General features: G+C 47.4%; 93 protein-coding genes, 1 tRNA gene, 3 pseudogenes and 1 other annotated feature (2 of these 98 cut by a window edge). Of the genes and pseudogenes, 68 read left to right on the top strand and 29 right to left on the bottom strand.

The window, feature by feature from the left end; translation table 11 throughout:
• From petA to R2083_RS12905, 6 genes are all read left to right on the top strand, one after another.
• Nucleotides 1-400, top strand: partial view of a ubiquinol-cytochrome c reductase iron-sulfur subunit gene (petA, locus tag R2083_RS12930; protein WP_132429185.1) — the 3' portion only. It extends 209 nt beyond the left edge of the window; only the last 400 of its 609 coding nucleotides appear in the window; its start codon lies beyond the left edge, outside the window; the stop codon is at nt 398-400.
• Nucleotides 401-1648 carry a cytochrome bc complex cytochrome b subunit gene (locus tag R2083_RS12925; RefSeq protein ID WP_317531650.1) on the top strand — a complete coding sequence of 416 codons (1248 nt, stop codon included), beginning with the start codon at nt 401-403 and terminating at the stop codon, nt 1646-1648.
• Nucleotides 1649-1652: 4 nt separating this feature from the next.
• Nucleotides 1653-2375, top strand: a complete 723-nt coding sequence (locus R2083_RS12920) for a cytochrome c1 (protein WP_132429189.1) — start codon at nt 1653-1655, stop codon at nt 2373-2375.
• Between the two features lie 48 nt (nt 2376-2423).
• Nucleotides 2424-3023: a glutathione S-transferase N-terminal domain-containing protein gene (locus tag R2083_RS12915; protein WP_317531648.1), complete on the top strand. Its 600-nt coding sequence runs from the start codon at nt 2424-2426 to the stop codon at nt 3021-3023.
• On the top strand, nt 3020-3442 hold the full coding sequence (locus R2083_RS12910; protein ID WP_317538667.1) for a ClpXP protease specificity-enhancing factor: 423 nt from the start codon (nt 3020-3022) through the stop codon (nt 3440-3442). Before R2083_RS12915 ends, R2083_RS12910 begins: the two co-directional genes overlap by 4 nt.
• 33 nt (nt 3443-3475) lie before the next feature.
• Nucleotides 3476-3551 (top strand) — tRNA-Thr (locus R2083_RS12905).
• Between the two features lie 34 nt (nt 3552-3585).
• Here the strand turns inward: R2083_RS12905 and R2083_RS12900 are convergent.
• Genes R2083_RS12900 through R2083_RS12880 form a run of 5 tightly spaced genes read right to left on the bottom strand, consistent with a single transcriptional unit; the run spans nt 3586 to nt 6321 of the window.
• Nucleotides 3586-4569: a site-specific integrase gene (locus R2083_RS12900; protein ID WP_317532093.1), complete on the bottom strand. Its 984-nt coding sequence runs from the start codon at nt 4567-4569 to the stop codon at nt 3586-3588.
• Complete coding sequence (locus tag R2083_RS12895; protein ID WP_317531646.1) at nt 4479-4808, bottom strand: helix-turn-helix domain-containing protein; 330 nt, start codon at nt 4806-4808, stop codon at nt 4479-4481. The genes R2083_RS12900 and R2083_RS12895 overlap by 91 nt, the downstream gene beginning before the upstream one ends.
• A gap of 33 nt (nt 4809-4841) precedes the next feature.
• On the bottom strand, nt 4842-5270 hold the full coding sequence (locus tag R2083_RS12890; protein ID WP_317531645.1) for a conjugal transfer protein TraM: 429 nt from the start codon (nt 5268-5270) through the stop codon (nt 4842-4844).
• A complete protein-coding gene (locus tag R2083_RS12885) occupies nt 5267-5998 on the bottom strand; it encodes a conjugal transfer protein TraL (RefSeq protein WP_317531644.1) in 732 nt (243 codons plus the stop codon). The genes R2083_RS12890 and R2083_RS12885 overlap by 4 nt, the downstream gene beginning before the upstream one ends.
• Entirely contained in the window at nt 5998-6321 is a 324-nt protein-coding gene (locus tag R2083_RS12880) for a TraK family protein (protein ID WP_317531643.1), read from the bottom strand. The genes R2083_RS12885 and R2083_RS12880 overlap by 1 nt, the downstream gene beginning before the upstream one ends.
• Nucleotides 6322-6665: 344 nt before the next feature.
• Between R2083_RS12880 and traJ the strand changes: the two genes are divergently transcribed.
• Genes traJ through R2083_RS12845 form a run of 7 tightly spaced genes read left to right on the top strand, consistent with a single transcriptional unit; the run spans nt 6666 to nt 15321 of the window.
• A complete protein-coding gene (traJ, locus tag R2083_RS12875) occupies nt 6666-7034 on the top strand; it encodes a conjugal transfer transcriptional regulator TraJ (RefSeq protein ID WP_317531642.1) in 369 nt (122 codons plus the stop codon).
• A 41-nt stretch (nt 7035-7075) separates the two neighbouring features.
• Nucleotides 7076-8713 (top strand): TraI/MobA(P) family conjugative relaxase, encoded by a 1638-nt coding sequence (gene traI, locus R2083_RS12870; protein WP_317531641.1) that lies wholly within the window; start codon nt 7076-7078, stop codon nt 8711-8713.
• Complete coding sequence (locus R2083_RS12865) at nt 8713-10548, top strand: type IV secretory system conjugative DNA transfer family protein (protein ID WP_317531640.1); 1836 nt, start codon at nt 8713-8715, stop codon at nt 10546-10548. Before traI ends, R2083_RS12865 begins: the two co-directional genes overlap by 1 nt.
• A 29-nt stretch (nt 10549-10577) precedes the next feature.
• Nucleotides 10578-11117, top strand: coding sequence for a conjugative transfer signal peptidase TraF (gene traF / locus R2083_RS12860; RefSeq protein WP_317531639.1), 540 nt, complete (start codon nt 10578-10580; stop codon nt 11115-11117).
• 25 nt (nt 11118-11142) lie between these two features.
• Nucleotides 11143-11361: a conjugal transfer protein TraD gene (locus tag R2083_RS12855; protein WP_317531638.1), complete on the top strand. Its 219-nt coding sequence runs from the start codon at nt 11143-11145 to the stop codon at nt 11359-11361.
• Nucleotides 11348-14185: a zincin-like metallopeptidase domain-containing protein gene (locus R2083_RS12850; RefSeq protein ID WP_317531637.1), complete on the top strand. Its 2838-nt coding sequence runs from the start codon at nt 11348-11350 to the stop codon at nt 14183-14185. Before R2083_RS12855 ends, R2083_RS12850 begins: the two co-directional genes overlap by 14 nt.
• A 20-nt stretch (nt 14186-14205) precedes the next feature.
• Nucleotides 14206-15321 carry a JAB domain-containing protein gene (locus R2083_RS12845; RefSeq protein WP_317531636.1) on the top strand — a complete coding sequence of 372 codons (1116 nt, stop codon included), beginning with the start codon at nt 14206-14208 and terminating at the stop codon, nt 15319-15321.
• Nucleotides 15322-15802: 481 nt separating this feature from the next.
• Here R2083_RS12845 and R2083_RS12840 read toward each other — a convergent pair whose 3' ends face one another.
• On the bottom strand, nt 15803-16174 hold the full coding sequence (locus R2083_RS12840; RefSeq protein ID WP_317531635.1) for a hypothetical protein: 372 nt from the start codon (nt 16172-16174) through the stop codon (nt 15803-15805).
• A 154-nt stretch (nt 16175-16328) separates the two neighbouring features.
• Between R2083_RS12840 and R2083_RS12835 the strand changes: the two genes are divergently transcribed.
• Nucleotides 16329-17557, top strand: a protein-coding gene (locus R2083_RS12835) for an IS3 family transposase (RefSeq protein WP_411172513.1) whose coding sequence is annotated in 2 segments (ribosomal slippage) — nt 16329-16620 and nt 16620-17557 — 1230 coding nt in all. Because the reading frame shifts where the segments join, the coding sequence is not laid out codon by codon here.
• Nucleotides 16607-16723, top strand: a sequence feature (AL1L pseudoknot). It overlaps the preceding gene by 117 nt.
• 257 nt (nt 17558-17814) lie before the next feature.
• On the opposite strand, the gene R2083_RS12830 is transcribed toward R2083_RS12835, so the two are convergent.
• Together R2083_RS12830 and R2083_RS12825 are read right to left on the bottom strand one after the other, a co-directional pair.
• On the bottom strand, nt 17815-18270 hold the full coding sequence (locus tag R2083_RS12830; RefSeq protein ID WP_317531633.1) for a PAS domain-containing protein: 456 nt from the start codon (nt 18268-18270) through the stop codon (nt 17815-17817).
• A gap of 52 nt (nt 18271-18322) precedes the next feature.
• Nucleotides 18323-18802, bottom strand: coding sequence for an SRPBCC family protein (locus tag R2083_RS12825; protein ID WP_317531632.1), 480 nt, complete (start codon nt 18800-18802; stop codon nt 18323-18325).
• Nucleotides 18803-19784: 982 nt separating this feature from the next.
• Between R2083_RS12825 and R2083_RS12820 the strand changes: the two genes are divergently transcribed.
• The 3 genes from R2083_RS12820 to R2083_RS12810 all read left to right on the top strand — a co-directional run bounded on the left by R2083_RS12820 (nt 19785) and on the right by R2083_RS12810 (nt 21661).
• Nucleotides 19785-20222, top strand: coding sequence for a type II toxin-antitoxin system RatA family toxin (locus R2083_RS12820; RefSeq protein ID WP_317531631.1), 438 nt, complete (start codon nt 19785-19787; stop codon nt 20220-20222).
• Between the two features lie 67 nt (nt 20223-20289).
• Nucleotides 20290-20508: a SemiSWEET family transporter gene (locus R2083_RS12815; RefSeq protein ID WP_317531630.1), complete on the top strand. Its 219-nt coding sequence runs from the start codon at nt 20290-20292 to the stop codon at nt 20506-20508.
• Between the two features lie 610 nt (nt 20509-21118).
• On the top strand, nt 21119-21661 hold the full coding sequence (locus R2083_RS12810) for an HD domain-containing protein (protein WP_317531629.1): 543 nt from the start codon (nt 21119-21121) through the stop codon (nt 21659-21661).
• Nucleotides 21662-22564: 903 nt separating this feature from the next.
• On the opposite strand, the gene R2083_RS12805 is transcribed toward R2083_RS12810, so the two are convergent.
• On the bottom strand, nt 22565-23218 hold the full coding sequence (locus R2083_RS12805; protein ID WP_317537191.1) for an IS1595 family transposase: 654 nt from the start codon (nt 23216-23218) through the stop codon (nt 22565-22567).
• A gap of 70 nt (nt 23219-23288) precedes the next feature.
• Here R2083_RS12805 and R2083_RS12800 point away from each other — a divergent pair, with 70 nt between their 5' ends.
• On the top strand, nt 23289-23486 hold the full coding sequence (locus R2083_RS12800; RefSeq protein ID WP_317531628.1) for a hypothetical protein: 198 nt from the start codon (nt 23289-23291) through the stop codon (nt 23484-23486).
• Between the two features lie 202 nt (nt 23487-23688).
• Here the strand turns inward: R2083_RS12800 and R2083_RS12795 are convergent, their stop codons facing one another.
• Nucleotides 23689-24021 carry a hypothetical protein gene (locus R2083_RS12795; protein ID WP_317531627.1) on the bottom strand — a complete coding sequence of 111 codons (333 nt, stop codon included), beginning with the start codon at nt 24019-24021 and terminating at the stop codon, nt 23689-23691.
• A gap of 395 nt (nt 24022-24416) precedes the next feature.
• Here R2083_RS12795 and R2083_RS12790 point away from each other — a divergent pair.
• Nucleotides 24417-25374, top strand: a pseudogene (locus R2083_RS12790) (IS5 family transposase).
• A gap of 457 nt (nt 25375-25831) precedes the next feature.
• Here R2083_RS12790 and R2083_RS12785 read toward each other — a convergent pair.
• From R2083_RS12785 to R2083_RS15430, 7 genes are all read right to left on the bottom strand, one after another.
• The gene (locus R2083_RS12785) at nt 25832-26041 is read right to left on the bottom strand and encodes an SDR family oxidoreductase (protein WP_317531626.1); all 210 of its coding nucleotides are present in this window, start codon (nt 26039-26041) and stop codon (nt 25832-25834) included.
• Entirely contained in the window at nt 26038-26556 is a 519-nt protein-coding gene (locus R2083_RS12780; RefSeq protein ID WP_317532092.1) for an SDR family oxidoreductase, read from the bottom strand. The genes R2083_RS12785 and R2083_RS12780 overlap by 4 nt, the downstream gene beginning before the upstream one ends.
• Before the next feature lie 542 nt (nt 26557-27098).
• Nucleotides 27099-27743: a type I-F CRISPR-associated endoribonuclease Cas6/Csy4 gene (gene cas6f, locus R2083_RS12775; protein ID WP_317531625.1), complete on the bottom strand. Its 645-nt coding sequence runs from the start codon at nt 27741-27743 to the stop codon at nt 27099-27101.
• Nucleotides 27744-27755: 12 nt separating this feature from the next.
• Nucleotides 27756-28523: a type I-Fv CRISPR-associated protein Cas5fv gene (cas5fv, locus tag R2083_RS12770; RefSeq protein ID WP_317531624.1), complete on the bottom strand. Its 768-nt coding sequence runs from the start codon at nt 28521-28523 to the stop codon at nt 27756-27758.
• A 33-nt stretch (nt 28524-28556) separates the two neighbouring features.
• Complete coding sequence (locus R2083_RS12765) at nt 28557-28784, bottom strand: hypothetical protein (RefSeq protein WP_317531623.1); 228 nt, start codon at nt 28782-28784, stop codon at nt 28557-28559.
• 9 nt (nt 28785-28793) lie between these two features.
• The gene (gene cas7fv / locus R2083_RS12760; protein ID WP_317531622.1) at nt 28794-29783 is read right to left on the bottom strand and encodes a type I-Fv CRISPR-associated protein Cas7fv; all 990 of its coding nucleotides are present in this window, start codon (nt 29781-29783) and stop codon (nt 28794-28796) included.
• A gap of 266 nt (nt 29784-30049) precedes the next feature.
• Nucleotides 30050-30163 (bottom strand): hypothetical protein, encoded by a 114-nt coding sequence (locus R2083_RS15430; protein ID WP_411172545.1) that lies wholly within the window; start codon nt 30161-30163, stop codon nt 30050-30052.
• Between the two features lie 290 nt (nt 30164-30453).
• Here R2083_RS15430 and R2083_RS12755 point away from each other — a divergent pair.
• Nucleotides 30454-30628 (top strand): annotated as a pseudogene (locus R2083_RS12755) (IS3 family transposase); the annotation flags it as partial.
• A 129-nt stretch (nt 30629-30757) separates the two neighbouring features.
• On the opposite strand, the gene R2083_RS12750 reads toward R2083_RS12755, so the two are convergent.
• The gene (locus tag R2083_RS12750; protein ID WP_317531621.1) at nt 30758-31129 is read right to left on the bottom strand and encodes a KfrB domain-containing protein; all 372 of its coding nucleotides are present in this window, start codon (nt 31127-31129) and stop codon (nt 30758-30760) included.
• A gap of 39 nt (nt 31130-31168) precedes the next feature.
• On the bottom strand, nt 31169-32224 hold the full coding sequence (locus R2083_RS12745) for a ParB/RepB/Spo0J family partition protein (RefSeq protein WP_317531620.1): 1056 nt from the start codon (nt 32222-32224) through the stop codon (nt 31169-31171).
• Between the two features lie 524 nt (nt 32225-32748).
• Between R2083_RS12745 and R2083_RS12740 the strand changes: the two genes are divergently transcribed.
• The 14 genes and pseudogenes from R2083_RS12740 (at nt 32749) to R2083_RS12675 (ending at nt 44389) form a co-directional block, all read left to right on the top strand.
• Complete coding sequence (locus R2083_RS12740) at nt 32749-33114, top strand: helix-turn-helix domain-containing protein (RefSeq protein WP_317531619.1); 366 nt, start codon at nt 32749-32751, stop codon at nt 33112-33114.
• A gap of 96 nt (nt 33115-33210) precedes the next feature.
• The gene (gene trbB, locus R2083_RS12735; RefSeq protein ID WP_317531618.1) at nt 33211-34176 is read left to right on the top strand and encodes a P-type conjugative transfer ATPase TrbB; all 966 of its coding nucleotides are present in this window, start codon (nt 33211-33213) and stop codon (nt 34174-34176) included.
• Nucleotides 34177-34197: 21 nt separating this feature from the next.
• On the top strand, nt 34198-34578 hold the full coding sequence (locus tag R2083_RS12730) for a TrbC/VirB2 family protein (protein WP_317531617.1): 381 nt from the start codon (nt 34198-34200) through the stop codon (nt 34576-34578).
• An 11-nt stretch (nt 34579-34589) separates the two neighbouring features.
• Complete coding sequence (locus R2083_RS12725) at nt 34590-34901, top strand: conjugal transfer protein TrbD (protein ID WP_317531616.1); 312 nt, start codon at nt 34590-34592, stop codon at nt 34899-34901.
• Nucleotides 34898-37435 (top strand): VirB4 family type IV secretion/conjugal transfer ATPase, encoded by a 2538-nt coding sequence (locus R2083_RS12720; RefSeq protein WP_317531615.1) that lies wholly within the window; start codon nt 34898-34900, stop codon nt 37433-37435. Before R2083_RS12725 ends, R2083_RS12720 begins: the two co-directional genes overlap by 4 nt.
• Nucleotides 37432-38196, top strand: coding sequence for a VirB8/TrbF family protein (locus tag R2083_RS12715; protein ID WP_317531614.1), 765 nt, complete (start codon nt 37432-37434; stop codon nt 38194-38196). The genes R2083_RS12720 and R2083_RS12715 overlap by 4 nt, the downstream gene beginning before the upstream one ends.
• Before the next feature lie 14 nt (nt 38197-38210).
• Nucleotides 38211-39137 (top strand): P-type conjugative transfer protein TrbG, encoded by a 927-nt coding sequence (gene trbG / locus R2083_RS12710; protein WP_317531613.1) that lies wholly within the window; start codon nt 38211-38213, stop codon nt 39135-39137.
• Nucleotides 39138-39139: 2 nt separating this feature from the next.
• Nucleotides 39140-39610, top strand: coding sequence for a conjugal transfer protein TrbH (locus R2083_RS12705; protein WP_317531612.1), 471 nt, complete (start codon nt 39140-39142; stop codon nt 39608-39610).
• Between the two features lie 15 nt (nt 39611-39625).
• The gene (locus R2083_RS12700; RefSeq protein ID WP_317531611.1) at nt 39626-41023 is read left to right on the top strand and encodes a TrbI/VirB10 family protein; all 1398 of its coding nucleotides are present in this window, start codon (nt 39626-39628) and stop codon (nt 41021-41023) included.
• 18 nt (nt 41024-41041) lie between these two features.
• Nucleotides 41042-41842 carry a P-type conjugative transfer protein TrbJ gene (gene trbJ / locus R2083_RS12695; RefSeq protein WP_317531610.1) on the top strand — a complete coding sequence of 267 codons (801 nt, stop codon included), beginning with the start codon at nt 41042-41044 and terminating at the stop codon, nt 41840-41842.
• 23 nt (nt 41843-41865) lie between these two features.
• Nucleotides 41866-42069, top strand: coding sequence for a hypothetical protein (locus tag R2083_RS12690; RefSeq protein WP_317531609.1), 204 nt, complete (start codon nt 41866-41868; stop codon nt 42067-42069).
• A 50-nt stretch (nt 42070-42119) separates the two neighbouring features.
• Nucleotides 42120-42784, top strand: a pseudogene (locus tag R2083_RS12685) (IS1595 family transposase).
• A 42-nt stretch (nt 42785-42826) separates the two neighbouring features.
• Nucleotides 42827-43918, top strand: coding sequence for a P-type conjugative transfer protein TrbL (gene trbL / locus R2083_RS12680; RefSeq protein ID WP_317531608.1), 1092 nt, complete (start codon nt 42827-42829; stop codon nt 43916-43918).
• Between the two features lie 30 nt (nt 43919-43948).
• Entirely contained in the window at nt 43949-44389 is a 441-nt protein-coding gene (locus R2083_RS12675; RefSeq protein WP_317531607.1) for a transglycosylase SLT domain-containing protein, read from the top strand.
• Nucleotides 44390-44519: 130 nt separating this feature from the next.
• Here the strand turns inward: R2083_RS12675 and R2083_RS12670 are convergent, their stop codons facing one another.
• The 4 genes from R2083_RS12670 to R2083_RS12655 form a co-directional block, all read right to left on the bottom strand.
• Entirely contained in the window at nt 44520-45587 is a 1068-nt protein-coding gene (locus R2083_RS12670) for an IS5 family transposase (protein WP_317531606.1), read from the bottom strand.
• Between the two features lie 331 nt (nt 45588-45918).
• Nucleotides 45919-46953, bottom strand: coding sequence for a VanZ family protein (locus R2083_RS12665; RefSeq protein ID WP_317531605.1), 1035 nt, complete (start codon nt 46951-46953; stop codon nt 45919-45921).
• A 256-nt stretch (nt 46954-47209) separates the two neighbouring features.
• Nucleotides 47210-47683 carry a hypothetical protein gene (locus tag R2083_RS12660; protein WP_317531604.1) on the bottom strand — a complete coding sequence of 158 codons (474 nt, stop codon included), beginning with the start codon at nt 47681-47683 and terminating at the stop codon, nt 47210-47212.
• 130 nt (nt 47684-47813) lie between these two features.
• Nucleotides 47814-49682: a bifunctional diguanylate cyclase/phosphodiesterase gene (locus tag R2083_RS12655; RefSeq protein ID WP_317531603.1), complete on the bottom strand. Its 1869-nt coding sequence runs from the start codon at nt 49680-49682 to the stop codon at nt 47814-47816.
• 581 nt (nt 49683-50263) lie between these two features.
• Between R2083_RS12655 and R2083_RS12650 the strand changes: the two genes are divergently transcribed.
• From R2083_RS12650 to R2083_RS12575, 16 genes are all read left to right on the top strand, one after another.
• A complete protein-coding gene (locus tag R2083_RS12650; protein WP_317531602.1) occupies nt 50264-51331 on the top strand; it encodes a hypothetical protein in 1068 nt (355 codons plus the stop codon).
• 59 nt (nt 51332-51390) lie between these two features.
• On the top strand, nt 51391-51942 hold the full coding sequence (locus tag R2083_RS12645) for a hypothetical protein (RefSeq protein WP_317538666.1): 552 nt from the start codon (nt 51391-51393) through the stop codon (nt 51940-51942).
• Between the two features lie 175 nt (nt 51943-52117).
• Nucleotides 52118-53638 carry a sensor histidine kinase gene (locus tag R2083_RS12640; protein ID WP_317531600.1) on the top strand — a complete coding sequence of 507 codons (1521 nt, stop codon included), beginning with the start codon at nt 52118-52120 and terminating at the stop codon, nt 53636-53638.
• A 138-nt stretch (nt 53639-53776) separates the two neighbouring features.
• Nucleotides 53777-54457 (top strand): response regulator transcription factor, encoded by a 681-nt coding sequence (locus R2083_RS12635; RefSeq protein ID WP_317531599.1) that lies wholly within the window; start codon nt 53777-53779, stop codon nt 54455-54457.
• Between the two features lie 530 nt (nt 54458-54987).
• Nucleotides 54988-55557 (top strand): DUF4347 domain-containing protein, encoded by a 570-nt coding sequence (locus tag R2083_RS12630; protein ID WP_317531598.1) that lies wholly within the window; start codon nt 54988-54990, stop codon nt 55555-55557.
• Between the two features lie 128 nt (nt 55558-55685).
• Nucleotides 55686-72422 carry a beta strand repeat-containing protein gene (locus tag R2083_RS12625; RefSeq protein ID WP_317538665.1) on the top strand — a complete coding sequence of 5579 codons (16737 nt, stop codon included), beginning with the start codon at nt 55686-55688 and terminating at the stop codon, nt 72420-72422.
• A gap of 243 nt (nt 72423-72665) precedes the next feature.
• A complete protein-coding gene (locus tag R2083_RS12620) occupies nt 72666-78839 on the top strand; it encodes an Ig-like domain-containing protein (protein ID WP_317538664.1) in 6174 nt (2057 codons plus the stop codon).
• Between the two features lie 153 nt (nt 78840-78992).
• Entirely contained in the window at nt 78993-80780 is a 1788-nt protein-coding gene (locus R2083_RS12615; RefSeq protein WP_317538663.1) for a type I secretion system permease/ATPase, read from the top strand.
• A gap of 60 nt (nt 80781-80840) precedes the next feature.
• Complete coding sequence (locus tag R2083_RS12610; RefSeq protein ID WP_317538662.1) at nt 80841-82193, top strand: HlyD family type I secretion periplasmic adaptor subunit; 1353 nt, start codon at nt 80841-80843, stop codon at nt 82191-82193.
• Entirely contained in the window at nt 82190-83542 is a 1353-nt protein-coding gene (locus R2083_RS12605) for a TolC family outer membrane protein (protein WP_317538661.1), read from the top strand. Before R2083_RS12610 ends, R2083_RS12605 begins: the two co-directional genes overlap by 4 nt.
• Nucleotides 83543-84062: 520 nt before the next feature.
• Complete coding sequence (locus R2083_RS12600; protein ID WP_317538660.1) at nt 84063-85106, top strand: multicopper oxidase domain-containing protein; 1044 nt, start codon at nt 84063-84065, stop codon at nt 85104-85106.
• Nucleotides 85107-85138: 32 nt separating this feature from the next.
• The gene (locus R2083_RS12595) at nt 85139-87889 is read left to right on the top strand and encodes a multicopper oxidase domain-containing protein (RefSeq protein WP_317531592.1); all 2751 of its coding nucleotides are present in this window, start codon (nt 85139-85141) and stop codon (nt 87887-87889) included.
• Between the two features lie 634 nt (nt 87890-88523).
• Nucleotides 88524-89732: a diguanylate phosphodiesterase gene (locus tag R2083_RS12590; protein ID WP_317531591.1), complete on the top strand. Its 1209-nt coding sequence runs from the start codon at nt 88524-88526 to the stop codon at nt 89730-89732.
• A gap of 15 nt (nt 89733-89747) precedes the next feature.
• Nucleotides 89748-90464 (top strand): EAL domain-containing protein, encoded by a 717-nt coding sequence (locus R2083_RS12585; protein WP_317531590.1) that lies wholly within the window; start codon nt 89748-89750, stop codon nt 90462-90464.
• A 601-nt stretch (nt 90465-91065) separates the two neighbouring features.
• Nucleotides 91066-91305 (top strand): FitA-like ribbon-helix-helix domain-containing protein, encoded by a 240-nt coding sequence (locus tag R2083_RS12580; RefSeq protein WP_317531589.1) that lies wholly within the window; start codon nt 91066-91068, stop codon nt 91303-91305.
• Entirely contained in the window at nt 91302-91721 is a 420-nt protein-coding gene (locus R2083_RS12575) for a type II toxin-antitoxin system VapC family toxin (protein ID WP_317531588.1), read from the top strand. The genes R2083_RS12580 and R2083_RS12575 overlap by 4 nt, the downstream gene beginning before the upstream one ends.
• Before the next feature lie 264 nt (nt 91722-91985).
• On the opposite strand, the gene R2083_RS12570 is transcribed toward R2083_RS12575, so the two are convergent.
• From R2083_RS12570 to R2083_RS12555, 4 genes are all read right to left on the bottom strand, one after another.
• Nucleotides 91986-92834: an HDOD domain-containing protein gene (locus R2083_RS12570; protein ID WP_317538659.1), complete on the bottom strand. Its 849-nt coding sequence runs from the start codon at nt 92832-92834 to the stop codon at nt 91986-91988.
• Between the two features lie 144 nt (nt 92835-92978).
• Nucleotides 92979-93839, bottom strand: coding sequence for an indole-3-glycerol phosphate synthase TrpC (trpC, locus tag R2083_RS12565; RefSeq protein ID WP_317538658.1), 861 nt, complete (start codon nt 93837-93839; stop codon nt 92979-92981).
• Between the two features lie 7 nt (nt 93840-93846).
• Nucleotides 93847-94872 carry an anthranilate phosphoribosyltransferase gene (trpD, locus tag R2083_RS12560; RefSeq protein ID WP_317538657.1) on the bottom strand — a complete coding sequence of 342 codons (1026 nt, stop codon included), beginning with the start codon at nt 94870-94872 and terminating at the stop codon, nt 93847-93849.
• Nucleotides 94873-94896: 24 nt separating this feature from the next.
• Entirely contained in the window at nt 94897-95463 is a 567-nt protein-coding gene (locus R2083_RS12555) for an anthranilate synthase component II (RefSeq protein WP_121167200.1), read from the bottom strand.
• A gap of 238 nt (nt 95464-95701) precedes the next feature.
• Between R2083_RS12555 and rpsF the strand changes: the two genes are divergently transcribed.
• From rpsF to R2083_RS12485, 14 genes are all read left to right on the top strand, one after another.
• The gene (gene rpsF, locus R2083_RS12550) at nt 95702-96115 is read left to right on the top strand and encodes a 30S ribosomal protein S6 (protein WP_292984761.1); all 414 of its coding nucleotides are present in this window, start codon (nt 95702-95704) and stop codon (nt 96113-96115) included.
• 11 nt (nt 96116-96126) lie between these two features.
• Entirely contained in the window at nt 96127-96423 is a 297-nt protein-coding gene (gene priB / locus R2083_RS12545) for a primosomal replication protein N (protein ID WP_317538656.1), read from the top strand.
• Nucleotides 96424-96442: 19 nt separating this feature from the next.
• Nucleotides 96443-96727, top strand: a complete 285-nt coding sequence (gene rpsR, locus R2083_RS12540) for a 30S ribosomal protein S18 (protein WP_090318030.1) — start codon at nt 96443-96445, stop codon at nt 96725-96727.
• A 12-nt stretch (nt 96728-96739) separates the two neighbouring features.
• Entirely contained in the window at nt 96740-97195 is a 456-nt protein-coding gene (gene rplI / locus R2083_RS12535; protein WP_317531583.1) for a 50S ribosomal protein L9, read from the top strand.
• A gap of 113 nt (nt 97196-97308) precedes the next feature.
• Nucleotides 97309-98697, top strand: coding sequence for a replicative DNA helicase (dnaB, locus tag R2083_RS12530; protein WP_317531582.1), 1389 nt, complete (start codon nt 97309-97311; stop codon nt 98695-98697).
• A 210-nt stretch (nt 98698-98907) separates the two neighbouring features.
• A complete protein-coding gene (locus tag R2083_RS12525; RefSeq protein ID WP_317531581.1) occupies nt 98908-99717 on the top strand; it encodes a CPBP family intramembrane glutamic endopeptidase in 810 nt (269 codons plus the stop codon).
• A 15-nt stretch (nt 99718-99732) separates the two neighbouring features.
• Nucleotides 99733-100956 carry a hypothetical protein gene (locus R2083_RS12520; RefSeq protein ID WP_317531580.1) on the top strand — a complete coding sequence of 408 codons (1224 nt, stop codon included), beginning with the start codon at nt 99733-99735 and terminating at the stop codon, nt 100954-100956.
• 276 nt (nt 100957-101232) lie between these two features.
• A complete protein-coding gene (gene smbP, locus R2083_RS12515; RefSeq protein WP_317531579.1) occupies nt 101233-101607 on the top strand; it encodes a small metal-binding protein SmbP in 375 nt (124 codons plus the stop codon).
• A gap of 583 nt (nt 101608-102190) precedes the next feature.
• Complete coding sequence (locus R2083_RS12510; RefSeq protein ID WP_317531578.1) at nt 102191-103066, top strand: hypothetical protein; 876 nt, start codon at nt 102191-102193, stop codon at nt 103064-103066.
• Between the two features lie 59 nt (nt 103067-103125).
• On the top strand, nt 103126-105282 hold the full coding sequence (locus R2083_RS12505; protein WP_317538655.1) for a TonB-dependent receptor: 2157 nt from the start codon (nt 103126-103128) through the stop codon (nt 105280-105282).
• 53 nt (nt 105283-105335) lie between these two features.
• Nucleotides 105336-106376 carry a hypothetical protein gene (locus R2083_RS12500; protein WP_317531576.1) on the top strand — a complete coding sequence of 347 codons (1041 nt, stop codon included), beginning with the start codon at nt 105336-105338 and terminating at the stop codon, nt 106374-106376.
• 23 nt (nt 106377-106399) lie between these two features.
• Complete coding sequence (locus tag R2083_RS12495) at nt 106400-107092, top strand: energy transducer TonB (RefSeq protein ID WP_317531575.1); 693 nt, start codon at nt 106400-106402, stop codon at nt 107090-107092.
• The gene (locus R2083_RS12490) at nt 107093-107866 is read left to right on the top strand and encodes a MotA/TolQ/ExbB proton channel family protein (RefSeq protein WP_317531574.1); all 774 of its coding nucleotides are present in this window, start codon (nt 107093-107095) and stop codon (nt 107864-107866) included.
• A complete protein-coding gene (locus tag R2083_RS12485) occupies nt 107866-108285 on the top strand; it encodes a biopolymer transporter ExbD (RefSeq protein ID WP_317531573.1) in 420 nt (139 codons plus the stop codon). The genes R2083_RS12490 and R2083_RS12485 overlap by 1 nt, the downstream gene beginning before the upstream one ends.
• 176 nt (nt 108286-108461) lie before the next feature.
• Here the strand turns inward: R2083_RS12485 and R2083_RS12480 are convergent, their stop codons facing one another.
• On the bottom strand, nt 108462-111251 hold the full coding sequence (locus R2083_RS12480) for a DNA methyltransferase (protein WP_317531572.1): 2790 nt from the start codon (nt 111249-111251) through the stop codon (nt 108462-108464).
• A gap of 161 nt (nt 111252-111412) precedes the next feature.
• Here R2083_RS12480 and R2083_RS12475 point away from each other — a divergent pair, with 161 nt between their 5' ends.
• From R2083_RS12475 to R2083_RS12465, 3 genes are all read left to right on the top strand, one after another.
• The gene (locus R2083_RS12475; protein WP_317531571.1) at nt 111413-112390 is read left to right on the top strand and encodes a 2-hydroxyacid dehydrogenase; all 978 of its coding nucleotides are present in this window, start codon (nt 111413-111415) and stop codon (nt 112388-112390) included.
• Nucleotides 112391-112593: 203 nt separating this feature from the next.
• Nucleotides 112594-113232 (top strand): PEP-CTERM sorting domain-containing protein, encoded by a 639-nt coding sequence (locus R2083_RS12470; RefSeq protein ID WP_317538654.1) that lies wholly within the window; start codon nt 112594-112596, stop codon nt 113230-113232.
• Between the two features lie 237 nt (nt 113233-113469).
• On the top strand, nt 113470-113802 hold the full coding sequence (locus tag R2083_RS12465; protein WP_317532091.1) for an SMR family transporter: 333 nt from the start codon (nt 113470-113472) through the stop codon (nt 113800-113802).
• A gap of 8 nt (nt 113803-113810) precedes the next feature.
• On the opposite strand, the gene R2083_RS12460 is transcribed toward R2083_RS12465, so the two are convergent.
• The gene (locus tag R2083_RS12460) at nt 113811-115127 is read right to left on the bottom strand and encodes a pyridoxal-dependent decarboxylase (RefSeq protein WP_317538653.1); all 1317 of its coding nucleotides are present in this window, start codon (nt 115125-115127) and stop codon (nt 113811-113813) included.
• Between the two features lie 158 nt (nt 115128-115285).
• On the opposite strand from R2083_RS12460, the gene greB reads away from it, so the two are divergent.
• On the top strand, nt 115286-115343 hold the beginning of the coding sequence (gene greB, locus R2083_RS12455; RefSeq protein ID WP_317531568.1) for a transcription elongation factor GreB. Its footprint extends 491 nt past the window's final position; the window shows 58 of its 549 coding nt (coding positions 1-58); it begins with the start codon at nt 115286-115288; its stop codon lies beyond the right edge, outside the window.

The raw sequence follows: 115343 nt of genomic DNA, 5'->3' as shown, positions 1-115343 counted from the left end.
ATGGCGCGGAAAAGTCGTTTGGATTTTAAATCGTACGCCAGATATGTTGGAAAGTCTGGTTAAAGTTGAAGGTCAGCTTGCTGACCCGAATTCGGATAAGAAACAGCAACCGGATTATGCAAAAAATCGTACACGTTCAATAAAACCTGAGATCTTGGTTGCTGAGGGTGTTTGTACGCACTTAGGTTGCTCGCCTGTATTCAGGAAGGATGTGGCGCCTGCAGATCTGGGTCCCGATTGGTTGGGTGGTTTTTTCTGTCCATGTCACGGTTCAAAATTTGATTTGGCAGGGCGCGTGTATAAAAGTGTGCCGGCTCCAACTAATATGGTTGTTCCTCCTCATGTATATTTGAGCGATAGTCGGCTTTTGATTGGATCTGAAAGCGAGGGATCTGCGTAAATGAGTAATATATTTAATTCAATGCTTGCCTGGGTCGATAAACGTTTTCCGTTGTCGTCAAACTGGAAAGCACACTTGTCCGAATATTATGCACCGAAGAATTTTAATTTCTGGTACTTCTTTGGTTCATTAGCTTTATTGGTTCTTGTCAATCAGTTGCTGACGGGAATTTTTCTTACCATGAATTACAAACCGGATGCCAGTCAAGCTTTTGCATCGGTTGAATATATCATGCGTGATGTGGATTATGGCTGGTTAATCCGTTACATGCATTCGACGGGCGCATCGATGTTTTTCGTCGTGGTCTACCTTCATATGTTTCGTGGAATGATGTATGGATCATACCGTAAGCCGAGAGAGCTGCTCTGGTTGATCGGGATGGTTATATTTTTTGTGCTGATGAGCTTGGCCTTCACCGGATATATTCTTCCATGGGGGCAAATGTCTTATTGGGGAGCGCAAGTAATTGTTAGTATGTTTGGAGCAATTCCGAGTATCGGGGAAACATTGCAACAATGGCTGTTGGGAGATTTTACACTCTCCGATGCTGCCCTGAACCGCTTCTTTGCCTATCATGTTGTGACATTACCCTTAGTATTGCTGGTTTTGGTTTTTGTGCATATTTTAGCGTTACATGAGACGGGATCTAATAATCCTGATGGCATAGAGATTAAAGAGAACAAAAATCCTGAAACGGGTATTCCCGTGGATGGTATTCCATTCCATCCTTATTATTCTGTCAAGGATATCGTTGGTGTCGTAGTATTTCTGATTGTATTTTGCGGGATTATCTTCTTTGCTCCGGAAATGGGCGGGTACTTCCTGGAATATAACAATTTTATCCCAGCAAATACTTTGCAAACACCGGATCATATTGCACCGGTCTGGTACTTCACTCCTTACTACTCGATGTTACGGGCTGTAACAGTCAACTTTCTGGGTATTGATGCTAAGCTTTGGGGTGTTATTTTGATGGCAGGCTCTGTAGTGGTTTTCTGTTTCTTGCCATGGCTGGATAGAAGTCCGGTCAAATCGATACGTTATAAAGGCCCTTATTTCAAAATAGCATTGACACTTTTTGTGATTAGCTTTTTTGTACTGGGCTGGCTGGGAACAAAATCTCCAACACCTTTATACACGTTGCTGGCACAAATCTTTACAGTCATTTATTTTGCATTCTTTGTTTTGATGCCATGGTATAGCAAGATAGATAAAACAAAGCCTGAACCAAAAAGACTAAAAGAGTAGAAAAATGAAGAAAATAACGATTGCTTTATTAATCTTATGCATGGCTCCGTTTGGCGTTCTTGCTGGTGAATCCGGTATGCCATTGGATAGAGCTCCGATTGATACAACTGACAATGCTTCCTTGCAACGTGGAGCGGAAAGCTTTGTGAACTACTGTTTGACCTGTCATGGCGCGAGTTATATGCGTTATAACCGGCATCGGGATATTGGTTATACAAACGAAGAAATTCTTAGTAAGCTGGTTTTCACAGGTCAGAAAGTTGGCGATCTGATGCAATCAGCTATGCGGAAAAAAGAAGGTGAAGAGTGGTTTGGTGTAGTACCGCCAGATTTGTCGGTCATAGCTCGTGCACGCGGTGCCGATTGGTTGTACACGTACCTGCGTGCATTCTATCGTGATGATGCGACTCATACAGGCTGGAACAATCTGGTTTTTGATCGTGTTGCGATGCCACACGTTTTGTATCAGCTGCAAGGTGAGCAAAGACTGGTGGTTAAAACGTCAGATAAAGGCGAGCAAAAAAGCCTGACACTCGAAAAAGCGGGACAATTGAGTGCAACCGAATATGATAAATTCGTTGGTGATTTAGTTAATTATTTGGTTTATCTGGGCGAACCGCATGCTAATGCGAGAAAACAATTAGGGATTGAAGTGATGATCTTTTTGTTAGGCATGCTAGTTTTATCGTATGCGCTCAAAAAAGAATATTGGAAAGATATTCATTAATATCAAATTTGCTGGATATACAGGTAACTTAGTCAAAGATTAGAAGTTATGATGACGCTATATTCAACAATTACTTGTCCATACAGTCATCGCTGCAGAATTGTGTTGCACGAGAAAGATATGGATTTTCAAGTAATAGATGTTGATCCAAATAATAAATCAGAAGATATAGCGGTGATGAGTCCCTATGGCAAAGCTCCGGTACTTGTGGAACGCGATCTAGTGTTGTATGAGTCAAATATCATTAATGAATATATTGACGATCGCTTTCCACATCCGCAGCTAATGCCTGCAGATCCAGTAATGCGTGCACGAGCACGGTTGTTGCTGTTTCGTTTTGAGCAGGAATTATTTTGTCATATCGATGCATTTGATGGCACAGATCAGAAGGTCATTGACAAAGCTCGGACAGTTATTGCTGATAATCTTGCGATGATATCGCCAATTTTTGATAAGCAAAAATTCATGCTAGGGGATGAATTTTCAATGCTTGATGTCGCCATTGCACCATTGCTTTGGCGTCTGGAGCATTATGGAATTCGTCTTCCTAAGCAAGCAGCACCATTATTGAAATATTCAGAAAGATTGTTCAGTCGTCCATTATTCATAGATGCATTATCGGCATCAGAGAAAGTAATGCGGAAATGAGTGATAATTCAACGAAACCATATTTGATTCGTTCCATATATGAATGGTGCAATGATAGTGGCTTTACCCCTTTTGTATCGGTAAAAGCTTATCCAGAGCTGGATGTTCCTATGCAATACATAAAAAATGGCGAAATAGTTTTTAATATTAGTGCAAATGCAGTTCATGCACTGATCATAAATAATGAATCAATTAGTTTTGATGCTCGGTTTAATGGGATAGCAAGAAAGCTTAATATTCCAATCGATGCAGTTAAAGGAATTTTTGCAAAGGAAGTCAATCAAGGCATAGCATTCCCATCGGAAGACGAAGAGATTAAAAATGAAATTGCCATTGAAAAATCAAGTGATTCAGTTCAAGATTCACTGGTTGCGCAACCCAAAACTTCTGGTAAACCAAAACTTCGCATCATCAAGTAAGTTTCTTTAAATTTAATTTGTACTTGTCAATTTGCCGGCATAGCTCAGATGGTAGAGCAGCTGATTTGTAATCAGAAGGTCCCGAGTTCGATTCTTGGTGTCGGCACCATAAAATCAATGAGTTAGATTGATTTTGTGATCTTCTAATTTTTCACTTGTGTCAAAATTGTGTCATTCAGAATTTCATCTACAACCATTGCATGTTTTCTGAATTGTTCGGGCGCCAAATGAGCATAACGTTTCACCATCTCAGTTGACTCCCAAGCTCCCATTTCTTGAATTACATTTAACGGTACACCTTTTTGAGTTAACCAGCTGGCCCAAGTATGGCGCAAATCATGCCAACGAAAGTCTTCTATGCCTGCTCTTCTTAATGCCTTTCGCCATGCCCTGGTATTGACCTGAATAATTGGTTTTCCTTGGTAAGTAAACACTCTTAACGAATGTTTGCCAACCTGCTTTCTCAGAACTCCCATAGCCGTTGCATTCAGTGAAATATGAATGCTTTTTCGTGCTTTGGCTTGATCTGCATGAATCCATGCAACATTTCTCTGCAAATCAACCTGCGACCATTCCAAATCAGTAACATTGCGTTTGCGCAATCCTGTTGAAAGTGAAAACTTTACCAAATCAACCAAATGCTCAGGTAATTCATTTAGTAATATTTGTACTTGCTCAGGAGCTATCCAACGAATCCGCCGTTTGGGTTCCTTATATAGCCGGATAAAGGGTGCTTTCTCAATCCATTCCCAATCTAAAGCGGCTCTTCGTAGAATGGCTCGAATTGTAGCCAAATAACGATTAGCTGTTGAAGGTGAAGTTTCTTTGCATTTTATCTCGCCCACTTCAGCAATTACTTCCCGAGTTAATTCAGAAAGTAATTGGCCCCTAAAAAACTGTTGAAACCATGCAACCTGCTTCATGTCCTGCTTATGTGAAGCCTTATGTTGCGTCTCCATCAGCCATTTATAAGCCGCTTCATCCCAAGTGCGCTTTGGCTTATCCCCCAGTCTTGCAACCCGCCAGGATTCCGCTTTCAGCTTATCGTGGAATTCTTGCGCCTGGGTTTTATCTTCAGTTGCAGCAGAGCATCTAACTCGCTCGCCGCTTGGTGTGGTGAAACTAATCCACCACGTCTTACCACGTTTACAGAGTGACATAATTGTTTCTCCTCATGTCCCACTTGCAACGCTTGCCGAGTGCAAGCATATAACGAGCGAATGTGATCAGCAAGATCATCTTCAATAAATGCCCACCGTTTCCCTAATTTTGCCCCCGGAATAATTCCTGCTTTAGCGCGACGGCGCACTTCTTCAGGGTGCAACTTCAAGAATTGGGCAGCTTCATTTAAATTTAATGTTCTCATGCGCCATCTCATTGCATTGTTAAAAAAGATTGGCTATAGCAAAATCAAAAATATGATTAAAACCGAAATTAAGAGTAAGGTTGATGCCAGTAAATTAATAATGGCCGCCTGCCTGGAAATTCTGGTCAGCTCATAAATCTCCTGACCCTCTCTACTTTTTATTTTTTCATTAATCAGCTGAATACAGCTTTCCAGAAATTGGTCTCGTGTTAATCGTGCATTACCCATGGATGCACTGATAATGGCATTGGATTTTTTGGTAGAATACTCACACCATCGATTAAAGTTTTCTTCTAATATCGCCTGGTAATTGCTTAGCAGTTCAGCATGAGCTTTTTCATTTTGTTCCAGCAATACTTCATTCAAGGTGTGCATCATCAACACCGGATCATCCTGTGACAGAACAATGCCGTGTTCTGACGCTATTCTTTCAATGATCGCATCTAATTTGTCGGCATTCATGTTAAAACCGCAGCCACATTTTCAATGTTGGTGAAGAGCTGCCTGCGGATAATCGTTAATCGTTGACGTACCATCATCGGCAAAGCACTATTCTTCAGCGCTTCATCGAAGGTAAATTTTGATTGCAGGATTTCGCTCAAATCTTTGCCGAAAGTCTCAGGCTTGTAATGTGGAATTCGGATGATGGCGGATACTCGCCCTTTGTTATCCATATACGCTTTCATTTCCTCAAACTGCTTGCCATTCATGGTGATTTCTCCCCAGTAAGGATTTAACCAGACAACAAACAGTGCTTCTTTCGGAAACTGTTTAATCAGATGTACAAAACCATTCAATGTATCCAATAGAGCCTGGCTGCCGGTGATGACGGTATGCACAACCAACTCATGCCCCATATCTAAAAGCAAGGCGGGTATCTGATTGCTGATGAGATAATGCGACATCGGCACAAAGGTGCTGGCACCATTGTCAATAATGACGTCATTTTCAGCATTGGCGATAAGTTCAATTAAATCATCAAACTTTCTCGGATCAATCTCATCATTGTTCATCACATTAATCTGCTTAACATTGAGTTTTTTAAATCCATAAAAAGTGGCATTAACCGGATCTGTATCAATGCATATTGGATTGCCGCCTTTAGCAAACTTATGTTGTGCTAGCGTGGATGATATGAACGACTTGCCTACTCCGCCCTTCCCTTGCAGAATCATATGTATTTTAGCCATCAGATCAACTCCTCTTTTTCAGTTGCAGAATTAAAACGAAATCCTTCATGACCATTCCCGGCTGAATTTCCTTGATCAATGCGTAGATGTTGCTTTCTGTCCTCACCAATATGTCGATTGACCAAAGTCCTGAACCATTGATAAGAACATTTGATTTTTTCTTCCTGGTGCAAAATGTTCCAGATCTGTCGAATCGTCCAGCCATCCTTGAGTGCTTGCTCAATATCAGGTTTCAATGCGATGAACGCTGGTAAAAATTGCTTACCGGTACTTTTGTTTTTATCCGCATAAAGTGCGATTCGATCTGATAAGGATTTATTCATCACACAATTTCCAAAAAAATAGTTATCTTGGCGTCCAAACAGCTTTTTGTTTTTTTGCTTTCCTTTCTGTTTATTTTTGTTGCTTTCAGTATCAATTAATTGCTTATCCTTTTTTTTGCTTCCAAGTGACTGTTATTTAGTTGAATAAAGCTTTTTTCAAGTATTTTAATACTGTTTGTAATTATGATATAACGAAAATAAACTATTTGCAAACATCGATTATAGTGTTAGTATATTTCTTGAATCTCACACAGCCGGGCAAGATATGTGGAGATGGCCATCTCCACCCCAACTTATTCGCACTCTGTGCTCAACGTTGATCTTGCTCTTCGAGGAAAACTGAAATGATTGACAAAAAGAACCTCAAGACAATTAAAAAAGAGAGAAGAGACAAAAAGCTCAGGGTTCCTGTTTTGCCAATCGAAGACGCTGAAATAAAGAGCAAAGCTACGGATGCCGGATTAACCGTTGCCGAGTACCTGCGCAATCTGGGCCTAGGTTATCAAGTGCCCAGTGTTATAGATAACCGGAAAGTGGATGCTTTGTTAAGAATCAATGCGGATCTTGGCAGGCTGGGTGGATTAATCAAGTTTTGGCTCACCAACGACAGGCGCACAAAATTAATTGGCAAGTCGCAGTTGCACTTAACCTTGGACAGTATCCGGAATACGCAAAGCGCGATGCTGGATGTCATTATGAAGCTTAAAAAATAACTTTCGGAATAGTCCTTTTTGACTTAAGCAGCTTAAATACGATGATCGCTAAAATCATACCCATCAAATCAGTGCGCAAAAGCAACTACTCTGCACTGATACAGTATCTGACCGATCCTCAGGACAAGAGTGAACGTGTCAGCCAGATCAAGGTATCAAACTGTTATTCAGATGATCAGATAGCTGCATTGATAGAGATACAAAACACACAGGAAATGAATAAGCGCGCCAAATCAGACAAAACCTGCCATTTGGTGTTGAGCTTCCCGGAAGGAGAGCGTTTATCCCTTGAGAGTCTTAATGCCATTGAAGAACAATTTTGTGATGTCTTGGGTTTTACAGATCATCAACGGATCAGTGTCGTGCATGATGATACCAATAGCCTTCACATGCATATCGCAATCAATAAGATACATTCTAGAAACTTAACAATCCACAATCTTTATTATGATTACAAGAAAGTAGCGAAGCTTTGTGAACAAATCGAACAGGAATATGGTTTAACAATAGTTAATCATGAAACCGTGAATGATAAAGCCTCCAGAGTAGCGCAAGAAATCGAAACCAGAACAGGTGTAGAGAGCTTGCTGGGTTGGATCAAGCGTGAGGCACTTACTGAAATCAAAGGCGCGGACAACTGGCATGACTTGCATCAGGTTCTAGTTAGGCATGGCCTTGAAATCAAGGAGCGTGGCAACGGGTTTGTGTTGGTTGCCAATAATGGCGTGGCTGTTAAGGCCAGTTCAGTTGATCGCTCTTTATCCAAAGGGAATTTAACTCAAAGACTGGGTGCATTTGTACCTAGTGATAATTTTGGACAATCGTCACAACAAAACGCCAAACAATACCAGCCAAAACCACTGCAGAATCGAATCGATACTTCAAAGCTTTATGCGCGATACCAGCAAGAGCAAGCAAATAGCGCCAGACAGAATTCAAGCCAGTGGGTTATGTTGCGCCAAAGCAGAGATCAACTCATTGACCGCGCCAAACGGGAAGCCAAACTCAAGCGAAACATCATTAAAAGCATCAAAGCTGGGAGATTGGCCAAAAAAGCGCTGTATGCAACCGCACATCAGCAATTCAAAACGACTATCGAAGTCATTAAAAGTGATTATCAAAAATCCTATCAGCACTCTAAGGCCCATCATTCCAGAATGGGGTGGCTGGATTGGCTCACATTTGAGGCCAGAAATGGCAATGCTGAAGCATTGGCCGTGTTGCGATCCAGAAGATCCGGTCAATTTAAGGGCAATCAGGTATCGGCCAAGCAAAGCCATGATAAACCTAATGGCTACTTCAAAGATGGCTTTATTAAAGACAGCTCTGTTGAATCGATCACCAAGATCGGCACAGTCACTTATAAAGCAGGATCAACCACCATCCGTGATGACGGCAAGCGATTAGTCGTGCTGCCGGATACAACACAAGATGCATTAGTGGATATTTTACAAGTGGCCATGAAGAAGTACGGCAGCCACCTGGCGATCAATGGAACTGAATCGTTTCGTCTTGAGATCGCTGAAGTGACCGCACAAAATCAAATGCGCATCACTTTTGACGATAAGCCGCTTGAACAATACCGTCAGCAGTTAATGAAACAGCACAGGGTCAATAAAGTGCAATCGGCAGGTCAAAAACGACCCACCACCTCCATCACCACCCGAAGGAGCTTCTGATGAATAACATCAATCTGAGTTCTAAAGACAGCAGAAATATCAAAAAAGACAAGATTATCGTCCGCTCATTATCCATTGTCTGCCTTGTTGGCGGATTCCAAGTCGCCACTCAGTATTTTGCGCAACAATTCAATTATCAACCGCAATTAGGTACACACCTTTTTCATATTTATGAACCCTGGGCAATTCTGGTGTGGGCGAATAAATGGTATGGCGAGTATTCGGGCATCTTCGATCTGGCGGCAGGTTTTGGTATTTTATTTTCCAGCATCGGTTTGATTCTGGTGCTGGTCATTAAAATGGTATTGGCCAATTCATCCCGGACCAATCAGGGATTGCATGGCTCAGCCAGATGGGCGGATAAGCAGGACATTGTAGCCGCAGGACTACTGGCAACAGGCAAGAATCACAAAAGCGATGCGGTTTATGTCGGCGGCTGGCGGGATAATTCCGGCAAAACCCACTATCTGAAACACCGCGGCCCGGAACATGTATTGTGCTATGCCCCAACCCGCTCAGGCAAAGGTGTGAGTCTGGTCATACCCACTTTGCTTTCCTGGACTCAGAGCGCGGTCATTACTGATCTTAAAGGTGAGTTATGGGCATTGACCGCCGGTTGGAGAAAGCTTCACGCCGAAAACAAGGTGCTGCGCTTTGACCCGGCATCAACCAGCAGCGCGCACTGGAATCCGCTGGATGAAATCCAAATTGGCAGCGGCACCGAAGTCGCCGATGTTCAAAACCTGACTACCTTAATTGTTGATCCGGATGGCAAGGGATTACAAACCCACTGGCAGAAAACCAGCCAGGCATTGCTGGTAGGTGTCATTTTGCATGTTTTGTACAAATCGCAGCGAGAAGGAACCCCTGCCACATTATCGACTGTCGATGCAATGCTATCCGATCCTGATCGCGACATCAGGGAATTGTGGATGGAAATGGCCATGCAAGATTATCTGGATGGCAAGAGTCATCCAGTGATTGCAGCCAGTGCGCGCGATATGCTGGATCGCCCTGAAGAAGAAGCCGGCTCCGTGTTGTCGACAGCCAAATCGTATTTGTCCCTGTATCGAGATCCGATCGTGGCCAACAATATCAGCACATCGGATTTTACAATCCGTGACCTCATGCACCATGAGCATCCCGTCAGCTTATACATTGTGTCACACCCCAATGATAAATCGCGGTTGCGCCCTTTAATCCGCATTCTGATCAATATGATCATCAGAAAGTTAGCCGATAGAATCACGTTCAAAGACGGTCAACCCAGCGCGCATTACAAACACAAACTGCTATTAATGCTGGATGAATTCCCAAGCTTAGGAAAACTTGAGATCTTTCAGGAATCTCTCGCGTTTATCGCAGGCTATGGCATGAAAGCCTATCTGATTTGCCAAGACTTAAATCAACTCAAAAGTCGCGAGACCGGCTACGGGCATGATGAAGCGATTACTTCCAACTGTCACATCCAGACCGCATTTGCACCCAACCGGATTGAAACAGCGGAGCATTTATCCAAACTGACCGGGCAAACCACGGTCATCAAAGAACAGATTACCACCAGCGGCCGCCGCTCATCAATGATGCATGGACATGTCACCCGTACCCTACAGGAGACGCAGCGCGCGTTATTAACGCCGGATGAGTGTATGCGACTGCCAGGCCCGATGAAAGATGCTGAAGGCAAGATCACAAAGCCTGGCGACATGATTATTTATGTGGCTGGTTTCCCTGCCATCTATGGCACGCAGCCATTGTATTTCCAGGATGAAACCTTTACGGCACGGGCACAAGTGAATCCCCCGAGCTTCAGCGACAAATTAACCGGACTTTGAGATACCTCGAACTCTACTGAGTCAATTTCATGAAAAAACCCATCAAAATCCTGGGTGTTTTGATTCTGACCCTAAGCGTTAGCGTATTTGTACTAAGTATTGGTGCACGAATCAGCGGGATTTATATCAATACCACACCCAGTTTGCCAGTAGGTTTTTACAAAATGGTTGATGAACCGATTGTCAGCGGCGCTTATGTCGCTTTTTGCCCACCACAGGATGTGGTTTTTGATATGGCTATGGATCGATCCTACATCAACCGAGGGGATTGCCCTGGTGGCTATGGTTTGTTGCTCAAACGTGTGTTTGCACAATCCGGAGATACGGTTTCCATCGATCAGGCTGGCATCTTTGTGAATGGCAAACACTTACCCAACAGCACTCAACTAATAGCAGATGCTGAGGGTCAACCATTGCCGCAATACAGGCTTAAAGCTGTGCTCAATGATTCTGAGTACCTGCTGCTATCCGATTTGAACCCGCAATCCTTTGACGCGCGCTATTTCGGACTGATTACGCGTGATCAGATTAAGCAAGTTTTTCGTCCGATTTTTACCTGGAGTCATTAATCAAAAATTAATAGGAGTCAAAGCCATGCATAGACCACTGATTGATGCTGAAACAAACAATCCTGACATACAAGAAGTCATAACGGACAAGCTACTCGATGCAGAAATACCGGGCTTTCAGGCTGAATTTGATCCTTTAGAGGCTGAAAGGCTGGGCGCATTCACGGAAGATGCCTTGAGTGAACAGGATGCGCTGGATAGCACAATTGATCATGTAGCGGAGGTTAACGATGAAAGAGGCTAAAAAGGCTTTTCATGAACAAGTCGCCGAGAATTTGATTGAGCAACTCAAAAAAGGCGCTGCACCCTGGCAAAAACCGTGGAAACCAGGTGATCTGCTAGCCGCATTACCTATCAACCCAACTACGGGTAAGCGCTACCGGGGCATCAATAGCCTAAACCTGATGAGTCGTGCATATACGGATCCGCGTTGGCTAACCTACAAGCAAGCGATAAGCCTGGGTGCGCAGGTGCGTAAAGGTGAAAAAAGCACGCTCGTGCAATACTGGAAATTTACTGAGGAGCACATCAAAAAAGATGATAACGGAAATCCTGTTTTAAATAGTGAAGGCAATCTAATTAAAGAACAAGTCAGACTAGAGCGCCCCCGAGTGTTTTATGCCTCCGTATTTAATGCGGAACAAATGGATAATCTGCCAGAACTTGACATTAAAGCCCCCGACTGGGATCCACTGGAGCGGGCTGAACACATATTACAGGCATCCAATGCCGTGATTCGTCATGGTGAGGCAGACCGCGCATTTTACCGACCATCCACAGACAGTATCCACTTACCCCATAAGCACCAGTTTCCGACCCCCGATCGCTACTACGCAACTGCATTGCATGAGCTGGGGCACTGGACAGGCCATGAATTGCGCTTAAATCGTGATCTATCGCATCCATTTGGAAGCGAAGGTTACGGCCGCGAAGAATTACGCGCTGAGATAGCCAGCATGCTGCTCAGTGGTGAGCTGGGGATTGGTCATGATCCAGGGCAGCATGTGGCTTATGTGAGTTCATGGATCAAAGCGCTGCAGGAGGATCCGACAGAGATATTCCGTGCCGCCGCTGATGCAGAAAAAATCCAGGATTTTGTACTGGCATTGTCACAACAACATGAAATTGCACAGAAAGTTTATGCACAGGAGGCAATCAAGATGGATCAAATCAAGCAAAACACCGCAGCTTATTTACTGAATCTCTCACATGATCTGGCCACCATCTCATCCCACAATATCAAACGATTTAATGATCTGACACAGGATATGTCAAAAAAGGATCAGGATGCCATCATTCTGGTTGCTGATGCACTCAAATTTACGAGGGGCGGCGGTATTGATAACTTGGAGTTTGAAGAAGTTGCGGAAGACAAATTGGGTTTTAGAATTCCGGCTGACTGGAATGGACAGTTACAGATTCAGGGTAATACGATTCAAACCAATGAAAATGGTATTGAGTCTATAGTATCCGCTGATTTAATAAACATGGAGCCACAATTTTGGGGTGTGACTATGCAGCGTGATGATCAGACTTTCCAATGGGTGAAAGACTGTGAATCCAAACAAGAAGCGCAGGATTTGACTGATCTGCTTGCACTCATCGACGCCGCCGCAGAACAAAATGAACATGAAAAGGCCGTTAAGCTTGCTAACATCCATGAAAACCGCATCCGAAATGATCCAATTAGCACTGAAGTATCGATATTAGGAACCAAGGCCGAGCAAAACGATGACAATGCTCGTCAATATTTGATCGTTCCTTATCGTGATAAGGACTTAGCAAAGGCTGCTGGCGCTCGTTGGGACAAAAAGGCCCGTTCCTGGTATGTAGGGCCAGAAGCAGATATTCAAACATTACAACGTTGGTTACCGGAGAATGTTTCCAGCCAACAGGAACTAGCTACTGATCCTCACGTGGAATTTGCTGACTTGCTGCGCGCTCAAGGTTGTTTGGTTGATGGCAATCATCCAGTGATGGATGGCAGTAAACACAGAATTAAAGTCGAAGGCGACAAGTCGGTCGAGAAATCAGGGTTTTATGTGGCGCATCTGGATGGTCATCCTGCCGGATATTTCAAGAATAATCGAACCGGTATTGAAATTCGCTGGAAGGCCAGGGGGTACTCTCTTACGGATGAGCAAAAAGCCGAGCTATTCGCCCAAGCTGCTATCAAGCAGCAGAACAGAAAAGCCGAACAACATGCGCAGCAAATTAAAGTTGCTGATGCAATTCAACAATTGCTGACTATCGCACCTGCTGCCGATTCCGAACATCCTTATCTGAAAGACAAGCACGCCCGGCCAGGCGATCTGAGAATTGTGCCGCAGAATGCTGATGATTTACCCAATGACTCAATCATCAAAATTGGTCAGAACTGGCAGGAAGTCAAAGTATTGCGAGAAGAAAATCCAAATAGCATTGTACTGAGTGCCGGTGATTTGTTGCTGGCCGCACAAGATGTTCATGGACAAATCTGGGGTGTACAAACGATACAACCCAGTGGTGCAAAGCTTTTTGCAGCGGGTAGCAGAAAGGAGAATAACTTTCATGTCGTTGGTGGCGAGAGTCAGGGACTTACAGCACTGGATGCTGCACCTGCCATTGTTATTGCTGAAGGCTATGCCACCGCAGACACGCTATCCCAGGCGCTGGATTATCCTGTCATCGCCGCATTTGATTCAGGTAACCTACCCAAAGTATCTAAGGATTTGCATGAAAAGTATCCACATAAGCCAATCATTATCGCAGGCGACGATGATCATCATCTGGAATCGACCCTTAGCAAAAACCCCGGCAAGGAAAAAGCGCTTGAAGCAGCGGTATTGGTCAATGGGGCTGCGGTATTTCCGGTTTTTGCACCGGGTGAGCAGGACTCAAAGAAATTAAATGATTTTAATGATCTGGCCAATAAAAGCGCGCTGGGTATTGAGGCGGTAAAACGTCAGGTCGGATCGGTTTTTGAGAAAGTTTCTCAGCAGGCTAAACAGGACAGCTTATTGAAGTTACAAGTCCCTATTGAACCTAAGCAGCAGGAAATCAAGCAAAAACGGGCATTGGCCAGGTAATCTTTTAAGGAGACTACAAGATGCGCGATAATAGGTTAAAGACTCCAGGAAATTCATTCCATTCTGATGAAGGTGATCTTTATGAAAACATTGAGACTCGTCCCGGTACTACCGAAAAACAAAGGGAAGCAGGGCGAGGTGCCTATACAGAATTGCTCGAAGCTCATGCTCGATGGGCAGGTGGCACCTTACTGGGTTGCGATTTCCCAAAAGACTTCCGAGAAAAAGGAGAAACCACTTTCCTAAATCAGCCTATTAAGTCAGGCCATGATCTGGCAATAATGGCGCAAATACTGCGTGATCCGCGTTATGAAACGCTGCGAATCTTCTATACCCGTATGAATCGCATCGTTCATCATACGGCTGTGAGTTCCAGATTACCGGGCGCAGTCTATCTGGAAAAAATTGGGCATGACAAACATGATCTGGGTGTTTTGGTAGAAAAGACTAGACGACATGTTAAAGCAGATGGGTACTGGTTATTGCATAACCATCCATCGGGTAATGCTACGCCATCGAATCAGGATATCAGGCTTACAGAAATAATTGCATCAACTGTTCCGGGTTTCAAAGGCCATGTCATTATCAATACCAGTCAATACAGTGTCATTGATAAAGATGGTCATGTCGATTTTATGAATTGGATGCGGGACTTGGCGGGTGGTTATCAGAATAACCACTATAAAAGTCATGAGCTGCTCTTGGAGAAAATAACTTCACCGGAGGATCTTGCAAAGATAGGCCATACTTTAAAGAGACGGGATCAGTTTTTTAACTTGATAGGCATCAGTGCAACAGGATATGTATTATCGTTAAGTGAGTTACCCTTATCGGTACTGGATCGCTCTCAAAATTTGCTGCTGGCGCGACTGCAAAATTTTGCCCGCAATTCAGGTGTCAATACGGTATTTGCTATCACGAATGCCAATGATTACAGGCACCCGGTATTATCCAAAGCTTGTGAAGTTGGCATACTAAAAGATGTGTTAACTGTAGAGGGGGCTGATTATCGGTCATTGCGAGAAGAAGGAGTGTTTGCGTCAATGCCCGGTGAAATAAGTGCCATTTTTAGGAAGCCTAGAACATTTGTGAAGGAAGAGGACGGATCGGGCAAATGCAAAAGTCATAAACGCTGACAGTTTTCAATTTGGTATTTATTATGTCTGTAAGATCATTTCTTGTTGAACAAGTCCTGAAGAAACTCAGCAGTGATATTCTTGATGCAAGAAAGCGCCGAGGAATTACTAGATGGCTCCAAGGTTTTTTCTTGCAAATACTGACAAGGCGCAACCGTAGCACATAAAAATGATTGGAAAAATTGCTTTGCAAAGCTAGAGCATGGGTTTTCGTAGAGCTTAATTATTTTTGGATATCTCTACCCTTCTGAAAATGAGAATGAGAGAAGAAGGCAAAAAATATCTCACTATTTCAGGGCCATCTTACAAAGATGGCCCTAGATTAACAGATCATGTCCGCTAGTCTAGAGCCTAAAAAAATGAAAAAAAAGCTTAACTTTGCTATCTACCAAAAACATCATGCAACGATACACTTAATGCTGCATTTTTCTCACTAACTACATTGTTACTGCGTAAACTAAAAAGGGTTGTTTAGTAACAGCTATTGACAGTAAATCGCTATAAAATTGTGATCATAGAAATATATCCATGCTAATCGTGCATCTTGATCACTGGGTGAAGCTGAGTTCGGTGTTGAGAAAGCATAAAGATCATTCACACCTTTGACAAACCAATCGCTCCAGCCTGAAGACCATTTAATTTTGTAAGCAACGATGTCTACACCATAGATTTGTCTATCGTGAGAACGGTTTAATCCACCGTTTGCCCAAGTGCTGTCTTGATTGGGAGGTAGCGGTGCGGACTCGGTACCGATCGAAGTACAATGCTGCTGGGTTGTTGTATTACCAATATTTGCGTGAGCAAACATCGCAGTAGTCATTAAGAAAAACAACACAAATATTTTAGTTTTCACAAAACTCTCCTTATGCTTATTCTGATTCAAAATGCTAATTGATTCTGAGTGTAAGAGAAATAAGCATCGATACTCATTTTTAAGGCATCGATATTGTGCCTTCCTGAATCGCCCCGGGTTTTGAGGAGGCTCCAAATCTTGAGAGAATGGAGTCATGAACAAATCAAATAAATTTTCCCCCGAAGTCAAAGAACGAGCAGTTCGTCTGGTGCAAGAGCATCGCAGTGAGTATTCTTCGCTGTGGGCAACGATAGAATCGATAGCGCCGAAGATTGGCTGCACATCGCCGACATTGCATGATTGGGTAAAGAAGCACGAGATCGACACAGGCCTGCGAGATGGCGTCACCAGTGTAGAGCGTCAGCATATCAAAGCACTGGAACGTGAGGTCAAGGAATTACGTCGCGCCAATGAAATTCTGAAACTGGCCAGTGCTTTTTTCGCCCAGGCGGAGCTCGACCGCAAACTCAAATCCTGAGGTCATTCATCGATCGGCATCGCGACACCCACGGGGTCGAGCCGATCTGCAAGGTATTGCAGGTTGCCCCGTCAGGATATCGACGTCACGCTGTCGAGCTGCGTAATCCGGCATTGCGCTGTGCCCGAACTATTCGCGATGATGAGCTGATGCCGCAGATACAACGAGTCTGGCAGGTCAACCTGCAGGTTTATGGTGCCGACAAGGTATGGCGGCAACTCAAGCGCGAAGGGATGCTGGTAGCTCGCTGCACAGTAGAACGGCTGATGAAACGGTTGGGGCTGGAAGGTGTGCGGCGCGGCAAGATTGTCCGCACGACGGTTCCTGACAAGAGGCTGCCATGCCCACTGGATCGCGTGAACCGGCAATTCAAGGCGGATCGCCCAAACCAGTTGTGGGTGTCGGATTTTACTTATGTTTCCACCTGGCAAGGTTGGCTATATGTCGCGTTCGTCATCGACGTGTTTGCCCGGTACATCGTGGGTTGGCGCGTCAGTTCCAGCATGCACACGGACTTCGTACTGGATGCACTGGAGCAGGCTTTATACGCTCGGCAACCGGAGCTAGGTGCCTTGACTCATCACAGCGACAGGGGTTCCCAGTATGTTTCTATCCGTTATACGGAGCGGCTTGCCGAGGCTGGAATAGAACCGTCAGTAGGAAGCCGTGGCGATAGTTACGACAACGCACTGGCCGAAACGATTAATGGGCTGTACAAGGCTGAATTGATTCACAAACGAGGGCCTTGGAAAAACAGGGAATCTGTTGAATTGGCGACGTTAAACTGGGTATTCTGGTTCAATCACCAGCGCTTGCTGGGATCTATCGGCTATATACCGCCGGAAGAAGCTGAGGCACAATACTACCGGCAGTTAGACAACTCGGATTCTGCCAGTGTTACTTAAACCAAACAGCCTCCACAGAACCCGGGGCGATTCATCCCAAAGAAACCGGGGTTGGTTGAGCAAACGCTACGCAACTGGGTGAAGATGGCGGAGGCAGGCAAACTTAACAGTGCGATACCAAGGTAGTCTCACCGGAACAAAAGATCTATACGAGTATGTGAGCTTCTAAAAAAGCAACTGTAGATTCAACTGTAGTGTAGCAAGATACCTGAGTTACTTGTTTAATTTCTGATCGGAGTCAACAGGATTGAATGAAATCAAGGTTTTCTCAGTGCAGCTATCTGTTCTTTTAAAGATTTAATTTCTTCCTCGGCACGGATTTGAGGTGTGATATCGAACTGAACTCCGAGGAAATAAAGTAAGTTGCCGTGTGAGTCAAATAAAGGCGATACCAATAAATGATTATAGAACAGCTCACCATTCTTACGATAATTCCGCAGTACGACTTCGACAGGCTGTTTATTTTTTATCGCTTCGCGCAATTGCTTAACACCTGCTTGATCATGTTCATTTCCTTGTAGAAAACGGCAATTCTTACCTACTGTCTCCGCTAACGTGTAACCAGTTATTGATTCAAACGCTTTGTTAACATATACCAAGGGTAAGTCTTCTTGATCAGGATCAGCCAATGTTACGCCATTGACGCATGAGTCAAGGATTTTAGACAATACTTGTGGAATTAATCCAGGGTCTTTTTCAACGATAAAATCCATATTTTCTCTCCAGGTTAACTTACTATTCGCTTAAAAACTTTTTTACAACATATTATTGTGAGCTTGCTTGATCTTCTTCTATGATTTTCTTAATATTTCTTACTGTTCGTTCAGAGCCATCCTGCACTGCTATGCGGACCAGTTTCTCAAAAGGCCTGACATGTAAATCTAAGCTCAACAATTCGAAAGTGAAAGTAATGCGGCTATCCGTTGAACCAACTGGCTCGATCAAATAATCGCAACGATAGGGATTAGAAACTCCCTCAAAACAGATACGTGAACCTTCATTGAATATTTTAACTTTGAATGTCGACTCGGAACGATTACCTTGATCAATACGTACTTGACGGCAAGTAGTACCCAATTTGATGGGACCATCGGTAAGTTTTTCTAACTCCTTGACTTCCGGTGACCATCGGGGATAATTTTTAAGTAAATCATTCCCAATAAAGTTGAAAACCTTATCGGTGGTACTTTTTATAATTGTACTGCCCTTACCAATGACAGGACTATCTTTAAACAACCCAAGCATTACTGTATCTCCTGCGTAGTTTTTGCTAAACCAAGAAGTTTCGATTCCTTACATATTTATTGTGTTCTTACCAGCCCTTTAGCCGTTAACGCGGAGCATCTTATATTACTTTCTGATAGTAACCAACCCACTTCATCCGATTGCTCAAGCACACTAGATAACCCAGTTCACGGTGAAGACAATGCTCCTGTGGCTCCGGTAAACCCAAGTTCCTCAAAATATCTTATGCTATTAATTCACCTTTATGGACTGCAAATTAGGCGATGAGTGCATTCAATTCTTACGATTAATAATGCGAAAAATCGCCAGTAATATATTTTCTCTACGAAAGCACTGAGAAACTGCTGTACACGGCAATACTGCATTGAATCAAGCTATAACATTTATTTATCATTTGTAAATTACGATTTCCCGATTCATTTCTACTTACCTGGTGTCGCTCACTACCTTTTTTAGAGCTTCTTGAGGATTACTCATCGGCCACTGCCAACCTACAGTATTTGCTGGAAAGCATACTGCCGTTTTCTGGCCAAAAATAAGGGTCTGATTGTTTTGTCGCATCATTTACGGATTTTAATAGAGCATACAGCGCCATCAGCTGTGCCATACTTTCTTTTTGGTTAGGCCGTGAAAGTACGCCTTGATATAATGACCAACTTGATCACTTATAAATAATGAGGTTGAAGCATTTTTAGGCGCACTGATATGAAATCTGATCAGATAAAATTCGCTGTTTGTATGGATAAAGAGATAAGCTTCTTTAACTGTATACGGTCATCGCGAATTGCTTTGAGTTTCTCTCTCTCGAATATGATCCATCAGTAAAATCTGGTCTACCAATTTTCACTCATATAATAATCCTGAAAAGTTTTATTATTTTTTCACTATATTCAAACAGCAATATGAGTGGTGGGAAACAGTAATTTTTAATGTGTTTTAATTGTTTCAGTATCATTCCATTAATACGGAGTAATTTACTTTTATGGCAGAAATAGAAAGATCGGCTTTGGTTGAATACTCAGCAAATCAAATGTTCGAATTAGTCGATAATGTTGAGGAATACCCAAAATTTCTTCCATGGTGTGGAGGAGCCTCATCCGAACCGCAAGACGAGGTTACAACGCATGCGACCGTCAAGATTAATTATCATCATATCAAACACAGCTTTACTACTAAAAACAAACGTTTTCCGCCTGAATTGATCGAGATGAGCCTGTTGGATGGTCCGTTTAAGCATTTGGATGGACATTGGCAGTTTATTCCGATATCGGAAAACACTTGCCTGATTAAATTCCGATTGAATTTTACTTTTTCCCACAAAATTCTTGAGAAGCTAGTCGGGCCAGTATTTCATAAAATCGCCAATAGCTCTGTAGAATCTTTTATTGAACGAGCTAAAGTGATTTATGAAAAACGCTGAATTTTAAAAGACTCATCAAACATGTTTGAAGGGATGTCGACCCATTATTGGTTAAATTGCTGCTTTTGTGCCAAAGGCTTATCATTCTTGGAAAACGCGCAATCTATCGGGTGTATCGCTGCCGATGTACGCCATGTTCACTATCGGCGTCGGGTTTTGGCTTTTTTATGGTTATCTGATCGGTAGTGTGCCCGTTATATTGGCTAATCTGATAACGCTTTTATTGTCCAGCATGGTGCTTGGTTTAAAAATTCAGAAAATTATAGTATTCCGCAACAATCGCTGACTTTGCATGATTACCTTCCCTGAGCAGATCGTACCGCTTCCGATTTGTATTCCAATATGCACGATATTTCCTCCTTTCCTTTTTCTACTCTCATTTCTTCATCTCCCTAACGTATAGCGTGATCTCGGCTAAGTAATGCGATTTTGCAGAGCAAGATCACATTATGATCATGTCCTAGTCGATTATTGAAAATTGAGTATTGGCACTCATTTTAATAAAAGTAAAAGCAACTATCATATTTAAAAAATCGATTAATTACTTGCGCGTGCGATTTGCTGCGTTTATCAGTACTCGTAAGATTAATTATACGATCAATAAATTGCGGAATTTTTAATAAGAGAAGATAAAAAATCGCAGGAGTTTTTCCTCAAGCCACTATGATTTCTTTTGGATCAAAAGGTGGTCATACGGCATCGCAGCCATGACGCACTATCGAAGAAGTCGAGTTCGCCACGCTTGAATGGGTGGATTGGTTCAACAATCGCAAGTTACTAGAACCGATATGGAAATATTCCATCAATTAAAGGGGAAAACCGATGCAGCCGGACTCTGACTTATCAGTCTCCGCAAAACTTGGGTGATTCATAGACGATTGATGAAAGGTGGACTCATGAGTGCAGCACGAATTTTGAAAGCAGCTCAGTTTGCAGCAGAAAAACATAAAAACCAGCGCCGTAAAGACGCGGAGGCATCGCCGTATATCAATCACCCTTTGGCGTTGGCTACTGTTCTAGCAGCCGAAGGTGGAATCCACGATCGGGATGTAATCTGCGCTGCGCTCCTTCATGACACCATCGAGGATACCGATACCACGGCTGATGAGCTCCGGGCTGCATTTGGCGATAAAGTTACGAATATCGTTTTGGAATTAACAGACGACAAGAATCTGGAAAAATCGATTCGCAAAGAAGAGCAAGTTCGGCACGCCCCTTACATTTCGGCTGAAGCCAAGCTTGTAAAACTGGCCGACAAGATCTGCAATCTGCGCGATATTCTTGCATCTCCCGCCGCCGATTGGTCTGCAGAACGCAAACGCGCTTACTTTGAATGGGCGGCGCGAGTGGTCGCGGGCCTCAGAGGGACACATTCCGGTCTTGAAGCAGTCTTTGACTGCCTTTTTTTCAAGGGACTCGAGGAGTGGGCGCAACAATGATGGGAGGGGCAACTACTATTTGGATGGCTGCCGCGAGTACTTGCTTGATGCTGTCGCAACCGGATGACCGCGCATATTGCCTCGCCAAGGAAAACCAGCGTTCCACGGACTGTGCATCCATTGTCAATGCAGATTTAAGGATACGATGCCGCGTGGAGTTAGGACAGGATAGATCACAATGTGTGTCGATTACAGATCGAACCGAGCGAGCCATGTGCCAAGCAGGCGCTGCAAGAAAAGGGAAGTAATAATGGAAGACAGCGCTAGCAAAGCGTATTGTGCTGCGCGCGCCGATCTGACGCGTGCTTATGTTGATCCACTTTATTTCGGTGATCCACCGGAGATTTGTGATCATTGCCAAAATCCGCTTGAAGGTGATTCTTATTTCGGGGATTGCATGATGCCCGGGCAAGATTTTTGGGTCTACCTCTGTCCGCTTTGCATCAACAATAATCGATTGGAGTTTGGGTGGGGCAGGGGGCGGTTGTATAAACGGGTTAATCATTCTGACGGGGATTGGCTGTTGGTTGCCGGATTTTCCCGGAAGATCACAGATCACAATCACTCGTAAATCATCTAAGCGGTTATTTTTTCCATTCCTTTGTGGCGGATCTTGCGATGCTTGAGCAGATTCTTTACGACATGAAAGAGATGTGTGGCCTTGGTGCTCATGATGTGCTCGCCAAAAAATTTCTTTCAGACATTCGGTGAGTTGGAGGAACAGAACACACGTAGAGAATCTGTGTCGCGGCAGCGCTACTCGTTACACCAATAACCTCTTTTCCTTGTTTGCCCGCTGCCTCGCATTCTTACTCAAGATCTTGTGACGACCCTATCTAGGGCACAGCATAAGAATTTAGCATTTGATTACCTATTAACATTTTGGGGCTGTAGTAGATCAGGTTAAATATGAGTCCAAGATTTCAAAATTTTTAACTGTTGTTTAGGAGTTCCATAATTGAATCTGAATTCACATTCCTTGAGAAACAATGGAAATGATCCTTTAGGAATACCATTGTATTTTCTTAAGACGCGTTTGGCCTGATTCCAAAAGTTTTCAATGCCGTTGATGTGATTCTTACCTTGTGCAAATAGTGTGGAATGGTTGATACGCTTATGGTAAAAATGATTCACGTCGAGCGCATTATAACTACGATAGCAGTCTGTATAAACTATGCTGTCAGGCGCTATCTTTCTAGTAATTAGCGGCATCAACGTTTCTGTCTTAGTATCTCCAACAACCCTCGTATAAACCTTGCCACCGCGCTTCAATATGCCAAAAACAGCAACCTTACCCGCAGCGCCGCGACCACGCTTGCCCTTACGAATACCACCAAAGTAGCTTTCATCTAATTCCACTACACCATGAAAAATTTCGTGAGATTCTTGCTCTAGATGATAAACAATCACTTCCCGTATTTTGCGATAAAACAGTGCTGCACTATTAGGTTGAATTCCCAATATATCGGCTGCTGATCGCGCTGTAACTTCCAACACAAAATATTCCAACAACCTTGATTGCGTTTTCTTTAATAATCTACAATGACTTATCTTCATTAAATTAGCTTATCAGTTAAGCTAATCTACTACAGCCCCAACATTTTAATAGTTCGGAAATGAGTGCCCTATGGAAACAGAATTGAAATCTTTAGAAGACAAAGTTTCTCAACTTTTACGTTTGCATCGGGATGCAACCAATGAAATCATAAAGCTGCGTAAAGAACTTGAAGACACGCATGCTCATTGTGAGAAATTAAATGAGAAAATACATGTCGCAACGGATCGGCTTGAAGCTCTCTTGTTAACCATGCCCACTAATGAATAATCAGCTGAATCGTGCCGGATTTTTCGGGGATAAAATGATTTTAATTAATAACAGGTAACCCCTCGGCAAAGCTGGAGGGTTACCTGTTATTAATTAGGCCGGTCGGCAGGGGAGGGGGGGGGGTGGTCATTTTTACTCCAAAAATATATAAGCAGTTTCCTGCCAACTAATCTCATTCTCGGCGCAAGAGGCAGTTGTAGGGCTATTCAGGAAAAAATCCAGATTTTTTCGATTTCTTCATAAACGATCGTAACAAGTCATCTACCTGATTAGTTTCATCACTATTGACTTGCAATGTGTTACAAACATCAATCATCTGTTCGATTTTCTTAGCCAAATGAACAATGGTTAAATTAGCGACCCCGCTTTGATCGCCGCTTATTGCCATCTCCGAAAGAGCTTCAATACAATGTGCCAATTCTTTAATAGCCAGAAGTTCTTCCTTAAGTTGTTCTTCTGCGCTAACAGCACATTTTTGACTATGGCGAGCATATTCCCATGACACTGAAGTGGTGTTATAATATTTTCGTTCCATGTGACATTTATCCCTTAAGAAGTATGATTCGTTATGTGGTTAACATTCAGCTGCGAATACACCTGGATGCCTACTCATATGCTTAAATTACTTTGATTTCTGCCGCACTGCTATGATTGATCATACATTTACTATTATTATCACACTAACATCATTATCATTAATTTTCACACATTAGCAATGATTGAATCACCATAATTGGAAATAAAAGCCCTCATATGTGATAAATGTCACATATGTTGTGACTTAGAGTGTGTTTCTCGCACTTCGCAAGTGCTCTTCATGAATCTGCGGGGCTATTCTAGTTGGCATTTCTAATTGGTCACTTAGGGAAGCGCTGAACAAATCCCGAGGTCTGGGATAATAGTTTTTCCTTATAATTTTTCAAAAATGCAATGCCACGCCAAACGAGCTTTGCCGATCTGGACAACAATCACAAGAAGCGCCGGACGCGCCGGGAGGTTTTCTTAAGCGAAATGGAAGGGGTAATACCCTGGCAAGAATTGCTGTCGCATATTGAACCCCATTACCCCAAGAATGGACAACGGGGCCGCCAGCCGATGGTGCTGAGTAACATGTTTCGCATCTACTGTCTGCAGAATTGGTTCAACCTATCCGATCGGCAAATGGAAGATGCTCTATACGAGATTAAGAGCATGCGCTGTTTTGCGGGATTCAGCGGAGTTACCGGATACCCTGCCGGACGAGACCACGATACTGAATTTCCGGCATCTTTTAGAGAAGCACGAATTGACGGTGGTATTCCTTGAGGCGATCAATGCTCACCTCAAGGCTCGGGGGTTGCTGGTTTCCAAAGGCACGATGGTGGACGCCACACTCATTCACGCCCCAAGTTCGACCAAGAATGGGGAACGGGCGCGAGATCCCGAGATGCACCAAGCGAAGAAGGGGATGCAATGGTACTTTGGCATGAAAGTGCATGTAGGGGCAGACGTAGATTCAGGCGCGATGCACACGGTTGAAGTTACCGCTGCCAATGAAGCCGACATCAACATCCTGCCCAAGCTACTGCGGGCAGAAGACGAGGTTATTTTTGGCGATGCGGGCTACACCAGCGATGAGTACAAGCGCGGGTCACGGCAGTTGGGAATACGCTGGTGTGTGCAAGACAAACGCAAGCCCGGACAGAATCTTTCAGTGAGTCAGAAGAAGCGTAACCGGAAGTATTCTTCAATCCGGGCACGGGTGGAACATGTGTTCCGGGTGATCAAACGGCAGTTTGGATTTACCCGAACCCGCTACCGCGGGCTGATGAAGAATGCTGCTCAGGTGAACATGTTGATGGGCTTGGCCAAACTGTACCTGCTGCGAAGGCGATTGTTGACTACTTGAGGGAGGAGTCCGCTCAAAATACACCTGATGGCGGACGATGAAGCACAAACAGGGGAAATTCGGCAGCAAAATACTGCAAAAAAATGAATTGCTGGGTGTTCGTGTTTAAAAAACCGCCAGCAGTACCGAAAAATCTGATGATGGTTAATTAATCAGCGCTTCCTTAGGGAAGCAAATGACTTCGCAAGTCATTTAGCGACATAATATCCACACCGCAGGCTCAAAACTCGAGCCTATTCTAGCAGGCGCTCATGTTTCCCCGCATTCACGCCGATCGATATCGACGGAGAGAGGGTGATCGGCTACGGCATGGTCTGTGCGTGGATGACGGAAGCGAAGTGGGCGCAGAGTACTAAACATGGCGTGGTACTGCACTGGGAGGTAGTCATGCATCCATGACCACTCCAATCATTCCGAAGCTTGTACAAACTGCATGATGTCCGCTTAATCCTGGCGATCACCTCACTAAAGGCCGCACAGATGTAAAACCGCCATCGACAGCCAAGATCTGTCCAGTGAGCCTCGCAGCATCCGGAGACAGCAGCCAATCCATTACGGCAGCCACCTCGTCAGCAGTTTGTAAGCCGCCAAGTGGATATTGCTTGGCGGCTCCATCGCGCATCGCAGGCTGTTTCAGCATGCCCATCGTCATTGGCGTTTCTGTCATGCCAGGTGCAACCGCGTTGATGCGCAGACCCTGTGTGACGCATAGGTGGCGGCAGCACCGCGCACTAATGCCTCTACGCCGCCTTTGGCGGCGGCAATGCTCTCGTGGTTGGCGACCCCAATGCGCGCAACAACCGAGCTTGTAAACACTGCTGCGCCTGGAGCACCATTCAGCGATGCAATCCAGGCCTGTAATGTCCAAAGACTGCTTTCAAGATTGATGCGCAGCACTTCTCTTACCTGCTCTACCGGACTACGATGCAGCGGTGCAATCAAGGTGCTACCTACGGCATGAGCCAACCACGATGGAGCAGCACCTAGCTGTTCACGGCAAGCTTTGAATGCTGCAGCTGCGCCCTCTGGAGTGGTCGTGTCAGCGGCAATGAGAGCTTCGGCAGGAACGTTAATCAGCGCGGCCATATCACGGCCAACCGCAGCAACGCGCAGCCCTCGTGAGCGTAGCCGAGCCGCTAGTGCGCGCCCAATGCCGCCACGTGCACCGGTAACGAGTGCAATATCGTTTAAATTTATAAGTAATCCTGCTAGTCGTGAAAGAAAAGATTTAGTCTGGGAAAAGGCAAACTATACGGAATCCGAATCCATTGTATCGTATGCTTGCATCGAACTTACCACGAACCGATGAGTGGTCATGCTCGGAATCATAAGTCCAGGAACATTCGAACATCGCTCGTTAGACAGATTTCTTACAATTTCAAAAAAAGTTAAATCACCTCCTGCAGCAAACATCGATTCAGTGTAACTTCCTCGCTCAATCTTTTTCTAAGCTGCCTTCTCGGCAGAAAACTAAAAAACAGCCTGGTAAGCATTAATGAAATAATTTCTAAGCTGCCTGTGCGGCAGCGAACATCGAAGCCATAATAACGCAAGCCAAAATAAATTTCTAAGCTGCCTGCGCGGCAGCGAACAGACGATAAAAAAACTCAAAGCCAGTTGTGGTGCAGTGTGCAGGATATTTAGGAATGGATAACCATCCTGTAAATACCTGCATCGCAATTAGCCTATTTGTTTGGATTGTTAAAGATCGTCCAAAAAATAAGTCAAAATTCGGGTACGGAAGCAGTAGAACTTAAACCATAGGTGGTAAAAATTCCTTTAACACTGTTTTCTATTTCTCTTTTTTTGATCCACAGGCAGAACGTATTGCCGCTACTTAGACTTTTCAGCCGGATAAACGGGGTGGTGATGGTTTTGTGCGGCATTTCGCTGTAACTCATCAACACTTTTTTATATTCGGTTGCATTATCGTGCTTTGCGCACAACTCAACCTTGCCATTGAATGCAGTTTGGTAATCCAGGTTGTGCCGCTTCGCATAGCGCCGGGCTAGGCGTTCCCGGCCAGTTTTGGGTTGCTCGCGCTGATAAACGGCATAACCTTCGACGATACTTGGCACCAGGAGGATACCGGTGCAATTCACGTGATCGCTCAGATGGCTTAATCGTTTTTTCGCGTCGAACCGGATCAGGGAGGTTTCGTCCGGAGCAAACAAACGAAGCCTGTTGCCCAGCATGCCGAATCTCTCACCCATCTTGTATTCGGGGAACGATAGGCCGATCGGTGCCCGTTTTTCCGTATCCTGTGTTTCGACTAATCCCAAGTGGATTTGCTGGAAGGCTTGGGACCAGAGGCTGAAAAGATTGATTTCATAATTCGATAATAAGGTGATTTCAAGATAATAGTTCATGGCATCTTCCAATTAGCGAATTACGTCAACGTAAGCCAAGCCTTTTTTACCCAGGTAAAAACTGGAAACGCCAGCGTCATCGATCATTCTTTTTAGTTGTTCAGCTTTGTCGCCGGGAATGTTGAGAAGAATATCAAGCGTACCGTTGGCTTTAGTTAATAAAGAGACAACCTCACCTTCGCCTTTGCGTTTTTCCTTCAGTTGGTACGGATTTCCCCATATTGGTTTTTTACTGCCCGTGGTGTATCGATCCATAAAATCTTTTGGTGTATAACCACGTTTTGAAATACCGGCTAGACCACCATTCTTTGTAAGTGCTAGAGATACGTCATATTCGTGACTTAAACGGCTAATCTGCAAATACAACGCTGAACAGTACAATTCAATTGGCTTTATTTTGCTGTCGACGGCTTTATAAGCAGCGTCGGAAAAATGTTTCTGTAATGCATCCAAAGCATTTTTCACTGTTTCAATATCAATAGCCTTTAATTTATTTAATTCATGCAGTTTTTGTAAAACATCCAAAGGATCAAACTGCTTGGAAGAACTCACTTGAAAGCTTTCATCGACAATGAAGCGGCAAAGATTTTCGATATCAAGCGTCAAGACTCCCCAAAAAATGTTTGAATAATCGGATGTAAAAACCGGATCATTTGCTTTAATCATTCCAGTGAATGAATTTTGATCGGTATTTCCTTCCATATTCCGGATATAAACCGTTTCAGTATTGATAGACGCACTTGAATCCTGCTGGTCGTTAAAAGATATGCGTTCTTCCAAACCTGAAAAGAAGTATTTAGGGCAATTTCTGGATTAATAGAGCTTTCTTTGATCGCCGATAAGCCGATTCAAAACACCCATCACGGTGTCATGAGTAATCTCACGTTTAATAAAATTCGGATATTTGCCTTGACTATCCCGTTTTCCCAAAGTCGTCATAGAGCCAACAAATACCCGGCCACCTTTTGGTAAGGGGTCGTTATTGGAGCCATCCAAGAACGAATTTCGCCAGGAAGCTTCATAGTTAATAGTAATCCGCATGATTCTCCCTTATTTAGCATAAAAATAAATGGCATAAGGGGATTGGGGTTCTTGGTTTATTTCGGCTGAGTTGCGCTTTATGCGCATCATTTTGATGCTGTCGTTGTAATCGACGAGTAAGTGATCGACACACATATAGCCTTTGGCTTGACGGATACTGAGTTCTTCAATCATTTGTAACGTTTTTTTGACGAGAACATCCGTCGCTTCGTTATCCAATAAAATGCCGACCTCGCCCTCCTCAAATATCGTACCGGCACGCACGTAGTTGGGGTGAAACACTGCTTTGGGATTACGGCTAGGATCGATGGATTTAATGAAATATTGAACAGTCTGAGCAATTTTTTCGCCTTCACCGTCCTTGATAACCATGGAAGCCCGGTCAAATTTTTTATCCAGCGAAATAAATTGCAATTGTTCAATACTGATTGAGCCGTAAGCTAAATACTCAGTTTCCCCGAATGTAGTCTTCGAAAAAATCGAATTTTTTCCTTTCTTATAATCTGTTGTACCATTCGCATTAATTATTTCTTCAGTCGAACTTGAAGATGAGAGTTGTTCAAAATTTCCATTACCAAGCTGATCAACAAAATCTTCAAGCAATAATGGGCTTGTTCGTTTACATTGACTAGCTGGAACAACGTACCCGCGAATCAGACCTGTAATTGACGTTAAAACCGACAACAAGTTTTTATCTTTTGCATAATGCAAATCAAAAGCCTGATCTCTAAATAAATGGTGTCTGATACAGTTTTGACTTATGTACATAGGAGTTTCTTTAAAATCTATATCAGATGCATGTTTTTTATATTTGAACCCCGTTTCTTCTTTTACTATCCCATTTAAGTTGCTGTAACCACGTAGTTTTGGCAACGCATGATTGCCTTGATTTATTCCATCAGTACCAACCAATGTAGTCGGGCCATTCCAGTTAACTACGCCATAGCCATTAGCAACTATTTTAAAATCCACGCTTTTAATGCCGGAAATATTTGGCATGCTTAATCCTCGTTAGTTGTTAATTGCTTAATTGAAATTGCACCAATGAGTTGTTTGTCGCATATGGCATAGAAAACAGAGTAACTATGACGAGAACTTTCCCCGCCAACCCGATCCACCCCTTCCGGGGTGTAGCTTAGATAAATGGGAAATTCCGGATCTCTTGCTTCATTGAGCAAAATAAAATCTTTAAAAGCCTTACTGCCGCCGATAATGTCGTGGTGCTTGCTTTGGTATATCCAGTATGAGTTTCTTTGTAGTGGAATTTACTGGGCTGGCACAATGCCTTGCGTATCGAATTGATCTCCATTCCCTACAATCCAAACCAATTCGCTTCGACTTCGCGATCTGAACCAATGGCAGGATATGGTGTGATTAATCCTTTTCTGTTGTTATTAGATACTGCACATCCAGCGCAAGCAGTGCAATAACTGCACTCATCAATGGGCTGGTTTTAACCAGCTTTTTCCCTTAGGAGCGGGGGATTGAGCTTGTTGAGATTAAAACAAATAATCAGTCTTGATCCAATAAGCATCAATACTCAAAATAGAAAGGTTGGAGGCCTACAGTAAATCCGCCGTATCTTTGGATACATAACCATGGTAATAGCTTCTTAAACTTGTGATTCCCCGTGGTCTTGCCACGGGGATCTGCAGCTGTTGGGATCGTGTTGAAAGCAGGCAGATTGTATGGAATGAGGTTTGAAATACGCCGTCAGGCAATGGATGGAGTCATTGATTGGTTAACTACTACAGCCGCAGAGACTGCATTCGACACTGGGATTCATCAGTCCAATGAAGTTCGAGCAAAACTGGCTTGTGGCACAGTTACAAAAGATCACATAATAAGCCCGTTAAGATGTGCGGATTACCAGAGCAAGGTCACTCCAAAATTTTGCTGACCCTTACGCGTGCTTAAAAAACATAATGCTGCTAACCGACAAATCTTCAATGCTGTCAGGCAGAATTTACCCATTAAATTTTTAATATTCTTTTATTCTTAGGTGAATTTACCAGAGTTAACGTAGCTTTCTCCCCATCATAAGTAATAGCCACATCTTTCCCCGCAACAGGTTTACCATCAACATCATTTAATTGATGCACAATAAAATCCTTCTTGACCTGCTGATAAAAAACAGCATTCTCTTTATCAACATGAATGATTTGTCCCTCATACTGATTTTTATCAACGGGTGCTGTAGCTAGATAAATATTGTAGACACCTGGCTTGATGCCTTCATCAACCTTCTTGATAGTGCCGATCGTTTCCCATTCATTATTATTTTGAGTTTGTAGAATCTTTTGGCCATTCATTACAATCATTCGTAGCTTTGCGGGTGTCGTCATTTCAAATTAGTTGTAAGTAGGATTACTGGCAAGATTAAATTATCCTGCTTCCTGTTGTCCGGCAATTTCTTCCAGTATTTTCATGAGATCAAAAGACTCTGATCTTTCCATACCATGCAAAAAGGCGATCAACTGCAGTGCGCCGCTCCCCTTGGCTGAGAAGCTACCATCTTGAAGCGCTTTGATGGTGAACTGAACGACATTTGGGCAATTTCTGCCTTGCTCAAAATAATCGCCAATCTTGGTTTTTAGTAACTCTTTATTATCGTTAGACAGATCACGCATTAAATCCTGTGGCTTGCATTTGTCTTTTTTTATCAGATTGTAAACAGAATCCAGCAATGAATTCGGCGTGGTTTGTGTTTGATCGTTGTTATGAGTTGAAGGGGTATTCGATTTGCCTTCAGCGCTGGATACTTGATCATCCGCAGAATTAGATGGGGGCGTTTTTTTCAGCTTTAAGAATTGACTGAATTGATAGACATCCAATCGTGATATTTCTTCTTGTGTACTGAGTGCCAGCCAGGTGATTACTTCCTCTTTATTGGCTTTATAGAGTCTGGTTAAATCATAGAGTGCTGTGACATCGGTGCAACGACCTGACCGGTATAATTCTCCGAGTGGATCGGGTAGATCGAGTAATGCAGCGTGCATGGTGATATAAGGATTGGTTTTGCCAATGAGTCTGGCAATTTCAGACTTGGTTTTACCACCTGCCAGTTGCCGCCCAATAAAGTCAGCAATCTCTCTGGAGGTTAAATCATCTCTTTGCAGATTTTCGATTACCTGATCCGCTTCGCTGTAATCGGTATCAATGAATGCAGGAATCTTGGTTAACCTGGCATTAATGCTGGCGCGATAGCGTCTCGCCCCATGATTGATGATATAAGTTCCCGGTTTATCCGGATTGGGGCGAACCGATATCGGTGATTTGACTCCGCGTAATTTAATCGTCTCCGTTAATTCTCGTAACGTTTCCTGATTAAACTCTTTCCTGGGTTGATGGATATCTTCGCTGATCAGCGTAATATCAATTTCTGTTGCGCCGATAGGCGCAACAAGCCCTTTTATATTTTCCTTTTTTCTCTCTGCCATTTTTATCTTGGACCTAACTTGTGCTCGTTATGCTGGGCAGAAATATTTATTTGGATTAAATGATTCTGCCAATTTATGATTAGAAAGATAGAAACGATGGATGCAGTCATCAACAAATATAAAAGCGCAAAAGTTGTTTTTGCGCTTTTATATTTTTATTCTTCTTGTTCAGTTTATTGAATGCCTAACCTCTCGTATCAGAAAACGGGTTACGTTTTTAGACTCGCCAGGTTTTCCATCAGCTACTCATCTATCCTCTATTCATCGCATTCTAAGGTAACTATTAATATTAATTATGTTGATATAAATCAATAACATGATAAATTTATAGTTTAAATTTCTATTTTAAATCTACTATTAATAATTATCCATAAGATATGTATATAACGAAACTATTATTCGGCCCTCCATTGAATTAATAAATTTGTGTTTTTATTTTGGATTAAAATAGCAGCAATACTACTGCAAAACAATGGTGCTGTTTAGTTAAGCTGCTTAAACCCTAAAAATGGCAGGGCTATTATATGTACAATTTAATCTTAATCACAAATATTTTGCGTATCCTTGATGAGAAGGATATGACCAAGTCCGAATTGGCAGAGAAGGCGGGGGTCTCTATATCTTTTTTTACCGATCTGACCAATGATAAAGCCAATCCATCACTCAGGATTATAGAAGCCGTCGCAGAAGCGCTCGAGACCCCACTACCGATGCTATTGGATAGCACGGATATGAGCACGGCTGATCTTGAAGCATTAACCAATCGAAAACTAAAGCATTTGCCTAAAGGCTTTGTCTGGAAAGGTGGCGTGCTAAGTGAATATGAGGCTTATCAAGTCGAGCAATGGGATAAAAAGAACAGAGCGTTCTTATTAAAAAATAAAAATTAAGCAAAAGAGAAAAATGTTAAAAGCAGTAAAAAAGTATTGCGCAAAATATAATTACGTTATATTGTAATGTCATGTGTAAGCTTCTGGAGTATTCGCATGACATCGCAAGATCAATTACCTTACATCGCATCCGTTAAAGACCGGGCAAAGAGCAAGCTGGAGCGCGATGCAAGGGAAATACTGTCTGCATTGCAAGATCCTGAAACGGTTGAAATCATGGTCAACGCCGATGGCCGTATCTGGCAAGAGAAACTAGGTCAAAAGATACAACATATCGGAAATATCCAAGCTGCCCAGGTTGAAGCGGTCATCAAAACGGTTGCAGGTTTCCACGGCAAAGAAATCAATCGATTCAACCCGATGATCGAAGGTGAATTTCCACTCGATAATTCACGCTTCGCCGGTCAACTGCCACCCATTGTTTCATCCCCCACATTTGCCATTCGTAAAAAAGCCATCAAGATTTTTACACTCGAGCAGTATGTGGAAACCGGTGTGTTGTCGCCCAGACACTGTGATGTCATTAAAGAGGCCGTGCGCAAGCACCGCAATATTTTGGTTATTGGTGGCACCGGGTCAGGTAAAACAACGCTGATCAACGCCATCATCAATGAAATGGTTGTCAATGACCCGGATGAGCGCATCTTTATCCTGGAGGATACCGGCGAGATTCAATGCACTGCCCGGAATTTTGTGCAGTATCACACCACGATCGATGTCGATATGACGCAATTGCTCAAAACAACCTTGCGTATGCGCCCGGATCGCATCCTGGTCGGTGAAGTGAGAGGCCCTGAAGCACTGGATTTGCTTGATGCCTGGAACACAGGGCATGAAGGAGGGGCTGCCACACTGCACGCCAATGATGCGCTATCAGGACTGACTCGTCTGGAATCCCTGATTTCACGCAATCCTTCAGCACCTAAAGAGATCATGCCATTGATCGCGGAGGCGGTTGATATGGTCGTACATATCACGCGCACACCCCACGGCAGGAAAATCCAGCAGATTATCGAAGTACAAGGTTTTAAAAGAGGAAGTTACCAAATCAAGAAGCTGTAAATAAATAACAGGAGTTAGTTAATGAAAATATTGCCTTCAATTTCACTCTTCTTCATTGTTTCTTTATGCAGTTTTCTTTTGTTTTTCTTGTTGATTGATAACGCACAAGCCGCTGTTGGCGCAGGCGGTGCGCTTCCCTATGAAACCTGGCTGGTGAATCTCAGAAACTCTGTTACCGGTCCCGTTGCTTTTACCCTATCCATTGTCGGCATTGTCGTTGCAGGCGGCATTCTGATCTTTGGTGGCGAACTCAACGCTTTTTTTCGCACACTGATTTTTATCGTGCTGGTTATGGCATTACTCGTCGGTGCCAACAACATCATGACCAATTTATTCCAGGGTGCGGTCATTCCGGGTGAAATGCCCCAAGATCAGGAATTAGTCGTAAATCCACAAGAATAGGAAGCAAACTAATGGCGCTTCGAACCATACCTATCCGTCAATCGGGAAACCGTCCCAACTTGTTTATGGGTGGCGACCGGGAACTGGTTATGTTTTCTATCCTGATTGCGGCTACTTCAATCTTTGTGGCTATGGAAATAAAGGCCACGCTTTTCGGCATAGCCCTATGGATCTTTGCACTGTTTGCACTGCGACTGATGGCAAAAAATGATCCGCAATTGCGTCATGTTTACCTGCGCCAGATGCAATACAAAAAATACTATCCGGCGCGCAGCACTCCTTTTCATGACAATACCCGCCAGCAGGAGAAACAGCATCTATGATTGCCGCTATTTCTATCTTTATCGCAATATGCGGTGCTGTGCTGCTCTTGATACTATTTATCCATATCCGTGATGCTGGCAAAGAATTAAAACTGGATCAACATCGATCCAAAAAAATGGGTTTTGCCGATCTGCTGGTGTATGCAGCCGTGGTGGAAGACGGCGTGATTGTCGGCAAGAACGGTTCATTAATGGCCGCCTGGATATTTCGTGGTGACGATACGGCCAGCAGCACCGAGATTGAGCGCGAGCGGGTGTCATTCCGCATTAACCAGGCTTTATCCCGTTTGGGCAATGGCTGGATGATTCATGTCGATGCCATCCGCAAACCCGCGCAAGGTTATTCAGACAAAGCGCTTTCCAATTACCCTGATCCCGTTACCGCTGCCATTGACGAGGAGCGGCGCAATCTGTTCGAGCGTATCGGCACCCTATACGAGAGTTGCTTTATCGTATCACTGACGTACTTGCCGCCGATGCTGGCGCAACGCAAGTTTGTTGAACTGATGTTTGACGATGAAGCCGAGGCACCCGACCAAAAAGCTCGCACGCAAGGATTGCTGGAATATTTCCAGCGCGAATGTGCCAACTTTGAATCCCGATTATCCAGCGTATTTCATCTGTCGCGTTTAAAAAGCCGCAAGCTGGTGAATGAAGACGGTACAACCATCATCCATGATGATTTCTTACAGTGGTTGCAATTATGCGTAACCGGCCTGGATCATCCGATGGTATTACCTACGAATCCGATGTATCTGGATACCTTGCTCGGTGGTCAGGAAATGTGGGGCGGGGTTGTGCCTAAAATTGGCCGCAATTTCGTTCAAGTGGTATCGATTGAGGGTTTCCCGCTGGAATCTTCTCCCGGCATGTTAAATCTGCTCTCTGAATTGCCGGGTGTGTATCGCTGGTCATCGCGATTTATCTTTATGGATGCGCATGAAGCGGTCAATCATCTGGAAAAATTCCGCAGACGCTGGAAACAAAAAATCCGTGGATTCTTTGACCAGGTGTTTAACCTGCAAAGCAGCAACATCGATGAAGACGCGCTCAATATGACTGAAGATGCGCAGTCTGCCATTGCGGAAACCAATAGCGGCATGGTCGGCCAAGGGTGCTATACCAGCGTGGTGGTGCTGATGATGGAAGATCGGGCAGCATTGGAAGAAGCCGGGCGTAAGGTAGAGAAAGCAATCAATCATCTGGGCTTTGCCGCGCGGGTTGAGACGATCAACACCATGGATGCGTATCTGGGCAGCTTGCCCGGTCACGGTGTTGAGAATGTGCGCAGACCTCTCATCAATACCATGAATCTGGCCGATTTGTTGCCGGTCAATACCATTTGGACAGGCAAACCCATAGCACCCTGTCCGATGTATCCGCCCAATTCACCCCCGCTGATGCATTGTGTCACACAAGGTGCTACGCCTTTCCGGCTGAATTTGCATGTGCGCGATTTAGGTCACACTTTCATGTTCGGCCCAACCGGAGCGGGTAAATCCACGCATTTGGCGCTGATTGCCGCGCAATTGCGGCGTTATCAGGGCATGTCGATTTATTGCTTCGATAAGGGGATGTCAATGTATCCACTCACAAAAGCAATAGGTGGCCATCATTTTACAGTAGCAGGGGATGATGAGTCGCTGTCTTTTTGTCCACTGCAATTCTTGCAGACTAAGGGAGATCGTGCCTGGGCGCTGGAATGGATTTGCATGGTGATAGAACTCAATGGCATTACCGTTACACCTTTGCAGCGTAATGAAATCAGTCAAGCCATTGCCAATATGCATCAAAGCGGCTCAAAAACCTTATCGGATTTGTCAGTGACAATCCAGGATGAATCGATACGCGAGTGTCTTCGGCAATATACCATCGACGGCATGATGGGGCACTTACTCGATGCTGAAGCCGATGGGTTGAATCTGTCTACCTTCACCACGTTCGAGATCGAAGAGTTGATGAATCTCGGTGATAAATACGCACTGCCGACGCTGTTGTATCTATTCCGGCGCATCGAGCGCAGCCTGCATGGTCAACCATCCGCGATTATCCTCGATGAAGCCTGGCTGATGCTGGGTCATCCGGTGTTTCGCGCCAAGATCCGCGAATGGCTCAAGGTCATGCGTAAAAACAATTGCCTAGTATTGATGGCAACGCAAAGCCTGTCGGATGCGGCCAACAGCGGAATTCTCGATGTCATTGTCGAATCCACCGCCACCAAGATATTTCTGCCCAACGTATTTGCGCGCGATGAAGAGGCTTCGGCACTCTACCGGCGCATGGGATTGAATACGCGCCAGATTGAGATCCTGGCTTCTGCCATTCCCAAACAGCAATATTACACCGTATCCGAGAACGGCAGGCGGCTCTATGACCTGGCACTCGGGCCATTAGCGCTGGCTTTTGTGGGATCTACGGATAAGGAATCAATCGCCACGATTAAAAACCTGTGCGACAAGTATGGCGACCTATGGGTTCACGAATGGCTGGCGATAAAAGGGTTGACGTTATCAGATTATGGAGTTGCTGCATGAATATGATCAACGAGCTATTCAAGTTAAAGCCGGTTGTGGATGAGACTATGCGTGCCAATGACGACAGGATGGAAGGTGGTCACCGCTGCGGTGAAAATGAAAACCCCTATCTGTCAGCACGGCGCACCTGGAATGACCATATGCGCGGGATTCAGGCTTCGCGCAATATGTGGCAAATGCTGGCGCTACTATGTTTGCTGATTGCGCTGGCTGGGGTGGGAGGAGTCATTGTCATCGGCAGCCAATCCAAATTCATCCCTTACGTGGTACAGGTTAATAAACTGGGAGAAGCCATCGCGGTTTCTCGTGCGGATATTGCTGCGGTGGCCGATCAGCGCGTAGTGCATGCGTCGGTTGCAGCGTTTATTAATGATTTGCGGATGGTGACACCGGATATCGCCTTGCAGCGACGTGCCATCTTTCGTGCGTATGCCATGCTATCCAATAACGACCCCGCCACGGCAAAAGCTAATGAATGGTTCAATAGTACTGAGGCCAGTAGTCCTTTCAAACGAGCTGAAACACAAACCGTTAATGTTGAAATCATATCGGTCATACCCCAATCACCGGAGACCTGGCAGGTCGATTGGCTGGAGAAAATCTATGACCGGCAGGGACACTTAACCGAGCCACCCTTCAAGATGCGTGCTCTGCTTAGGATTTATAACAAGCCGACCACGCAAAGCACGACGGAAGAACAGATCCGCAATAACCCGCTGGGTATTTATATCCAGGATTTCTCCTGGTCGAAACAGACATAAAGGGGCCGCTCATCATGAAACCGTTACTCTCATTAAGTACGCGCAGTACCATAGGCATGCTGAGCATGTTGACTTTATCCGTTGGACTGGTTACTCCAGGCTATTCTAATGGTTTGTCGGATGCGTATTTCTCCGATAAGAACCCTCAACTGACACCACAGGAACGCGCGGCCATCGATCTGGCCAAGAAATGGCAAGCAGTCAATCCTAACGGTACAAAGCCGGTTGCAGGGCCGGATGGATCCATTCGTTTTCTGTTTGGCTCGCAACAACCCAGCATCGTCTGTGCAGTATTGCAGGTATGCGATATCGAATTGCAGCCGGGTGAGCAGGTTAATTCCATCCACCTGGGTGACCAGGCACGCTGGTTGATTGAACCAGCAGTGACCGGCCAAGGTTCTGCTGAGGTGCAACATCTGATTGTAAAACCATTGGATGTGGGGCTTGAAACATCCTTGGTAGTGACGACCAACCGGCGCACGTATCACATGCGTCTTCGGTCTCACCGTCGTGATTTCATGCCGAGAGTCAGTTTTACTTATCCGGAAGATGCGCTGATTAAATGGGATGCGATTAGAGATAAAGAAAGCCATGTTATGGGAATCAGGAAATCGCGCACCCTTCCTGAAACCGGAGAATATCTGGGCAATCTGGATTTTGCGTATGCAGTGTCTGGCGATGCTACCTGGAAGCCGCTGCGTGTCTATAACGACGGTCAAAAAACCATCATACAAATGCCTGCCATCATGGCACAGACTGAAGCACCGACTTTGCTACTACTGAACAAAGAAGGCGGTATTTTTAGTGAAGATGAAACCGTTATGGTGAATTACCGCTTGCAGGGTGATCGCTATATTGTGGATACCGTGTTTGATCGTGCGATTCTGATTGCCGGTGTAGGCGGCAATCAAAGCCGGGTGACGATTACGCGGGGGAATTGATGATGAATAAAATGATCACCGCATCCAACGCTGTTTTTATCCTCATGCTGGTTTTATTGCTATTGAATGGTTGTGCTACGCACCCCTATGGCAATTTTATTCAGAATCCTTCAATCGAAACCAGCAAAGTCATGGCCGATGATGTGGCGGCCCAAATAGTGCGGCTGTACCCGGCGGCCAATACGCAGTTCAATCTGCGCCATGTGATTAATGATCCGTTTGGTCATGCCTTGATCGAGAACCTGAGACTGGCAGGGTTTGCAGTTCAGGAAGTCATTCAGCAACCAATCTTTGCTGCGCCGAATCAACCTGATACTGAGTCGCAAAAAGGCCTGGCCTTGAGTTACATCATTGACCAATCGGGGGATTTGTATCATGTCAAACTCATGATTGACGATATGCGCTTATCGCGCGCATTCAGTGTGCAAGGCGATAGTACCCATCCTGCCGGTCTTTGGGTCAGAAAAGAATAAGGGGGTGAGGGTGATATGTCAACCAATTCTAAACTCCTGTCACCGGATTCATCTCCAGATGTAGTTGCCAAAAACGTTGGGGTGCGGCGCGTCAATAATCTTCCGATCGTCATTTTCGGTGCGATTATGCTGATATTCATGTTGCTCATGATGATCGTCGCCATGAATCGGGCAGCTGAACGCGGTCAATACGATTTTGATGGTAATCATGATACTCAGTCGAGCAATTCTTTTGCCTCACTGATTGCCAAAGACTATATCGGAGGCATTATCGAACCCAAAACTCAGACTAAAACTTCTGATTTAACCGAAAAAGCACCCCTACATGGAATCATCATTGAGCGGCCATCAGATCTGGATCGGCCGCCTCTGCCGCCCTCTATGGATACTGTCGATCCATCGCTTCACGCTGATATTGCCCATATTCGGATGCTGAAACGCCAGCAACTGGAAGAGGCGATCAAGGCTAAAACCAATGTGAATGTCATTGCGCCCAGAAGTACGGGATCATCACCGGATTTAGCCAATGCCGGTGCACCTAAAACACGTGATGAAATGCTGGCAAAATTGGCATCGGTGCGTCAACAGATTGATTCAAACCTGCGTGAAGATCCAACGGCTGCGTATCATGCGCGCCTGGCGCAGTTGCGGCAGGATGGAGCCGGAGGAACGGGAGCGGGTAGAAGTGATGAATCCATGGACGATGGCGCCCCTCGATTGCTGGATGACGAGTCCGGTACACGGGATAGGGATTATTCGCGCTTTGATTCAGCAGAAGGAGAAGCACGCTGGAAATTGAATAGCGAAGTGCAAAAGCCCGCATCGCCTTATGTCCTGCAAACAGGGTTTGTCATACCGGCAACTCTGATATCCGGTATCAATTCGAGTCTGCCGGGGCAGATCATGGCACAGGTCAGCCAACATATTTATGATTCCCCCATTGGTAAATGGCGTTTGATTCCACAAGGATCAAGATTAGTGGGTACGTATTCCAGTGAAGTGGAATTCGGTCAGGCACGAGTGCTGGTTGCCTGGCAACGCATCATTTTTCCAGATGGTAAAACTATGGATATTGGTGCCATGCCGGGCGCTGACGGGGTGGGTTACGCAGGTTTTAAGGATCTGGTCAATAACCATTATCTACGCATCTTTGGTTCAGCCCTGATCATGTCGGCTATTGTGGCCGGTGCCACGTACAGTCAACGTGATGCAGGTGGTGCGTTCGGGCGGCAAAATGCGGGCAGCATCATGAGTCAATCGCTCGGTCAGCAATTGGGGTTGGTAACCGCCAATCTCATTCGTAAAAACCTGAATATATCCCCAACGCTTGAAATCAGGCCTGGGTATCGCTTCAACATCATTGTGACCAAAGACATGAGGTTTTCCAAACCGTATCAATCATTTGATTATTAATAACAGGAGTGATCAAACATGATAAATAGCAAAAATCTAGCTGCTCAGTTGATCGTAATTCTGCTCGCACTGGGTAATGCCGGTTATTCATCGGTTATCAAAGCAGGCGGCCTTGCCGTCATTGATATAGCGAACATAAAACAAACCACAACGACCGCTATTGAGAATGTAGCGCAGACACTGAAGCAGATCGAGCAGTATCAGACACAATTGCAGCAATATGAAAACATGATCCGCAACACGCTGGCGCCACCAGCTTATGTTTGGGCGCAAGCGCAATATACGATGAACCGGTTGCTCTATCTGACCAATACCATACGCTATTATGAACAACAGTATGGAGGGCTGGATGGTTATATGCAGCGGTTTCGCAATGTTGAATATTATCGCAGTTCCCCGTGCTTTAGTTTGCAGGAAAAATGCAATGAAGGCGCCTGGAAACTCCTGAAGGATGGACAAAATACCAGCACCGATGCGCAGAAAAACGCCAATGATTCGCTCTTGCGGGGTTTAAGCGAACATCAGAATCAGATCCCGCTCGATGCAGCGCACCTGCAAGTCTTACAACAAAGAACCGAATCTGCCCAGGGACAAATGGAAGCTCTGCAATATGCCAACCAGCTGGCCGCGTACCAGGCAAACCAGTTACTGCAGATGCGCCAGATGCTGATTGCCCAGCATAATGCTGCCAATACGCAGAGTCAGGCCGAGGTGGATCAAAAGGCCATGCAGCAGGCTACGCGTGAGGCAGCAACCAAGCGATTGAGTCCTGAAATACTGCCAGTTGGTAGAAACTGGTCTGTGAAAGATGCCTTTTGAAACACCAACTCAAGGAGATACCGATGAAAAAAGGCTATTTGATTATTGCAGTGATCTACTCATTGTCTTTGTTGCTGCTGTCAGGGTGTTATAAGGATGGCGATGGCAAGCTTGAACTGAAGGAGCCTAAAAAGGAATTAAGTGAAATGCCGGAAAGAAAGAACTGGCTTGAAATGGATATTTCTGATCCTGATAAATTTAAGAAACAAATGGATGGTTCTGAGTAGCTAATTACATAGGCTCTAGACTAGCAGAAACAATCTGTTAGTCTAGAAAGATGTTAAGAAATAGCAAATTAAGTGATTATTCTGTTAAAAAAATAATTCAATGCTTATGCATTGATATACCAGCCAGCAAAACAGCGCTGCTATTAGGTAAAAATCGTAACACGATTAATATGATGGCATATACAGGCAAGTAATTTACCGCCATCAGACTGCCCTTAAAGACAAGTTGTTAGGCAGAGTGGAAGTTGATGAAAGCTATTTTGGTGCGAAACGGCATCGTGGTTATCACGGCAAACTCAAACGCGGTCGCGGTACATTAAAACAACCTGTATTCGGAGTGTTTGAGCGAGATGGCAGGGTATACACCGAAATAGTACCGGACTGTAAACGCTTGACCTTACAAGCGGTAATACTGGGTAAAGTGTCGATTGAAAGTGTCATTTATAGTGATGGCTGGCGTGGCTATAATGGTTTGGTAGATGTGGGATACTCCAAGCATTTTCGAGTATCGCACGGTGACAATGAATTTGCCCGTGATGGGCATTGCCACATTAACGGTATTGAATCGTTTTGGAGTTTTACCAAGCGACGATTGGCAAAGTTTAACGGCGTATCAGTTAACTTTGAGCTGCATTTGAAAGAATCTGAATGGCGCTGGAAAAAACAACCTGATGAACTTGCTACTGAACTATGGCAGCTCGTTAGATATTATTAACCTCTGATAGTCTAGAGCCTTACATATTATGGGAATAGCAAGATGCTTAAGAATCCAGGCGTAATTTTCCTTGTTTTTATTGTATCGTCAAGTTTCTCATCTGTTGTGTTTGCAGAGCTTGCTTACATTGATCCTGCTACGAATCAAAGTGTATTAGATCAGGTAATTCAGAAGTTTTTAGGAAAAGCCAAATCTTGGCAAGCGGTCATTCAAGGTGCTGCTGAGCGCTTGTTCTGGACGTTGGTGCTGATTTCCATGGTGTGGACATTTGGAGTGATGCTGTTGCGCAAAGCCGATATCGCGGATTTCTTTGCTGAGTTTACCCGTTTTATTATCTTCACCGGGTTTTACTTCTGGCTGCTGACTAATGCAGTGTCTGGACACAATATTGCGGGTACTATTATTGCCTCGATGCAGCAGTTAGGCGGTACTGCTGCTGGCCTACCTAGTGGTGCCAGTCATTCCAGTATTATGGATATAGGTGTTTTAATCTGGAATCAAGCAACGAGTAATCTTACAATACTGCAACCGGTCGATAGTCTGATTGCTGTCATCATATCGTTGATAGTTCTTATTGTTTTAGCGGTAATTGCAGTGAATATGCTGCTTTTGTTAATCTCATCCTGGGTGCTAATGTATGCGGGTATCTTCTTTTTGGGTTTTGGCGGCGCACGTTGGACATCCGACATCGCCATAAACTACTTTAAAACAGTTCTGGGTGTTGGTATTCAGCTATTTGTTATGCTCCTGATCGTTGGTATTGGTAGTGATCTGTTATCCAGTTTTTACGCCAAAATGGGTAAAAACGTTCTGAATTATGAAGAACTGGCGGTCATGCTGATTTTTACGATTGCATTTTTTGTGTTGATTTCCAGATTACCATCGTTACTTGCTGGCATTATAACGGGAAGCAGCATAGGCTCGAGCGCTGGAATTGGCAGTTATAGTGCAGGTAGTTTTATGGCAGCGGCCGGTACGGCAGCAGCCGTTGCGTCTTATGGCGGCACACTGGCAGCCGGTCGGCTGACAACAGCAAGAAGTGCGGGAATGGATGCTTTGCGGAGTGCAATTGAAAAAGGTCAGGCCCAGGAATCATCAGGTATGAACAATATTTCGCGAGGAGGGAGTAAATAATATAGGTAAGGCATTCAAGCGATTCGCTCCATGATGGATTTACCGCCGGATATGCAGGAAAGGATAGTGTGTTCAATCACTGCTGCCATCAAGTATGAAATACCAGCCAATATCATGCTGGCGATAGCCGAGAAAGAGAGTGGTAAACCGGGCCAATGGGTGCGTAACAGTAACGGTACTCACGATATTGGCTCGATGCAGTTTAATACTTTATTTCTTCAAGATTTATCGAAATATGGCATTACACCTGATCATGTGGAAAATCCGGGGTGTTATGCTTATGATCTGGCCGCATGGCGAGTGCGTTTACATATCAAAAATGATAAAGGCGACATCTGGACAAAAGCAGCCAATTATCATTCACGTACGCCAAAATATAATGCAAAGTATCGGGCTGATTTGATTACTAAGTCCGTCAAATGGGCAAACTGGCTAGAAGCTCGATTCCCTTCTTCAAATATCCCTAATTAGAGACCTTTGCAAAACTATCCACTTCTGCTGCAAATTCTTAAAAACCCAATTCAATGTTGAAATTCTGGGGAATTTTAGTGAATTTTTTGCAAAAACCAAGAGATAAAGACATTATTACGCCATTTCTTTGTTAGAAGACGCAACTAGCTTGTGGTTGTCGTGGTAGAAGCCTCTCAACATACAATCTTGGCAACCTTTTCAGGTTATAGGCCATAGCCTGCAGGATATGCCAGGCATGTGCTTTGGCTCGACCGTAGTAACGGAGGATCTTGCTACCAAACCAGCGTGTTTGACTGCCAAAGGTACGTTCCACGACATACCGGGCTTGTGTAATTAAACGATTGCGCTGTATTTGCCGCGCAGTCAACGGTTTGTTCTTCAAGGCTTTATCCTGAATGCCATTTTTGATGCCGCGCGATTTAAAGGCTTCACGATGTTTCTGACTACAGTAAGCTTTATCAGCATGAACCCGGGTACCTAGTACGATCCCGGCTTTATCGAGCAGTGTTAGCAGCAGCTTGCTGTCATGGCAATTAGCGGCCGTTGTTTCAACAGCCATCACCAAACCATTGTGATCAACCAGCGTGTGCTGTTTATAACCAAAAACCGATTGGCCGCCTTTTTTAACCCAACGCGCCTCAATATCGACACCAGGTTGAGTGACCGCGATGACCCGCATGGATGTTTGTGCGTCTGTTTCGTCATCACGCTCTTCGCGATCACTAACTACTTCATAGGCGGGCCGGGTCTTTGGCTTACGTGGACTAGGCGTGATGCTGGCGTCAACGTGACATCCAGTGGCTACAGTAACATTGAGCAGCTGAATTTGGTGATTGATTTGCCCCAATAAACCATCCCACGCTGCGGCTATCGTCAAACGGGTTCTGAAACGCGACAGCACAGAATGATCCGGTACTTCATCTTCAAGTGACAATCCCAGAAATCGCATCACGTGCAAATTAGAATTAGCCATTTCTTCAACCGCTTCATCACTTAAACCACCATTCCAGATTCCCACTAACAGCATTTTGAAAAGCAGCAACCCAGGATAGGCAGGACGTCCTGTTATGTCCGATAGTGGTGCATAATGAACTGAGATCGCCTTCTCTATCGAGTCCCAGTCTATCAATTCATCGATTTGCTTCAAGAAATTCCCTTTGCGGGTTCGGCGGGTTACATCATATTCAGAAAAACTCATTGGATTAGTCCAACACCATGATTCAAAAATAAATTATATCATCTCGCGCAGCTAAATCTGCTCTTGACCGTGCAAAGGTCTCAATTAGTAAGAATTCTTTTCCAAAATAGACCTGACTCAGAGGTACTGAGACCATTGCAGAATGCCGTAAAATTATAATTCCGGTGTGATTCCGGATTAATTTGTCAGAGACCAATTATTTTTTAACGGTTTCTCCGCAAATGAATGAGGAATATTTACACACAACCGGCCGTATCTAAGGGGGAGCAATATTCCTAGGTTTGTATGATCATTCGACGGTCGACAAAAAGTCTGGGTAACCATAAAATTATTATTGGACGGTTTTTTTTCCTAAACGCATGCTTTTCAGCTTTGAAATAAAGAATCCGGTCAAAATCACTCCAAAAACTCCTCCCGCCACATCAATAAAAAAGTCGCCCAGCAACGCTGTCCGTCCTTTGATATACAGTTGTGCGAATTCAGTACCTGCGGCCAGCATAAGAATAATCGTTACTGTCTGAAGGATTGATTCCTTTCTCATCGTTATGCAGAGAATTGCACCAAATAAGAAAAAAAAGCACAGATGCCAGACCTTGGATAAATTCCACGGGATAGCGGATTTGAATGATCCGCTATCCAGCAGGATTTTGACTTCGGTCAATACTTGATTTTTCATATCGCCCGGTATGGCAGTGCCCGCAATGATAAAGATGAAAATGGAAATTAATAGTAAGCGGCTGAAGAGATTCATTTCGCTAACAAAAAGAAATGAACCGGCAAACAGCAGGAAATAAGCGCTCCATGCGATCAGAATGAAGCTTTTCGCCCATCGATAAGCTTCATTTTCATGTACCGGGTAAACATGAATATTCTGAAATTGCAACGACCCGCTGGATTGACTGAGTTGCGCAAGCAGCCAGATTTTTTCAGTATCCGGTGCAATGGTGAAAGTTTTGCGGTAATTTTTCCAGTCATGACTTCCAGTCAGGTCCACTGCAGAGTGCGGCAGATCCCAGCGGTTTTTTTTTCCATCATTTTGCGCCAATAGCAATCTTCCCGCGTTCCAGGATTGCTTGCCCGTTTTCACGCTATCGCATTTCACATCGGCGGAAACCAATAAAACAGTGCCGGGATTTACCATCCGGAGATCCAGGTGCGCGCTGGCGCCAATTCTTGCATCGCTGGAAAAAAGGGTTAAGCCCTTTTCTGTATAATCAACCCGGCTGTTTTCCGTTGACCGGAATTTCCAGTTTCCGGTCAAAAGATCAGGACCGATTTGCAGATACTGGTCAAACTGGTGATAGCACACCAATGTGGCAATGGCAAGCAGGATGAAAAGAAAACAGTGTGTTTTAAATAAAGGCATACAGTGAACCGCTGCGCATGACAGGCTGGAAAAAATTACGCAGCTATTGAATTCAGGAAAATTGATCGAACACATTTTTCCTCGCATCGGATGGCTCAAGGAAACTTTGAAAGACTACTTCACTTGGCCATTCTGCGTTGAAATCAGGTTCAAGATGTTTATTTACCACTTGTAAAGTAAGCTTTTTAACTTTATTTGCCTTGCCTGACTATCGCTAGCTAGCTTTTTCAGGGCATCCTTAGATGGAGATAATTTTCTACTTGGACCAGGGAAATTTGAATCCACTATGAGAAGGTTTGGCGGGGTCTTGATCTAGCCGTTCGCCAACTTCGACAGATGATCCCAGTTCTTTTTCTGGAACTGGGGCAGTTTGTTCAACTATGGGTTCTCCAGATTTGATTACTTGTTGAGGTTCCAAGATGTTATTTAATTGCTTGATTAATTGGCTGACAGCATCAAAATTTAATGCAACACGGCATGTCATTTTTGCATCAATGATATTTGGAATATTTTCTCCTGAAGCGAGCATTCGATTCAAAGATGCAATCAGTTGAATATCGAGATATCCAAAATCAAGCATTACGATTTCTTTACTTCCTAAAGCTGAGGTAACATTCGAATAGATCGGTTGGATTGAGTTATCCATTTGTTTTATCCGTATGTTAATTTTTTTCAGTTGTTGGTTTGATACATCATTGTTTTTATCTTTTAATGTATTATTGTCAGGCATTTTTATCTCTTACTTTGATTAGAAACCTCAGTTCAAGAAATAATTCAACATATTTTTAAGCGGGAATGCCGTTATTTTTTATTTCAATAACTTGGGTGTAATAAAAATCGATCATTAAGATTCACATTAATCAAGTGGCAAATTTAAATTCTTTTGTTTTAAGAATTTCTACAAACTGATTTTTCGGTAATGGCTTACTATATAAATAGCCTTGCATCCAATAGCAACCATGCTTTCTCAAGTAATTCGATTGATAAAATGTTTCCACACCCTCTGCTATCAGATTAAGCTTAAGTTCATGCGCGATTGAAATAATAGCCGACAAAATCGGCAAACTGATATTGTCCTCTTTAATTTCCCGGACAAACGATTGATCGAGCTTAATGGTATCAATTGGGAAATGCTTAAGATAATTTAAAGAAGAATAACCTGTTCCAAAATCATCAATAGCAATTTTGACACCCAGTTTTCTCAGTTGCCACAACTGATCAATTATGTGCTTAGAATTAAAAATATTGAAATTTTCCAGAATCTCGATCTCTATCTGTTCGGGACGAACGCTATAATGCTTCATAGCTGCTGTTAATTGAGCAACAAAATCCAGGCGTTCCAGATAAGTGGGGGATATGTTGATAGAAATCTGGTCTATGTAGTAATTCATCGAATTCCAGTCGTGCAACGTCTGCATTACGTCATTAATTACCCATTCGGTAATTGGTATGATAAATCCGCTATCTTCAATATAATCAATGAACGCTCCTGCAGTTAACAAGCCTCTCTCGGGATGATTCCAGCGAATTAAAGCTTCCGCGCCAACCACCTGACAACTAACGGCATTGACTTGCGGTTGGTAGTACATTTCAAATTCGTTTTTATCCAGTGCAGCACTGAGATCTTGATTGACGATCATTTTTACATTCGAGTGATTTAACATTGAATTGTTGAAGAAACGATAGCCGTTTTTGCCTTTGGCTTTTAAATCTTGCATAGCCAAGTCCGCTTTTGTTAACAACTCATCAACTGTTTCACCATCTTGGGGATAACAAGCAACACCGATACTGGCAGATATCTTTATTTTTTTATTGCCTAGATGAAACGGTTCTCTAAAGCTTATAAGTAGACTCTCAGTGAAGCATGCGGTATCTTGTTGATTATTAATTCCTTCTAATAAAAGAACAAATTCATCCCCCCCCATCCTCATTAACGTATCGGTTTGTTTAATGTAACGTTGAATTCGATTGGCTACCTGCCGCAAAAGCTCATCGCCCTTTTCTAGACCATATGAATCATTGATTAATTTAAATTGATCCAAGTCAATTATCATCAACACCAAGCTTGTTTCATTTTGAATAGCTTGTAATTTAGCGAAGTCAAATTCTTTAAGAAAAGAGTATTTGTTTGGTAAGCCCGTTAGGATATCGCAATTCTCATGGTAATGATTCGTGCCATTTGTTCCTTTCATATCTACAATTTTATTAATAATTCCAAAGGAGCCTAAGTATTTATTTTCTTCGATTTTTTCATACTCTGAATAAATGCCAATCGAGCTGCAAGAAACACATAAGCTTGTTTTGATAGTTGTTGTGCTTTCATATTGATCGGGAAGCTTTCGTTTGAGACGGAATTCAACATTGTAGGAAGCGCGCTCACTAATTCTTCGCTCTAAAAAAACATGGCGCGCCATTGACAAATCTGCTTCATCAACCAGTTGCGAAAAATGCATTCCAATTAAATTCTTGGCTCTATAGCCGAGAATTTCATAAACTTGTTCACTAACAAATACAAATTTTCCTTCTTTATCGAGTATAAAAATAAAACTTGCCAATGAATTTATCAAAAAGCTATAAAAATCATTAAATTTTCTCAGTAATCTTGCATCATAACAATCTTCCAGTGTTATATTTCTTGTGCGATTGTTCTGATTAGTAGATTCTTCAAGTGTCTCAATTTCTTCTAAAATCTTAAAAATTGCTCTTGAATCTGATGAGATTGTACGCATCTTTAGAAATAGTAAACTATGTCGAATTTTTCCTAGTTGAAGTCGCAAATAAAAACTGAGAGTCAACTTTATTTGGGCTAATACAACTATGTTAATTGATTGCCTATCGCCATTAAATGAGTGCCAATACTCAATTTAGATGATCACCAAATGGTGGTTATAGCGCTTTTCCTTAGTGATCGGGGCATTGGCAAAAAATCACACTGTAGCGGTCAACTGATTGCGGATAAAAAATAAGCCAGATTTTCAGTCTTTGCTGGCAGGATGCTATTGCTGTAATGTTGTGGCCGGTTTTGGGAGTTAATCTCTTCCGGGTTTAATTCCTTGTCCCTTGGGGCGAAAGTTGGTTGAAAACCAGCAGTCTGAAGAGCGCTTTTAATACCTCGCTGCTTGTGGCGGGGTGCTTTATTGCTTGAGAATTAAGCGAAATTGTCTCTGCTAGTTTAGAGTTTTTTCATTTAAAAATGAGGATCAATACTCATTTTATTTAAAAGTAAATTGAAGTAAGATCGCGACTACATTCCCTGTCAGAATCTGGGTTAATCGAAAGATTCATAAATTTATCCTAGTGAGAATTAAATATGAGCAATTACGCTGTTAAATCCTATGATTCTTCTAAAGGCGCCACTCAGTTTATTCCATCGCAAGATTTTTTTTATTATTGCAGAACACAGTTAAAAGAAAACTTGCAGAAAGTCGAAACCATTTTTCGTGAAGTGCCCTTGCCTCGTGGCAAGATGGAATATATCGGTTATTTTTGCGGTCGAAGCGGATCTGCAGTAGAACTTAATGCAACCAAAACTAAGCGGTCAGGTTTACTTAAGGCCATTAATGAATTGGTGATTTCGTATATCAATATCATGGGCGGGTCAAAATCTGATAATAATGATTTCAATGATAACTCATTGTCTGAGCTAGAGAAAACTATCAACAATTATGTGAGTATACGTGAGACTATTTATTCGAATGTTCTTTTGCAGAACCATCTAATTAATGAACGTATACAGCTTGATGTTGTGCTTAAAGAACTTGATTTGTTATGTAGTAAAGTTGAGTTTCCAAAGAACGAATTGAATTATATTCATTTCTTTTGTGGTAAGAGCGGAACTCTGCAAGAACTTTTATTTACAGAGAATAAGCGCAAAACTCTTTACAAGCTTACCGCTTCATTATTGCGCTTTTATATCGGCATTGCCGATGAGATGGAGGCTGCGGGCTATACGACCGATGCAAAAAATAGTGTCATAAACCGTGTTGATTACTATATTCAATTACGGGAAACTGTACGGTGCAGCGTCTTAATGCAAACTCGCCTAGTGAAAGCGCGGGCAGAGTTGGATTCAGCGCTTGAAAAAGTGCGGTCTTTATGCATCAAAGTCAATTTTCCTAAAGATGAGTTAGAGCATATTCTTTACTTTTGTGGGAAGAGAGGTAATGCAGAAGATCTCGAATTAAGAAAAATATTGCGTAATAATTTCAATAAAGCAGTTATTGATTTGTCATGTGCTTATACGATTCTTGCCGAAGAAATGGAAGCAGCGGGATACTCTGTGAATCAATTGGAGAAAATTGAAAATTCGATAAAATTTTACAGTAATGTGCGCTTTCAGATGATTCGATATGAATCCTATGATTGCAATCATGTTTAATCTCCTCCGGTTTAATACCTCGCTGGTCTCGCGGAGGGTGCTAAATTGATTATGAAACGATGAATATGAGTTCTAATATGCAGCACCTTCAGGAAAGTAGTTGCGGAAATAATAATCAACGACTTAATGAGCTATTGTATGAACTTGATACTTTTTGTGTGAATGTAAGTACGCCAAAAGGAATTTTGGAGCACATTCGGTATTTTTGTGGAGAATATGGCAAAATCGAAGACTTATTGGACCGTAACGAAGAGAGGGCCGGTTTATATAAAAAAATAGCATCCTTGTTGTATGTTTACATCAAAATTGCGGATCGGCCCGAGTTTTCAAACTGTTCTGATCAATATATTGAATATATAGATAGGCGTGTTGATTTTTACGTTATGTTGCGAGAACTTATACGTTGCAATGTCGAATTACTTCATCTTGCTCCGGGGGTGGTTTTGTATGAATCAACCATATGTTTATTTGATAGTTATTTATACCTAATAAAAAAAATTCAAAAGAAAGAGCGTTCGCCTCAAGGCATTAGATATATAAATTCACGTTTAGACTATTACATTAAATTAAGAGAAGTTATCTGTTTTGATAGACCCCCAAAAAAATCTTGAGAAGTTTTCTTAACTTCTCAGACTTATTCTACTACTTTTCCGATTATTCAATTTTTGCGGAGAAACTAATTAAAAAATTAGTTACAGTAAGAATCAATCGAAAGATTTGCTCTTGATAGAGTATTGATATCAAAAAATATTGTTAAATAACATTATTAAAATAGATTCTCATGTTATGAATATAATCAATGCCAAAATTCCATACCAAGCAGAAATTGATAAAAAATCGCTAAGCATTGTTCAGATTAATTCTGGGATTTTTTTTGAGGCAATCGAACAAGCCATGGATGGCATTGCACTACTGGATAGTGAAGCCAAATTTACTTATCTAAATAATTCATATGTAAGAATTTTAGGATATCAAGATCAAGAAGAATTGATAGGGAACTCATGGCGCGTTTTATATCAAGAGCCTGAGATTAGCAGAATTGAGCAAGAAATCCTTCCAATTTTATTCAGAGATAGAAGTTGGAAGGGTTATACACATGGAACAAAAAAAGATGGAACACCAGTTTTAAAAGAATTATCACTAACAAAGCTAGATGATGATGGATTTATCTGCATATGCAGAGAAATAGATTTTTACAGAAAAAAAGAAATAGCATTACAACGTATGGCGATTGTAGCGGAGAAAACCAGTAGCCTGGTGCTGATTGCCGATCAACAAGGCAAGATAGTCTGGACGAATAATAGCTTCCGCGCAAAACTGGACTATTCATTACCTGAAGCCGAACAACTGTCGTTGATCGATTTTTTGCACGCCAAGAATATTTCGAGAAGGTCTTTTAAGTCAATTCATGACTCGTTGAGTAAGAGTGGAGTTTTTGTCGGTGAAATTGAATTCGTCAAAAAAAATAACACCGCAATTCATCTCTATGTCGATTTCACGGCAATTCATGACAAGGATGGAAATCTGGATCATTTTATATCTGTTAATCATGATATTACGCCGATAAAAGAAGCAGAGGAACAACTTAAGAATAGCTTGCAATTAGAACGGCAGTTGAATCTATTTAAAACGCAATTTATTAATCTGGTTTCTCATCAGTTTCGCACTCCTCTGGCTACCATGCGAACGGCTTTGGACGTGCTCGATTTAAAATTGCAAAAGGATAATTACACGAAATTTCATGATGTTTTTCAGAAATATAAAACGATCATGGCAAAAGAAACTTTGCGCATGGTGAAACTCCTGGAAAACATTTTGGAGCTGGGCAGAATCGATGAAAATAAAATTGATCTGATCAAGAAAGAAGTGTCCTTAAAAAAATTTCTCAATCAATTTATAAATAATTTTAATCTTACGTATGATGATAAGAGAAAATTAAAATATTTTTTTATTGCGCCTGATAACACTGTATGTCTTGATGAAATGATTTTTACAAATGTTCTGGAAAATATCATTTCGAATGCTTTTAAATACTCGCAAGGCAGGCAAGAACCTGAGCTGGGCGTCACGTATCATGATTCCGCTTATTTTCTAACCATAAAAGATTATGGGATAGGAATCCCAGATGGCGACAAAAAGTTTTTGTTTCAATCCTTTTTTAGGGCACGCAATGCAAAAAATTTGCAAGGATCTGGCTTGGGGTTGTTAATAGCAAAAAGGTTAATACAACTTCATGGTGGTGATATAAGCATTGACAGTAAATTAGATGAAGGCACCACGGTCACTATTAAATTGCCTCTTAACTAAAGTTGAGTTATTGAATTCAGAGCATTATACGTAACTGAGTATATCTCGATAATAACATTGGAGCGACTAAGAATTAGGCAGCATGGAATTCAAAGTCGCTAGTTCAAAACGCAACATTACTTTAATAAAAACACAACTATGAATTCTATTAAATTTCTGATTCTTGTCATTGAAGATGAAGATGAATTGCGTGAGGGAATCTGTGAATTGATTGAACATTTTGGATATGAAGCAATACCTGCCAAGACCGGCGTAGAAGGTTTAAAGCTTTTGCTTCAAAAAATACCGGATGTCGTTCTCTGCGACATTATGTTGCCGGACATGGATGGTTATGAAGTGTTGCGCAGAATGAAAGAGATACCTCATTCCGCTTTTAATTCAAAAGTGAGCGTGCTATCGACAGCCTTTATATTTCTGACGGCAAAAGCAACTCATGCCGATATTCGGGTGGGTATGAACCTGGGGGCGGATGACTATATCTGCAAACCGTTTTCAAAAGAGGAGCTATTCAACAGCATTCATGCGCGATTGGAAAAATTGAAGGAATTAAGAAAATTGCAAATGTATGAATCGATTCGAGCCAATCAGGATCAGGTGGTTTTTAATGAAAAATTAGATGTTCTTACAAAAAAAGAAGCCTACATTTTCGATTTGATAGCTCGAGGTTATACGTCGGAAGAAATTGCGAGAACCTTGTTTTTAAGCAGAAGAACCATAGAAAATCACCGGAATAATATTTCCCGGAAACTTAATCTCAGCGGTCCCAATAGTTTGGTTGGTTTTGCCATACGTGCCAAATTGTCAAAAACTCTAAATTAATAACAGGCCTCTCAATCAGTGCCCGTGCCCAGCCCGGCAAAAGGATAAAGATTACGTCTCCCCATCTTACCGGCAAACTTGCCGGTAAGATGGATAGCGTTTTGCTGTCATAAGTTGAAAATCGGTTCAATCGTCTTCGCCGGGGCTAAAACCTTTTGCGGCAGCATCTTGTAGTGTATCGAGCTTTAGCGCTACTTCCGCATACATTCTCCACGACCTGGCATTCCCGGTCCGAAGTTCCTGTGCATTTACCTCAAAAGCAACAAATCCATCGCGCCATATGTAGCGAACGCGATTACCTCATATCAATTCATCTTCGAAACTTCATTTCAGGGGATAAAGTAATTCATAGAACCATAAAAAAGAGTATCAATACTCATGAAAATGAGTATTTATGCTCATTAACTTTCTGATCTGTATTGATTAAAGTTAACAAAAAAACTGTCGCGTGTTTTGCGTCCGTGGTTCAACAACGATTCCTTGTCTTTGGTCAAATGGTGGTTTTTACCTGAATTTAAGCGAATAAATCTATGGGCAATCTCAAGTTGGTATCTTCTCAATCATTTGCGAACAGATCGCCAATAAAAAAAACAAGAAAATTATTAATTGCCGATGCGAGCGTGAAAGATGTGGATGTGCTCATTGCGGGTCTCAAGCTGGGGATTGACTGCTGGATGATTGAAAAGGATGGCGGCGCGCAAGAGTTATTAAAGAAGGCATTCAGTAACTACGAGCTATCGGTGCTTCACTTGCTCGGCCATGGCATGCCGGGTTCGATCACTTTGGGGGATGTAAAAGTCGACATTGCCAATTGGTCATATTTAACCGGCGGTATTTCAGAAATTGCGCAAATGCAGCCGGGAAAAATTTCATCGTGGCAAAAAAATACAACTCTTTCACATCAATGGAATATCTGTTTTTGGTCGTGCAATACCGGAAAAGGAAGCAAAGGCAAGATTTTTATGCAGCACGTGGCGGATTGCACGGGAGCGAATGTTTATGCATCGAGCAATTTGGTTGGTCATTCGAAATGCGGGGGAGGTTGGCAACTCGATGTGGTTGCATATCCGCGCTATAGCATCAATGCAATAAAGAATTAAACATGAAAAAAGAAACGTTGGTTAGAGCACGCAGGATAAGTGCGGTTGCCGTGAACGCGGACCGGCAAGATTCATACGCTAAAGTCATTATTTAGAAAAAATTATTCAATCGTTAAAGGGATTAAAAAATGTTAAACAAAGGAAACAGACACAAAATCGATGGCAGCCTAAATCAAGCGCAAGTATACGCATTGGTTCCATTTGCCAATGCGGCATTGGAACAATTCCAGCAAGTTCTGATTCCGCCTACGCCTACGTTCACCGCTTTGGCATACGACCCTAATCTTAATACGTTGATAATCACAGGTACGGGATTCGACACCGAAGCTACTGCAAGCAGTTACCTCGATATTACGAAGTTACAGATCAAGCTCAACAATAGTACAACAAAAACCGGAGCTACCACCTGGGTTAACAGCGGCAGTGTTACGATTGTTTCTGATACTGAAATCAGAATTGAATTAACGGCGATCGGGGCAGCGGCCCTCGAGGTCAGCACGCTCGGCGGTTCGACAGGGTCAACGTTTGAAAACTGGCAGCTATCCAGCGGCTTTATCGTCGGCACCACAGCCAGTAAATCCTATGAATCAACTTTAACGCAAACCAATTCATTGCAATTCGTTCCAAATGTCGATATTGATAAGAACGCGCCCGGGTATGGCCTGGATGACTTGCGTTTTGTCGAAGAAGGCCATATCGGTTCGAATGTTGAATATTTGGCGATCGACGGTCAAGGAGGTATTCCCCTGACACGTGGTGGCTTCAAAGTTGAAAATCTGGATAGTGACAACCTTGCATCGCTGACAGTAACGCTGACCAATGCAAAAGACGGCGATCAGTTGTATCTGCTTAGCGGAGATAATTACACGGCGGGTGGAACACCTGCTAACGGAACAATAACCGTTTCAGGCGTAGAACTCTCCTATCAGATTGATACCACCGGATCCCTGGTGGACGGAACGGCGCAAATTGTCCTCACGGTTACCCCTGCTGCGGGTTATGAGAGCCAAGTATCCAATACCATCATGGAAGGGGTGTTGAATGAAATATATTTCAACAATGTTACCGACAATCCGGATGTTGAAAATAGAATTGTAACGTTCAGTTTGACGGACGTTGAGGGCTATACCACCCTGTTGCCGAGCGAGGCAACGATTAATATCTATCAGGCCAACGACAAGCCGGTCATTACGCTGGCTAATACAGCGGGTACTTACACCGAAACGGCGGGTGTAGACGATGGCGGCAATGACGTGCCGCTGGGTTTTGATATATCGGTTACAGATGCGGATATTGGCGCGGAACTGCAGTACATCAAACTATCCTTCGGCACTTCAGCGATTAAGGACGGCGCGGCCGAGCAATTGCGCATCGACGGCGCCACGGCAGGCGATTCGATCGCGCTGGATTCGATCGGTCCGGTCACGCTGGCTGGCGTAACCTATCTGGTGCAAGCAGCAGTCAATGGCGGAACCAGCACCCTGACGTTCACCAAGGACGGTGGCGGTAACCTGACGCTTTCGGAAGGCGAAGCGCTGCTCGATGCGTTGCGCTATAACAATACATCCGACACGCCGACGCAAGGAGATCGCCAATTCAGTTTCGTGATGAAGGATACATACACCGATCCGCTGGATGGCGACATCAGCATCGAATCCGACCCTGTCAGCTTCACGGTAACAGTTCAAGGCACGCCGATCGGCACGCCAACTATCGATTTATTGCCTACCAGCGACACCGGTACTTCTGCAACCGATAATCTGACTAAGGAAACGAATCCAACGATCAGAGTTTCCTTGCCAAATTCGGGAGAATTGGCGGAAGCGGGCGACACACTGACCATCGAGGACAAAGACGGCAATGGTACGATAGTCTTTGCCGATACCATAACACTCACACCCGGTCATATCGCGGCTGGCTATGTCGACTACGCATCACCCTTTTTGGAAGATGGCACGCACGAATTCTCCGCCACTGTGACGGAAGCGGGCGCGAACGGTTTAACCTCGGGTGCGGCGGAATTAACCGTGACGATCGATACGCTGATTCCAGTTGTAACGTCGATTACCGTGGCTGATGACGCGCTGAAAGCAGGCGAAAGCAGCTTGGTGACCATCACGTTTAGTCAAGCGGTAAGCAACTTCGATAACAGCGACCTGACGATTGCCAACGGCACGCTAACCGCAGTATCAAGCGAAGACGGCGGCGTCACCTGGACAGCGACATTCACACCGGATGTCGACGTGGAAGATACCAGCAACCTGATTACGCTAGCGGATGCGAGCGTTGCGGATGCGGCCGGTAACTTAAACAGCGGCAGCAGTGATTCGAACAACTACGCGATTGACACCAAACTGCCAACAGCCACCATTGCAGTAGCAGACGATGCGCTGAAAGCGGGCGAAAGCAGCTTGGTGACCATCACGTTCAGCGAAGCGGTAAGCAACTTCGATAACAGCGACCTGGCGATTGCCAACGGCACGCTAACCGCAGTATCAAGCGAGGACGGCGGCGTTACCTGGACAGCGACATTCACACCGGATGTCGACGTGGAAGATGCCAGCAACCTGATCACGCTGGCGGATGCGAGCGTTGCGGATGCGGCCGGCAACAACAACAGCGGCGCCACCGATTCGAACAACTACGCGATCGATACGCTGATTCCAGTTGTAACGTCGATTACCGTGGCTGATGACGCGCTGAAAGCAGGCGAAAGCAGCTTGGTGACCATCACGTTTAGTCAAGCGGTAAGCAACTTCGATAACAGCGACCTGACGATTGCCAACGGCACGCTAACCGCAGTATCAAGCGAAGACGGCGGCGTCACCTGGACAGCGACATTCACACCGGATGTCGACGTGGAAGATACCAGCAACCTGATTACGCTGGCGGATGCGAGCGTTGCGGATGCGGCCGGTAACTTAAACAGCGGCAGCAGCGATTCGAACAACTACGCGATTGACACCAAACTGCCAACAGCCACCATTGCAGTAGCAGACGATGCGCTGAAAGCGGGCGAAAGCAGCTTGGTGACCATCACGTTCAGCGAAGCGGTAAGCAACTTCGATAACAGCGACCTGGCGATTGCCAACGGCACGCTAACCGCAGTATCAAGCGAGGACGGCGGCGTTACCTGGACAGCGACGTTCACACCGGATGTCGACGTGGAAGATACCAGCAACCTGATCACGCTGGCGGATGCAAGCGTTGCGGATGCGGCCGGCAACAACAACAGCGGCGCTACCGATTCGAACAACTACGCGATCGATACGCTGATTCCAGTTGTAACGTCGATTACCGTGGCTGATGACGCGCTGAAAGCAGGCGAAAGCAGCTTGGTGACCATCACGTTTAGTCAAGCGGTAAGCAACTTCGATAACAGCGACCTGACGATTGCCAACGGCACGCTAACCGCAGTATCAAGCGAAGACGGCGGCGTCACCTGGACAGCGACATTCACACCGGATGTCGACGTGGAAGATACCAGCAACCTGATTACGCTGGCGGATGCGAGCGTTGCGGATGCGGCCGGTAACTTAAACAGCGGCAGCAGCGATTCGAACAACTACGCGATTGACACCAAACTGCCAACAGCCACCATTGCAGTAGCAGACGATGCGCTGAAAGCGGGCGAAAGCAGCTTGGTGACCATCACGTTCAGCGAAGCGGTAAGCAACTTCGATAACAGCGACCTGACGATTGCCAACGGCACGCTAACCGCAGTATCAAGCGAGGACGGCGGCGTCACCTGGACAGCGACATTCACACCGGATGTCGACGTGGAAGATGCCAGCAACCTGATCACGCTGGCGGATGCGAGCGTTGCGGATGCGGCCGGCAACAACAACAGCGGCGCCACCGATTCGAACAACTACGCGATCGATACGCTGATTCCAGTTGTAACGTCGATTACCGTGGCTGATGACGCGCTGAAAGCAGGCGAAAGCAGCTTGGTGACCATCACGTTCAGCGAAGCGGTAAGCAACTTCGATAACAGCGACCTGACGATTGCCAACGGCACGCTAACCGCAGTATCAAGCGAAGACGGCGGCGTCACCTGGACAGCGACATTCACACCGGATGTCGACGTGGAAGATACCAGCAACCTGATTACGCTGGCGGATGCGAGCGTTGCGGATGCGGCCGGTAACTTAAACAGCGGCAGCAGCGATTCGAACAACTACGCGATTGACACCAAACTGCCAACAGCCACCATTGCAGTAGCAGACGATGCGCTGAAAGCGGGCGAAAGCAGCTTGGTGACCATCACGTTCAGCGAAGCGGTAAGCAACTTCGATAACAGCGACCTGGCGATTGCCAACGGCACGCTAACCGCAGTATCAAGCGAGGACGGCGGCGTTACCTGGACAGCGACGTTTACACCGGATGTCGACGTGGAAGATGCCAGCAACCTGATCACGCTGGCGGATGCAAGCGTTGCGGATGCGGCCGGCAACAACAACAGCGGCGCTACCGATTCGAACAACTACGCGATCGATACGCTGATTCCAGTTGTAACGTCGATTACCGTGGCTGATGACGCGCTGAAAGCAGGCGAAAGCAGCTTGGTGACCATCACGTTTAGTCAAGCGGTAAGCAACTTCGATAACAGCGACCTGACGATTGCCAACGGCACGCTAACCGCAGTATCAAGCGAAGACGGCGGCGTCACCTGGACAGCGACATTCACACCGGATGTCGACGTGGAAGATACCAGCAACCTGATTACGCTGGCGGATGCGAGCGTTGCGGATGCGGCCGGTAACTTAAACAGCGGCAGCAGCGATTCGAACAACTACGCGATTGACACCAAACTGCCAACAGCCACCATTGCAGTAGCAGACGATGCGCTGAAAGCGGGCGAAAGCAGCTTGGTGACCATCACGTTCAGCGAAGCGGTAAGCAACTTCGATAACAGCGACCTGACGATTGCCAACGGCACGCTAACCGCAGTATCAAGCGAAGACGGCGGCGTCACCTGGACAGCGACATTCACACCGGATGTCGACGTGGAAGATACCAGCAACCTGATTACGCTGGCGGATGCGAGCGTTGCGGATGCGGCCGGTAACTTAAACAGCGGCAGCAGCGATTCGAACAACTACGCGATTGACACCAAACTGCCAACAGCCACCATTGCAGTAGCAGACGATGCGCTGAAAGCGGGCGAAAGCAGCTTGGTGACCATCACGTTCAGCGAAGCGGTAAGCAACTTCGATAACAGCGACCTGGCGATTGCCAACGGCACGCTAACCGCAGTATCAAGCGAGGACGGCGGCGTTACCTGGACAGCGACGTTTACACCGGATGTCGACGTGGAAGATGCCAGCAACCTGATCACGCTGGCGGATGCAAGCGTTGCGGATGCGGCCGGCAACAACAACAGCGGCGCTACCGATTCGAACAACTACGCGATCGATACGCTGATTCCAGTTGTAACGTCGATTACCGTGGCTGATGACGCGCTGAAAGCAGGCGAAAGCAGCTTGGTGACCATCACGTTTAGTCAAGCGGTAAGCAACTTCGATAACAGCGACCTGACGATTGCCAACGGCACGCTAACCGCAGTATCAAGCGAAGACGGCGGCGTCACCTGGACAGCGACATTCACACCGGATGTCGACGTGGAAGATACCAGCAACCTGATTACGCTGGCGGATGCGAGCGTTGCGGATGCGGCCGGTAACTTAAACAGCGGCAGCAGCGATTCGAACAACTACGCGATTGACACCAAACTGCCAACAGCCACCATTGCAGTAGCAGACGATGCGCTGAAAGCGGGCGAAAGCAGCTTGGTGACCATCACGTTCAGCGAAGCGGTAAGCAACTTCGATAACAGCGACCTGGCGATTGCCAACGGCACGCTAACCGCAGTATCAAGCGAGGACGGCGGCGTTACCTGGACAGCGACGTTTACACCGGATGTCGACGTGGAAGATGCCAGCAACCTGATCACGCTGGCGGATGCAAGCGTTGCGGATGCGGCCGGCAACAACAACAGCGGCGCTACCGATTCGAACAACTACGCGATCGATACGCTGATTCCAGTTGTAACGTCGATTACCGTGGCTGATGACGCGCTGAAAGCAGGCGAAAGCAGCTTGGTGACCATCACGTTTAGTCAAGCGGTAAGCAACTTCGATAACAGCGACCTGACGATTGCCAACGGCACGCTAACCGCAGTATCAAGCGAAGACGGCGGCGTCACCTGGACAGCGACATTCACACCGGATGTCGACGTGGAAGATACCAGCAACCTGATTACGCTGGCGGATGCGAGCGTTGCGGATGCGGCCGGTAACTTAAACAGCGGCAGCAGCGATTCGAACAACTACGCGATTGACACCAAACTGCCAACAGCCACCATTGCAGTAGCAGACGATGCGCTGAAAGCGGGCGAAAGCAGCTTGGTGACCATCACGTTCAGCGAAGCGGTAAGCAACTTCGATAACAGCGACCTGACGATTGCCAACGGCACGCTAACCGCAGTATCAAGCGAGGACGGCGGCGTCACCTGGACAGCGACATTCACACCGGATGTCGACGTGGAAGATGCCAGCAACCTGATCACGCTGGCGGATGCGAGCGTTGCGGATGCGGCCGGCAACAACAACAGCGGCGCCACCGATTCGAACAACTACGCGATCGATACGCTGATTCCAGTTGTAACGTCGATTACCGTGGCTGATGACGCGCTGAAAGCAGGCGAAAGCAGCTTGGTGACCATCACGTTCAGCGAAGCGGTAAGCAACTTCGATAACAGCGACCTGACGATTGCCAACGGCACGCTAACCGCAGTATCAAGCGAGGACGGCGGCGTTACCTGGACAGCGACGTTCACACCGGATGTCGACGTGGAAGATACCAGCAACCTGATCACGCTGGCGGATGCAAGCGTTGCGGATGCGGCCGGCAACAACAACAGCGGCGCTACCGATTCGAACAACTACGCGATCGATACGCTGATTCCAGTTGTAACGTCGATTACCGTGGCTGATGACGCGCTGAAAGCAGGCGAAAGCAGCTTGGTGACCATCACGTTTAGTCAAGCGGTAAGCAACTTCGATAACAGCGACCTGACGATTGCCAACGGCACGCTAACCGCAGTATCAAGCGAAGACGGCGGCGTCACCTGGACAGCGACATTCACACCGGATGTCGACGTGGAAGATACCAGCAACCTGATTACGCTGGCGGATGCGAGCGTTGCGGATGCGGCCGGTAACTTAAACAGCGGCAGCAGCGATTCGAACAACTACGCGATTGACACCAAACTGCCAACAGCCACCATTGCAGTAGCAGACGATGCGCTGAAAGCGGGCGAAAGCAGCTTGGTGACCATCACGTTCAGCGAAGCGGTAAGCAACTTCGATAACAGCGACCTGACGATTGCCAACGGCACGCTAACCGCAGTATCAAGCGAGGACGGCGGCGTCACCTGGACAGCGACATTCACACCGGATGTCGACGTGGAAGATGCCAGCAACCTGATCACGCTGGCGGATGCGAGCGTTGCGGATGCGGCCGGCAACAACAACAGCGGCGCCACCGATTCGAACAACTACGCGATCGATACGCTGATTCCAGTTGTAACGTCGATTACCGTGGCTGATGACGCGCTGAAAGCAGGCGAAAGCAGCTTGGTGACCATCACGTTCAGCGAAGCGGTAAGCAACTTCGATAACAGCGACCTGACGATTGCCAACGGCACGCTAACCGCAGTATCAAGCGAGGACGGCGGCGTCACCTGGACAGCGACATTCACACCGGATGTCGACGTGGAAGATACCAGCAACCTGATTACGCTGGCGGATGCGAGCGTTGCGGATGCGGCCGGTAACTTAAACAGCGGCAGCAGCGATTCGAACAACTACGCGATTGACACCAAACTGCCAACAGCCACCATTGCAGTAGCAGACGATGCGCTGAAAGCGGGCGAAAGCAGCTTGGTGACCATCACGTTCAGCGAAGCGGTAAGCAACTTCGATAACAGCGACCTGGCGATTGCCAACGGCACGCTAACCGCAGTATCAAGCGAAGACGGCGGCGTTACCTGGACAGCGACGTTCACACCGGATGTCGACGTGGAAGATACCAGCAACCTGATCACGCTGGCGGATGCGAGCGTTGCGGATGCGGCCGGCAACAACAACAGCGGCGCCACCGATTCGAACAACTACGCGATCGATACGCTGATTCCAGTTGTAACGTCGATTACCGTGGCTGATGACGCGCTGAAAGCAGGCGAAAGCAGCTTGGTGACCATCACGTTCAGCGAAGCGGTAAGCAACTTCGATAACAGCGACCTGGCGATTGCCAACGGCACGCTAACCGCAGTATCAAGCGAGGACGGCGGCGTTACCTGGACAGCGACGTTTACACCGGATGTCGACGTGGAAGATGCCAGCAACCTGATCACGCTGGCGGATGCAAGCGTTGCGGATGCGGCCGGCAACAACAACAGCGGCGCTACCGATTCGAACAACTACGCGATCGATACGCTGATTCCAGTTGTAACGTCGATTACCGTGGCTGATGACGCGCTGAAAGCAGGCGAAAGCAGCTTGGTGACCATCACGTTTAGTCAAGCGGTAAGCAACTTCGATAACAGCGACCTGACGATTGCCAACGGCACGCTAACCGCAGTATCAAGCGAAGACGGCGGCGTCACCTGGACAGCGACATTCACACCGGATGTCGACGTGGAAGATACCAGCAACCTGATTACGCTGGCGGATGCGAGCGTTGCGGATGCGGCCGGTAACTTAAACAGCGGCAGCAGCGATTCGAACAACTACGCGATTGACACCAAACTGCCAACAGCCACCATTGCAGTAGCAGACGATGCGCTGAAAGCGGGCGAAAGCAGCTTGGTGACCATCACGTTCAGCGAAGCGGTAAGCAACTTCGATAACAGCGACCTGGCGATTGCCAACGGCACGCTAACCGCAGTATCAAGCGAGGACGGCGGCGTTACCTGGACAGCGACGTTTACACCGGATGTCGACGTGGAAGATGCCAGCAACCTGATCACGCTGGCGGATGCAAGCGTTGCGGATGCGGCCGGCAACAACAACAGCGGCGCTACCGATTCGAACAACTACGCGATCGATACGCTGATTCCAGTTGTAACGTCGATTACCGTGGCTGATGACGCGCTGAAAGCAGGCGAAAGCAGCTTGGTGACCATCACGTTTAGTCAAGCGGTAAGCAACTTCGATAACAGCGACCTGACGATTGCCAACGGCACGCTAACCGCAGTATCAAGCGAAGACGGCGGCGTCACCTGGACAGCGACATTCACACCGGATGTCGACGTGGAAGATACCAGCAACCTGATTACGCTGGCGGATGCGAGCGTTGCGGATGCGGCCGGTAACTTAAACAGCGGCAGCAGCGATTCGAACAACTACGCGATTGACACCAAACTGCCAACAGCCACCATTGCAGTAGCAGACGATGCGCTGAAAGCGGGCGAAAGCAGCTTGGTGACCATCACGTTCAGCGAAGCGGTAAGCAACTTCGATAACAGCGACCTGACGATTGCCAACGGCACGCTAACCGCAGTATCAAGCGAGGACGGCGGCGTCACCTGGACAGCGACATTCACACCGGATGTCGACGTGGAAGATGCCAGCAACCTGATCACGCTGGCGGATGCGAGCGTTGCGGATGCGGCCGGCAACAACAACAGCGGCGCCACCGATTCGAACAACTACGCGATCGATACGCTGATTCCAGTTGTAACGTCGATTACCGTGGCTGATGACGCGCTGAAAGCAGGCGAAAGCAGCTTGGTGACCATCACGTTCAGCGAAGCGGTAAGCAACTTCGATAACAGCGACCTGGCGATTGCCAACGGCACGCTAACCGCAGTATCAAGCGAGGACGGCGGCGTTACCTGGACAGCGACGTTCACACCGGATGTCGACGTGGAAGATACCAGCAACCTGATCACGCTGGCGGATGCAAGCGTTGCGGATGCGGCCGGCAACAACAACAGCGGCGCTACCGATTCGAACAACTACGCGATCGATACGCTGATTCCAGTTGTAACGTCGATTACCGTGGCTGATGACGCGCTGAAAGCAGGCGAAAGCAGCTTGGTGACCATCACGTTTAGTCAAGCGGTAAGCAACTTCGATAACAGCGACCTGACGATTGCCAACGGCACGCTAACCGCAGTATCAAGCGAAGACGGCGGCGTCACCTGGACAGCGACATTCACACCGGATGTCGACGTGGAAGATACCAGCAACCTGATTACGCTGGCGGATGCGAGCGTTGCGGATGCGGCCGGTAACTTAAACAGCGGCAGCAGCGATTCGAACAACTACGCGATTGACACCAAACTGCCAACAGCCACCATTGCAGTAGCAGACGATGCGCTGAAAGCGGGCGAAAGCAGCTTGGTGACCATCACGTTCAGCGAAGCGGTAAGCAACTTCGATAACAGCGACCTGACGATTGCCAACGGCACGCTAACCGCAGTATCAAGCGAGGACGGCGGCGTCACCTGGACAGCGACATTCACACCGGATGTCGACGTGGAAGATGCCAGCAACCTGATCACGCTGGCGGATGCGAGCGTTGCGGATGCGGCCGGCAACAACAACAGCGGCGCCACCGATTCGAACAACTACGCGATCGATACGCTGATTCCAGTTGTAACGTCGATTACCGTGGCTGATGACGCGCTGAAAGCAGGCGAAAGCAGCTTGGTGACCATCACGTTCAGCGAAGCGGTAAGCAACTTCGATAACAGCGACCTGACGATTGCCAACGGCACGCTAACCGCAGTATCAAGCGAGGACGGCGGCGTCACCTGGACAGCGACATTCACACCGGATGTCGACGTGGAAGATGCCAGCAACCTGATCACGCTGGCGGATGCGAGCGTTGCGGATGCGGCCGGCAACAACAACAGCGGCGCCACCGATTCGAACAACTACGCGATCGATACGCTGATTCCAGTTGTAACGTCGATTACCGTGGCTGATGACGCGCTGAAAGCAGGCGAAAGCAGCTTGGTGACCATCACGTTCAGCGAAGCGGTAAGCAACTTCGATAACAGCGACCTGGCGATTGCCAACGGCACGCTAACCGCAGTATCAAGCGAAGACGGCGGCGTTACCTGGACAGCGACGTTCACACCGGATGTCGACGTGGAAGATACCAGCAACCTGATCACGCTGGCGGATGCGAGCGTTGCGGATGCGGCCGGCAACAACAACAGCGGCGCCACCGATTCGAACAACTACGCGATCGATACGCTGATTCCAGTTGTAACGTCGATTACCGTGGCTGATGACGCGCTGAAAGCAGGCGAAAGCAGCTTGGTGACCATCACGTTCAGCGAAGCGGTAAGCAACTTCGATAACAGCGACCTGACGATTGCCAACGGCACGCTAACCGCAGTATCAAGCGAGGACGGCGGCGTCACCTGGACAGCGACATTCACACCGGATGTCGACGTGGAAGATACCAGCAACCTGATCACGCTGGCGGATGCGAGCGTTGCGGATGCGGCCGGCAACAACAACAGCGGCGCTACCGATTCGAACAACTACGCGATCGATACGCTGATTCCAGTTGTAACGTCGATTACCGTGGCTGATGACGCGCTGAAAGCAGGCGAAAGCAGCTTGGTGACCATCACGTTTAGTCAAGCGGTAAGCAACTTCGATAACAGCGACCTGACGATTGCCAACGGCACGCTAACCGCAGTATCAAGCGAAGACGGCGGCGTCACCTGGACAGCGACATTCACACCGGATGTCGACGTGGAAGATACCAGCAACCTGATTACGCTGGCGGATGCGAGCGTTGCGGATGCGGCCGGTAACTTAAACAGCGGCAGCAGCGATTCGAACAACTACGCGATTGACACCAAACTGCCAACAGCCACCATTGCAGTAGCAGACGATGCGCTGAAAGCGGGCGAAAGCAGCTTGGTGACCATCACGTTCAGCGAAGCGGTAAGCAACTTCGATAACAGCGACCTGACGATTGCCAACGGCACGCTAACCGCAGTATCAAGCGAGGACGGCGGCGTCACCTGGACAGCGACATTCACACCGGATGTCGACGTGGAAGATGCCAGCAACCTGATCACGCTGGCGGATGCGAGCGTTGCGGATGCGGCCGGCAACAACAACAGCGGCGCCACCGATTCGAACAACTACGCGATCGATACGCTGATTCCAGTTGTAACGTCGATTACCGTGGCTGATGACGCGCTGAAAGCAGGCGAAAGCAGCTTGGTGACCATCACGTTCAGCGAAGCGGTAAGCAACTTCGATAACAGCGACCTGGCGATTGCCAACGGCACGCTAACCGCAGTATCAAGCGAAGACGGCGGCGTTACCTGGACAGCGACGTTCACACCGGATGTCGACGTGGAAGATACCAGCAACCTGATCACGCTGGCGGATGCGAGCGTTGCGGATGCGGCCGGCAACAACAACAGCGGCGCCACCGATTCGAACAACTACGCGATCGATACGCTGATTCCAGTTGTAACGTCGATTACCGTGGCTGATGACGCGCTGAAAGCAGGCGAAAGCAGCTTGGTGACCATCACGTTCAGCGAAGCGGTAAGCAACTTCGATAACAGCGACCTGACGATTGCCAACGGCACGCTAACCGCAGTATCAAGCGAGGACGGCGGCGTCACCTGGACAGCGACATTCACACCGGATGTCGACGTGGAAGATACCAGCAACCTGATCACGCTGGCGGATGCGAGCGTTGCGGATGCGGCCGGCAACAACAACAGCGGCGCTACCGATTCGAACAACTACGCGATCGATACGCTGATTCCAGTTGTAACGTCGATTACCGTGGCTGATGACGCGCTGAAAGCAGGCGAAAGCAGCTTGGTGACCATCACGTTTAGTCAAGCGGTAAGCAACTTCGATAACAGCGACCTGACGATTGCCAACGGCACGCTAACCGCAGTATCAAGCGAAGACGGCGGCGTCACCTGGACAGCGACATTCACACCGGATGTCGACGTGGAAGATACCAGCAACCTGATTACGCTGGCGGATGCGAGCGTTGCGGATGCGGCCGGTAACTTAAACAGCGGCAGCAGCGATTCGAACAACTACGCGATTGACACCAAACTGCCAACAGCCACCATTGCAGTAGCAGACGATGCGCTGAAAGCGGGCGAAAGCAGCTTGGTGACCATCACGTTCAGCGAAGCGGTAAGCAACTTCGATAACAGCGACCTGACGATTGCCAACGGCACGCTAACCGCAGTATCAAGCGAGGACGGCGGCGTCACCTGGACAGCGACATTCACACCGGATGTCGACGTGGAAGATGCCAGCAACCTGATCACGCTGGCGGATGCGAGCGTTGCGGATGCGGCCGGCAACAACAACAGCGGCGCCACCGATTCGAACAACTACGCGATCGATACGCTGATTCCAGTTGTAACGTCGATTACCGTGGCTGATGACGCGCTGAAAGCAGGCGAAAGCAGCTTGGTGACCATCACGTTCAGCGAAGCGGTAAGCAACTTCGATAACAGCGACCTGACGATTGCCAACGGCACGCTAACCGCAGTATCAAGCGAGGACGGCGGCGTCACCTGGACAGCGACATTCACACCGGATGTCGACGTGGAAGATGCCAGCAACCTGATCACGCTGGCGGATGCGAGCGTTGCGGATGCGGCCGGCAACAACAACAGCGGCGCCACCGATTCGAACAACTACGCGATCGATACGCTGATTCCAGTTGTAACGTCGATTACCGTGGCTGATGACGCGCTGAAAGCAGGCGAAAGCAGCTTGGTGACCATCACGTTCAGCGAAGCGGTAAGCAACTTCGATAACAGCGACCTGACGATTGCCAACGGCACGCTAACCGCAGTATCAAGCGAAGACGGCGGCGTCACCTGGACAGCGACATTCACACCGGATGTCGACGTGGAAGATACCAGCAACCTGATTACGCTGGCGGATGCGAGCGTTGCGGATGCGGCCGGTAACTTAAACAGCGGCAGCAGCGATTCGAACAACTACGCGATCGATACGCTGTTGCCAACGGCCACCATTACTCTTGACGATACCGTCTTGAGAACTGGCGACATAGCCAACGTGACAATTACATTCAGTGAAGCGGTGAGCGGTTTCGATTTGTCCGATCTGAACTATGAAAATGGCACAATCGATAATCTCTCGAGCGCGGTAGACAATAACGATGGCACTTTCAGCTATACGGCGACGTTTACGCCGGATGCCGGTACCGAAGACAACAGCAACGCCATCACGCTGGCCGCTGGAAGTGTTTTCGACGCGGCCGGTAATGGTAATTCTGAAGCTTCGTCGGACAATTTCGAAATCGATACGCTGCTCGATACGGTTATCGATGGCGATTTGACCGGCGAGGTTTACGAGAAAGGTGGATATGACGGTCAGAAGATTGCCGACCGTAACAACAACTATGAGTTGGTTGCGCATGGCGATGATCCTGGCTATTTCACCGCCAGCGGCGTGCTGACGCTTCAAAATGTGCAACCAGGCTGGAATTCTTTCAGTACCGAGTATTTCACCTATAACGGTGAAGTTGCCGATGCCAATGGTTACTCGATCGAGTACCTCAATACCGTTACCGGAAACTATGACGACCTTACGGTCGGTGTCGTGACCCTTAGTGGATCGTTTGCGACGGTTACCGGTTTGTACGGTAATCTGATTTTCAATACCGATAACGGGGAATGGAATTATTTCATCGACAATGACCGTATCGTCACGCAACAGTTGTCATCGGAAAATAATCCATTCGAAGTCTTCAGCGTCAAATCCAAGGATGGCGAAGCCGAGCAATGGATACAAATTGACGTTACCAGCGCGGACGACCAAGGTGTCTTTGAAACGATATCGGAAGGTTCGGTAACCGAGGATACCGATGTTCAAGCGACGTATACGGTATTCAATGAGAGCATTGGCGAAGGCTATGACTTGACGGATGTGCTGGTGAAAACGGGTACGATTGGGTTGACATCGGTGCAATCGACACTGATCGAGCCGCAATGGGATGTGAGTTACGATGACAATGGCGATATGTTATCGGTCTTCAGCATCGATGAGCAGGGTAACTGGACTTATGCGGTCAAAAATGATCGTGAAGTAATTCAGAATTTGGTTCCAGTGGCGCCAGGCTCTGAGATGCAAGCTATTTTCACGATCAATCCGCAAATTCTTCCGGATGATCCCGGTACAGCAGGTGCTTTCGGAACCGTCAAGATCTCTATCCTTGGCAAGTTCGATAAACCTGAACTGACAGGTGACCAGGCAGATCTCGATGATGGAACAGAGGATCAGAATTACACCGTAACCGCAGCGGATCTGCTGCAAGGATGGAGCACCGATTTCGGTTCAATTCATGTCGGTGCCGTCACTGCAACAACCGATACTGGAAACGAGTTGGAGGTGACAAAAGTTGGCGATTCCTGGACGATTGCAGCGGAAGCCGATTTCTTCGGCGATGTAACGATTGCATACACCGTGCTGGATGATTACGATAATTCGGCCGAAGGGACATTGACTTTCGCCGTCGATAACGTCAACGATGCGCCTGTTGCTTCTGCCGACACCCTGGCTGCCGAGGAAGATACTCCTGTGACATTCTCGAAAGCCGATTTGCTCAGTAACGATAGCGATGTGGATAATAACTATTTGGCTGGCGTCATCGATACCTTGTATATCGATTCGGTTACCAGTGTCACGGGCGGTACGGTTTCGCTCGATGGCAATGGCGATGTGGTATTTACGCCAAGCGTCAACTTTCATGGAGAAGCCAGCTTTAGTTACGTAGTAGCAGATGGTAAGGGAGGATACAGCGAATCTCAGACAGTCGCGGTCAATGTGGTTTCCGTCAATGATGATCCAACGAATGTTCGCCTTGCCGGCAAAACTCCGACCTATGGCAATGCGGTGCAGAACGTACGCGCAGTGATTGCCGATCTGAGCGTGGCCGATGCCGATACCGGCGAGGGCAGCCAGTACAATTACTCGCTCAGCGGCGCCGACGGTCTGTTCAAGGTCGACAATAGCGCCAAGACGCTGTCAGTGGGTAACACTGCACTTATCGCCGGTGCGACGTACAATTTCACGCTAGTAGCATCGTTGAATGGCGATACCATTAGCGAAGAATATACTTATCGCAACGGCACGGCATCCTCATCCACCAGCAACGGCATTGATCTGGTTACCTTGGGTGACTCGACCAACAACATCTATTACGCGCTTTCCGGCAATGACACAGTTACGGGCGGCAGTCTGGAGGACTTGCTGTTCGGCCAGGATGGTAACGATGTGCTGTCCGGTGGAGCGGGTAACGACGATATTCAGGGTGGCAGCGGTAACGATATTCTGACGGGCGGCAGCGGCGCGGATGTGCTGACCGGCGGCGGTAAAACCACTGTGGGCAATGGTGGCTACGATCAATTCCGCTATATGGATAAAGCCGTTAATTGGGCAGGTCTGGATGGCAACGGTCTGGATACCATTTTGGATTTCAAAGGCAATTCGACCATACTGAAAGGCGCTTCCAGCACCGGCTTGATCAACGGCGATGTGTTGACGTTCAAATTGTCCGAATTGACGGGCGATGTGACAGGCTTGGTAAGTGGATCATCCGCTGGCAAGTGGTACACGCTGGGATCCGATGGCTTAGCATCTAATGTTGACGGCCATGCAACAACCGCCAAAGCGCAGTTTGTTTATAACAGCTCTACGCATGTATTAAGTTACGATGCGGACGGCTCGGGTGCGGGAAGTGCAGTGGAAATCACTTCACTCGTTGGCGTCGATCAGCTTCTCAATACGCACATAGTGATACAAGGATAAGCAAGGTTGACCACTAAGTAGCACTTGAGGACTGACAGCTAACGCATCATTAATCGTCACAGATAACCAACTGGAAATGGGAGGTTATCTGTGATGGGGGATGGATTTACAAATGCGATCTGTCAGTCTTTTTTTTATTAAATTTTAGTGAGTTGCGCTTATTCGATATTACCTGATAAATATTTCCCAATTTCTTTCTGCGAATTGTGAAGCAGAGGAAAGTTCTTTAAATGGAGTTTCGCTATGAATACTAAATATTTTCCAAATTCCTCTTGCATTCCATTGGGATTTTCTCCAGCTCCACCGTTTACTGCCGATACACTTGCCGGATTCCAGCAAGTTCTGGTTCAACAACCCTCATTTTCCTCATTAGGATTTGATCTTAATTCCCATACGCTAATAATTGGGGGTGCTGGATTCAATCCCGGGGCAACTGCAAGCAGTTACCTCGATATTACGAAGCTACAGATCAAGCTCAACAATAGTGTAATAAAAACCGGTGCTGGCACCTGGGTTAACAGCGGCAGTGTTACGATTGTTTCTGAAACTGAGATCAGAATTGAATTAACGGCGACTGGGGCAGCGGCCCTCGAGGTCAGCACGCTCGGCGGTTCGACAGCGCAAACGTTTGAAAACTGGCAGCTATCCAGCGGCTTCATCGTTGGCACCACAGCCAGTAAATCCTATGAAGTTACTTTAACGCAAACCAATTCATTGGGTTTCGTTCCAAACGTCGATATTGATAAGGACGCGCCCGGATATGGTCTGGATGACTTGCGTTTTGTCGAAGAAGGCCGCATCGGTTCGAATGTTGTTTCTCTGGCGATCGACGGTCAAGGAGATATCCCCCTGACCCGTGCCGGTTTCAAAGTTGAAAATCTGGATGGCGACAGCATTGCATCGCTGACAGCAACGCTGACCAATGCGAAAGACGGCGATCAGTTATATCTGTTAAGCGGAGCTGCTTATACAGCAGGCGGAACGGCAGCTAACGGAACAATGACCGTTTCAGGCGTAGAACTCTCCTATCAGATTCACACCATCGGATCCCTGGTGGACGGAACGGCGCAAATAGTCGTCACGGTTACCCCTGCTGCGGGGTATGCGAGTCAAGTATCCAATACCATCATGGAAGGAGTGTTAAATGAAATATATTTCAACAATGTTACGGACAATCCGGATGTTGAAAATAGAATTGTAACGTTCAGTTTGACGGACGCTGAGGGTTATACCACCCTGTTGCCGAGCGAGGCAACGATTAATATCTATCAGGCCAACGACAAGCCGGTCATTACGCTGGCTAATACAGTGGGTACTTACACCGAAACGGCGGGTGTAGACGATGGCGGCAATGACGTGCCGCTGGGTTTTGATATATCGGTTACAGATGCGGATATTGGCGCGGAACTGCAGTACATCAAACTATCCTTCGGCACTTCAGCGATTAAGGACGGCGCGGCCGAGCAATTGCGCATCGACGGCGCCACGGCAGGCGATTCGATCGCGCTGGATTTCGCCGATAGCACAGCGATCGGTCCGGTCACGCTGGCTGGCGTAACCTATCTGGTGCAAGCAGCAGTCAATGGCGGAACCAGCACCCTGACGTTCACCAAGGACGGTGGCGGTAACCTGACGCTTTCGGAAGGCGAAGCGCTGCTCGATGCGTTGCGCTATAACAATACATCCGACACGCCGACGCAAGGCGACCGCCAATTCAGCTTCGTGGTTAAGGACACATACACCGATCCGCTGGATGGCGACATCAGCATCGAATCCGACCCTGTCAGCTTCACGGTGACGGTTCAAGGCACGCCGATCGGCACCCCAACCATCGATTTGCTGTCTACCAGCGACACCGGTACTTCGATAACCGATGATCTGACTAAGGAAACGAATCCAACGATCAAAGTTTCCTTGCCAAATTCGGGAGAACTGGCTAAAGCGGGCGACACACTGACCATCTACGACGGCGCAACGGAAGTCACAACCATAATACTGACAGCCGATCATATTGAGGACGGTTACGTCGACTATACCTTTGCCACCGCGTTGAGCGATGGCGCGCACAATCTTTCCGCGACGTTGACGGAAGCAGGCGCGAACGGTCTAATTTCGACTGCGGCGGAATTAACCGTAACGGTCGATGCGACAAAGCCAACTCCCGCCACAAAGATTGATAGCTTTAGCGACGACACAGGCGCGAATACCAGCGACAACCTAACCAAAGATACAACGCCAACGCTGACAATCACTGCGGAAGCGGGAGCGACTGTGCAAGTATTCCGGGACAAGGTGTTGGTGGGTACCGCAACCGAAGTTGAAGGTCAGCCGGGTTCGTTCACGTTTACCTCGGCAGCACTGGGAGATGGCTCCTACAGTTTCACTGCCAAAGTCACCGATGCGGCCGGTAATGTCAGCGAATCGGCTGCGTGTGTCATCGCCATAGATGCGACAAATCCAAATCCGGCCACCTCTATTGTCAGCTTGAGCGACGACACGGGAATAAGCGGCATTGATTATGTAACCAGCGACAACACGCCGGTATTGACGATAACCGCCGAAGCGGAATCGACGGTGGAAGTGTTTCTTGATGATGGAAGTGACGAGATATTTATTGGCTCCGCAAATGAAGTTACAGGTCAATCAGGCACGTTCACATTTGATTTCGTTGACAATGGAATAGTTGAGCTGGGCGATGGCGAATACGATTTAATCATAAAAGCAACCGATGCTGCTGGTAATGTTTGCTCAACTCAGCAAGTAATCACTATCGACACCACCGCGCCAACCGCGACCATCACGGTAGCGGACGACGCGCTAAAAGCGGGCGAAACCAGCTTGGTGACGATTACGTTCAGCGAAGTGGTGAGCGGCTTTACCAATAGCGATTTGACGATTGCCAACGGCACGCTGAGCACGGTATCGAGCACGGACGGCGGCGTCACCTGGACGGCGTCGTTCACGCCGTCAACCGGCATCGAGGATGCCAGCAACGTCATCACGCTGGCGTCCGCCAGCGTGATGGACGCGGCCGGCAACAGCAACAGCGGCGCCACCGATTCGAACAACTACGCCATCGACACCAAACGGCCAACCGCCGCCATCGAGGTGGCTAAGTCTGCACTGAAAGCGGGTGAAACCAGTCTGGTGACCATCACATTCAGCGGAGCGGTGAGCGGTTTTACCAATAGCGATCTGATGATTGCCAACGGCACGCTGACGGCGGTATCGAGCGCGGACGGCGGCGTCACCTGGACGGCGGAGTTCACGCCGTCAACCGGCACCGAGGATACCACCAACGTGATCACGCTGAAGGATGCAAGCGTTACGAATGCGGCCGGCAATAGCAACAGCGGGAGCGTAAATTCCAACAACTACGCCATCGACACCAAACTGCCGACGGCGACCATCGTGTTGGCCGATACTGCGCTGAAAGCGGGAGAAATCAGTCTGGTGACGATCACGTTCAGCGAAGCGGTGAGCGGTTTTACTAATAGCGGTTTGACGATAGCCAACGGCACGCTGAGCACGGTATCGAGTGCGGACGGCATTATTTGGACAGCGACGTTGACGCCGTCAACCGCTACCGAAGATGCTACCAACGTCATCACGCTGGTATCCGCTAGCGTTACGGATGCGGCTGGCAACAGCAACAGCGGGAGCGTAAATTCCAACAACTACATCATCGATACCAAACTGCCGACGGCCACGATTGCAGTCGCCGATACTGCGCTGAAAGCAGGTGAAACCAGCCTGGTGACGATTACGTTCAGCGAAGCGGTGAGCGGTTTTACCAATAGCGATTTGACGATTGCCAACGGCACGCTGAGCACGGTATCGAGCGCGGACGGCGGCGTCACCTGGACAGCGTCGTTGACGCCGTCAACCGGAATCGAGGATGCCAGCAACGTCATAACGCTGGCGGACGCCAGCGTTACGGACGCGGCCGGCAACGGCAACAGCGGGAGCGTAAATTCCAACAACTACGCCATCGACACCAAACTGCCGACGGCCACGATTGTAGTCGCCGATACTGCGCTGAAAGTGGGCGAAACCAGCCTGGTGACGATTACGTTCAGCGAAGCGGTGAGCGGTTTTACCAATAGCGATTTGACGATAGCCAACGGCACGCTGAGCACGGTATCGAGCGCGGACGGCGGCATCACCTGGACGGCGGAGTTCACGCCGTCAACCGGCACCGAGGATGCCACCAACGTGATCACGCTGAAGGATGCAAGCGTTACGAATGCGGCCGGCAATAGCAACAGCGGGAGCGTAAATTCCAACAACTACGCCATCGACACCAAACTGCCGACGGCGACCATCGTGTTGGCGGATACTGCGCTGAAAGCGGGTGAAAGCAGCCTGATGACGATCACGTTCAGCGAAAAAGTCATCGGTTTCGATAACAGCGATCTGACGATTACCAACGGTACATTAAGTCCGATATCGAGCACTGACGGCGGCGTTACCTGGACAGCGGCGTTCACGCCGGTTGCCGATCTTGAAGATGACACCAACGTTATCACGCTGGCATCCGCTAGTGTTACGGACGTGGCCGGCAACAGCAACAGCGGGAGCGTAAATTCTGAAAACTTTACAATAAATACGAAAGAAATTTCAGAACCACCACTTCCTACCGTCACAAATGTGGATGGAGTAACTGTTAATACGCTTTCTCAAGCCGATGGCAGCGTGATTACCACGATTCCTGTGGTTGCCATTGACCGCAAGGACGATTCGCAAAGTTTGTTTAGGGACTATGCCGATATTCCTCTTATAAAGAATGCGGCGGGTCAAGGCTTGTTGAATGTCAGTTTGCCGGTCGGAGCAGGCTTGAATGCAGAAGGCCGATCGGATCCATTGAGTGGGAACGATGCAAAGAATAGTCTGAATCAATTGATTGATAAAGTAGCATCCGATGAGACCCTCAAGGGGGTTTTAAAAAGTGGCGTGGAAACCTTCCTTTCTTCTCAGGCTGCGGTATCGCCGGTAGTTGTTCAACTGCTAACGCCAGTAGTAAATGGCGATACTGCGCTCACAAAACCTATATTAATCAGCGGCACGGGACAATCCGATACCGTCCGGCAGGCATTGATTGTTGATACCAGCAAGCTGCCAGTGGCTACGGTCATCCAATTGGATAATATAGCCTTTGTGAGTTTTATCGGCTCAGTTCATGCGATGGGCGGTGCCGGAGAAAATTTCGCCATTGGCGATAATGCCGTCCAATATATTGTACTCGGCGCGGATGACGATATTTTGCATGGCGGAGGAGGTGACGATACCGTTGGAAGCTTAACCGGCAACGATCAGGTTTTTGGCGATGCTGGCTACGATATTGTTTTCGGCGGCGATGGGAACGACTTACTGAGCGGGGGAACTGGCAATGACCGCATAAATGGCGGTGCCGGCTTTAATATTGCAGAACAAGAAGGGAAGTTGTCCGACTATGAACTGGAATTTACCGGAAACTCGCTCAAGCTTGCCAATAAGGCAAGCAGTGAAACCGATATTTTTACCGATATTCAACTGATCAAATTTACTTCGGGACCGGCATTAGCAATCCCTTATTCATCGACGGAAGCAATTGCGCATCATCTTGTAAAGACTTGGCTGGGACGTGATTTAACGGTAGCAGAAGGTGTTGCGGTGCAGAATTGGACCGCCGCTTCAACCGATGAAATCCTGCGAGTTTTTCGCAGTTTGCCCGAAGCAGCCAATGTTAGGGATATGAGCGATGAGGAATTGCTGCGCGATTTACCAACCGATCCCAATCTTGTCCACTGGGAAGTTACGCACCAATCGCTTGTTGGCACAGAAGCAAATGAAGTTGGTTATTTGCCTCTGGGTCTGACTGTATATGCGGACGGCGGTAAAGGGTGCGATATTTTAAAGATGCCTGGCAGTCGCACAGATTTCCATTATGAATTTGTAGACCATCGTCTGCAATTAACCCGATTGAGCGATGGTGCGATGCAAAGCATTGTCAATGCCGAGGCGGTAGCTTTCGATAGTGGAGAAACGATTGTAATTGCCCAAAATCAAGCACAAGCGACGCTTGCACACCTTGTGCACAGTTTCTTTAATCGTGACGTAACAGCGGATGAATGGGAGCTTGGCATTGAGGTGCTGGGTAATGTGGAAGTGCTCAATGAATCCGCAAATTTCGAAGGAATTTTAAAGTGGTTTCAGGAGCATTCGGAGCTGAAAAATATTCCGAATGAAAATTACATACAAAAAATTTATGAGCAAACATTAGGGCGCTTGGCAACGGAAAAAGAATTAACAGATCAGTTATTGCGGCTGGAGAATCATCAGATAAGCAGAGAACAGCTTGCCTATGAAGTGGCTGATAGTAATGAAGCATCGACTTATTTAATCGGAAGCGTTTTGATGCAGCAGGAATGGTTTTAACGTTTCTGGAATGTATTCGAAGCGACGAATCGTTTTCCTTGCATGCTGATAGTATCGCTTACCGGCTCCTCACTTAACCACTGACACAAAAATCCATTCAATGAATTGCACTTTCACCGATAACTCCCTTAACAGCACGGTATTGATAACCAGATGAATTTCAAATTTAAAGCGCCTCAGAATGAAATTGCGCAGGTACTGACCGGCTTTAAGAAGACCTTTAGAAACATTGGTGTTTTTAGTGCAGTCATCAACATGCTGATGCTCATGCCGGCCATTTACATGCTGCAACTGTATGACAGCGTACTGACCAGCCGCAATGAAATGACTCTGTTGATGCTGACATTGATCATGTTAGGCGCCTACATTTTCATGGGCGCGCTGGAATTCGTCCGCAGCTTTGTATTGATCCGTGTCGGCGCGCAACTCGACATGAAGTTGAACAAGCGCGTTTACACCGCCGCCTTTGAGGAAAGCCTCAAAAAAGGCGATAGCAACGCCGGGCAAGCTTTAAAAGATCTGACTAATCTACGGCAGTTCCTGACCGGCAATGCCTTGTTCGCTTTTTTTGACGCACCATGGTTTCCGATTTATTTGTTCGTGATATTCATGTTTCATCCCATTCTGGGAGTTTTCGCTTTATGCGGCACAGTCATATTGATTGCATTAGCGTACATCAATGAGAAGATCTCGCATAAACCGCTAGCCGAAGCTAATTCGATGTCGATTGCGTCCAGCAATATCGCCTCCAACAATTTACGCAATGCCGAAGTCATCGAAGCGATGGGCATGCTGCCTAATCTCCAAGCGCGCTGGTATAAGCTGCATCGCCGTTTTCTCAATCTGCAAGCCGAGGCCAGCGAGAAATCAGGTATTGTCACCGCGCTGTCGAAATCGTGTACCGTCGCATTACAGTCGCTGATGCTGGGATTAGGCGCTTTATTGGTGCTGGATAACAGCATCACGCCGGGCATGATGATCGCCGGTTCAATTCTGTTGGGCAGAGCCATCGCGCCGGTACAGTTACTCATCAGTGTGTGGAAGCAAATTGGCGGCACCCGCAGCGCTTATGAGCGTCTGACACAATTGCTCGAACAGAATCCGGAGCGAACGGCTGGCATGGCGCTGCCTAAACCGCTCGGCGTGATTGCGGTGGAAAATGTCACCGCAGCTCCACCCGGCAGTAAAGTTCCCGTCATCAAGGGATTGAATTTCTCCCTCGCCGCCGGTGAAGTGCTTGGCATTATCGGCCCGAGCGGATCGGGGAAATCAACTCTGGCGCGCTTATTGGTCGGTGTGTGGCCGGCAGCGGCGGGGAAGGTCCGCTTGGATGGCGCCGATGTTTATCTGTGGAACAAGGATGAATTGGGTCCGCATATCGGTTATCTGCCGCAGGATATCGAACTCTTCGCTGGCACGGTTTCGGAAAATATCGCCCGTTTTGGCGAAATCAATGCGGAAAAAGTTATTCTGGCAGCCAGACGCGCCGGGGTTCATGACATGATCCTGAATATGCCGGAAGGTTACGACACGCATCTGGGTGACGGCGGCGCCGGTCTTTCCGGCGGACAAAAACAACGCATCGGCTTGGCGCGCGCCATGTATGATGATCCATCCCTGATTGTTCTCGATGAGCCCAATTCAAACCTGGACGATATTGGAGAACAGGCGCTTCTGGCAGCCATCACCGATCTGCGCATACGCGGCAAAACCATCGTGTTGATCACACACCGCACCAGTATTCTCAGTGTAACCACAAAATTGCTGCTATTGCAGGACGGCGCAGCAAAAATATTCGGGCCGACCAATCAAGTGGTGGAGGCGCTCGCAAAGCAACAACAAGCGCATCAGGCGCAGCTGGCGCAAAAGAAAGCCGGGCAGCAAGCTGCGCAAAATCCAGCACCTCCAACCACGCCTGCGGCCGACTCTCAAACCGGCTAATTTTTACCGCGCCTTTCAACCTTACCTTGAGCACATACAGATTACCGGACAGGAAGAATAATGAAGCTTGCAGCTGAAGAGAAAAAGACCGTTATTGAAAATGTTCCCGCCGATTTATCCCATCAGGTTGACACCGATGAGACACTCCATACCAAATTGGGCTGGTGGATCGTTCTGGCAGGCTTTGGCGGATTTATTCTATGGGCATCTTTCGCACCGCTGGATAAAGGCGTGCCGGTTCCCGGCACGGTCACGGTCGCCAGTCATCTGCAAGCGGTCCAGCATCAAATCGGCGGCATTATCGACAGCATTCTGGTGAAGGAAGGAGAGCATGTTGCGGTTGGCCAAGTTTTAGTCCGGATGAATGATGTTCAGCTCAAAGCACAAGCTGAAATCACCCGCAGTCAGCTGTATACCGCGCGCGCAGTGGAAGCGCGTCTATTGGCGGAGCGCGATGGCCGCAAGGAAATCACTTTTCCGCAGGACTTGCTCACATCCCAGCATGATCCGCGTATCGCCAATAACATCATCACTCAGAACCAATTATTCACATCGCGCCAGTTAGCCTTGCATCATGAAATCGCGGCACTGGAAGAAAATATTGCCGGCTCAAGAATGCAATTGCGCGGGCTGGAAGCATCCAGAGCCAGTAAAAATGCGCAATTGAAATTTCTGGAAGAGCAGCTTGTCAATCTGCGCGACTTGGCACAGGATAGTTTCGTCCCGCGCAATCGCGTGTTGGAACTCGAACGCACGTATATCCAATTGACCGGGGAGATTTCTGCGGAAACCGGCAATATCGGCCGCATCCAACGCCAAATAGCCGAATTGGAACAGCGGCGCATTCACCGCCAGCAGGAATACCAGAAAGAAGTGCGGCAACAGTTATCCGATATCAAGCGGGAAATTGATTCATTAAGCAGCCGCCTGAGCGGACAGGATTTTGAACTGGCTAACGTAGAAGTCAAAGCACCTGTCGACGGTTTTGTGGTCGGTATGAACGTTTTTACCGAAGGCGGTGTGATTAGCCCGGGATTTAAGCTCATGGATATCGTTCCGAGCGATGATATGCTGATCATCACCGGGCAAGTGCCGGTTCATCTGATTGACCGGGTGCACGTAGACCTTCCTGTCGATCTTATTTTTTCCGCGCTCAATCAAAAGAAAACCCCTAACATACCGGGCACCGTCACCCAAGTATCGGCGGATCGTCTTATGGATGAACGCAGCGGGCTTCCGTTTTATAATATCAAGGCCAAGGTTACACCGGAAGGCATGAAAAAGCTGACCGATCAACAAATACGCGCCGGCATGCCGGTGGAAATATTCATTAAAACCGGTGAACGCTCGCTGATGAGCTATCTCTTCAAACCGATCCTGGATCGCGTTCATTCGGCCTTGAGTGAAGAATGACGGTAATGATAGATATCCGTAAAATTTTAGTCATGGCCGGGTTTTTCTTGAGCCCGATCAGCCATGGTTATGCAATGAGCCTCTTAGATGCTTATGAAGCTGCATTGCAGCATGACCCGACTTATCGCTCAGCTTATCATGAAAATGAAGCCGGACAACAAGCCGAAGCCATCGGTTTAGCAAGCTTGCTGCCCAACCTTTCAATCACGCATACACAAAACAGAAGCTCAGGAACCATTACGGGTAAAACACAAACCGGTCAAAGTGTTTCTGACGTTGTTACTTTTGATAGTCAGATAAGCTCGTTGACTTTGCGTCAACCTTTGATCAATTTGGAAGCGGTTGCAAGCTATCGAATTGGAAAAGCACAAGCCAATTCCAGCCGGGCAAAATTTACCGGGCGCAGTCAGCAGCTCATTGTAAGGTTAGTAGAAGCTTATGTAGAAACATTGCTGGCACAAGATCATGTCAAGCTCGCAGAAGCACAGCTGACTTCCCTAGAAGAACTCAAACGCGTCAATGAGCGCATGTTAATCAAGGGCGAGGGAACAACGACCGATGTTTTGGAAACACAATCGAAACACGCCATTGCACAAGCACGTGTTATTGAAGCCAATGATGAGCTGGAAGGAGCCCAACTTAAACTTGAAGCCATCATCGGGCAAAAAATAAACCAGTTAGACCGATTGTCCGATGCATTTAATACGCACGCCATTCAGTTGCAAGATTATGACAATTGGTATGCTCTGGCGCTGGAACGCAATGCCGAGCTGATGACACAACGCCATGCGGTAACATCCGGTAAGGAGGAAATCAGAAAGAGTTTTGCCGGACATACACCACGCGTCGATTTAGTCGCCAGTTTATCCAAAAACAATAGAGGATCATTTATCACACGCAATCAAGATGCCGAGCTTGGCACAATCGGTGTTGAAGTCAACTTTCCTCTATATGCCGGCGGCCGTGTAAACGCCCTCACGGCTCAGGCTAAAGCGAATCACGCGCGTGCGGAAGCGGATCTCGACGCGGTAACCGACAAAGTACTGGTCGAATTGAAAAAACAATACAACCTGCTAAAAAGCGGCGTCAAAAAAATTGAATCATTGGAACTGGCCGTCAAGTCGGCCGAATTGCTCGTCGACGCGACAGAAAAAAGCATCCGTGGCGGTATCCGCATCAATTTAAATCTTTTGGATGCGCAACAACAACTGTATACCGCACAGCGCGATCTTTCACAGGCGCGGTTTGATTATCTACTGGCCTATCTGCGCTTGCAGTTAGCAGCAGGCACACTGGTACTGGATGATTTACGAAATATTGCCAGCTATTTTAAAACGAATGCGTATTGATTCTTTGGGATTACACGATTGCATTGTTGAGTCTGGGAAAACCTATAACAACTGGCGGTTTTAAGATTTCTTGGAATTGCTGTTAGTTTTTTGCGCTCGTATATAAATTGCCGTTCTATCACCCGGAATACATGTTTTACCTGCGCACGGATTGCGGAGTGATTCCGGTTGCTAGAATTTATGAGGCCGCTTCACGTGCGGCATGTTTCTATGATTTTACCTCTTCATCCAATCGACACAGCAATGAGTATGGATGCTCATTAATTTTTCACCTCTATTCCGATTAAACAAACAGCAATTTTTGCTGATATTTCTCCGCTTTGCTTTGATATACCGATGATTTGTCAATGCAGTCGCATTTTAAGGTTGAGAGCCCAAATCATTCATTATCTGGCGCTGTAGTTGCAATCAACTCGTAAATCATGTGCCCCAAAATGAGTATTCGCACTCATTCAAAACCGATAGATAATCAATTATCCTCATTGATCTTTTAAACTTGCGAATAATGGAGGGTCATAGAATGAAAAGTAAGTGTCAGAAAGAATTTCCACCGAATTTAGACAGCTCGCTGTGTACTCCCGGAACAATTCGATCGAATGGCTATGCAAAACGGATTGCTATTTTTGGCTTACTGCTCGCGATCTCGTGCTTCATTTATATAAGCAATGTTGCAGCGCATAATCTCCATCGTATCGAGATGTATGCTAAAAAACCCCATCCAGATTATGAATATCTTGCTTATGGGATGATACGGCACGAAATTACAGATAAAAATGGCCTGACCACTGACATTACCTCCCGTTATAGTACGGCTCCTATCATCCCCGGCCCGACTATTATCATGGATGAAGGTGATGTAGCCGAAATCACACTTTATAGTGAAGTTCCTATCCCTGAAAACGCAGATCATGTCGATCTGCACGAGAATGTCAGTCTCCATGTACATGGTGTGCACTACGATATCGTCAGTGACGGTACGCTTAAATACATCAATTTATTTAAAGATGAAGGCGCAACATTGGTTCAGTCATATACATACCGCTGGGACGCTGCGTTCGGCACAGCCGGTACCTGGGCATATCATGATCACAATATGCATACCCACAATGGCGCGGAAGACAAAGGTCTGTACGGTGCTCTGATTGTCAATCCAGCATCGAGAACCGTATCTATTGGCCAAGACGGTGGTATTACCAGTGTTCCACTTTCAAGTATTGCTAAAGATTACATTTTATACGTCATAGACGATGCCTTTGTTGGAACAGAAATTGACAATCGCACAGGTCAACAAACGCCAATTTGGGTTAATCCGGCGCTATCGGCTCAGGCTGGAACAAATATCCGGTTTCATCTGATCGCAATGGGGACTAACTTTCATCAATTTAAACTGCCCGGTTATAGCTGGCCTGATCCGGCAACTCGGACCATTATTGAGGAAAAAGCAATCGGTCCACTTGAGAAACATGTTTTTGCTATTAAAGCTGGCGCTAGTTCCAGCTATATGGATGCATCTTTTGCGGGTAAAGCACAAAACATGACCGGTAGTTTCACTGTTAATCCCTAAAAAGCACATTTCTCAATTCAAAGGATAAAATAATGAAATTAAATATTTCAGGATTAAATTTTAAGACCATGATGACGCTTGTGTTGTTTTCTGTCTTATGGTTTGCCGGTAACACATTTGCAGCTACGCATGACATTCATCTATCCGCGAATACTCTCCCCAATGGACAGTATGCTTTTAAAATGGAAAAGCATACTAGCAGTGACGGCCCAACCCCGTTATATCCGGCTGAAGCAACGATTCCAGGCCCGACCGTATTTGTAAAAAAAGGCGATATCCTTAACGTAACACTGACCAACAATATTCAACTACCCGGTGGCACGCAATTCAAAGTTGGATTAACAGTTGGTAGCATTGAAGTTGCCTATGGCGAAGCAAGAACCTACACTTACACCGCAAATGATGTGGGTACCTTTGCTTATGGTGACGAATCTTCGCATTTGCTTGGATTATTCGGTGCACTCGTTGTTGATCATGCCGATGGCTCGGTACAAGATTTCGTCGATGAAATCGGCAATCGCGTCGCAACAAAGCGCAGCGATGTGGATAAAGAATTTGTAATGTTCATGGTCGGCTCGACGTTCTGGGGATCGGAAACTGTCAATGGCGTACAAAGACCATTATGGACTAATCCTACTCTTGGAGCTGTACAGGATGACATTGTCAGGTTTCATATTCTTTCTGTAGGTCCCGGCCATACTTGGCATTTGCATGCGCATCGCTGGCCTGATAACAATAACAGCGATTCAATTATTGATGTGAAATTGCTGAAAGATACTTTAGACAGCCACTCTTTCACAATCAAAGCGGGCGCAGGGGTTGGAACCGGGCATTGGCAATATCACTGTCATCTGGTTTCGCATATGGAAGCTGGCATGGCTGGAAAATTTCATGTAGCCGCTAAAGGTGAATCGGGTGATAGTCTTGCTGGAGCTTCTCCTAGCGGCAAGATTTTTCTTAATCCAACTGCCAGTGTACCCGGTCTTGTAACCTTTGAGATCTCCGATGAGCCGGGGCAATTCTTCAGAAGTGTCCGCAGCGATATACTGAGTCCCATTACCAAAACTCGCTCACTGGAAATTATTCCTCCGGGTAGCAGTGTGCACTTCATTATGTCGGATACCAACGCTGTGCATACAATAACGTCGTTACTCTGGCCTAGCGATGCCAATGATACCGATCATGGTGATCATCGTGTTATACCATTCAGTCAAACCAAGGCTTATAAAGGTGGCGCTATTTTGCAGCTGGATGTGCCGGGTCTATATGTATTTACCTGCAAGATACATCCTTACATGTTCGGTGCTGTGATCGTCGATGATCCTGCAACAGATGGGTTGGATTTGGGAGAATCGATCGATATCGTGACAGGTATCAATAACCTTCCGACCAGTAGTGATCTAGCAACCCGTTTACTCAGAACTTTCTTTGTCGCCACTACTCAGGAAAACTGGCAAAATTATACATCGCCCAACCCTTGGCATCCGGAATATCCGAGTGTCGATGTTCGTATCACAGGAGGAGCGGTAGCAAATTTAAAAACGGTACTGGAGAGCCGGTACGGCCAGGACATAAAGCTAGCAAGTCTCTTTAATCCAGCTACGCCGGGTGTCGGAGAAGTATGGATTAATACACAGTTTGAGAAAACTGCCGGTAAAACGAAACCGGGCACGATTACGGTATTGGATGCCTCGACTTGGAAAATCAAGCGAAAAATCGCTTTGCCTGAAATTAATATGAATCATCCCCACAACATGTGGAGTAATAGCGATCAGACCATCGTCTTTCAGACACAATGGTTTGATAATAAACTGACATTTATTAATCGCGAAGATGGCAAATTAATCAATAACATCCAGATTGGGAATACGCCATCGCATGTCGTAACTCTACCTACCAATGATGATCTTACTGTGGCTATTAACGGTGAAAATGGGGTTCGAATCATTCCAGCGGGGACAATGTCGCCTCAACCTATGATAATGACTCAGCTTCCAGGTCAAACAGCAGCAGCACCGCATGGTCACTGGGTTACACCGGATGGTAAGTTGATTGTGACACCCAATGTGAATACCTCTGACATTGGTCTCTACGATACAACGACCGGTGGTATCGTTGCAAGAACACCTGCGGGTGGTATTTTTCCTGCAGCACCTCACCCGCTTGCTGTTGGAGTCAGTGTGGATAAAGTCTATACGACTAATTTGTTGGATCATTCCATGAATGTTAGCGACTTTAGTGGAAAGCTACTGAAAACCATTAATCTTATCGCCGATTATGATCCTGTCAGTCCGACCGGTCCTGATACCGTCAAAGATCGTGATGGAGATGGTCTGGCCACAGTAGGCGTACTTCCTATCCAAACACCGGTTGATCCGACCGGCCGTGTGGTAGTAACTGCCAATACTGGCGGCTCAATCACAATCATTGATACGAAATTGGACAAAGTTGTTGCGATGCTGCCTTGTGATCCGGGGTGCCATGGAGCCAATTTCGGTGCAAAATTGGGCGGAGGTTACTATGCCTATGTGACAAGCAAGTTTTCAAATCAGTTGATTGTTGTCGACGTGGATTTGGATAATCCCGCCAATTCAAAAATAGCTGGGCGGATCTCGTTGGTTGCTGACAGGAGCGTGCCAACCGATGATACAGTCACGAAGCTAGCAGGTACGGGTGGTCAGGGTGTTTATGCAATTCCAAATATTTATAATGGATGGGTTCAAAATTTACCGGATTCATGGAAAACAAATTTGACCGCTTCTCAGCTTAATCCTGTTCCATAATAAATGGAGTAAAGATAACGCTGAATTTCAACGATAAAACCGCTAACCTGGTTCGGTCTAGCGGTTTTATTTTGCAACTATCTCCATCCAAGTGGCTATAGTGGGTACCGATCAGGGTGGAAATACGACGGGTTACACAGTCAATATTTATGCACCTGATGCAAACTTCATAGTTTGATAACAGTTTCACTGTGGCTTTAGAAAAGTATCCGAGAGGTTTCTCAGGCCATTGATTAGTTAGCCGTGCCGTAGGCGCCCCCTTGCCGTGATTGGAGAAGGGGGCGTTTCAGCTTTAGGCCTTTCCTTTCTATCCACATTAACGCCCAGACACATCGTACGGTGGCGCCAGCAGAAATGCCGCATTGCTCATACCCGGTTCACGGCACAGTTAAGGGGCCGGAATGCGGGTTTCCATTTGTCTGAGTATCGTCATGATCGGGTTACCACTGAATTTCGATTGCTTCATTGCAGGGCTCTCCCGCCTATCAATTACAAGAAAAATCTACTTATGACACCTGCTATTTCACGAGGTGGTTACTTAAGGAAAAAATAAACGATTGGGAGACTTGTATTTAGAAACTCAATGCCAATATAAAGGAGATTTGCAGTTTATGGCCATAGCCGAAGGGATTCCATGAGTAACCTGATTCATCTGATTTACAATAGCGCTGCAACTTGTGCTTTCACGGAAGAAGATTTTTCCGTCATGTTAAGAAAGGCGCGCAGTAAAAATGCTTCGCTCGATATTACGGGTATGTTGCTATATATCGAAGGTTGTTTTTTTCAGGTGCTGGAAGGGCCGGAAAATACTGTGAATGCGCTGGCAGAGACAATTCGCCAAGATCCCAGGCATACCCGCATGACTACAATTATCCGTGAACCAATCGTAAAACGCGCATTCAGCGAGTGGACCATGGGATTTACGCAGATCTCCTTAAAAGATCTGAATGAAATTGAGGGCTTAAATGATTTTTTCACCACTGGCAACGTTTTGACCGATATCGATTCCGGCCGCGCGAAGAAATTGTTGATTGCCTTTAAGCAAGGCCGTTGGCGCGTCAGGTTATCAGCCACGACACAGTCTCCGCCGCTAGTAACACGGGTGGGCGGTAAAAAGAAAAGAGTTATTGAGCCTCGCCCGGTCTTTACATTTGCTTTTCAGCCGATCGTTGATGCTTCCCGGCGAATGGTTTCCGGTTATGAGGCGCTGGTTCGTTCGAAAGAAACCGGCACTGCTGCGGATGTGCTGCAACACATTCAATTGGGTGAGCTCGGCGCTTTTGATGAAGATGCCCGCCGTATGGCAATCGGTTTTGCTTCAAGGCTCGGCATCGCAGGAAATCTCCACTTGAACGTTTTTCCCTATTCTTGGGCAAACGCGCCCAAGACTATTGAGTCTTCGCTCGAAACTGCCAGGCTTTGCGGCATTGACATCACTCGAATCATATTCGAACTCAAGCACGAAGCGACCGTGAGCAATCCATCGGCGGTTAGCGAATGGTTGAAAGAGTCACGGCGCCAAGGATTGCGCATCAGTATCGATGATTTTGGTTCTGGCTATTCTGGCCTCGCCCTGCTGGAACATTATCAACCTGAGATGATTTCTCTCAGCATGTGGCTTGTTCGCGGCATCGAGAGTCATGGGGCACGCCAGGCTATCTTGCGAGGCTTGATACAGACTTGCCGCGATTTGGGTGTGGATATTATTGCCAAGGGCGTAGAAACCATAGAAGAATATTCTTGGCTGCGCGATGAAAGTATCGAGCTATTTCAGGGCTTCCTGTTCGCCAAACCAGGCTTTGAATCGCTGCCGCGGCCAATGCTTCCCGCCGATCTTTTGTAGAGAGGATCCCAAAACATGGCTCTTGAATTTACTTTTGCTTACCAACCCATAGTGAATGTCGAAAAACATGAAACACATTCTTTTGAGGCTCTGGTCCGCGGTCCCAACAACGAACCCGCAAATTGGGTGTTGAAGCAACATAATGCGGCACAGCTGCGCGCCTTTGATGCGGATGCCAGGCTGCGGGCAATCAAATTAAGCGCTCAGCTCGGACTATCTAGCCGCATCAACCTCAACGTGTTGCCGGAAGCTATGGCGGATTTCGAGGATGGATCAAGCATGGAAGCCTTGCAGGCCATGGTGGAAATGGCCGTTCAATACGGTTTGAAGCCGGATCAACTTGTGCTCGAAGTGAGCGAATCGGAGACGATCAAGGATTTCGATTGTTTTGTCGAACATGCCAATCAATGCCGCAGACTCGGTGTCAAGTTTGCCATTGATGATTTTGGCAGCGGTTATTCCGGTCTCAACTTGTTGGCTGAGTTTCAGCCGGAGGCGGTCAAATTGGATATGCTATTGGTACGGGATATCGAGCACCGCGGACCGCGGCAAGCGATTGTTCGCGGTGTGTTACGCACTTGTGAAGATCTCGGGATTGATATAGTCGCCGAGGGTGTGGAAACCGCTGCGGAGTATGAGTGGCTCCGGAACGAGGGGATTGTTCTTTTTCAGGGCTATTTGTTTGCTCGCCCGGCGTTCGAGGCGCTACCGGCAGTTATTTATCCTAATTAGAAAGCCGTTTCCCAACATTGTGAAGCAACCTCCTCGAACTGAGCTATGTGTTCATCACGTGCTTAACTCATTTCTGTATATTATAGCCGGTATGCCTACACTTCGATCAAGCGCGGCGCCGTTTATCCGTTCGCCATGCTCGGCTGAACAAACCGGATATCTTCAATACCGGTAAACGTTGCCGCGCGTGCGGTAGAATAGTTCGGATTTCCACAGGCAGTTTTAACGATAGGTTTCCTACGACTGGTTAATCTTCGGTTTTATTGGTATTGAGTGAGTTGCCATATTTTTCGCAGGCTTTCTGGTCATAAACTTTTAAAAATGGGGGGTTATCCTTTGGCGGATTCAATGGGGAAGCTAACGAGAGCTACTTCTTGCAGCGGATCGATCATGTAGGATCTATCCACTTTCCAAAAAACAGATGTTTATGTTAATCCGATTAAATTGAAGTATGGCTCTAAAAGCATGCATATACGCTTGGTGTTTAGTTTGCGCAGAACAGCATACGCGGGCTTACACATTTTGGCAGTGCATATCAAGAATTGATGTCGTTTGTTATCATATGCTATCATTGATTTCACATAATAAGGAGTGAAGTCAAATGTCTGTTGTTACTGTTCGCAATTTGCCCGAAGAAACGCATCGCGCGCTTAAGCTGCGTGCTGCTCAGCATGGACGTAGCACCGAAGCTGAAATCCGGGAAATTCTGGAAGAGGCAGTGCGTCCTAGGACGCGTGTCAAAATCGGATCTGAACTCGCTGCTTTTAGGCAATCCTTTGGGGGGCTTGATTTTAATGATACTCGTGATCAGACACCGACTGATCCGGCAGTGTTCGAATGATCGTTCTGGATACGAATGTCATATCCGAGCCAATGAAACCCAACGGCAATCCCGCCGTTCAAGCTTGGCTTGATCGGCAAACAGCCGAGACACTGTATCTGACTGCAACAAGTCTTTCCGAATTGCTGGTCGGCATTCAAAACCTGCCAGATGGAAAGCGTAAAGAAGGACTTGATGCTGCATTGAGGAAACTGATGGAGAGGCTTTTTGGGGCGCGCATACTATCATTCGATCAACAGGCTGCGATAGCATATGCGCCCATAGTCGGTCGAGCTAGGACTAATGGCCGCCTCATCTCTGTGGCAGACGGTCAGATTGCCGCAATCGCGGTCGTACATGGATTCACCATAGCGACGCGAGATACTGAGCCTTTTGCCGCTGCCGGAGTGCCCATCATCAATCCTTGGGAAGAATGATCTTAGGTATTTTGTGTTAAAGGTAGTTACCAAAGGAGCAGCGTTATGCGAGAACGAAATAAGATGCAGAATTGACTGTGTCAAATTTGTGCCAAACTACTCTGCAAGTGTCACTGTTTGTGGTTGTGTGAGACAGTTTTTATGCTTGGCAAGCATTGTAAGTGATTGATTTATATGTGATTATAATTTGTAAATAAGTTTTGTAATCAGAAGGTCCCGAGTTCGATTCTTGGTGTCGGCACCAATTACCCTATTTAAATGGGTTCATGCGAGATGGCTCGCATCTTCAGAATGTTTACTGGCACCAACGATGGTCATGATGTCGCCTGCTTGCAGGTGCAGAAGTTTGGCAATATCTTCATAATCATCCGGTAATGCAGCATCGTCCCACCCATTAGCGGAATGCCGGGCTAAATTTACTGCCAAGACCACATTACGCACTCTCTGTAAGCTTGAATTATTATCATCCATAAGGGTGATTAATAATGCTGGTAGTTTCCATTTAATTGCAAGTTCCAGCTGGAGTTGATACAAAGAAAAGCCGAGGATTTTTTCTTGTGCGACGGTGCTGCGAAGTGCTTTGTTTTGTTTTTGTAGCTGCTTTATTTTTAGCATTTCCGCGGGGGAAAAGCACCACATGAGCATTTCGGCGATATCGTGCAGTAATGCCGCCAGACGGATTTCCGCAAAATGTAAATCGTGCAGGCGGACCGCCCAGTCAAAAGCGTAGGTAGAAGCTATATTTGCGCGGTGAGTGGTTTTTAGTAAATAGACCAGCGCATTCATATTGTTGCGCGCCAAAATGTCTTCAACCAGAGGCTTGGCAGGTATCTTGTTCAGCGTCGCTTCAAGGCCGAGCATCAAAATGATTTGCTCAACTTCCATTACATCATGTTCTTGCGTCCGGTGTTTATGCTGCTGCATATAACGCAGTAGCTTTACAGTCATTAACGGGTCGTTTTTCACAACATGAGCGAAACTGCGCGCGTTGAGATGTTGCTCGTCCTGTTGGAGAATGGCGAGGTTTCGAGCTGTCTGTTTGAGAACAGGAATTTCAGCTGTTGTAAGAAAATTAACCCAATCCGATAATTTTCTTTGATGTTGTTGTAGCATTTTCAACTCCTGAATGAGATACGTCAGGAATTTTCTACGACACCTATGGATAAATCTTGAGGAAACAATGCACTATCCTTCCTCAATGTCAATTGGAACAGCGAGCTTCTTTTGACGCTAGCGCATTGGCAGCGACACTCGGGATCAGAAAAATAATCGTGCTAATTCAATGCCGGGGTCTTCGGCGCGCATAAAAGCTTCACCGACAAGGAAAGCATTGACGTGATGCGATCGCATGCGTGCAACGTCCGCTGGGGTATGAATGCCGCTTTCGGTAATCACAATCCGCCCGGATGGAATTTGATCAAGTAACTCCAGCGTTGTATCGAGGGAAGTTTCAAAAGTCCGCAGATTACGGTTATTGATGCCGATGAGCGGAGTGGTCAGCTGCAACGCCAGTTGCAATTCGACCGCATCGTGAACTTCGACCAGAACCGCCATGCCCAGCGAGTGGGACAATTTCTCGAGTGCAACCATTTGCTGCAAGGCATTATCGGCAGCATCACTGGATCCGGCGCCGAATTCCATCATGAAAGCGCTCACGATCAATAAAATACAATCGGCACCCATCGCACGCGCTTCGGCAATCTGATATTCATCCAGAATAAAATCCTTACGCAAAACCGGCAATGCGCATGCGGCACGTGCTGCTTGTAAATATTCGGGGCTACCCATAAAGAACTGCCTATCCGTCAATACCGACAGGCAAGCTGCGCCATGTTGCGCATAAGTTTTGGCTATCTCGGCAGGAAGAAATTCAAATGCAGAACCACTTCCGCCCGCGGAGCGGCCGCGCAATATTCCCTTGCTGGGGCTGGCTTGTTTGATTTCGGCGATGACAGCCGACTGTCCCCCTTTAATTTTGTTAGTAATCGCGGCGGTGAAATCGCGCGGTGGTGATGCGGATTGCGCTTCCTGGCTTAAAATGGCATACGGCTTTAATGCCTTGGCGGCACTGACCTCTTGTTTTTTGACGGTGAGGATTTTTTTTAGAATATCGGACATTGTGATCTTATACAGAATTTCTGTGGGTGAATTCCACCAGGTCGTGGAGTTTCTTTAACGCGGCGCCGCTTTCGATAGCGCGGAGCGCGGCTTTGATTCCCTGTTCGAGCGTGTCCGCAATTCCGGCGGCATATATCGCCGCGCCGGCATTCATCAGCACGATATCGCGCGCCGGATCGGCGGTGTTTTCCAATACCGAAAGCAACATTGTTTTGGCATCGGCGCTATCGGTAACCTGGATAGCTTCGATTGCTGACGTTTTCAAATTGAAATCTTCCGGCTTGACGGTATAAACGGTGACTTGACCGTTTTTCAACTCACCGATACTTGTTTCGCCTGTGATGGTGATCTCATCCAATCCATCGCTGCCATGCACGATCAGCACATGTTCGCTGCCCAGCCGTTGCAGCACAAGCGCCAGGGTTTTGACCAGATCTGTATTGAACACACCCAGAACTTGTCTTTTGGCACTGGCGGGATTGGTGAGCGGGCCGAGGATATTGAATAGTGTTTTGATACCCAGTTCACGCCGGACCGGTGCAGCATGTTTCATGGCTGCATGGTAGTTGGGCGCAAACATGAAACCGACGCCGATTTCACTAACACTTTGCGCCACCTGTTGCGGTGTTTGGTTGAGATTGACGCCGAGCGCTTCCAATACATCCGCGCTGCCTGATTTGCTTGAAACCGAGCGGCCGCCATGTTTGGCGACGCGCGCGCCAGCCGCCGCGGCAACAAATGCCGCTGCCGTGGAAATATTGAATGTGTGCAATGAGTCTCCACCTGTGCCGCAGGTATCCACTAAATGCGTGTGCTCAGGAACAGCCACTTTGCTGGCAAATTCACGCATTACTTGCGCCGCTGCGGTGATTTCCCCGACCGTTTCTTTTTTTACCCGGAGACCGGTGATGATCGCGGCAATAAGAACGGGCGAGATATCTCCTTGCATGATCTGGCGCATTAAGGAAACCATGTCGTCGTGCATTATTTCCTGATGCGCGGTAATGCGCTGGAGTGCTTCTTGTGGCGTCATTCAATCACCTTTAGTCGAGCGGATTTATTGCCGGTGGAGAAAGTTCTCGAGCATTTGATGTCCATGCTCGCTCAAAATGGATTCGGGATGAAATTGAATGCCTTCGATAGCGAGTGTTTTGTGACGGATCCCCATGATTTCGCCGTCCTCGGTCCAAGCGGTGATTTCAAGGCAATCCGGCAGCGTTGCGCGTTCAACGACCAAGGAATGGTAACGGGTGGCGGTGAATGGATTGGGCAAGCCGCGGAAAACGCCGGTGTCGTGATGAAAAATCGGCGATGTTTTGCCATGCATCAGTTGTTTTGCATGAACTACTCGTCCGCCAAACGCCTGCCCGATGCTTTGATGTCCCAGACAGACGCCCAATACCGGAATGTTTTGACTGAACTGATTGATCACCGCCAACGATACTCCGGCTTCATTGGGTGTGCACGGCCCTGGAGAAATAACGATCCGCTCGGGATTCAATTGCGCGATTTTATCCAGTGTGATTTCATCGTTCCGGTATACCGCAACCTTTTCACCCAGCTCGGAGAAATACTGCACCAAGTTATAGGTAAAGGAATCGTAGTTGTCTATCATCAGCAGCATTGGTTTTAACTCTTTGTTTGTACTTACTATCGTTTAATTGTGACGGAAGAGATTATAGCAAAGGATGAATGCCTGCGCGCAGCACGTGAATTTTACCAGTTCAGCCGTGAGGCGAATAATAGAATCGCAATTATTTGAACAGTAATTGATATTGCCTTAATAATTCAGTAAAATTACCGGCTTTTCAACCTTGTCTCACCACATGAAAGCCGTGGGAGGCTTTACCCAAAAGGAAATTATGCGACATTACGAAATCGTTTTTATTGTTCATCCTGATCAAAGTGAACAAGTACCTGCAATGATCGAACGCTATCGCGGCATTGTAACCGCAAAAGATGGCAAGGTTCATCGCGTGGAAGATTGGGGGCGCCGTCAGCTTGCCTATCTGATTCAGAAAGTTCACAAAGCGCACTATGTGTTGATGAATATCGAATGCAATCAAGAAGCGCTGGATGACTTGGATCATGCATTCAAATTCAGCGACGCTGTGCTGCGGCATTTAACCATTAAGGTCGACGGCCCTATCACGGAACCATCGGCGATGATGCGTCAAGAGGAAAGATCGCGCGCCGCAGGTTTGAGTACTGCCGAAGCGGTGGCTGACGAACTGGAAACCGATGACGTGCCGGATGAATCCAGCACCCCTGCGTAAACGCATTGCAATTGGAATGTAATCGCATCATCATTTGTGGAAAAATTGTCAAACTGGGCGTTTTACGCTACACACCGGCTGGTATGGCCGTGATTGAGTTTACGATCAATCATGTGTCGAAGCAAAAGGAAGCAGGTGTAGTTCGGCAAATAATATTGGATATTCTGGCTGTTGCATTGGGCCAATTAGCTCTGACGATCGCCGGGTTTAAGCTTGACAGCATGGTCAAACTGAGCGGATTTCTCAACAGAAAGAGTCACATGAGCCAACAATTGGTTTTGCACGCGGAACATATCGAACTTATTTAATCAGAAAACAGGAATTAACATGGCACGTTTTACCAGTAGACGCAAAGACAGCAAAGATAAAGAAAGAGAAAAGAAAGCCAACCGCCCGTTATTCAAACGCAAAAAATTCTGCCGTTTCACCGCGGAAGGCATCAAACATGTGGACTATAAAGACATTGAAATCCTGAAGGATTTTGTCAGTGAAAATGGCAAGATCATCCCGGCGCGTATTACCGGCACGACTTCCTTCTACCAGCGTCAGCTGAGCACCGCGATAGAGCATGCGCGTTTTCTGGCGTTATTGCCTTACACCGATCGTCACTAAGGAGTAATTACGATGCAAATTATTTTGATGGAAAAAATTACGAATTTAGGGCAATTGGGTGATGTTGTGAACGTCAAAAGCGGTTTTGCACGGAATTATCTGATTCCGCAAGGCAAGGCAAGACGTGCAACCGAGCAATCCATTGCAGAGTTCCAATCGAAACGTGCGGAACTGGAGAAAAAACAAGCAGCCGTTCTGGCAGCAGCGCAAGCGGTTGCTGCGAAACTCGAAGGATTGCTGGTGCAAATTACGCAAAAAGCCGGTAGCGATGGAAAATTGTTCGGTTCAGTAACCAATGCCAATATCGCCGAAGCGCTTGCTGCACTCGGCTTTACCGTGGAGCGCGCCATGATCCGCATGCCTAATGGCCAATTGAAACAGGTTGGCGATTATCCGTTGACCATTGCGCTGAACAGCGATGTGACCGCCAATATCACCGTATCGGTATTGGGTGAGGCAGCGATGTAATATCCTGTTTTCAGGTGGTTACATTTTTAAAAGGACTATTTCGGTAGTCCTTTTTCATTTGCTGGTCAGCAAGTGATAAAATCAATACTCCTTCAATGGTGTTTCCGGATCCTATGGCACAATCACCGATCAGTCTTCATCAAGAGCAGTTTCTCGATCCCTATAAAACACCGCCGCATTCGATAGAAAGCGAGCAATCGGTGCTGGGCGGACTCATGCTGGATAATAACGCCTGGGAAAAAGTCGCTGACATCATCACCGACAGCGATTTTTACCGCCACGATCATCGCCTGATTTATCACCACATTTGTAAACTGATCGAACATAACAAACCGGCGGATGTCATTACCGTGGCGGAATCCCTGGAAACATCGGCGGAGCTGCAAACTGTCGGCGGTCTCGCATACATCGGCACCATCGTGCAAAACACGCCATCGGCGGCGAATATCAAGCGCTACGCCGAAATCGTCCGGGAACGGTCCATCATGCGCTACCTGGCGCAAGTCGGGGTGCAGATCACCGATTCCGCGTACAACCCGGCGGGGCGTTCTGCGGCGGACTTACTCGACGAAGCGGAAGCCAAGGTGTTTGAAATCGCCGAGGAAGGTGCGCGCGGCAAGGAGGGTTTCGTCGGCATTCAGCCGCTGTTGAAACAAGTAGTGGAGCGGATCGAGCTGCTGTACAGCCAGGATAATCCCAGCAACGTCACTGGCATCGCCTCCGGTTTTCACGATCTCGACCAAAAGACTTCAGGGTTCCAGCCCGGCGATCTGATCATCGTCGCGGGACGTCCGTCGATGGGAAAAACCGCGTTTTCCTTGAACATCGCCGAGAATGTCGCGCTGGAATTAAACAAACCGGTGGCGGTATTCAGTATGGAAATGGGCGGCGCGCAGCTGGCCATGCGGATGCTGGGGTCGGTCGGCAAGCTCGATCAGCACAAAGTGCGCACCGGACGGCTGGACGACGACGATTGGCCGAAACTCACGCATGCGCTGGGAAAACTGAACGAAGCACCGCTTTACATCGATGAGACCGCCGCGCTGAATGCCTTGGAATTGCGCGCGCGCGCGCGGCGGCTGTACCGTCAGTACGGCGAGCTCGGTTTGATCGTGGTCGATTATTTGCAACTGATGTCTTCCGCCAGTCAAGGGGAAAATCGCGCCACGGAAATTTCGGAAATATCGCGCGCATTGAAGGGGCTGGCGAAGGAACTGAAAGTGCCGGTGATCGCGTTGTCGCAGCTGAACCGCAGCCTGGAGCAACGCCCCAACAAACGCCCGGTGATGTCGGATTTACGTGAATCGGGTGCAATCGAGCAAGACGCCGACGTGATTCTGTTCATTTACCGCGACGAAGTGTATAACCCCGATTCACCCGACAAAGGCATCGCCGAGATTATCATCGGCAAACAGCGTAACGGTCCGATCGGCAAAGTCGATTTGGCTTTCCTGGGCCAATACACATGTTTTGAAAGCCTCGCCAGGCCGGAATATTACTAGCTCGGGTTTTTGGTGTGTTTCCAAACCATTCTTCACGATGGATCGATGTGAAGCATTTAATCAGCCGCACTCACATAAAATTAACCAATAATTCACTCCGGTTCTATTGTAAAACTAAGCCAGGTAAAGCTTTTGGCAGTTTTTCAGTTTCTCGGGTGAGCAAGCGTTGAGCGTTATTTCCGGTTTATTTCCTTGGTTTATAGATTAAAGATGATCAATAAAAAACTTTTTTCTTTTGTGTTTCTGAAGTCGGAAGTCAGTTCGTTACGGTCATTGCAGGAAAACATCAGTCAGCTCGATGTGAAAGTAGTGCTGGTATGTCTGGTCGTCGCTTTTTCCCTCACGTGCACATACTATCTGGACAATGCGCACTTTCCGGTTGCCTTTTTGCGCGATTTGAATCTGACCGGGTTGGCGCAGCTAGCGAATCATCTCCTTTTCCAGCATGCCAATGCGCAATTGCACCAGTTGCTTTACTGGGCAGCGGTCATCATTTTCTTTTACTTCGTTTTCCCGGCGGGCATTATTCTGTTGGTTTTCAAGGAAAGCCTGACGGAATACGGATTGCAGTTGAAGAACGCCAGTCAAGGCTATCCGCTGTATCTCGGGATGCTGGCGATCATGATGCCGCTGGTATTTTATTTTTCCGGCAGCGAGAGCTTTCTCGAGCGCTATCCGTTTTATAACGTGGCTCGAAATGAAAGCCTGTTCCCCAATTTCTTCCTCTGGGAAATCGTGTATTTCCTGCAATTTCTCGCGTTGGAATTCTTCTTCCGTGGTTTTATTCTGCATGGCACCAAGCAGCGTTTCGGGTTTTACGCCATTTTCGTCATGGTGATCCCGTATTGCATGATCCATTTCGGCAAGCCGATGCCGGAAACGATCGCGGCGATCATCGCGGGCGTCGTTTTAGGATTCCTGAGCTTAAAAAGCAAAAGTATCTGGCTGGGTGTTATGATTCACTGTAGTGTCGCGCTGACGATGGATCTGTGCGCGTTGTATCGAAAAGGTCTATTTTAGATAGTGAGATGATGAGTGAAATATAAGAACGTGCGGCCAATTCGGCAAAACCGTTTGCTGCGACTGTTGTCATGCCTGTTTATCCAGATCATTCTCACCGGTTGCCTGTCGCCGATGGCGCTGAATCGTGCCGTGCTTGCGTATGATGACGCCGTTACCGATGCGGTTTCGCAGCAGTTGCTGATCAATATCGTGCGCGCGCATCACCGTCAGCCGATTCATTTCACCGGCGTATCCAACATCGCCGCAACTTTCAATTTTCAGGCGAGTGCGGGCGCCACACCATCGCCGGGCGGGCTGGCCGGTGCCGTGATATCGCCGGTTTTTGGCGGCGGCATGGCGGAAAGCCCGACCATCAGCATCGTACCGATCGAAGGGGAGGAATTCACCAAGCGGCTGCTGACACCGTTTCCGCAGAACAAGCTGACATTGTTGTTGCGCCAGCGCTTCGACGTCGATCTGTTGCTGCGCATGATGGCGCAAGAAGTGCACCTGTTGAATGCAAAGAAATCGAATGGCGTTTATCGCAACAATCCGGCGGACGAAGCCGGTTATGAAATGTTCCGCCGCGTGGTGCTGCACTTGTCGTCGATTCAAGATCATAACCAGTTGTACGCCGAGCCTTTGGCGCTGATTAATACCTGGCATATCCCGGGCAGCGCCATCACGGCGGATGGTTTTCAGTCGCTGCAAAAGGAATTCAGCGTGCGCTACAATCCGCAAGACAATACCTACACGCTGAAGAAACACATCGCCGGACCGATTCTGATCACCAACTACGACCCCAATATCTTGTCCGACGAAGAACGTGAAACCTTGCGCCAGCATGTGGGGGACGGTAATAGCAGCGACATCGCGTTTGATATCCGCGCCGGGCATTATGGCGGAGATTGGGCGATGAGCGGCGTGTTCCGTCTCAGAAGCTTCCACTCGATTCTCGGTTTTCTCGGCAAAGCGCTGGGCGAAGAGCGCGGCTATCACGTCGAGAAAGATCCCAGAACGCCACCGATCCTCAATAACGAAAATCCCGATCTGACCATGGAATTCACCGTTTCCGATTGGCGCCCCCAGGATGTCGATCTTTCCATCCGCTGGAATGGCCGCTATTACGCGGTGAATACCGCGGGACCTTACGCACGCTGGAACCGCGATGCCTTCCAGTTATTATTCCTGCTGTTTCAAATGACCGTCACCGACATTCCTCGCGTCGGTGTGCCGAGTATTACCATCGCAAAATAGCTTGGCTAGTTTAGGCTGCTGACCGCTTACTGGTTTTTTTAACGGCTGCGGCATTAACGGGCATCGAACATTGCCTGCGTGGTGGTTAAATAATCCGAGTCCTCGATGTTCTTTCTGGTATCGCCAACGGCATATACCCTGACAGCTGTAGGCGAATAACTACAAGAAAAATAAGCACAATGCTTATTCATTAATTAAGCCAATCACTCTAGTATGAAAAGCGGAGGGTAATCAAAAGATTTCCCGTCGATCAATGAATTTGAAAGGAGTTATAAAATGAGCGTAAAAACACGGCTGTTTTTTACCAGCATCATGATCATGATTCTTTTTTCACTGAGTGCAATAGCCGGGGAAAGCCATCTGGTGCACGCCATAAAGCACGCTGAAGCTGCGGCCGCTGCGGCTGATGGCAAAGCAGTAGCCGAACATGCCGAGCATGCGAAAGCGCATGCCATTGATGCGAAAAATAATAAAAACTCCAAAAGCGACCCCAAACATATCGATGATGGTATTAAGTGCCTGGATGACGCGATCAAAGAAGGCAAGGGTGGAAATACCGAAGCAGCCAAGAAAGCGGCCACAGATGCTGTAACCCATTTTAAGCAAGCCGTATCCACACCCGCCCCCGCACCAAAGCAATCGTCCTACTAGCCTCAGCACCCTAACATACGGTGAATGACCGGTTCACCGTATTTTTATCTGTCCATTCTTCCATGCGGACATCAGTACCAGCCATGTATTCACTATCAACGGTTTGCATCGTTTTCTACCGGATTTTCTAATTGTAATAGCGGGCATCAGGCTGGTTGATAACTTCGGGCCAAGGGAAGCCGTAGTGTCAGGACTTTCTTAATGCATCGAACCGCAATACGGTTTCCATCAACAGCCGGTCCAACGCTGAAGTGAGCACTATTTTATCTTTACGAGATTGTGTCTTGATTCATCCGGCCCAGTCACCGTGCTTGATAAGTACGGCCTGTGCGGCATTTTGCCGCATTGATCTTCATTTCCTATTTTAATAAAATCGGTTCAATAGTTGTGGCAATCTAGAATTGATTTGAAGGTTCTCCTCTATCAGGAAATAGGTTTGTTGCAACGCATGACAACAATAAATGAATTCTGAATTACGTCAATTGGGAGTTCTTATGGAAATCGGAATTCCTCCCTCAAGGGTAGCAACGCTTTTATAGATTCGTATTACGAATCCTTTTTTGAAAAATTACCGGAGTATCTTTTGATTAAAACTATTTGTATGGGATCGCTTTTACTTTTTTTCAGCACCATGGCGATGGCGCATGAAGGTGAACCGAACATGGCATTTGCATGGCGCGATGGAAAAATTGAAGTCGATATCCAGCGTCAGGGAAGGGCGCTGGGTGACCACAAAGCATTCGTCATCTCATTTGCCGATTCATTAACGCCTTATCGCATGGGAGATTCCGGATTTACGGGCTTAGGTTTTGACCAAGGCGGCATAGTCGGCTATCAAACCGAAAGCACCTTGTTGAAATGGTCAAGTGAGCAATCACAATGGTTGAAAGAAGGCTTTGCCGAGCAACTCGTGATCAGCCGTTTAGCGGATGATAACGTAGTCACTGATAAAGAAGGGAATGGATTACAAGGAATCATCGATAGTTTAACGAACAAGAGTAATTTCGAAGCCCATGCGATTTTCAAGATCCAGAAAGCGGACGGATCGTTACCGGATGATGGCGCTTATATGGTCTTCATCAGTATTGCAGGCGTCGATGAATCAGGCGAGCGCATACTCTATAAACCCTCTGTTCCATTTGCATTGGTTTTTCATATCAATGCCCAAGCCAAGTTCGATCCATTGGCGCTTTCCGAAGCGTTGAAAGTGCCGCCGGAAGTCCGATTGAACGATTACCAGCGCATGGATGCACTGTTTGATTGGGCGGAAGCAGAGATGAAAGAATTATTCCCGCATGCTGCCGAAAGCCGTTTTGTCTTCGGCTACTATGCCCGCTGTTATGACAATTCCGTGTGCGTGGGCAGCAAAGACGGCAAGATTTACACGGCTGGCGGAATTCTGGGCGACATCGCTGAACAGGGTTCGATAGAAACTTTTTATGACGCGGCAGGGCTTTAATGCAGGTTTTGTATATGGGTTTCCGCTGTATTTTTTTGCCTGCGTTGATGATTTGTTTTTTGAATCCCGCCTTCGCGGATGATCAGAATGCGCAAAAAAAGTCACCAGCGGAAAATCAGCCGAATCCTGTGCAACCCAAGCCCAGTGCTACTATTCCGCCAGAGCCGGTCAAATTTGAAACAATGACCATTGAAGCGAGCTCTACATCGGCTGACCCTATCCAAAAGCTGGAGAGCCGGGAATTACGCATTCGCACAGGTGAAACGCTCGGTAAAACACTGGAGCGTGAATTGGGAGTCAGCAATCTGTCCTATGGGCCGGGTGTGGGTCAACCGGTCATTCGTGGCATGAGCGGCCCGCGCGTCAGAATCATGCAAAATGGGATAGGCGCACATGATCTTTCCGCTTTAAGTCCCGATCTTGCGGTCGCTTTTGAAACCATGCTGGCGGACAGCATTACGGTGCTAAGAGGACCTGCCACGCTGCGCTATGGCGGCAATGCAATTGGCGGTATGGTTGATATTAAGCATCAACGCATACCGGAAAAGGTTCCGCTGAAAGGCGTTGCTGGCCGGATGGATTTCCGTTACGACCATAACTCCGCCGATAAGGCCGGGATGTTCGCACTGGATGTGGGCAAGGGAATGTTTGCGATTCATGTCGACTATTTTCAGCGCTCTTCCAATAACACACACATTCCGGGAACTGCTTTAGACGAAGCAGCAATCCGGCAACAATTCCAAGTTGATCCGAGTAGCAATAGCAAGAACGTCATCCAAAATAGCCATTCCAGCAGTCAGGGCGGCTCGGCCGGCATATCGATGATCGGTAAACATGGCCATTTGGGCGGAAGTTATCATGAGATGACCAGAAATTATGGAATTCCACCCGGCGTTCCAGGTCACACCGAAGCGGGCAGAGTGCAGCAAGAAGCCATCCGGATTGATATGTCACAACGCCGTTATGATTTAGATGGGCTGTGGAAAACCTATTGGCCAGCATTACCCAGAATCAAGGCAAAACTGAGCTACGTTGATTACAATCATAAGGATTATGATAAAAGTGTGACCGATAGAAGTTCATCGCTGACCCAGTTTAAGAATTCAGTATGGGAGTCGCGCTTAGAAATGAATCATCAGCGCGGAGGCTGGCTCGATGGCACATTTGGCATGCAATGGCAGAATCGCAATTTTGCCGCGGCAGGAATCGAAACATTCACCCCGGCCGCCACTATTGATTCCTTAGGATTCTTCATCACTGAAACGGTCTTTATTACCGATCGTCTCAATCTTGAAATGGGCGCACGTATCGAAAATCAAACCACCACGCCGAAGAGTGATCAAATTAAATTAGCGGGCATTTCGGGTGCATTGCCCTTGCCCAATGAATTGAATTATCTGACTTACTCGCTGGCGGCGAGCTTGAATTACGAAATCCTGCCGCAAACTTCATTGTATTTGAGTTGGCAGCGAGCGCAGCGGGCGCCCGATGTGCAAGAATTATTTGCAGCAGGGCCGCATTTCGCTACCCGCAGTTATGAAATCGGCCGCCTTAATCTCAGCGCTGAGCAAACCAATCACTACGAATTAGGTTTACGCTATACCGGCAGGCATGTTTCCTTTCATACCAATGGTTATTACAAATCGATACAAGACTTTATCTATCTGGAAAACCAAGGTTTCTTCTTTAATTTCGCACCTGATCCACCGCGTTTCCAACTGACTTGCGCGAACTTAAGAAATTGTTTGCCGGTTTTCGGGTATCAGGCTAATACCGCAAACTTTGCCGGTTACGAAGCTGAGATTACCGCTCATCCGCGCTTGGGCATACCCGTCCAACCCCGTTTAACGCTATTTTCTGATTATGTGCGGGGCTGGTTTCAGAACGATGCCTTTGGCGATGTGCCAAGACTTCCGCCCTTGCGATTCGGTGGTGAAATAGGAGTCCAATGGACACAATGGCGCAGCGGGCTACGTTATACCCATGCGCTGGAACAAAACAGGCCCGGAATTCTGGAAACCGAAACACCAAGCTACCATCGGCTGGACTTGGATTTATCCTACGATTGGAAGATGTCCGATCATAGAAAAATCCTGTTCTTCGCTAAGCTATCGAATATGACGAACATGACCATCAGGAATTCGACTTCCTTTTTGCGGAATTTTGCGCCTGAGCCGGGTTTTAGCGCGCAAGTTGGCATGAGTGCCACATTTTAGCCATGTTCAATCGCACTGAACGCAAGATTAATCAACTTTACTGACACTGAGATATGCCTAATCTATTTAGAAACGTAATCAAAAATTCTCTTCCTGCACTGGGTGCTAATTCACGCCATGTAATCTCTAGCATCTTGCTGGGACTGTATTTATCGCATCCGCTGACGCTGAATGCCGGTGAATTGCATCAGCATATCGAGGTTAAAGTTGTGGCTGAACGTGTACAAGCCAGCTTTTGTAACCCAGAAAAAGGATGCAGCTTGGTGAAGCCGGAAACCCTCGGTTTACCCGCCGGGCAGATGCCGATTGACCAACTGACCGGCACCCCGATTTATGTATCGGAGTTCAGCATCTTCCCCGACCGTACCGCGATTGATAGTCCAGGCTTCGAGAGCATTGCTGGCGATATGACGGCCGGAGACCGGGTGCGCTACCGTGCCAGCGGACACTTGAGTTATTGGAGTACCGATAAGCGCCAATGGACACTAGCGCCGGAAGGAATACAAATCCGCTTGGCTGGTGGTTTGGATTTGCAGCCGAATCAAGATTGCGGCCAGGTATTCTGTCTTCCCAAAACTGTCGAAGGATTTACGCTATTTAACCGGCACGGCGTAAGCAGCGCAACATCACTCATTGTCGGTGAAGTGCGTGCCAATGGCTCCTTACACACGCATCTCGACTGGATTGTTGAGTCAGACCGGGGTGCTTCGAATGCGCCTGCGGGTGCTTACATGGTTGAATTACAGTTGGTCACCGAGTCTTACCCTGTACCTTCCGACTCGCTGTGGATCATGTTCAATAACGGTTTGCCATTAGCGGATTTTCAACAAGCCGTGGCGGGACGTGTGCTGCAACCGAATACCGATACCGCGCTAGCCGATAAATTATTTAATTGGGCCGAATCCAATTATCCCGCTCTGTTTCCACACACAACGGCATCAATCATAGCGCTTGGATATTACGCGCGCTGTTATCGAAACAACGTTTGTGTCGGTATAAAAGATAATCATATCTTTGCGGTGGGTGGTGAATTTGGCGCCAATATTGTTACGTTAGGTGAATTTAACGTACTCGTTGCCCAAGCCGGTCTTTAATCTTTCGATATTTCAATTTCGCAATGCAATCATTATCGCGAAACAATATTGGCTATCTGGGATCACAACAGCGGGCTATTACCTTACCAGGATTGTTGTGTGTACTGATAATACATGCGGGCCTGTTTTATTTTTTGTGGAATCAGCGCCTGACGCCACCGCCTGAGCAAATGGTGGCATTATTTGCCGATCTCATTACGTTGCCGCCCCCGGTCAGCGTGACGGAACCTCCGGTTGCCAAGCCTCAGCCTGTCAAAAAAAACGCAGTAGTCAAGCCAAAACAAGAGCGTCTTGCCGCGAAAGCACCGGTAACGTCCAAGCAGGATGTGTCTGTCGAGCCGTCACCGGCGCCTCCGGCAGCAGAACAAACTAAAGCCGCTGCCCCCGTGGTTGCGCCGCCTGCACCAATGCAAACTGGCCCCGTTGCGCTATCTGCGGAATTGTCCGTTTCCTGCTCAAAATTGACGGCGCCAGTTTACCCCGCGATTTCCCGCCGCATGGGTGAGGAAGGTAAGGTGGAGCTGCGTGTGGAGCTGGATGAAAACGGGCGCGTCGACACAATCAGTATCATCAATAGCAGCGGCTATCAGCGGCTTGATGCAGCGGCATTGGCCGCGGTGAAAAGCTGGCAATGCAATCCATCGCTGCGCAATGGCCAGCCCGTTCGGGCAGTCGCCTTACAACCTTTTAATTTTGTATTGCAAGGAAATGAATAAATGGAAACAGGACTTGGTTTTTCTCACTTTCTCGCGCAAATTGATGAAGTCGGTATCAGTGTGCTGGCGCTACTGGTATTACTCTCAATAGCGAGCTGGTATCTGATTATCACAAAAAGTATCGCCAACTATATGGCCAAGCGCCGCGCCGAAGCATTTATTAAACATTTCTGGAGCTTTGATTCTCTCCAGGCAGTCAGTACCGAGTTTAAAAAGAACGACCCGGATAATCTCCCCAATAATGCTTTCGCAGCGATTGCCAGGCTGGGAATCGATGCCGCGGCTGATTCCAAAATTCACAGTTCGCATAAATTAGCGGCAGCAGGCGGCACCAGTGAATTCCTGACGCGCACTTTGCGTAATGGCATCGATCAGGAAGCTACCCGGGTTGAGAATGGGCTCACGCTGATTGCAACAGCAGGTTCGGCAGCGCCTTATATCGGTTTGTTTGGTACAGTTTGGGGAATCTATCATGCCTTGATTCAGATCGGGCTTTCGGGGCAGGGCACATTGGATAAAGTGGCCGGCCCTGTCGGAGAAGCGCTGATCATGACAGCACTGGGATTGGCGGTGGCTATCCCCGCAGTGCTTGCCTATAACGCCTTTGTGCGCCGGAATCGCATTTGGCTGGCGCGCCTGGAAGCTTTTGCGCATGATCTTTTTATCCTGATTACAGTCGGGGATGGCGATGAAAAAAATTCTCCGGCGCAATCCTCCGCCACATCCGTTGTTGCAGAAACACTGGATACAGCCTATGAAAGGAGGCGGCAATAATGGCGTTCGGTAGTATGCATGATAGCGGCCGTCAAGCGCCGATGGCGGAAATCAATGTGGTGCCATTGGTCGATGTCATGCTGGTATTGTTGATCATTTTTATTATCACAGCACCGTTGCTGACACATTCCGTCAAAATTGATTTACCAAAGGCCGAAAGCACGCCCAATATCACCCAGCCCGAGCACGTTGAACTGGCCATCCGGGCAGAAGGGAGTTTCTTTTGGAATGGCGAGCCGGTGGCATTGGAGCAATTGGCGCCTCGCTTTGGCGAAACAGCCGCTCAAGCGCCCAATACTGAGTTGCATATCCGTGCGGACAAACTGGCGCATTATGAGCATGTCGCACGGATAATGAGCATTGCCGCCAAGGCTGGTATGACCCGCATCGGATTCATTACAGATCCTTCGGAAAAATAACGGCTGCTGATTTTCAGCTCAGTTTACCGGTTATCAATGACGGCAAACCCTACAAGGCTGGATGTGATTGACTCAATTAAAACATCGAGATCGGCCGGGTGACCGTTTTCAATGACCGGCGGCATGCAGAAAATGCGTGTAGTAGCGTACCGTAATGCTCGGTGCGGGTTTCATCGTCAGGTAAGGTCGGGTTGCTTCGTTGTTTTCTTGCCGGGTTTCCGGGTTGCGGCGGCGGGCAGCAGGCTGGTGATCGTTTGGTAGCGCTCGAACAAAAACGCCACGCGTTCGGCTTCGGAAACGAATGATTTTTTGCCGTATGCGGCGTCGACGGCGCGGTCCAGCCGCTGATGCGCGCGCACCAGCTCCGGCGGCATCGCCAGCGGGTCGTACAAATCGGCCAGCGTGGCATTGGGGAACAACGCGCGGGCGTTGAGCACAGCCCGTGCTGCGGTTTCGATGGTTCGGCGCTGGGTATCGCTGGGTTCCGGCCACGGGAAATTGTTGTAGACGATCCCAACGGAATAGCGATAATCGCTTTTCAAGCGCCCGCATACGGTGCGCATCCAGGCGTTGTGCATCGTGGAAGTGAGGACACCGAAGTGGTAGAGGGTGGCATTGGGAATCATATTATTCAGATCTGTGCTGATAGTATGACTATCGAAAAATCCTATTGGTACAAATAATCTGCGCTCAGATGAAACACGTGGAACTAGAATATAGTTGCTTTCAGGTTGGCGATTTTCGACAAACAAGGTCGCTGTTGCAGCATGTTGCCGGGTTTGCGCTTTTGTACTTTTAAGTCGAAAAATTCGTACAGCTTCAACTCGTTTCATTACTTCAGGCATGCCCCGTAACTCATTGGGAGCAATGTTAATCAACCACAGGCACCAACGTGTTTTTCCATTGATAAACTCCTCTGCACCAAGTAGAGGCTGTAGCCATTTTTCTGCTTGAGGTTCTTTACTTAACAATTCAATTTTTTCTTCTGGTGATAACAGAAGATTGCCTCCATCAACTGGCTTATTGCCATAAAGCATTTCAGGTACATTGCAAATTGGATGGGTGCGGTTTTCCAGAACCGCATCGGTAGCATCCACTAAATAGGGATTGATGTTTTTGGCCGCTACGGCATGCGGTTCACCTTGAATGTCGGCGTACTCAAAAATGGTTTTCTGCGCTGCTTCTTGCAAGCCAAAACCAATGATGACGCAATGCACCGCCGCTTTGCCGCTGGCTTCGCTTGTCCATTGAAAGGTGCGGTGGGCGAAATGCAGATGCACGCCACGGCGCAATAAATCCGGCCACAATACGCCGGTCTGTTCGCCTTGCGTGATCGAGTTGGTCGACACGAATGCCACCCGGATCGCCGGATGAGCAGCGATATAATCGGTAGCTTTGCGGTACCAGCAACTGACGTAATCAAGCAATCCGGCATTCTTGGTATCGTGAAAAATCGCGGCGACATCGGCGCGTTGCTCGTCGTTTAAATAGGTTTTGCCAATGAACGGCGGATTCCCCATCACGTAATGGCATTGCTCCGCAGGAATCACTGCATTCCAATCCAGTCGCAGCGCGTTGCCGTGCACGATATGCGCGGATTTGGTCAGCGGCAGGCGGGTGAAGTTTTGGCCGAATTCTTCCGACACTTGCGCATTCATCTGGTGGTCGGTGAGCCATAAGGCGACTTGCGCGATTTGCACCGGGAATTCTTCGATTTCGATGCCGTGGAATTGGTCGACATTAACCCGGACAATATTCGATATATCGAGTACTAACTGCCCGCCCCCATGGAGTGTGCGCAATACCTCCAATTCGAGGCGGCGCAGTTCGCGGTACGCGATCACCAGGAAATTGCCGCAGCCGCACGCCGGGTCTAAAAATCTGAGACCGGCGAGTTTGCTGTGAAAGGCTTGCAGGTTTTGCGTGCGGCCTTTGACAGTCTGGCGGATTTTTTCAAATTCGGCGTGCAGTTCATCGAGAAACAGCGGGCGGATCAGCTTGAGGATGTTTTCCTCGGTGGTGTAATGCGCGCCGAGGTTGCGCCGCGCGTTCGGCGTTTCGTCCATGATGTTCTGGAACAGCGAGCCGAAAATCGCCGGGGAGATGCCGCTCCAGTCGAGCGCGCAGCAAACCAGCAGCGCGGCGCGCATGTCGCGGTCGAAGCTGGCGAACGGCAGGCGCTCTTCAAACAGTTTCCCGTTGACGTACGGAAACCGGGCCAGCGTGTCGTCGAGGTTTTTCAGCCGCGCGTGTTCCGGTGTGTTGAGCACGTCGAACAGTTGTGCCAGTTGCGGCGCCAGGTCGCTGCCGTCTTCGCGCGTTTGCTGACTGATGAATTCGGTGAACTGGGTGCGCTCGAAAATGCCGGTGTCCTCGGCGAACAGGCAAAACAGCAGGCGCACCAGATAGACTTCCAAGTCGCGCGGCTTGGCCTTGCCATAACCGATTTGTTTCAATTGGTCGTGCAGCTTCGCCATGCGCTGCACCGCCTTGGCGTTGACCGGGCTTTCCGGTGAAATTTTTTGCGGCTGGTAACCGGCGATGAACCAGAACAGCTTGACGTTTTTGTACAGTTCCTTGAGCAGAAACTCGGTCTGCGTGCCTTCCACCATGTCGTACAGGCGGAAGCGCGCGAAGTCGCTGACCAGCACGAAACGCGGCAGCTCGTGTTCCTTCAGTCCGGGAAAATAGTCGATGGCTTGCTGATAAGCGCGATCCAGGTCGCGCCCGCGCGATTTGTGCTCGATCAGTAGATTGCCTTTCCACAGCCAGTCGATGTAGCCGTCGCGGTCGCCGAGTTTTTTGACTTTCTGCTCAAAGCTGCCGATGCGCCGCGAGGTGATGCCAAACACATTGAAAAATTCGATCCAGAACGGTTTGGCGTCGGCGTCTTCCGATTCCGCTTTGGCCCATTCGCGGGAAAACGCCAGCGCGCGGTCTTTGATTTCGTTCCAGGCTAGGGCCATGCGGTCTCCGGTTTATTCTTGGGAAGCTCTGAAAAACTACTATGCTCGCTACCTTTTTCAGAGCTTCCTTATTTATTTTGACCCGCCCGATTCTACGTGATCGCGCCGGGAAATTCCAAGATTAGCCTGTGGTATGATTTTCCATCATCAGGGAGAAGAATATGCGTGCTGTATTTTTGGATTTTGGTTCTGTCACCCGCGGCGATATGGATTGCGCGGCGATGGAGCGGGCGATATCGCCGTGGCAGTTTTATCACGATTCCTCCGAGACGGAAGTGGCGGAACGCATTCGCGCCGCTGAGGTGATCGTCAGCAACAAGGTTTATATCAGCCGTGACGCCATTGCAACGGCGCAATCGCTCAAGCTGATTTGCATCGCTGCGACCGGGTACAACAATGTCGACTTGGCGGCGGCAGCCGAATATGGCGTGCCGGTGTGCAATGTGCGCGGCTACGCCACGCCGTCAGTGGTCGAACATGTGTTCATGCTGATGCTGAATCAGGCGCGTCAATTTTCCGGTTATCAGGCGCTGGTGAAGCGCGGCGGCTGGCAGCAGAGCCAGTTTTTCTGTCCGCTCGATTATCCGGTTATGGAATTGTCCGGCAAAACGCTCGGCATCATCGGCCACGGCGAACTCGGGCATGCGGTGGCGCACGTTGCGCAGGCATTCGGTATGCAAGTGCTGATCGCGGATCACAAAGGCAAGCCGCCTCGGGCGGGTAGAACCGCGTTCGACGAGGTGTTGCGGCAGGCGGATTTCATCACCTTGCATTGCCCATTGTCGGCGGAAACGCAGCATTTGATGAGTCAGCGCGAATTGGCCTTGATGAAGCCGACGGCGTATCTGATCAACACCGCGCGTGGCGGACTGGTCAACGAAGCCGATTTGTTATCAAGCTTATCGAACGGACAGATCGCCGGAGCGGCTATCGACGTGATCCAGGGCGAACCGCCTAGTGCGGATAACCGGATTCTGCGCGAATTGCCACCGAATCTGATTGTCACGCCGCACATCGCCTGGGCCAGCCACGAATCGCGGCAGCGGCTGCTGGATCAACTGGCTGGGAATATCGCGCATTTTTTCCAAAATAAACCATTCAATCAGGTTACTGATGCACTAGGGGGTACCCGAAATTAGTACAAAATTGGCACTAAAAGAAATAAAAAGAAGGTAAAATCAGAAAGAAAATTCCTACAAAGAATAGGAATCTTTTGCGAGAAGGGCTCGTTAATGCCATTTGGCAGTTTACTGCCGTAAGCGATTAGAAAGCGAACGTGCAGTTAAACGAACATGCGTTGATAAAGTATCAATGTGGTTTTTATAATTTAAGGAGAAAAATAATGAAATTTATTAAAGGCACTACGCAAGTTGCTGCCGCGCTTGGACTCTCTGTCCTATTGAGCGGCGTCAGCTATGCATCACCAGCTGGCTCAATCACCGTAACCAACCCAGGCCCATTAGGTTCTTTCAGCATCAATACCGCCGCTTTTGACGGCACCAGCGGTCAAATCGAGAAACTCACGTTCAATCTGTCCGGTACACATTGTATCGATGGCGGAAGTTGCATCCTGGGTGAGTCGCTGGTATTCGGTGGTTCGGGCGGCGGATCTTTTGCCTATGATCCGGAAGCCAATGGCACATCGTCATTATTTGGCGCGGTGGGCTCAACGGTATTCGGTTTTGATTTCACCGGTTTCGATCCACTGAATGTATTCGTATTTTCCTGGGATCCGGATGTCGCCAGTAACGGCGGTTACGGTGCAATCGTAGCCGAACTGGCTGGAACCGTGATCACCGCATCGGTTCGTTTTTCTGCTGATGAGGTTCTCACCTACTCAGGCACGATGGGCATTGTTGGACATGACGTTGCCGCTAACCTGGTTCCCGTTCCAGAACCTGAAACCTATGCGATGTTGCTGGCAGGTCTTGGCCTGATCGGTTTTGCTGGCTACCGTCGTAAACAAGCGGCCGCAGTTTAATCGCTTGATCGTAGGATTGTAGTAAATTGTTTTAGAAGAACCGGCGCTGCGGTAAACGCAGTGCCGGTTTTTTTTGGACCATCGCTGACGATATTCGATCGTCACGTTTATCATCATGCAGCGTCCATGCTGTGGTTTGCGTTTACTCCATCGTGTTTTGGTAACATAGCCGAAGCTATTTCATGCATCCGGCTGAAACCGGTGCCTGTGACCATCCCAACACAAGGAGTGATACCCATGCAGCCATGGATTTATCTTGCCGTCGCGATTGTCAGCGAAGTGATCGCGACATCGTTCCTCAAAGCCGCCGAAGGGTTTACCCGTTTGTGGCCATCGTTGATCGTTGTCGCCGGTTATTTGCTGGCTTTTTATTTGCTATCGTTGACGCTGAAAACCATTCCGGTCGGTGTGGCGTACGCGATCTGGTCGGGCGTTGGCATCGTATTGATCGCCCTGAGCGGCTGGCTTTTTCTGGGGCAATCGCTGGATACACCCGCGCTGATCGGTTTGGTTCTGATCATCGCGGGCGTGGCCGTGATCAATGTGTTTTCCCGCAGCGTGGTGCATTGAAACCGCCGTCAGGATTTGCGCAAGTCGGTTAGAAACCGGTCGAGAATCTCTTTCTTGGCATGGGGCATGATCACGACATGCGCACAGGGCGTCCGTTCTCCGTCAATATCAAGTTGCATGGTCGCTAACGAGTAATGATCGACGATGGCTTTACTCGGGGTGATGAAGTAAATCGTATTCGAACGGTCATTGGCGCGCACCGGCCGCAGGTAACTATAGTGATTGTTCATTTCTTTCAGTAAATAAGCGGTGTTATCCAGCATTGCTTTGGCATCGGCAGCTTGCCGGGCAAACGCCGATTCCGAACTGAAAAAGTAAAATTCGGCCGGTTTGACGGCATCGCGCGAACAGCTGATCGTGCCGGGTACTTGCTGGATGTATTCCGGGTCGTGAATTTCGCTGAACGGGGTGCGGAACGCTTCAAAGTTCGTGCGCGTGGTGATGAACAATCCGGCGGGCGAGGGGAAGCCAAAAAATTTGTGACAGGAAACGGCGATGGAATCGTAGCGTTTCAGTCCTGCTTTGGAAACCGGATGGCTGACGTTGTGCCGCAAGTCAGCGGCAAACGCGGTGTGCGGCAAATAGCCGCCGAATAACGCGGCGTCCAAATGCAGATAAGCGGTGCGGTGTTTTAGCTTGGCTTGAATAGCATCAACCGGATCAATCGCGCCTTTAAACGTGGTGCCGATGGTTGCGACCACCAAGGCGGGGTGGTTGGGATTGGCGTTCAACTGCCGTTCCAGATCATTGGCGTCCATGCTGCCGTCGGGCCGCGTGCCTACCACCACCCAGTCGAGATGCAAGAGATCGCGCAGAATCTGAATCGAATAGTGCGCTTCGCGCGTGAAATAAATTTTCGGCGTGACGCCGGTGCGGCTTTTAAGAATCGTACGGCCCATATACAGCCCGTGCATATTGCTGTCGGTGCCGCTGTTGGTAAGGAATCCCCAGATATTATCCGGTGCGAAGCCATACACTGCGCCGAAACGATCGATCAATTCCTTTTCAAACGGATGGCAATTAAACGGGATATGGCTATGGTCGTAAGGATTGCCGACATTGTTGAAAGCGAATTGATTGAAACCCACGGCCGCGAGTTCATTGCGCCAGGCGAAAAACTCATCCGGCGGAGTGGTCATATTGATGGGATAGCCGAGCAACCGGCTGCGTTGTTGCGACAGGTTCCGCATGGCTTTCAATGCAGCCGAACCATTTTGTTGCGGAACTCGCGTCAGCGGTTGTGTTGCGAGAACCTGAGGTGAGCATGCAGCCATACAGGCTGTTGCGCCGGATATGCTCAAAAATTGGCGCCGGTTCATTAGCATGATGACCTCCTGTTAAGTACGATCATTAGATACTGTGCTGAACGTAAGGTTTCTTCCCTATTTTGCAAGATGGGAGAGGCGTTGCGGTGAATGATCTTGAATAGAACAGGGAAGACCGCTATCTTAGCGGTTCCCTTTTGCTGATAATAATGGTGATCATGAATAAAGCCTTTACCAAGGAAAACGAAGACGACGACGAACCGGACGATACGCCGA

Origin of the sequence: Nitrosomonas sp. Is35, assembly GCF_033063295.1 — a bacterium.
Classification (GTDB): domain Bacteria; phylum Pseudomonadota; class Gammaproteobacteria; order Burkholderiales; family Nitrosomonadaceae; genus Nitrosomonas.
This window is presented reverse-complemented; position numbering and strand designations above follow the sequence as displayed.

Bases quoted from the DNA above. Each gene is read 5' to 3' on its own strand.
- R2083_RS12655 (WP_317531603.1), bottom strand. From the start codon at position 49,682: ATGCGTACAATCTCATCAGATTCAAGAGCAATTTTTAAGATTTTAGAA.
- R2083_RS12570 (WP_317538659.1), bottom strand. From the start codon at position 92,834: ATGCTACAACAACATCAAAGAAAATTATCGGATTGGGTTAATTTTCTT.
- trpC (WP_317538658.1), bottom strand. From the start codon at position 93,839: ATGTCCGATATTCTAAAAAAAATCCTCACCGTCAAAAAACAAGAGGTC.
- R2083_RS12855 (WP_317531638.1), top strand. From the start codon at position 11,143: ATGCATAGACCACTGATTGATGCTGAAACAAACAATCCTGACATACAA.
- R2083_RS12910 (WP_317538667.1), top strand. From the start codon at position 3,020: ATGAGTGATAATTCAACGAAACCATATTTGATTCGTTCCATATATGAA.
- rpsR (WP_090318030.1), top strand. From the start codon at position 96,443: ATGGCACGTTTTACCAGTAGACGCAAAGACAGCAAAGATAAAGAAAGA.
- trbL (WP_317531608.1), top strand. From the start codon at position 42,827: ATGCTTAAGAATCCAGGCGTAATTTTCCTTGTTTTTATTGTATCGTCA.
- R2083_RS12480 (WP_317531572.1), bottom strand. From the start codon at position 111,251: ATGGCCCTAGCCTGGAACGAAATCAAAGACCGCGCGCTGGCGTTTTCC.
- traI (WP_317531641.1), top strand. From the start codon at position 7,076: ATGATCGCTAAAATCATACCCATCAAATCAGTGCGCAAAAGCAACTAC.
- R2083_RS12600 (WP_317538660.1), top strand. From the start codon at position 84,063: ATGAAAAGTAAGTGTCAGAAAGAATTTCCACCGAATTTAGACAGCTCG.
- R2083_RS12675 (WP_317531607.1), top strand. From the start codon at position 43,949: ATGATGGATTTACCGCCGGATATGCAGGAAAGGATAGTGTGTTCAATC.
- R2083_RS12885 (WP_317531644.1), bottom strand. From the start codon at position 5,998: ATGGCTAAAATACATATGATTCTGCAAGGGAAGGGCGGAGTAGGCAAG.
- R2083_RS12740 (WP_317531619.1), top strand. From the start codon at position 32,749: ATGTACAATTTAATCTTAATCACAAATATTTTGCGTATCCTTGATGAG.
- R2083_RS12580 (WP_317531589.1), top strand. From the start codon at position 91,066: ATGTCTGTTGTTACTGTTCGCAATTTGCCCGAAGAAACGCATCGCGCG.
- R2083_RS12750 (WP_317531621.1), bottom strand. From the start codon at position 31,129: ATGACGACACCCGCAAAGCTACGAATGATTGTAATGAATGGCCAAAAG.
- R2083_RS12720 (WP_317531615.1), top strand. From the start codon at position 34,898: ATGATTGCCGCTATTTCTATCTTTATCGCAATATGCGGTGCTGTGCTG.
- R2083_RS12705 (WP_317531612.1), top strand. From the start codon at position 39,140: ATGAATAAAATGATCACCGCATCCAACGCTGTTTTTATCCTCATGCTG.
- cas7fv (WP_317531622.1), bottom strand. From the start codon at position 29,783: ATGCCAAATATTTCCGGCATTAAAAGCGTGGATTTTAAAATAGTTGCT.
- R2083_RS12920 (WP_132429189.1), top strand. From the start codon at position 1,653: ATGAAGAAAATAACGATTGCTTTATTAATCTTATGCATGGCTCCGTTT.
- R2083_RS12765 (WP_317531623.1), bottom strand. From the start codon at position 28,784: ATGCGGATTACTATTAACTATGAAGCTTCCTGGCGAAATTCGTTCTTG.
- R2083_RS12595 (WP_317531592.1), top strand. From the start codon at position 85,139: ATGAAATTAAATATTTCAGGATTAAATTTTAAGACCATGATGACGCTT.
- R2083_RS12465 (WP_317532091.1), top strand. From the start codon at position 113,470: ATGCAGCCATGGATTTATCTTGCCGTCGCGATTGTCAGCGAAGTGATC.
- R2083_RS12485 (WP_317531573.1), top strand. From the start codon at position 107,866: ATGGCGTTCGGTAGTATGCATGATAGCGGCCGTCAAGCGCCGATGGCG.
- trbJ (WP_317531610.1), top strand. From the start codon at position 41,042: ATGATAAATAGCAAAAATCTAGCTGCTCAGTTGATCGTAATTCTGCTC.
- traF (WP_317531639.1), top strand. From the start codon at position 10,578: ATGAAAAAACCCATCAAAATCCTGGGTGTTTTGATTCTGACCCTAAGC.
- R2083_RS12585 (WP_317531590.1), top strand. From the start codon at position 89,748: ATGGCTCTTGAATTTACTTTTGCTTACCAACCCATAGTGAATGTCGAA.
- R2083_RS12475 (WP_317531571.1), top strand. From the start codon at position 111,413: ATGCGTGCTGTATTTTTGGATTTTGGTTCTGTCACCCGCGGCGATATG.
- trbB (WP_317531618.1), top strand. From the start codon at position 33,211: ATGACATCGCAAGATCAATTACCTTACATCGCATCCGTTAAAGACCGG.
- R2083_RS12850 (WP_317531637.1), top strand. From the start codon at position 11,348: ATGAAAGAGGCTAAAAAGGCTTTTCATGAACAAGTCGCCGAGAATTTG.
- R2083_RS12615 (WP_317538663.1), top strand. From the start codon at position 78,993: ATGAATTTCAAATTTAAAGCGCCTCAGAATGAAATTGCGCAGGTACTG.
- R2083_RS12715 (WP_317531614.1), top strand. From the start codon at position 37,432: ATGAATATGATCAACGAGCTATTCAAGTTAAAGCCGGTTGTGGATGAG.
- cas6f (WP_317531625.1), bottom strand. From the start codon at position 27,743: ATGAACTATTATCTTGAAATCACCTTATTATCGAATTATGAAATCAAT.
- rplI (WP_317531583.1), top strand. From the start codon at position 96,740: ATGCAAATTATTTTGATGGAAAAAATTACGAATTTAGGGCAATTGGGT.
- dnaB (WP_317531582.1), top strand. From the start codon at position 97,309: ATGGCACAATCACCGATCAGTCTTCATCAAGAGCAGTTTCTCGATCCC.
- R2083_RS12810 (WP_317531629.1), top strand. From the start codon at position 21,119: ATGAGTGCAGCACGAATTTTGAAAGCAGCTCAGTTTGCAGCAGAAAAA.
- smbP (WP_317531579.1), top strand. From the start codon at position 101,233: ATGAGCGTAAAAACACGGCTGTTTTTTACCAGCATCATGATCATGATT.
- R2083_RS12575 (WP_317531588.1), top strand. From the start codon at position 91,302: ATGATCGTTCTGGATACGAATGTCATATCCGAGCCAATGAAACCCAAC.
- R2083_RS12500 (WP_317531576.1), top strand. From the start codon at position 105,336: ATGCCTAATCTATTTAGAAACGTAATCAAAAATTCTCTTCCTGCACTG.
- R2083_RS12805 (WP_317537191.1), bottom strand. From the start codon at position 23,218: ATGAAGATAAGTCATTGTAGATTATTAAAGAAAACGCAATCAAGGTTG.
- R2083_RS12820 (WP_317531631.1), top strand. From the start codon at position 19,785: ATGGCAGAAATAGAAAGATCGGCTTTGGTTGAATACTCAGCAAATCAA.
- R2083_RS12490 (WP_317531574.1), top strand. From the start codon at position 107,093: ATGGAAACAGGACTTGGTTTTTCTCACTTTCTCGCGCAAATTGATGAA.
- R2083_RS12640 (WP_317531600.1), top strand. From the start codon at position 52,118: ATGAATATAATCAATGCCAAAATTCCATACCAAGCAGAAATTGATAAA.
- R2083_RS12830 (WP_317531633.1), bottom strand. From the start codon at position 18,270: ATGGATTTTATCGTTGAAAAAGACCCTGGATTAATTCCACAAGTATTG.
- R2083_RS12690 (WP_317531609.1), top strand. From the start codon at position 41,866: ATGAAAAAAGGCTATTTGATTATTGCAGTGATCTACTCATTGTCTTTG.
- R2083_RS12525 (WP_317531581.1), top strand. From the start codon at position 98,908: ATGATCAATAAAAAACTTTTTTCTTTTGTGTTTCTGAAGTCGGAAGTC.
- rpsF (WP_292984761.1), top strand. From the start codon at position 95,702: ATGCGACATTACGAAATCGTTTTTATTGTTCATCCTGATCAAAGTGAA.
- R2083_RS12630 (WP_317531598.1), top strand. From the start codon at position 54,988: ATGGGCAATCTCAAGTTGGTATCTTCTCAATCATTTGCGAACAGATCG.
- R2083_RS12845 (WP_317531636.1), top strand. From the start codon at position 14,206: ATGCGCGATAATAGGTTAAAGACTCCAGGAAATTCATTCCATTCTGAT.
- R2083_RS12590 (WP_317531591.1), top strand. From the start codon at position 88,524: ATGAGTAACCTGATTCATCTGATTTACAATAGCGCTGCAACTTGTGCT.
- R2083_RS12635 (WP_317531599.1), top strand. From the start codon at position 53,777: ATGAATTCTATTAAATTTCTGATTCTTGTCATTGAAGATGAAGATGAA.
- traJ (WP_317531642.1), top strand. From the start codon at position 6,666: ATGATTGACAAAAAGAACCTCAAGACAATTAAAAAAGAGAGAAGAGAC.
- R2083_RS12895 (WP_317531646.1), bottom strand. From the start codon at position 4,808: ATGAGAACATTAAATTTAAATGAAGCTGCCCAATTCTTGAAGTTGCAC.
- R2083_RS12700 (WP_317531611.1), top strand. From the start codon at position 39,626: ATGTCAACCAATTCTAAACTCCTGTCACCGGATTCATCTCCAGATGTA.
- R2083_RS12470 (WP_317538654.1), top strand. From the start codon at position 112,594: ATGAAATTTATTAAAGGCACTACGCAAGTTGCTGCCGCGCTTGGACTC.
- R2083_RS12915 (WP_317531648.1), top strand. From the start codon at position 2,424: ATGATGACGCTATATTCAACAATTACTTGTCCATACAGTCATCGCTGC.
- R2083_RS12825 (WP_317531632.1), bottom strand. From the start codon at position 18,802: ATGCTTGGGTTGTTTAAAGATAGTCCTGTCATTGGTAAGGGCAGTACA.
- R2083_RS12785 (WP_317531626.1), bottom strand. From the start codon at position 26,041: ATGACAGAAACGCCAATGACGATGGGCATGCTGAAACAGCCTGCGATG.
- R2083_RS12495 (WP_317531575.1), top strand. From the start codon at position 106,400: ATGCAATCATTATCGCGAAACAATATTGGCTATCTGGGATCACAACAG.
- R2083_RS12795 (WP_317531627.1), bottom strand. From the start codon at position 24,021: ATGGAACGAAAATATTATAACACCACTTCAGTGTCATGGGAATATGCT.
- R2083_RS12610 (WP_317538662.1), top strand. From the start codon at position 80,841: ATGAAGCTTGCAGCTGAAGAGAAAAAGACCGTTATTGAAAATGTTCCC.
- R2083_RS12625 (WP_317538665.1), top strand. From the start codon at position 55,686: ATGTTAAACAAAGGAAACAGACACAAAATCGATGGCAGCCTAAATCAA.
- R2083_RS12650 (WP_317531602.1), top strand. From the start codon at position 50,264: ATGAGCAATTACGCTGTTAAATCCTATGATTCTTCTAAAGGCGCCACT.
- R2083_RS12730 (WP_317531617.1), top strand. From the start codon at position 34,198: ATGAAAATATTGCCTTCAATTTCACTCTTCTTCATTGTTTCTTTATGC.
- trpD (WP_317538657.1), bottom strand. From the start codon at position 94,872: ATGACGCCACAAGAAGCACTCCAGCGCATTACCGCGCATCAGGAAATA.
- R2083_RS12925 (WP_317531650.1), top strand. From the start codon at position 401: ATGAGTAATATATTTAATTCAATGCTTGCCTGGGTCGATAAACGTTTT.
- trbG (WP_317531613.1), top strand. From the start codon at position 38,211: ATGAAACCGTTACTCTCATTAAGTACGCGCAGTACCATAGGCATGCTG.
- R2083_RS12800 (WP_317531628.1), top strand. From the start codon at position 23,289: ATGGAAACAGAATTGAAATCTTTAGAAGACAAAGTTTCTCAACTTTTA.
- R2083_RS12620 (WP_317538664.1), top strand. From the start codon at position 72,666: ATGAATACTAAATATTTTCCAAATTCCTCTTGCATTCCATTGGGATTT.
- R2083_RS12890 (WP_317531645.1), bottom strand. From the start codon at position 5,270: ATGAATGCCGACAAATTAGATGCGATCATTGAAAGAATAGCGTCAGAA.
- R2083_RS12725 (WP_317531616.1), top strand. From the start codon at position 34,590: ATGGCGCTTCGAACCATACCTATCCGTCAATCGGGAAACCGTCCCAAC.
- R2083_RS12880 (WP_317531643.1), bottom strand. From the start codon at position 6,321: ATGAATAAATCCTTATCAGATCGAATCGCACTTTATGCGGATAAAAAC.
- R2083_RS12460 (WP_317538653.1), bottom strand. From the start codon at position 115,127: ATGCTAATGAACCGGCGCCAATTTTTGAGCATATCCGGCGCAACAGCC.
- R2083_RS12865 (WP_317531640.1), top strand. From the start codon at position 8,713: ATGAATAACATCAATCTGAGTTCTAAAGACAGCAGAAATATCAAAAAA.
- R2083_RS12645 (WP_317538666.1), top strand. From the start codon at position 51,391: ATGAATATGAGTTCTAATATGCAGCACCTTCAGGAAAGTAGTTGCGGA.
- R2083_RS12555 (WP_121167200.1), bottom strand. From the start codon at position 95,463: ATGCTGCTGATGATAGACAACTACGATTCCTTTACCTATAACTTGGTG.
- R2083_RS12605 (WP_317538661.1), top strand. From the start codon at position 82,190: ATGACGGTAATGATAGATATCCGTAAAATTTTAGTCATGGCCGGGTTT.
- R2083_RS12670 (WP_317531606.1), bottom strand. From the start codon at position 45,587: ATGAGTTTTTCTGAATATGATGTAACCCGCCGAACCCGCAAAGGGAAT.
- R2083_RS12665 (WP_317531605.1), bottom strand. From the start codon at position 46,953: ATGCCTTTATTTAAAACACACTGTTTTCTTTTCATCCTGCTTGCCATT.
- R2083_RS12660 (WP_317531604.1), bottom strand. From the start codon at position 47,683: ATGCCTGACAATAATACATTAAAAGATAAAAACAATGATGTATCAAAC.
- R2083_RS12745 (WP_317531620.1), bottom strand. From the start codon at position 32,224: ATGGCAGAGAGAAAAAAGGAAAATATAAAAGGGCTTGTTGCGCCTATC.